At 62.6% G+C, this 99,716-nt stretch carries 95 protein-coding genes and 2 tRNA genes (1 of these 97 running past the window's edge); 58 read left to right on the top strand and 39 right to left on the bottom strand.

The window, feature by feature from the left end:
- Window positions 1–209 precede the first annotated feature (209 nt).
- From ACQKPZ_RS05855 to sohB, 4 genes are all read right to left on the bottom strand, one after another.
- Entirely contained in the window at window positions 210–875 is a 666-nt protein-coding gene (locus ACQKPZ_RS05855; protein ID WP_427536074.1) for a helix-turn-helix domain-containing protein, read from the bottom strand.
- Entirely contained in the window at window positions 872–1,204 is a 333-nt protein-coding gene (locus ACQKPZ_RS05850) for a type II toxin-antitoxin system HigB family toxin (RefSeq protein ID WP_427536072.1), read from the bottom strand. The genes ACQKPZ_RS05855 and ACQKPZ_RS05850 overlap by 4 nt, the downstream gene beginning before the upstream one ends.
- A 305-nt stretch (window positions 1,205–1,509) precedes the next feature.
- A tRNA-Cys gene (locus tag ACQKPZ_RS05845) sits at window positions 1,510–1,583 on the bottom strand.
- 154 nt (window positions 1,584–1,737) lie between these two features.
- Window positions 1,738–2,757: a protease SohB gene (gene sohB / locus ACQKPZ_RS05840; protein ID WP_391137089.1), complete on the bottom strand. Its 1,020-nt coding sequence runs from the start codon at window positions 2,755–2,757 to the stop codon at window positions 1,738–1,740.
- A gap of 197 nt (window positions 2,758–2,954) precedes the next feature.
- Here sohB and ACQKPZ_RS05835 point away from each other — a divergent pair, with 197 nt between their 5' ends.
- The 4 genes from ACQKPZ_RS05835 (at window position 2,955) to ACQKPZ_RS05820 (ending at window position 6,095) form a co-directional block, all read left to right on the top strand.
- Entirely contained in the window at window positions 2,955–3,665 is a 711-nt protein-coding gene (locus tag ACQKPZ_RS05835) for a histidine phosphatase family protein (RefSeq protein ID WP_427536070.1), read from the top strand.
- 56 nt (window positions 3,666–3,721) lie between these two features.
- A complete protein-coding gene (locus ACQKPZ_RS05830) occupies window positions 3,722–4,039 on the top strand; it encodes an SCP2 sterol-binding domain-containing protein (RefSeq protein ID WP_016487959.1) in 318 nt (105 codons plus the stop codon).
- Between the two features lie 184 nt (window positions 4,040–4,223).
- The gene (locus ACQKPZ_RS05825) at window positions 4,224–5,291 is read left to right on the top strand and encodes a phosphotransferase family protein (RefSeq protein ID WP_427536066.1); all 1,068 of its coding nucleotides are present in this window, start codon (window positions 4,224–4,226) and stop codon (window positions 5,289–5,291) included.
- A 36-nt stretch (window positions 5,292–5,327) separates the two neighbouring features.
- Window positions 5,328–6,095 carry an SDR family oxidoreductase gene (locus ACQKPZ_RS05820; protein ID WP_427536064.1) on the top strand — a complete coding sequence of 256 codons (768 nt, stop codon included), beginning with the start codon at window positions 5,328–5,330 and terminating at the stop codon, window positions 6,093–6,095.
- Here ACQKPZ_RS05820 and ACQKPZ_RS05815 read toward each other — a convergent pair whose 3' ends face one another.
- The 3 genes from ACQKPZ_RS05815 to ACQKPZ_RS05805 form a co-directional block, all read right to left on the bottom strand.
- Window positions 6,096–6,917, bottom strand: coding sequence for a class I SAM-dependent methyltransferase (locus tag ACQKPZ_RS05815; protein WP_427536062.1), 822 nt, complete (start codon window positions 6,915–6,917; stop codon window positions 6,096–6,098).
- Between the two features lie 292 nt (window positions 6,918–7,209).
- Complete coding sequence (locus ACQKPZ_RS05810) at window positions 7,210–7,560, bottom strand: hypothetical protein (RefSeq protein WP_427536060.1); 351 nt, start codon at window positions 7,558–7,560, stop codon at window positions 7,210–7,212.
- 138 nt (window positions 7,561–7,698) lie between these two features.
- Window positions 7,699–8,859 carry a sensor domain-containing diguanylate cyclase gene (locus ACQKPZ_RS05805; protein ID WP_427536058.1) on the bottom strand — a complete coding sequence of 387 codons (1,161 nt, stop codon included), beginning with the start codon at window positions 8,857–8,859 and terminating at the stop codon, window positions 7,699–7,701.
- A 225-nt stretch (window positions 8,860–9,084) separates the two neighbouring features.
- On the opposite strand from ACQKPZ_RS05805, the gene ACQKPZ_RS05800 reads away from it, so the two are divergent.
- From ACQKPZ_RS05800 to ACQKPZ_RS05785, 4 genes are all read left to right on the top strand, one after another.
- The gene (locus ACQKPZ_RS05800) at window positions 9,085–9,270 is read left to right on the top strand and encodes a hypothetical protein (protein ID WP_391137102.1); all 186 of its coding nucleotides are present in this window, start codon (window positions 9,085–9,087) and stop codon (window positions 9,268–9,270) included.
- Window positions 9,271–9,343: 73 nt separating this feature from the next.
- A complete protein-coding gene (locus tag ACQKPZ_RS05795; protein ID WP_391137105.1) occupies window positions 9,344–9,733 on the top strand; it encodes a glycine zipper domain-containing protein in 390 nt (129 codons plus the stop codon).
- A 126-nt stretch (window positions 9,734–9,859) separates the two neighbouring features.
- Entirely contained in the window at window positions 9,860–11,689 is a 1,830-nt protein-coding gene (locus tag ACQKPZ_RS05790; protein ID WP_427536056.1) for an SLC13 family permease, read from the top strand.
- A 139-nt stretch (window positions 11,690–11,828) separates the two neighbouring features.
- Complete coding sequence (locus ACQKPZ_RS05785) at window positions 11,829–13,253, top strand: diguanylate cyclase (protein ID WP_427536054.1); 1,425 nt, start codon at window positions 11,829–11,831, stop codon at window positions 13,251–13,253.
- 1 nt (window position 13,254) lies between these two features.
- Here the strand turns inward: ACQKPZ_RS05785 and ACQKPZ_RS05780 are convergent, their stop codons facing one another.
- Window positions 13,255–14,016, bottom strand: a complete 762-nt coding sequence (locus tag ACQKPZ_RS05780; RefSeq protein WP_391137114.1) for a sulfite exporter TauE/SafE family protein — start codon at window positions 14,014–14,016, stop codon at window positions 13,255–13,257.
- A 101-nt stretch (window positions 14,017–14,117) separates the two neighbouring features.
- Here ACQKPZ_RS05780 and ACQKPZ_RS05775 point away from each other — a divergent pair, with 101 nt between their 5' ends.
- Window positions 14,118–15,023: a LysR substrate-binding domain-containing protein gene (locus ACQKPZ_RS05775; protein ID WP_427536052.1), complete on the top strand. Its 906-nt coding sequence runs from the start codon at window positions 14,118–14,120 to the stop codon at window positions 15,021–15,023.
- Between the two features lie 131 nt (window positions 15,024–15,154).
- Here ACQKPZ_RS05775 and ACQKPZ_RS05770 read toward each other — a convergent pair whose 3' ends face one another.
- Window positions 15,155–15,349 (bottom strand): hypothetical protein, encoded by a 195-nt coding sequence (locus tag ACQKPZ_RS05770; protein ID WP_391137120.1) that lies wholly within the window; start codon window positions 15,347–15,349, stop codon window positions 15,155–15,157.
- A 546-nt stretch (window positions 15,350–15,895) separates the two neighbouring features.
- On the opposite strand from ACQKPZ_RS05770, the gene ACQKPZ_RS05765 reads away from it, so the two are divergent.
- Both ACQKPZ_RS05765 and ACQKPZ_RS05760 read left to right on the top strand, forming a co-directional pair.
- Window positions 15,896–16,939, top strand: a complete 1,044-nt coding sequence (locus ACQKPZ_RS05765) for an alpha/beta fold hydrolase (protein WP_427536050.1) — start codon at window positions 15,896–15,898, stop codon at window positions 16,937–16,939.
- A 284-nt stretch (window positions 16,940–17,223) separates the two neighbouring features.
- Window positions 17,224–17,409, top strand: coding sequence for a hypothetical protein (locus tag ACQKPZ_RS05760; protein ID WP_427536048.1), 186 nt, complete (start codon window positions 17,224–17,226; stop codon window positions 17,407–17,409).
- Between the two features lie 363 nt (window positions 17,410–17,772).
- Here ACQKPZ_RS05760 and salA read toward each other — a convergent pair whose 3' ends face one another.
- Together salA and ACQKPZ_RS05750 are read right to left on the bottom strand one after the other, a co-directional pair.
- Window positions 17,773–19,056, bottom strand: a complete 1,284-nt coding sequence (gene salA / locus ACQKPZ_RS05755) for a salicylate 1-monooxygenase (RefSeq protein ID WP_427536046.1) — start codon at window positions 19,054–19,056, stop codon at window positions 17,773–17,775.
- Window positions 19,057–19,167: 111 nt separating this feature from the next.
- Window positions 19,168–20,490 carry an MFS transporter gene (locus ACQKPZ_RS05750; RefSeq protein WP_427536044.1) on the bottom strand — a complete coding sequence of 441 codons (1,323 nt, stop codon included), beginning with the start codon at window positions 20,488–20,490 and terminating at the stop codon, window positions 19,168–19,170.
- A gap of 238 nt (window positions 20,491–20,728) precedes the next feature.
- Between ACQKPZ_RS05750 and ACQKPZ_RS05745 the strand changes: the two genes are divergently transcribed.
- Window positions 20,729–21,634 carry a LysR family transcriptional regulator gene (locus ACQKPZ_RS05745; RefSeq protein ID WP_427536042.1) on the top strand — a complete coding sequence of 302 codons (906 nt, stop codon included), beginning with the start codon at window positions 20,729–20,731 and terminating at the stop codon, window positions 21,632–21,634.
- Between the two features lie 29 nt (window positions 21,635–21,663).
- Here the strand turns inward: ACQKPZ_RS05745 and ACQKPZ_RS05740 are convergent, their stop codons facing one another.
- Complete coding sequence (locus ACQKPZ_RS05740; protein ID WP_427536040.1) at window positions 21,664–22,830, bottom strand: MFS transporter; 1,167 nt, start codon at window positions 22,828–22,830, stop codon at window positions 21,664–21,666.
- A 285-nt stretch (window positions 22,831–23,115) separates the two neighbouring features.
- On the opposite strand from ACQKPZ_RS05740, the gene ACQKPZ_RS05735 reads away from it, so the two are divergent.
- The 3 genes from ACQKPZ_RS05735 to ACQKPZ_RS05725 all read left to right on the top strand — a co-directional run bounded on the left by ACQKPZ_RS05735 (window position 23,116) and on the right by ACQKPZ_RS05725 (window position 25,580).
- Window positions 23,116–24,333: an amidohydrolase family protein gene (locus ACQKPZ_RS05735; protein ID WP_427536039.1), complete on the top strand. Its 1,218-nt coding sequence runs from the start codon at window positions 23,116–23,118 to the stop codon at window positions 24,331–24,333.
- A 188-nt stretch (window positions 24,334–24,521) separates the two neighbouring features.
- Window positions 24,522–24,737, top strand: a complete 216-nt coding sequence (locus tag ACQKPZ_RS05730; RefSeq protein WP_403203595.1) for a hypothetical protein — start codon at window positions 24,522–24,524, stop codon at window positions 24,735–24,737.
- Window positions 24,738–24,746: 9 nt separating this feature from the next.
- Complete coding sequence (locus tag ACQKPZ_RS05725) at window positions 24,747–25,580, top strand: hypothetical protein (RefSeq protein ID WP_427536037.1); 834 nt, start codon at window positions 24,747–24,749, stop codon at window positions 25,578–25,580.
- Between the two features lie 59 nt (window positions 25,581–25,639).
- On the opposite strand, the gene ACQKPZ_RS05720 is transcribed toward ACQKPZ_RS05725, so the two are convergent.
- Together ACQKPZ_RS05720 and ACQKPZ_RS05715 are read right to left on the bottom strand one after the other, a co-directional pair.
- Window positions 25,640–26,512 (bottom strand): LysR substrate-binding domain-containing protein, encoded by an 873-nt coding sequence (locus ACQKPZ_RS05720; protein ID WP_427536035.1) that lies wholly within the window; start codon window positions 26,510–26,512, stop codon window positions 25,640–25,642.
- A 110-nt stretch (window positions 26,513–26,622) separates the two neighbouring features.
- The gene (locus ACQKPZ_RS05715; protein WP_427536033.1) at window positions 26,623–27,072 is read right to left on the bottom strand and encodes a GNAT family N-acetyltransferase; all 450 of its coding nucleotides are present in this window, start codon (window positions 27,070–27,072) and stop codon (window positions 26,623–26,625) included.
- Window positions 27,073–27,329: 257 nt separating this feature from the next.
- Between ACQKPZ_RS05715 and ACQKPZ_RS05710 the strand changes: the two genes are divergently transcribed.
- The 4 genes from ACQKPZ_RS05710 (at window position 27,330) to ACQKPZ_RS05695 (ending at window position 29,727) form a co-directional block, all read left to right on the top strand.
- Window positions 27,330–28,025 (top strand): 3-oxoacid CoA-transferase subunit A, encoded by a 696-nt coding sequence (locus tag ACQKPZ_RS05710; protein WP_026020319.1) that lies wholly within the window; start codon window positions 27,330–27,332, stop codon window positions 28,023–28,025.
- Between the two features lie 8 nt (window positions 28,026–28,033).
- Window positions 28,034–28,675 (top strand): 3-oxoacid CoA-transferase subunit B, encoded by a 642-nt coding sequence (locus ACQKPZ_RS05705; RefSeq protein WP_427536031.1) that lies wholly within the window; start codon window positions 28,034–28,036, stop codon window positions 28,673–28,675.
- A 455-nt stretch (window positions 28,676–29,130) separates the two neighbouring features.
- Window positions 29,131–29,373, top strand: a complete 243-nt coding sequence (locus tag ACQKPZ_RS05700) for a hypothetical protein (RefSeq protein ID WP_427536029.1) — start codon at window positions 29,131–29,133, stop codon at window positions 29,371–29,373.
- Window positions 29,374–29,457: 84 nt separating this feature from the next.
- Window positions 29,458–29,727 carry a DUF3077 domain-containing protein gene (locus ACQKPZ_RS05695; RefSeq protein ID WP_427536027.1) on the top strand — a complete coding sequence of 90 codons (270 nt, stop codon included), beginning with the start codon at window positions 29,458–29,460 and terminating at the stop codon, window positions 29,725–29,727.
- Window positions 29,728–29,764: 37 nt separating this feature from the next.
- Here ACQKPZ_RS05695 and arfB read toward each other — a convergent pair whose 3' ends face one another.
- From arfB to ACQKPZ_RS05675, 4 genes are all read right to left on the bottom strand, one after another.
- Window positions 29,765–30,178 (bottom strand): alternative ribosome rescue aminoacyl-tRNA hydrolase ArfB, encoded by a 414-nt coding sequence (arfB, locus tag ACQKPZ_RS05690; protein WP_427536025.1) that lies wholly within the window; start codon window positions 30,176–30,178, stop codon window positions 29,765–29,767.
- Between the two features lie 290 nt (window positions 30,179–30,468).
- Complete coding sequence (locus ACQKPZ_RS05685) at window positions 30,469–30,648, bottom strand: hypothetical protein (RefSeq protein ID WP_427536023.1); 180 nt, start codon at window positions 30,646–30,648, stop codon at window positions 30,469–30,471.
- Window positions 30,649–30,736: 88 nt separating this feature from the next.
- Window positions 30,737–30,985, bottom strand: a complete 249-nt coding sequence (gene trbK, locus ACQKPZ_RS05680; RefSeq protein WP_427536021.1) for an entry exclusion lipoprotein TrbK — start codon at window positions 30,983–30,985, stop codon at window positions 30,737–30,739.
- Window positions 30,986–31,076: 91 nt separating this feature from the next.
- Window positions 31,077–31,164 (bottom strand) — tRNA-Ser (locus ACQKPZ_RS05675).
- Window positions 31,165–31,298: 134 nt separating this feature from the next.
- Here ACQKPZ_RS05675 and ACQKPZ_RS05670 point away from each other — a divergent pair.
- The 8 genes from ACQKPZ_RS05670 to ACQKPZ_RS05635 all read left to right on the top strand — a co-directional run bounded on the left by ACQKPZ_RS05670 (window position 31,299) and on the right by ACQKPZ_RS05635 (window position 37,417).
- A complete protein-coding gene (locus ACQKPZ_RS05670) occupies window positions 31,299–31,970 on the top strand; it encodes a Bax inhibitor-1/YccA family protein (protein ID WP_003251184.1) in 672 nt (223 codons plus the stop codon).
- A gap of 535 nt (window positions 31,971–32,505) precedes the next feature.
- Window positions 32,506–33,885 carry a nucleobase:cation symporter-2 family protein gene (locus tag ACQKPZ_RS05665; protein WP_286110629.1) on the top strand — a complete coding sequence of 460 codons (1,380 nt, stop codon included), beginning with the start codon at window positions 32,506–32,508 and terminating at the stop codon, window positions 33,883–33,885.
- Window positions 33,886–33,981: 96 nt separating this feature from the next.
- Window positions 33,982–34,374 (top strand): sulfurtransferase complex subunit TusD, encoded by a 393-nt coding sequence (gene tusD / locus ACQKPZ_RS05660; RefSeq protein ID WP_144173979.1) that lies wholly within the window; start codon window positions 33,982–33,984, stop codon window positions 34,372–34,374.
- A gap of 1 nt (window position 34,375) precedes the next feature.
- Complete coding sequence (tusC, locus tag ACQKPZ_RS05655) at window positions 34,376–34,735, top strand: sulfurtransferase complex subunit TusC (RefSeq protein ID WP_427536019.1); 360 nt, start codon at window positions 34,376–34,378, stop codon at window positions 34,733–34,735.
- A complete protein-coding gene (tusB, locus tag ACQKPZ_RS05650) occupies window positions 34,735–35,031 on the top strand; it encodes a sulfurtransferase complex subunit TusB (RefSeq protein WP_427536017.1) in 297 nt (98 codons plus the stop codon). Before tusC ends, tusB begins: the two co-directional genes overlap by 1 nt.
- Window positions 35,028–35,363, top strand: coding sequence for a TusE/DsrC/DsvC family sulfur relay protein (locus ACQKPZ_RS05645; RefSeq protein WP_427536015.1), 336 nt, complete (start codon window positions 35,028–35,030; stop codon window positions 35,361–35,363). Before tusB ends, ACQKPZ_RS05645 begins: the two co-directional genes overlap by 4 nt.
- Window positions 35,360–36,361 carry a glycosyl transferase family protein gene (locus tag ACQKPZ_RS05640; RefSeq protein WP_427536013.1) on the top strand — a complete coding sequence of 334 codons (1,002 nt, stop codon included), beginning with the start codon at window positions 35,360–35,362 and terminating at the stop codon, window positions 36,359–36,361. The genes ACQKPZ_RS05645 and ACQKPZ_RS05640 overlap by 4 nt, the downstream gene beginning before the upstream one ends.
- A 96-nt stretch (window positions 36,362–36,457) precedes the next feature.
- On the top strand, window positions 36,458–37,417 hold the full coding sequence (locus tag ACQKPZ_RS05635) for a glutathione S-transferase family protein (protein ID WP_391135033.1): 960 nt from the start codon (window positions 36,458–36,460) through the stop codon (window positions 37,415–37,417).
- Window positions 37,418–37,541: 124 nt separating this feature from the next.
- On the opposite strand, the gene cysG is transcribed toward ACQKPZ_RS05635, so the two are convergent.
- The 6 genes from cysG to ACQKPZ_RS05605 form a co-directional block, all read right to left on the bottom strand.
- On the bottom strand, window positions 37,542–38,933 hold the full coding sequence (gene cysG / locus ACQKPZ_RS05630; protein ID WP_391135035.1) for a siroheme synthase CysG: 1,392 nt from the start codon (window positions 38,931–38,933) through the stop codon (window positions 37,542–37,544).
- Window positions 38,934–40,214, bottom strand: a complete 1,281-nt coding sequence (gene serS, locus ACQKPZ_RS05625) for a serine--tRNA ligase (protein ID WP_427536011.1) — start codon at window positions 40,212–40,214, stop codon at window positions 38,934–38,936.
- Window positions 40,215–40,244: 30 nt separating this feature from the next.
- Window positions 40,245–40,619, bottom strand: a complete 375-nt coding sequence (gene crcB, locus ACQKPZ_RS05620) for a fluoride efflux transporter CrcB (protein WP_391135039.1) — start codon at window positions 40,617–40,619, stop codon at window positions 40,245–40,247.
- Window positions 40,616–41,941 (bottom strand): replication-associated recombination protein A, encoded by a 1,326-nt coding sequence (locus tag ACQKPZ_RS05615; RefSeq protein ID WP_028613325.1) that lies wholly within the window; start codon window positions 41,939–41,941, stop codon window positions 40,616–40,618. Before ACQKPZ_RS05615 ends, crcB begins: the two co-directional genes overlap by 4 nt.
- A gap of 12 nt (window positions 41,942–41,953) precedes the next feature.
- Window positions 41,954–42,577, bottom strand: coding sequence for an outer membrane lipoprotein chaperone LolA (gene lolA / locus ACQKPZ_RS05610; protein ID WP_427536009.1), 624 nt, complete (start codon window positions 42,575–42,577; stop codon window positions 41,954–41,956).
- Between the two features lie 62 nt (window positions 42,578–42,639).
- Window positions 42,640–45,147 (bottom strand): DNA translocase FtsK, encoded by a 2,508-nt coding sequence (locus tag ACQKPZ_RS05605; RefSeq protein ID WP_427536007.1) that lies wholly within the window; start codon window positions 45,145–45,147, stop codon window positions 42,640–42,642.
- A gap of 413 nt (window positions 45,148–45,560) precedes the next feature.
- Here ACQKPZ_RS05605 and aat point away from each other — a divergent pair, with 413 nt between their 5' ends.
- The 3 genes from aat (at window position 45,561) to infA (ending at window position 47,325) form a co-directional block, all read left to right on the top strand.
- Complete coding sequence (gene aat / locus ACQKPZ_RS05600) at window positions 45,561–46,241, top strand: leucyl/phenylalanyl-tRNA--protein transferase (RefSeq protein WP_427536005.1); 681 nt, start codon at window positions 45,561–45,563, stop codon at window positions 46,239–46,241.
- Window positions 46,242–46,297: 56 nt separating this feature from the next.
- Entirely contained in the window at window positions 46,298–47,005 is a 708-nt protein-coding gene (locus ACQKPZ_RS05595) for an arginyltransferase (RefSeq protein ID WP_391135051.1), read from the top strand.
- Between the two features lie 101 nt (window positions 47,006–47,106).
- Complete coding sequence (gene infA, locus ACQKPZ_RS05590; protein ID WP_002553999.1) at window positions 47,107–47,325, top strand: translation initiation factor IF-1; 219 nt, start codon at window positions 47,107–47,109, stop codon at window positions 47,323–47,325.
- Between the two features lie 165 nt (window positions 47,326–47,490).
- On the opposite strand, the gene clpA is transcribed toward infA, so the two are convergent.
- Together clpA and clpS are read right to left on the bottom strand one after the other, a co-directional pair.
- Window positions 47,491–49,761, bottom strand: a complete 2,271-nt coding sequence (clpA, locus tag ACQKPZ_RS05585; RefSeq protein WP_391135054.1) for an ATP-dependent Clp protease ATP-binding subunit ClpA — start codon at window positions 49,759–49,761, stop codon at window positions 47,491–47,493.
- Window positions 49,762–49,791: 30 nt separating this feature from the next.
- The gene (clpS, locus tag ACQKPZ_RS05580) at window positions 49,792–50,154 is read right to left on the bottom strand and encodes an ATP-dependent Clp protease adapter ClpS (protein ID WP_427536003.1); all 363 of its coding nucleotides are present in this window, start codon (window positions 50,152–50,154) and stop codon (window positions 49,792–49,794) included.
- Between the two features lie 230 nt (window positions 50,155–50,384).
- Here clpS and cspD point away from each other — a divergent pair, with 230 nt between their 5' ends.
- On the top strand, window positions 50,385–50,645 hold the full coding sequence (gene cspD, locus ACQKPZ_RS05575; RefSeq protein ID WP_427536001.1) for a cold shock domain-containing protein CspD: 261 nt from the start codon (window positions 50,385–50,387) through the stop codon (window positions 50,643–50,645).
- A gap of 69 nt (window positions 50,646–50,714) precedes the next feature.
- Here cspD and icd read toward each other — a convergent pair whose 3' ends face one another.
- Window positions 50,715–51,971 (bottom strand): NADP-dependent isocitrate dehydrogenase, encoded by a 1,257-nt coding sequence (icd, locus tag ACQKPZ_RS05570; protein ID WP_391135061.1) that lies wholly within the window; start codon window positions 51,969–51,971, stop codon window positions 50,715–50,717.
- A 414-nt stretch (window positions 51,972–52,385) separates the two neighbouring features.
- On the opposite strand from icd, the gene ACQKPZ_RS05565 reads away from it, so the two are divergent.
- The 11 genes from ACQKPZ_RS05565 (at window position 52,386) to ACQKPZ_RS05515 (ending at window position 65,896) form a co-directional block, all read left to right on the top strand.
- Window positions 52,386–54,611: an NADP-dependent isocitrate dehydrogenase gene (locus ACQKPZ_RS05565; protein ID WP_427535999.1), complete on the top strand. Its 2,226-nt coding sequence runs from the start codon at window positions 52,386–52,388 to the stop codon at window positions 54,609–54,611.
- A 204-nt stretch (window positions 54,612–54,815) separates the two neighbouring features.
- Window positions 54,816–55,256 (top strand): NUDIX hydrolase, encoded by a 441-nt coding sequence (locus ACQKPZ_RS05560; RefSeq protein ID WP_391135067.1) that lies wholly within the window; start codon window positions 54,816–54,818, stop codon window positions 55,254–55,256.
- Window positions 55,257–55,315: 59 nt separating this feature from the next.
- Window positions 55,316–56,440, top strand: a complete 1,125-nt coding sequence (mnmA, locus tag ACQKPZ_RS05555; RefSeq protein ID WP_403196626.1) for a tRNA 2-thiouridine(34) synthase MnmA — start codon at window positions 55,316–55,318, stop codon at window positions 56,438–56,440.
- Window positions 56,437–57,063, top strand: coding sequence for a high frequency lysogenization protein HflD (gene hflD / locus ACQKPZ_RS05550; protein WP_427535997.1), 627 nt, complete (start codon window positions 56,437–56,439; stop codon window positions 57,061–57,063). Before mnmA ends, hflD begins: the two co-directional genes overlap by 4 nt.
- A 189-nt stretch (window positions 57,064–57,252) precedes the next feature.
- Window positions 57,253–58,623 carry an adenylosuccinate lyase gene (purB, locus tag ACQKPZ_RS05545; protein ID WP_391135076.1) on the top strand — a complete coding sequence of 457 codons (1,371 nt, stop codon included), beginning with the start codon at window positions 57,253–57,255 and terminating at the stop codon, window positions 58,621–58,623.
- Between the two features lie 81 nt (window positions 58,624–58,704).
- Complete coding sequence (locus ACQKPZ_RS05540) at window positions 58,705–59,871, top strand: JmjC domain-containing protein (protein ID WP_427535995.1); 1,167 nt, start codon at window positions 58,705–58,707, stop codon at window positions 59,869–59,871.
- Window positions 59,864–60,292, top strand: a complete 429-nt coding sequence (locus tag ACQKPZ_RS05535; protein WP_427535993.1) for a GNAT family N-acetyltransferase — start codon at window positions 59,864–59,866, stop codon at window positions 60,290–60,292. Before ACQKPZ_RS05540 ends, ACQKPZ_RS05535 begins: the two co-directional genes overlap by 8 nt.
- 228 nt (window positions 60,293–60,520) lie before the next feature.
- On the top strand, window positions 60,521–62,479 hold the full coding sequence (locus tag ACQKPZ_RS05530) for a DNA topoisomerase III (protein WP_427536088.1): 1,959 nt from the start codon (window positions 60,521–60,523) through the stop codon (window positions 62,477–62,479).
- A 235-nt stretch (window positions 62,480–62,714) separates the two neighbouring features.
- Window positions 62,715–64,004, top strand: coding sequence for an NAD(P)/FAD-dependent oxidoreductase (locus tag ACQKPZ_RS05525; protein WP_427535991.1), 1,290 nt, complete (start codon window positions 62,715–62,717; stop codon window positions 64,002–64,004).
- An 80-nt stretch (window positions 64,005–64,084) separates the two neighbouring features.
- A complete protein-coding gene (locus ACQKPZ_RS05520) occupies window positions 64,085–64,915 on the top strand; it encodes an alpha/beta fold hydrolase (protein ID WP_427535989.1) in 831 nt (276 codons plus the stop codon).
- 201 nt (window positions 64,916–65,116) lie between these two features.
- Window positions 65,117–65,896, top strand: coding sequence for a TSUP family transporter (locus tag ACQKPZ_RS05515; protein WP_264387101.1), 780 nt, complete (start codon window positions 65,117–65,119; stop codon window positions 65,894–65,896).
- Here the strand turns inward: ACQKPZ_RS05515 and nudC are convergent.
- Window positions 65,864–66,694: an NAD(+) diphosphatase gene (nudC, locus tag ACQKPZ_RS05510; protein WP_427535987.1), complete on the bottom strand. Its 831-nt coding sequence runs from the start codon at window positions 66,692–66,694 to the stop codon at window positions 65,864–65,866. The two genes, ACQKPZ_RS05515 and nudC, sit on opposite strands and share 33 nt — an antisense overlap.
- A gap of 37 nt (window positions 66,695–66,731) precedes the next feature.
- Window positions 66,732–67,544 (bottom strand): crotonase/enoyl-CoA hydratase family protein, encoded by an 813-nt coding sequence (locus tag ACQKPZ_RS05505; protein ID WP_391135100.1) that lies wholly within the window; start codon window positions 67,542–67,544, stop codon window positions 66,732–66,734.
- Between the two features lie 227 nt (window positions 67,545–67,771).
- On the opposite strand from ACQKPZ_RS05505, the gene ACQKPZ_RS05500 reads away from it, so the two are divergent.
- From ACQKPZ_RS05500 to ACQKPZ_RS05480, 5 genes are all read left to right on the top strand, one after another.
- Entirely contained in the window at window positions 67,772–68,389 is a 618-nt protein-coding gene (locus ACQKPZ_RS05500; RefSeq protein ID WP_427535985.1) for a dihydrofolate reductase family protein, read from the top strand.
- 78 nt (window positions 68,390–68,467) lie between these two features.
- Entirely contained in the window at window positions 68,468–69,013 is a 546-nt protein-coding gene (locus ACQKPZ_RS05495; RefSeq protein ID WP_427535983.1) for a lipocalin family protein, read from the top strand.
- An 85-nt stretch (window positions 69,014–69,098) separates the two neighbouring features.
- On the top strand, window positions 69,099–69,545 hold the full coding sequence (locus ACQKPZ_RS05490; RefSeq protein ID WP_427536086.1) for an NUDIX hydrolase: 447 nt from the start codon (window positions 69,099–69,101) through the stop codon (window positions 69,543–69,545).
- A 10-nt stretch (window positions 69,546–69,555) separates the two neighbouring features.
- Window positions 69,556–70,515: a ribonuclease Z gene (locus ACQKPZ_RS05485; RefSeq protein ID WP_427535981.1), complete on the top strand. Its 960-nt coding sequence runs from the start codon at window positions 69,556–69,558 to the stop codon at window positions 70,513–70,515.
- A gap of 35 nt (window positions 70,516–70,550) precedes the next feature.
- Entirely contained in the window at window positions 70,551–71,090 is a 540-nt protein-coding gene (locus ACQKPZ_RS05480) for an AAA family ATPase (RefSeq protein ID WP_427535979.1), read from the top strand.
- Between the two features lie 138 nt (window positions 71,091–71,228).
- Here ACQKPZ_RS05480 and ACQKPZ_RS05475 read toward each other — a convergent pair whose 3' ends face one another.
- A complete protein-coding gene (locus ACQKPZ_RS05475; protein ID WP_427535977.1) occupies window positions 71,229–72,512 on the bottom strand; it encodes a Zn-dependent hydrolase in 1,284 nt (427 codons plus the stop codon).
- An 11-nt stretch (window positions 72,513–72,523) separates the two neighbouring features.
- The gene (locus ACQKPZ_RS05470; RefSeq protein ID WP_427535975.1) at window positions 72,524–74,029 is read right to left on the bottom strand and encodes an NCS1 family nucleobase:cation symporter-1; all 1,506 of its coding nucleotides are present in this window, start codon (window positions 74,027–74,029) and stop codon (window positions 72,524–72,526) included.
- Between the two features lie 346 nt (window positions 74,030–74,375).
- On the opposite strand from ACQKPZ_RS05470, the gene hydA reads away from it, so the two are divergent.
- From hydA to preA, 3 genes are all read left to right on the top strand, one after another.
- A complete protein-coding gene (gene hydA, locus ACQKPZ_RS05465; protein ID WP_427535973.1) occupies window positions 74,376–75,815 on the top strand; it encodes a dihydropyrimidinase in 1,440 nt (479 codons plus the stop codon).
- Window positions 75,816–75,978: 163 nt separating this feature from the next.
- Window positions 75,979–77,346, top strand: a complete 1,368-nt coding sequence (locus ACQKPZ_RS05460) for an NAD(P)-dependent oxidoreductase (RefSeq protein WP_427535971.1) — start codon at window positions 75,979–75,981, stop codon at window positions 77,344–77,346.
- Complete coding sequence (preA, locus tag ACQKPZ_RS05455; RefSeq protein ID WP_427535969.1) at window positions 77,347–78,621, top strand: NAD-dependent dihydropyrimidine dehydrogenase subunit PreA; 1,275 nt, start codon at window positions 77,347–77,349, stop codon at window positions 78,619–78,621.
- Between the two features lie 167 nt (window positions 78,622–78,788).
- Here the strand turns inward: preA and ACQKPZ_RS05450 are convergent, their stop codons facing one another.
- The 6 genes from ACQKPZ_RS05450 to gnd all read right to left on the bottom strand — a co-directional run bounded on the left by ACQKPZ_RS05450 (window position 78,789) and on the right by gnd (window position 84,835).
- Window positions 78,789–79,409 carry a TetR/AcrR family transcriptional regulator gene (locus ACQKPZ_RS05450; protein ID WP_427536084.1) on the bottom strand — a complete coding sequence of 207 codons (621 nt, stop codon included), beginning with the start codon at window positions 79,407–79,409 and terminating at the stop codon, window positions 78,789–78,791.
- Window positions 79,409–79,765 (bottom strand): VOC family protein, encoded by a 357-nt coding sequence (locus ACQKPZ_RS05445; RefSeq protein ID WP_427535967.1) that lies wholly within the window; start codon window positions 79,763–79,765, stop codon window positions 79,409–79,411. Before ACQKPZ_RS05445 ends, ACQKPZ_RS05450 begins: the two co-directional genes overlap by 1 nt.
- Before the next feature lie 60 nt (window positions 79,766–79,825).
- On the bottom strand, window positions 79,826–80,113 hold the full coding sequence (locus tag ACQKPZ_RS05440) for a HigA family addiction module antitoxin (RefSeq protein WP_427535965.1): 288 nt from the start codon (window positions 80,111–80,113) through the stop codon (window positions 79,826–79,828).
- A 253-nt stretch (window positions 80,114–80,366) separates the two neighbouring features.
- Window positions 80,367–82,163 carry a glycoside hydrolase family 15 protein gene (locus tag ACQKPZ_RS05435; protein WP_427535963.1) on the bottom strand — a complete coding sequence of 599 codons (1,797 nt, stop codon included), beginning with the start codon at window positions 82,161–82,163 and terminating at the stop codon, window positions 80,367–80,369.
- 144 nt (window positions 82,164–82,307) lie between these two features.
- Window positions 82,308–83,804 carry a glucose-6-phosphate dehydrogenase gene (zwf, locus tag ACQKPZ_RS05430; RefSeq protein ID WP_427535961.1) on the bottom strand — a complete coding sequence of 499 codons (1,497 nt, stop codon included), beginning with the start codon at window positions 83,802–83,804 and terminating at the stop codon, window positions 82,308–82,310.
- Window positions 83,801–84,835, bottom strand: coding sequence for a phosphogluconate dehydrogenase (NAD(+)-dependent, decarboxylating) (gene gnd / locus ACQKPZ_RS05425; protein ID WP_427536082.1), 1,035 nt, complete (start codon window positions 84,833–84,835; stop codon window positions 83,801–83,803). Before gnd ends, zwf begins: the two co-directional genes overlap by 4 nt.
- Window positions 84,836–84,988: 153 nt before the next feature.
- Here gnd and ACQKPZ_RS05420 point away from each other — a divergent pair, with 153 nt between their 5' ends.
- From ACQKPZ_RS05420 to glgX, 7 genes are all read left to right on the top strand, one after another.
- On the top strand, window positions 84,989–85,156 hold the full coding sequence (locus ACQKPZ_RS05420; protein WP_427535959.1) for a DUF6026 family protein: 168 nt from the start codon (window positions 84,989–84,991) through the stop codon (window positions 85,154–85,156).
- Window positions 85,157–85,731: 575 nt separating this feature from the next.
- Window positions 85,732–87,291 carry a glycogen synthase GlgA gene (gene glgA / locus ACQKPZ_RS05415; protein ID WP_427535957.1) on the top strand — a complete coding sequence of 520 codons (1,560 nt, stop codon included), beginning with the start codon at window positions 85,732–85,734 and terminating at the stop codon, window positions 87,289–87,291.
- A gap of 14 nt (window positions 87,292–87,305) precedes the next feature.
- On the top strand, window positions 87,306–89,048 hold the full coding sequence (gene treZ, locus ACQKPZ_RS05410; protein ID WP_427535955.1) for a malto-oligosyltrehalose trehalohydrolase: 1,743 nt from the start codon (window positions 87,306–87,308) through the stop codon (window positions 89,046–89,048).
- Window positions 89,045–91,114 carry a 4-alpha-glucanotransferase gene (gene malQ, locus ACQKPZ_RS05405; RefSeq protein WP_427535953.1) on the top strand — a complete coding sequence of 690 codons (2,070 nt, stop codon included), beginning with the start codon at window positions 89,045–89,047 and terminating at the stop codon, window positions 91,112–91,114. The genes treZ and malQ overlap by 4 nt, the downstream gene beginning before the upstream one ends.
- Window positions 91,111–93,885, top strand: a complete 2,775-nt coding sequence (locus ACQKPZ_RS05400; protein WP_427535951.1) for a malto-oligosyltrehalose synthase — start codon at window positions 91,111–91,113, stop codon at window positions 93,883–93,885. The genes malQ and ACQKPZ_RS05400 overlap by 4 nt, the downstream gene beginning before the upstream one ends.
- A gap of 14 nt (window positions 93,886–93,899) precedes the next feature.
- Window positions 93,900–94,148 (top strand): DUF2934 domain-containing protein, encoded by a 249-nt coding sequence (locus tag ACQKPZ_RS05395; RefSeq protein ID WP_391135162.1) that lies wholly within the window; start codon window positions 93,900–93,902, stop codon window positions 94,146–94,148.
- 156 nt (window positions 94,149–94,304) lie between these two features.
- Window positions 94,305–96,458, top strand: coding sequence for a glycogen debranching protein GlgX (gene glgX / locus ACQKPZ_RS05390; protein WP_427535949.1), 2,154 nt, complete (start codon window positions 94,305–94,307; stop codon window positions 96,456–96,458).
- Between the two features lie 38 nt (window positions 96,459–96,496).
- Here glgX and ACQKPZ_RS05385 read toward each other — a convergent pair whose 3' ends face one another.
- Window positions 96,497–96,622 carry a hypothetical protein gene (locus tag ACQKPZ_RS05385; protein WP_391135168.1) on the bottom strand — a complete coding sequence of 42 codons (126 nt, stop codon included), beginning with the start codon at window positions 96,620–96,622 and terminating at the stop codon, window positions 96,497–96,499.
- 189 nt (window positions 96,623–96,811) lie between these two features.
- Here ACQKPZ_RS05385 and ACQKPZ_RS05380 point away from each other — a divergent pair, with 189 nt between their 5' ends.
- Window positions 96,812–97,888 carry an autotransporter domain-containing protein gene (locus tag ACQKPZ_RS05380; protein ID WP_427535947.1) on the top strand — a complete coding sequence of 359 codons (1,077 nt, stop codon included), beginning with the start codon at window positions 96,812–96,814 and terminating at the stop codon, window positions 97,886–97,888.
- A 117-nt stretch (window positions 97,889–98,005) separates the two neighbouring features.
- On the opposite strand, the gene glgB is transcribed toward ACQKPZ_RS05380, so the two are convergent.
- Window positions 98,006–99,716: the 3' portion of a 1,4-alpha-glucan branching protein GlgB gene (glgB, locus tag ACQKPZ_RS05375; protein ID WP_427535945.1), read on the bottom strand. The gene runs 500 nt beyond the window's last position; only the last 1,711 of its 2,211 coding nucleotides appear in the window; the start codon falls outside the window, past its right edge; its stop codon occupies window positions 98,006–98,008.

Genomic DNA, 99,716 nt, shown 5'->3' with positions numbered 1-99,716 from the left:
AAGAACGCCGGTTTGTTGATGTGTTTGCTCGCACGAACATCATCCATCAAACCGGCGTTCTTGTTTCTGTCTTTCCCGGGATTCCGTGAAGAACCAAATAAAAGCCCCGCAGACGTTAATCTACGGGGCTTTCGAATGGTTGCCTTGGAAAATCTCATCAGCACTGGCTTGACCCAACTTCGGACCCCCTTGGGCGAAGGCCTGTCTTATCAACCTTTGGCAGGCCTTGGTCTTGCACGGACTCGTTTTGACGATGCCGCTAATCTCTGGTCATCAGGCATCGGGTGAACGGTAGATACGAAATTTACGGGGGGCCGTTTTAAGACCATCGTGTATAACATCTCTGACTTACGCTTGGATTGCGATTTACCGGGCGTGGTGTGAACCTCTAGCGAAGGTCTTCCGGAAGGTCTAGTCATCTCAGAAACAAATGACCTAGGATCCATATGGAATCGCTTGGCCAAGGCCATGGCCATTTTAGAACTTATGGGCCTATCGCCATTAAGAACTTTTGACACTACGTATTTGTCACCAATTTCCGGCAAATCCGAGCCTTTTAGCCCCAGCGTCTGCATCAAGTCCTTGATGAGTTGCACCGGAGTGGTGGTCGCCTGGATTGCCTCGTTAAACGCTTTGAGCTGTTCGCCTTTCTGTTCGTAAGCCAGAATCGCGTCTTCCAGCTCGATAAGAATTAGCTCCTCATATTTGTTGAGGTCATGTCCGTCGGTCAACTCATCAAGCAGCACAGTGGCGCGAGCGTAATCCTCTGGCCCCTCGATGCCGTTCACGTATTGCCCGCGCAACTGCTCGAGAAGCATTTGAAGATTTTCGAGCGCGGCGCGCACGCTCTGCGAATTTTCAAGAACAGTGGTCATGGCTTTGTTCCTCTCTTGTTGCTGGCGTACCACGCGGTAGCGGTGTCGTAATCGGCATGAGTGTAGATATGCTTCACATAGAGCTTCTGCCGCTGGTAGTTGACGCCTGCTATCAGTCTGAGATTGTTCCCGCCAATGTCAATTGCTACCCATCCCTCGGCGGCGCGGTGCTTGAACAGATCGATGTTACTCCCAAAAATGCACTGCAATTCGTTGTAGCTCTGGGGTGACGCTGCCAACAATAGCCTGAGGCAGCGATCCAACCCGCTGCGATCGTTGGGGTAACGATCGGCAGCATCCTCAAACTTCTGCTTGATCAATACGTCCATGGGCATTCCTGATCTTTACGGTGAAGCATACTCGCAGTTGTCATTTTTGACAACAAGACCGTATCAGTACCTAGCGTATCCCTTCGGGGGGCTATGTATCCAAGAGGCACGATTGACGAGCAAGATGATCCTTGCTAGTTCGCCCCTTCCCTATTCATCCCGGCAGTGAAAAAAGCCCCAAGCTCATGCTCATTGAGCACCCAGTACCGGGCGGCCTCAGCAAAGCCTTTAGTTCCGGAACCCTTGGCTTTTTTGACGCGCAAAGAAAAACCCCGCAGACGTTAATCTGCGGGGCTTTCGAATGGTGGAGGCCGAGGTCGGAATCGAACCGGCGTAGACGGATTTGCAATCCGGAGCATAACCACTTTGCTACTCGGCCTCAAAGGTTGGATCTAGCTGCTTGCGCTTCGCTATCTCCTTGAAACGCTGAACCTTTTTCAAAGTTTGCTGCGTTTCGATGGGCGCCATTATGTCTTCATTCTTTTAACCTTGCAACCCCCTGAACGAAAAAAAATTTCAACGGGTTCAAGGTGTTAGCGCAGGCGGCCGAGTTTACTCCACAAACCCACCACGGTGTTCTCCACCGCGCCACTGGCAGCCACGCCAATTCGCTCTTGCAGGCTCTTGCGTTCGGCGTAGTGCAGGTGGAACAGGTTGGCGTTGCGTGCGCGCTCGCTGAGGTATTCGTCGCTGGTCTGCAATTCGTCCACCAGTTGGCGGTTGAGTGCTGCCACACCCAGCCACACTTCGCCGGTAGCCACTTCGTCGATGTGCAGCTGCGGGCGGTAGCGGGCAACGAAGTCCTTGAACAGCTGGTGGGTGATGTCCAGGTCTTCCTGGAACTTCTCCCGGCCCTTCTCGGTGTTTTCGCCAAACACGGTCAGGGTGCGCTTGTACTCGCCAGCGGTCAGCACCTCGAAGTCGATATCGTGCTTCTTCAGCAGGCGGTTGACGTTGGGCAACTGCGCCACCACGCCGATCGAACCCAGCACGGCGAACGGCGCGCTGACAATCTTTTCGCCGATGCAGGCCATCATGTAGCCGCCACTGGCAGCCACCTTGTCGATGCACACAGTCAGCGGGATGCCTGCCTGACGAATGCGCGCCAGTTGCGACGCCGCCAGGCCATAGCTGTGCACCAGGCCGCCACCGCTTTCCAGGCGCAACACCACTTCGTCACGCGGGGTGGCGAGTGTCAGTAGCGCGGTGATTTCATTACGCAGGCTTTCGGTGGCAGAGGCTTTGATATCGCCATCAAAGTCCAGTACGAAGACCCGGCCCTTTTCCTCGGCCTTGCCTTTCTTCTGCTTTTTTTCCGCCTTGGCCTGCTGCTTGCGCAACGCCTTGAGCTGGGCCTTGTCGAGCAGGCCAGACTCCAGGCGCTCGCGCAGGTCCTTGTAGAACTCGTTCAGGCGGGTGACCTGCAATTGCCCGCCCGGTTTGCGCCGCCCTTTGCCGCGCAGCCCGGCGATGGCCGACAGCACCACCAGGATGGCGATGACCAGGGTGGCGGTTTTGGCGAGAAAGCTTGCGTACTCGGCAAGAAACTCCACGTTGACTCCTTGAATACCTGCGCCACTGCGGCGCATGACTGTTGCAAGCATACCGTTGAGCCTGAGGTGCTGCCAGCCGGTGTAAACGCTGGCAACATCTTTCAAACAACCTTTTCAAACGCTTGTATGTTTTTTCGTTGACAGCCTGTGTGCCGCATCCTAACCTCGCAGCAACCTCCAACAGGCCGGAAACTTCAGTGGGCAACCTCTACCTTATCCGACATGGCCAAGCCTCCTTCGGTGCCGACGACTACGACGTCCTCTCGCCCGTGGGCATCCGCCAGAGCCAGGCCCTGGGGGAACACCTCGCCCAGTTGGGGATAAGGCTGGACCGCTGCCTGGCGGGCGACCTGCGCCGCCAGCAGGATACTGCGCGCCTGGCGATGCAAGGCTTGCAAGCCAATGGCTGCCCGGTGCCGGCTGTTGAGACCGACGCGGCGTTCAATGAGTTCGATGCCGACGGCGTCATCCGCGCTTTGCTGCCCGGCGTGCTGGCGGAAGAACCCGGCGCCCTGCACATCCTGCGCAATGCTGCGCAGCACCGCAGTGAGTTCCAGCGGCTGTTCGCCTTGATGGTGCAGCGCTGGCACGATGGGGAGCATGCCGATGACGGGCTGGAAACCTGGCAAGCCTTCACCGCCCGCGTACAAAGTGGCCTGCAACGCGTACTGGATGCTGCTGGCAGCGGCGACAATATCGCCATATTCACCTCGGGCGGCACCATTGCCGCCCTGCTCCACCTGGTTACCCGTATTACCCCCAGCCAGGCGTTCGCGCTGAACTGGCAGATCATCAACACGTCGCTCAGCCAGCTGAAGTTCCGCGGCCGCGACGTGGCACTGGCTTCCTTCAACAGCCAGGCCCATGTGCAACTGTTGAGGGCGCCGGAGCTTGTCACCTACCGATGAGCCCGGTTTGTTGTGTCCCTGCGGGGACGTGTAAATAACTCTATAAGGAATGCGCCATGACCTCCGTAGCTGATGCCGTCAAAAAGATGCAAGAGAAGTTCAACCCATCCGCTGCCGCCGGCCTGGACCTGGTGTTCGGCTTCAACATCACTGACGAAGGCAAGCAATACGCGCTGATCGTCAAAGACGGCACCTGCGACCTGCAGGAAGGCGAGAACCCGGACGCCAACTGCACCCTGGTGATGGACAGCGAAACCCTGAAGGGCATCGTCAGCGGCGAAACCGACGGCATGCAGGCCTTCATGGGCGGCAAGCTGCGTGTTGAAGGCGACATGATGCTGTCGATGAAACTCAGCGAGCTGTTCCCGTCCTGAGGACTGGGAATACCGGATGATCAAAAACCGAAGCCTTGCCGGCTTCGGTTTTTTTTTGCCCTGCATTCGGTGCAGTGATTCACCTGCAACACCCTTACCTATTTGGCACCTGGCACGCTTGTTCCAGCCTCGGCAGGCCATTAGATTAGCCAATAGTCCTTGCGATCGAGAATAAGGAAAACGCATGACGCTCACCGACCAGTCCACCCAGGTACGCCCCGGCGAAGAACTCGACGCGGCCGTCATCGACCCTTACCTCAAGGCCCGTATCCCCGGCCTGGATGGCCTGCCCAGCATCAGCCAGTTCCCTGGCGGCGCCTCCAACCTCACCTACCTGGTCAGCTACCCGGGCCGCGACTTCGTGCTGCGCCGCCCGCCATTCGGGCAAAAGGCCAAGTCGGCCCATGACATGGGCCGCGAGTTCCGTATCCTCAACCAGTTGAACAACGGCTTCCCTTACTGCCCCAAGGCCTATGTGCATTGCACCGACAGCAGCCTGATCGGCGGCGAGTTCTACGTGATGGAGCGGGTCCCGGGCATCATCCTGCGCTCGGACATCCCCGCCGAGTTGAACCTGGACGCCGGCCGCACCGAGGCCCTGTGCAAAAGCTTCATCGACCGCCTGGTCGAACTGCATCAGGTGGACTACAACGCCTGTGGCCTGGCCGACCTGGGCAAGCCGGAAGGCTACGTGCAACGCCAGATCGAGGGCTGGAGCAGCCGCTACGAAAAAGCCCTGACCCCGGATGCCCCGCGCTGGGAACAGGTGATTGCCTGGTTGCACGACAAGATGCCCGCCGACCACCCCAAGCCCGCCATCGTGCACAACGATTACCGCTTCGACAACGTGATCCTCGACGCCGACAACCCCATGCGCATCATCGGGGTACTGGACTGGGAAATGGCCACCTTGGGTGACCCGTTGATGGACCTGGGCAACAGCCTGGCCTACTGGATCGAGGCCGACGACCCGGCACCGGTGCAACTCATGCGTCGCCAGCCGAGCAATGCGCCAGGCATGCTTAGCCGTCGCCAGTTCGTGGATTATTACGCCGAGCGAGCGGGCATCCAGCTCGACAACTTCGATTACTACTATTGCTATGGCCTGTTCCGCCTGGCCGGCATCGTCCAGCAGATCTACTACCGCTACTACCACGGCCAGACCCAGGACAAACGCTTTGCGCAGTTCATCCACATGAACCGCTTGCTGGAGCAGATGACCCTGCAAGTCATTGCCAAGTCCAGCCTGTAAGCCACGACCACGACGACGGATAACAAGGAAAACAGCATGTCCAAGACCCACCTGTTCGACCTCGACGGCAAGATTGCCTTCGTTTCCGGCGCCAGCCGTGGCATCGGCGAGGCCATCGCCCACTTGCTGGCGCAGCAAGGCGCTCATGTGATCGTTTCCAGCCGCAAGCTCGACGGTTGCCAACAGGTGGCCGATGCCATCATCGCCGCCGGTGGCAAGGCCACGGCAGTGGCTTGCCACATCGGTGAACTGGAACAGATCCAACAGGTGTTCGCCGGTATTCGCGAGCAGTTCGGCCGCCTGGACGTGCTGGTCAACAACGCCGCCACCAACCCGCAGTTCTGCAATGTACTGGACACCGACCCGGCTGCCTTCCAGAAGACCGTGGACGTGAACATCCGTGGCTACTTCTTCATGTCGGTGGAAGCCGGCAAGCTGATGCGTGAGCACGGTGGCGGCAGCATCATCAACGTCGCATCCATCAACGGTGTGTCCCCCGGCCACTTCCAGGGGATCTATTCGGTAACCAAGGCGGCGGTCATCAACATGACCAAGGTCTTCGCCAAGGAATGCGCCCAGTTTGGCATTCGCTGCAACGCCCTGTTGCCGGGCCTGACCGACACCAAGTTCGCCTCGGCACTGGTGAAGAACGACGCCATCCTCAACGCTGCCTTGCAGCAGATCCCGCTCAAGCGCGTGGCCGACCCCAAGGAAATGGCCGGCGCAGTGCTGTACCTGGCCAGCGATGCGTCCAGTTACACCACCGGCACGGCACTGAATGTCGACGGCGGTTACCTGTCCTGATCAGGCTTTGACCGCGACCAGGGTGTAGCTCAGGGGCAAACGGGCGGGATGTTCGCGCAAGCGATACTCGCCGTCGTTGCCCTTGACCATCTGCCCCGGCAGCGCCTCCCAGGGGATGCTTTGGTGCTCGACCAGTGTCACCAGCTGCAACCCATGGGCAAGCAAGGCCGTAATGACTTCGCCCAGGCCGTGGTTCCATTCGTGGGTTTCGGTGTGGGCAAGGCGCTGATCGGTTTCGACATACGTCTGGTCGTTGTGCCACACCGTCGGTGCTTCGTGCTCGAAGTACGGGTATTCGAGCTGCAGGCGGTCCTGGTGGTCTTCGTTGACGGCCATCAGCATCGGGTGCCCATCGCGCAGGAACAGCCGGCCGCCAGGCTTGAGCAGCGCCGCAACCGTGCGTGCCCACGGCTCGATGCGGGGCAACCAGCACAATGCGCCGATACCGGTGTAGACCAGGTCGAAGGTGCCGGCCGGCAGCACGTTGTCGGCGGCATAGACGTCGGATTCGACATAGTCGATGGGTGCCGCACAACGCTCGGCCAGTACACGCGCCTCGGCCAGCGAAGCTGCGGAATAGTCCAGGCCGCAGACCTTGGCACCCAGGCGCGCCAGCGAGAGGGTATCGGTGCCGATGTGGCACTGTAGGTGAACAGTGTTCAGCCCGTCGATATCGCCAAGCAACGGCAGGTCGAAGCGCACGGTTTCGGAAAGGTGCCCGGGGCGCTGGACCAGAAGTTCGACTTCATAGTCCTTGGAAGCAGCGTGCAGCGGGGCGCGTTCGTCCCAGCTGGCGCGGTTGAGTTGCAGTGAGCGGTCCATGGTGTCGTCCTTGAGGGGTAGAGGCTGATGCTAGCGTCCACCTACTTCCCCGCGACATCACTACCTTGCTAAAAATTGTAAAGCCCGAAAAACACCCACTGAGCAAACAACTGTCTTGCTTCAATCAGGGCTGCACTGGCCCTTGTAGGAGCGGCCTTGTGTCGCGATCGGGGTGCGAAGCGCCCCCTGGATCTTGACCTGACCGCAAAATTGCCGGGGCTGCTTTGCAGCCCTTTCGCGACACAAGGCCGCTCCTACAGGCCGGCGATGAAGCTGGTACAGGCTCCAGCCATTACAGACAAGTAGCCGCCGCCGCCCGGCGCTGCAACGCCACGCCGTCATTCTTCTGCGCGTAGTAGTCGACCCGCGCCCCACCCGCCTGCGGGTAAACGTCTACAAACGCTTCGGCCTCACGGGTATACACGGTAAACCCGCCCTGCTTGCGCGGTTCCAGGTAGCCACTGGCATCGTCGCCAAACACCTTCTCTTCCTGCCAGCTGAACTGGATGCACTGCGCCACCAGCTCTGGCGCCTTGTGCGAGTCGAGCTGGGCGGTGGGCTTGCCGCCGCGGGCCGTATCCATGGTCGCAGAAGCACAACCGACCAGCATCAGCGCCGCAACCATCGGCAGAATCGCACGCATGTTCCATCCTCAGGGTAAAAAAGAACGCGACTCTAGCATCGACGGCTATCGCGAGTGAATTGTCACGCGCATGCCGCTGTCGCAGACAAGGTATGCCGCCATAAGGAGCACGGCATGAAACTTCACCGGCGTCCTGATTCAACCCGCCTCGACCATTGCCGCCATGTGCACCGTGTTGCGCCCGGCGGCCTTGGCCTGGTACAGCGCCGCATCCGCCTGGGCCAGCAAGCTGGCGGTGTTGTCCTTGAGCCCAGGCACGCCACACCACAGGCCAACGCTGAAGCGCAACTCGATCTGGTCACCGGCAAAACACGCCGGGCTGCGCGCAATGGCCTCGCGCAGCCCTTGCAGCGCGGCCATCGCCCCGCTGCGGTCAGTGCCAGGCAACAACAGCAGGAACTCCTCACCGCCATAACGGCCCAGGCAGTCACCCTGGCGCAGCCGCTGCTGCAACTGGCGCACGCAGTGGCACAACACCTCGTCGCCAGCCAGGTGCCCGTACAGGTCGTTGATGCGCTTGAAATGGTCGATGTCGATCATCGCCACGGCCAGGCTATCCTGTTGCTGGCGGGCACGGTCCAGCTCCGCGGCAAACCGCTCCAGAACTGCCCTGCGATTGAGTGTGCCAGTCAGCACATCGTGCAGCGCCAGGTGCTGCAAGCGGGACTCGCTACGCTCCTTGGCCATCAGGACCAGCCCGAGCGAGTACATCATCACCGTGGCGGTACCAATCGCCACGGAAATACTCTGCTTGAGGTTGCTGGTGTCATAGCGCATTTCCACGGCCGTGCCACTGGCGACCGCCACCACCCGCATGCCCAGGCCGACCAGGCTGATCAATGCACCGATCTGCAGCAACAGGTGGGCCTTGCCCGGCCGCTCGGCATGGCGTCGCGCCCAGTACAGGATCATCGCGCATTGCAGCATCAACACCAGCGTCGCCAGGAGCATGCGCGGTTCCAGCGTATCGAGCAGCAGCATCAGCCCCACCAGCATGCAGGCGGGGATGACGAAAATGACACGCCAGGGCACCACCTGCTCACGTACCCGGAACAGGCTGGCCGTGTAGAACGCCAGGGCCAGCGACAGCAAGCTGTTGCCCAGGCCATAGCTGAGCCACAGCGGCGCCTGGGCATACACGGTGTAGCAGACGTAGGCCAGGGCATGCACCAGCAGCCCGCAGCCGGTGAGCAGAAGGTTGTCGCGGCGGTTACTGCGCCCTACCAGCAACAAGCAGAAGGCCATGATGGTTGCAACCAGGGCAACGGCGGCGAACAACGTGGGGGTATGGGCGATCATCGTGATTCACCGTGTGGCAGATTGCCGTCTTGGCTGCGGCTTACCTCACAGTTTAGAGGGGCATTGCCGGATCGACCATGACCGAATGGGACAGAACAGCAACCCACAAGCACGCCGCTCATCGCTGGCGCGACAAATTTTTTGCCCGTTCGGGAAACCAAATGGATCATTCCCAGTCTCAGCTAGTGCCCTGTAAACCATTGCGGATCAAGGACCTATATCGTGATGACCCGCCTTGCAAGCCTTTCGCTGATTGCTGTTGCTCTGCTAACCGCAGGCTGCCACAGCCATCGCTACCATGACGACGATGACGGCTGGCGTGACCGCGACCGCGGCCATCGCCACCACCACCGGCATGACCGCGATGACGACGACGATCGTCAATACCGCGGTGACCGCTACTACCGCTGAAGCGTCTTTACCCCCCTGACCCGCCGCCCGTTGTGCGGCAACTTAACCTGATGATTCCTTTGAGGTTCGTATCATGCGTCTGACTCTGCCTTCCCTTGCCCTCGGCCTGCTGCTGTGCCAGGGCGCTTTCGCCGGTGACGGTACTGCCGCCATTGGTGGTGGCCTGGGTGGTGTCCTGGGTAACGTTGTTGGTCAACAACTTGGTGGCAAGACTGGCGCGGCCATCGGCGCCGGTGTCGGCGGTGCCGCTGGCAGTGCGGTAGGCGCACGCAAAGGCAACCGTACCGAAGCAGCAATCGGCGGTGGCCTGGGCTCGGCGGGCGGTTCGCTGCTGGGCGGCGCGGTGGGCGGCAAGACCGGCTCTACCGTAGGTGCTGGCCTGGGTGGTGCGGCCGGTGGTGCCATCGGTAACCATCTGGGCGACAACAACGGCAGCAAGAAGCACCGCCGTCACCGCCACTGATCAAGTGAAACAAGGGCCGCCTCGCGGCCCTTTTTGTTGCAGCACATCAACACCCCCTTCATCACAAGCCGGCACACTGGCTGCTACTGTCTAACGTGCCCCCGTGTGAAGGAACACCCCCTCCCCATGAACCCAGCGCTGCTCTGCGTCCTCGGCCTGCTGGCCATCGTCATCGTCCTGTTCGTCATCAACCGCCCACGCATGGACGTGGTCGCACTGCTGGTGATTCTCGCCCTGCCGCTACTCGGCATCCTCACCGTGGAGCAGGCCCTGGCCGGCTTCAGCGACCCCAATGTGGTGTTGATCGCCGCCCTGTTCGTGATTGGCGAAGGCTTGGTGCGCACCGGTATTGCCTACCGCATCGGCGAATGGATGAGCGAGCGGGCAGGCAACAGCGAGGCACGCCTGCTGGTGCTGCTGATGGTGGCCGTGGCCGGGCTTGGGTCGATCATGAGTTCCACCGGCGTGGTGGCCATTTTCATCCCGGTGGTGCTAAGCATCGCCGCGCGCCTGCAGCTCTCGCCCAGCCGCCTGATGATGCCACTGGCGTTCGCCGGCCTGATCAGCGGCATGCTCAGCCTGGTGGCCACACCGCCCAATGTGGTGGTACACAGCGAACTGGTGCGCACGGGCGAAGCGGGCTTCAGCTTCTTCAGCTTTACCCCGTTCGGCCTTGTGGTGCTGGTGCTGGGCATCGGCTACATGCTGCTGACCCGGCACTGGCTCAATGGCGAAGTGCGCAAGGATGGCCGCGTGGAAACCCGCCGTACACTGCTGGACCTGGTGCTGGACTACAAACTCAATGGCCGCGAACGGCGCCTGCGCATTCGCCCCCACTCGCCGCTGATTGGCCACACCCTCGGCGAACTGGAGTTGCGCACCCGGCACGGCGCCAACGTGATCGGCATCGAACGCCAGCACAAGTTCACCACACGTGTGATTGCCGCCGACTCCAGCACCGTGCTGCACCAGGGCGACGTACTGCTGCTCGACCTGTTCGCCAACAGCGACGACCTGCGCAGCCTGTGCCAGACCATGCAACTGGAACCGCTGCACTTCAAGGCGGCCTATTTCATCGACCAGTCCCAGGAGCTGGGCATGGCCGAGGTCTCGCTGCCGCCCGGCTCACAACTGATCGGCAAAAGCATTCTGGAACTGGCCTTCCGCACCCGTTTCGGCCTCAACGTGGTCGGCCTGCGCCGCGAGCAGGCCGCAATCGAAGAACAACTGGTGGAAGAAAAGCTGCGCCTTGGCGACACACTGCTGGTGGTCGGTCCATGGAAAGCCGTCCGCCAATTGCAAAGTCAACCCAAGGACTTCCTGGTACTGAGCCTGCCCGCCGAGATCGATCAGGTGGCACCCGCTCGCACCCGCGCGCCACAGGCATTGCTGAGCCTGGCAGTGATGGTGGGGCTGATGGTGAGTGGCGCCGTACCCAATGTGATGGCGGCGCTGATCGGTTGCCTGCTGATGGGTGCCGGGCGCTGCATCGACATGAACAGCGCCTACAAGGCCATTCATTGGCAAAGCCTGGTGCTGATTGTGGGTATGCTGCCATTTGCCCAGGCCTTGCAGAAAACCGGCGGCATCGACCTGGCGGTGGGTGGGCTGGTGAGCGTGCTGGGGGGCGCCGGCCCCGTCGCCATTCTTGCCTGCCTGTTCGCCGTTACAGCGGTGATTGGCCTGTTCATTTCCAACACAGCCACTGCGGTATTGATGGCGCCGGTGGCTATCAGCACTGCGGCGCAGCTGGGCATGTCGCCCTACCCGTTTGCCATGACCGTGGCGCTGGCCGCGTCGGCAGCGTTCATGACCCCCGTGTCATCGCCGGTCAACACGCTGGTGCTGGGCCCGGGGCAATACCGCTTCGCCGATTTCGTCAAGATAGGCGTGCCGTTCACCTTGCTGGTAATGGTGGTAACCGTGTTCATGGTGCCGTGGTTTTTCGGGCTGTGAGACAAAACCGAGCACAAATCCCGGCGATTTGACATTATCTCGACGGATCGCGGCAGATTGACATCAACGACCTTGACGAAACACACTGCGGGTCATTGCCCCAGGTGCTTCAAGGCGTTGTCCTGGATTTCGTTTCCGCTTGTCGGTCGAGCCCATGGTTTTTCCTGCACAATCGCGCTTGTTGCCTTATGTCGTCCTGCTTTGCCTGACCTTTGCCCTCACCCTGGGCGGCATCCTGGCACGCCCGATCGAATCACTGTCGCTGTTCTGGCCGGTTAATGCGGTGTTGGCCGGGGTACTGCTGCGCTACCCCCGCCAGGCCACGCTGACGGGCTTTAGCCTGGTGTGGCTGGCCATGGTCGGTGCCGACCTGCTCTGTGGCAGCGCCTGGGCCCCGGCCCTGTGGTTCAACCTGTGCAACCTGGGCGTTGTGGTTACCCTTTGGCAATTGCTGTCCCGCCTGCCGCGCCTGCACCGGCGCATGCGCACCCCACATGGCGTGCTCAGCGTGTTTGCCGCCTGCGCCGCCGGCGCCATGGTGGCCGCCAGCATGGCAGCCGCCATGGCCGCACCGTGGTTCGAACAGTCGTTGCGTGCCACCTGGCTGGCCTGGTTCAGCGAACAGTTCTCGACCAGCGTGCTGGTGCTGCCTGTGTTGCTCACAGCACCCTCCGTACGGGCCCTGGTACGCGGTGGTGCCCACGCCATCCGCCTGGCACCGCTGTTGGTGCTGCTGGCCTCGCTGGCGTTCAGCATTGCCTTTGGCGGCCCGGGCGCCATCGCCTTCCCGATTGCCGCCCTGCTGTGGTGTGCCTGGACCTACTCACCGTTCATGGTGTCACTGCTGACACTTACCGCCGGCAGCACCTTGATTGTGGCAGTGGCGCAGAACCTCATGCACTTCAGCGTGCCGCAAAGCGAGCCTGGGGTGACCACGTTGATGTCGGCACGCCTGGGCATTGCCATGCTGGTGCTCGGCCCGCTGGTGGTGGCCTGCGTCAGCCAGGCCAACCGCAGCCTGATGGCCCGCCTGGCGCACCAGGCCACCATCGACCACCTTACCGGCGTACTCACCCGCAGTGCCTTCACCCGCCGTGCCAATGCACTGCTGGACAGCCGCCAGCAGCATGCCCAGGCACTGCCGCTGACCCTGATGATGCTGGACATCGACCACTTCAAGTCGATCAACGACGCCCATGGCCACGCAGTGGGTGACCAGGTGCTGCGCCAGTTTGCCAGTACCCTGCAAGACCAGTTGCACAACGATGAACTGCTCGCGCGCCTGGGCGGTGAGGAGTTCGTCGTCATTGTCCCGGGCCTTGCGCCAGAACGGGCCAAGTTCACCGCCGAACGCCTGCGCCGCGCGGTACAGGACCTGCACGTGGTGCAGGCCGACCAGCGCCTGCAGATTACCGTGAGTATCGGCCTGGCCGGCTGCGACGCCGACCGCCCCGCCCCCAGCCTGGACGCTTTGCTGGCCAGCGCCGACCAGGCGCTTTACCGCGCCAAGGCCCACGGCCGCAACCGCGTCGAGCAGGCCGAAACACAGCGCCAGGTGATCTGAGCTAACCGGCCAGCAAGTCCCATGACAGCTTGGCGATCAGCACGCACAACAGCACCAGGAACAGCCCGCGGACAAAGCCGGCACCCTTGCGTACCGCCAACCAGGTACCGGTCAACGCGCCCAGGATGTTGCACGCCGCCATGGGCAAGGCAATGGCGTACAACACATTGCCCGAAGGCACGAAGAACACCAGTGCCGCCAGGTTGGTGGCAATGTTCACCACCTTGGCCGAAGCCGATGCGTGCAGGAAGTCCAAGGCAAAGAACCGGATGAACAGGAAGATCAGGAAGCTGCCGGTGCCCGGGCCGAACAGGCCATCGTAGAAGCCAATCGCGCCGCCGATCAGCACCGCCAGGCACTGTTCCTTGCGGCCGATATGCGCAGGCTTGTGCAGGGTGCCGAAATCTTTCTTGCAGAAGGTGTAGACGGCCATCAGCACGATCAGCACCAACACCGCCGGGCGCATCACGCTAGGCGGCACCAGCGACACCGTCGCGGCACCGGCAAACGACATGACGAAGGCGCTGAGCGCCGCCGGTACGATCAACCCCCAGTCCAGCGTTACCTTGCGGATGAACGAACGTGCAGCGAAGGCCGTGCCACAGACCGACGCCAGCTTGTTGCTGCCCAGCAGTGCCGCCGGTTGCGCGGTGGGCAGCACGTTGAACAAGGCCGGAATCTGGATCAGCCCGCCGCCACCCACGGCGGCGTCGATCAGCCCAGCGGCAAAAGCGAACACGGAAAGTACAGCGATATCCATCATGATGCAGGCCCAAAAGCGGTGAAGTCGCCTGCAAGGCTAATCAAAAGACCGCGCTTGTGTTGAAATGCCATATTGCAAAAACTGCAACAAGGGGGCAGGCAATGGCATTGGACATGCTGAGGGAAATCCAGGCGTTCGTCAGCGTGGCGCACAAGCGCAGCTTCGTGGCCGCCGCACGCTCGCTGGGGCGCTCACCCAGCGCGGTAACCCGTGCGGTGCAAACCCTGGAGGACAACGCCGGCACCAAGCTGCTGAACCGCAACGCCAACGCCGTTACCCTGACCGAAGCCGGCGAGCGCCTGCTGCCCCATGCCGAACGCTTGCTGGATGTGCAACGCGACGCGGCCGACGAACTGGCTGCGCTCAGCGGCAGTGCCCAAGGCTGGATACGCTTTGCCGTGCCGCAGCTGCTCGGTGAACATGTATTGCCCCACGTGCTCGCCGAGTTTTCCCGCAACCACCCCCACGTAACCCTGGACATCCAGTACAGCGACGATGCCCTGGACCCGTTGCAAGGCAAATTCGATTTCGTGGTGCGCGGCGCCTTCCCGCAATCGAGTGAACTGATCGGCTACCCCTTGTGGGCTTACCAACGCCACCTGTATGCCAGCCCGGTGTACCTGGCCTTGGCCGGCATGCCACAGCAGCCTGAAGAGCTGGAAGGGCATGCGCTGATCCTGCATACCGCCCCGCGCATCCTCAAGGCCTGGCACTTTTGCTGCGACGGCGAAATCACCAGCCTGCACCCCCGGCCAAGATTACGCCTGGGTTCTGGCGATGCCGTGTATCACAGCACCCTGGCCGGTGCCGGCATCGCCCGCCTGGCTGCCTGGGTGGGCGAAGCGCAGGTGAAAGCCGGGCGCCTGGTGCGGGTATGCCCACGCTACCGCCTGACCTCCAGCAGCGGCCAGGACCCACAGATGCATGCCCTGTACCCTGCAGGCGAGCTGCCAGCGCGGGTGCGTGACCTGCTGGCAGCGTTGCGCCGTGCCGGTCAGGCCTGCTGAATCAGCCCCCTGAAACAGCTGTTCAATTTCTGCTCAATTTAACAGAGCCCGCCGTGGGCCTGGCTTACAGCACTTTATCCACAGACCTACCCACGTTTTTTGTGGACAGATTTCCCCGCGCAAAGAATGACTTATCGCAAAACCACCAAGGCCGTATTGGCCAGCTTGACCAGCTCGATCCACTCCGGTGTGCTGATCACCCCGGCTTGCTCCAGCGCCTCGGCATTGCGCAGCGCCTGGTCATAGCCCTGCTCATCAAGTGTGCCTTCGGCGAGAAAACGGCTACGCCACTCCAGCATGGCTGAAGTGCCTTTCTTGCATTCCATTAATGTGTCGACTCCAACGCAAAAAGATCGGCTCGAATGAGCGGCGGCGGGAGACTACACGAGGTTTCTATACTTGAGAATGACTTGCACCTACCGCTGATCCAGCCGTGCAAGAAGGGGAAATAATGGCCATTTGCCAAGAATTTGGGCCCATCGTGTGAAGTAGACGGGCCGCAGAGGAAAACTCAGTTGAACTCAGCTTGGCGGAATTGTGCCAAGAAGACCGATCAGAATGGTCAGCAGCAGAAAACCACCCAGGAACAGCGCCATCTTGCCCATTGGAACCTCGAGAGTTGCGATGCGGGAATGGGCACATTGTCGGGCTTGGGCTGATACGGTTACAGATTCAGGTTCATGGAAAAAAAGCGGATCAGATGGGCCCGGGCATTCGCTGCGGGCCCCCTTCTTTGTATCGTTGTGTGTACAAAATGAGACCTGATACACAAGAACGTTTCCAGTTGGCTACCCGGACACATCGGCGATACAGGCGTCATCTTTACTGGCACCCATCAACCCGCACCGCTGGCTTTGCCAAGGAGACGACCGATGCCTGCCCGCCACTCGACCACCACCCTGCCACGCCGTTTCAGCCGCACCCTGTTCGCCTGCGCCCTGTTGCCGCTCGCTCTGGCAGCCACTCACAGCGCCATCGCTGCACCGCAGAAGCCGCCAGTAGCAGCCGCAACCGTAAATGACTTCGGCCCGCTGAAACACATCAATGCGGGCGTGCTCGATGTGGCCTATGTAGAGCAAGGCCCGGCCGACGGCCCGGTGGTGATCCTGCTGCATGGCTGGCCCTACGACATTCACAGTTTCGAAGCCGTTGCCCCTGCCCTGGCCGCAAAAGGTTACCGGGTGCTGGTGCCTTACGTGCGCGGTTACGGCCAGACCCGGTTCCTGTCCGCCGCCACTCCACGCAACGCCCAGCCCACGGCGCTGGCCAGCGATGTCATTGCCTTCATGGACGCGTTGCATATCCAGCATGCCGTGCTCGCCGGCTTCGACTGGGGCGCGCGCACCGCCGACATTGTCTCGGCACTGTGGCCCGAGCGAGTCAAAGCCTTGGTATCGGTCAGCGGCTACCTGATCAGCAGCCAGGAGGCAGCCAAGGCGCCGCTGCCGCCCAGCGCCGAACTGCAATGGTGGTATCAGTACTACTTCGCGACCCCTCGCGGCCAGGCCGGCTACGAGCAGAACCGCCACGCCTTCGCCAAACTGATCTGGCAAACCGCTTCGCCCAAATGGGCGTTCGACGATGCCACGTTCGAACGCAGCGCCAAGGCGCTGGACAACCCCGACCAGGTGGCGATCACCGTGCACAATTACCGCTGGCGATTGGGGCTGGCCCAAGGCGAAACACGCTACGACCCGCTGGAGGCCAGGCTGGCCCGGTTCCCCTCCATCACGGTGCCCACCATCACGCTGGAGGGCGATGCCAACGGCGCCCCACACCCACCTGCCGAAGCGTATGCAAAGCGCTTTACCGGCAAATATGAGTATCGGCTGATCAGCGGTGGCATTGGCCACAACCTGCCGCAGGAAGCGCCGCAGGCGTTTGCCCAGGCGGTCGTGGATGCGGATCACCTGTAGCCTGCTGGGGCGCAATTGCTACATGAAGTGTCAAAAGGCTCCGCAGGGCTTGGATAGCACGTTGTGCAGGGCCAAACCCCGTTGTGGCCAGCTATCACGCGGGGTTGAGCCGAGTTTGAATGACACGGTTTGAAATACGACTTGTAGGATCTTTTACCGTGCAGCGTAGGAGTATTCGAGCAATAGGGATTTCGCTGTATGAAACATCAGTTTCTCCAGCAAAATCGAGCTGCTACGGTCCGGTTTTCCTACAACGGCACGGAAGCCCACAGCGTGAGAAAAGCATGGACCCGTACAATGCCTCGGCCCTGAAACTGCAGAAGAATTTGCTAAACCTGCGCCTTGAACGTGATCGCCTGAGAAGTGAGGGTAAAGACAAGGAAGCGGACGTGTTGGCTGAACCGATTGCCAGGATCGAGGCGGCGATCCAGCAGTTACCGGATAGCTTCAAGCCCGTGACCTTGCAGTGACCTTTAACATTCACTGGCCCCACAGGGTTGCGCCATAGATGAAATCAGCGCAGAAACCTGTGGGAGCGGGCGCGCCCGCGAACACCGGCGCAGCCGGTGCCATCCAGCGCGTCACCTGCTTCGCGGGCATGCCCGCTCCCACAGGCTCAGTGGCTACCTTCAGGCATGCGCAGTACTTGTGGGAGCGGGCGCGCCCGCGAACACCGGCGCAGCCGGTGCCATACACCGCGTCGCCTGCTTCGCGGGCATGCCCGCTCCCACAGGTTCAGTGCCTACCTCCAGGCATGCGCAGTACCTGTGGGAGCGGCTTCAGCCGCGAACACCGGCAAATCCGGTGCCAGCCGCCACCGCCCTCTCAAGCCATCAAGCAGCCTGCACCTGCATCCCCAACAACTGCCGGGCCTGCTTCAGGTCATCCTGCAAATCATGGTTCCACAACCAGTCGAACCGCTCGCCCAGGACCTTGCCCAACACCTGCGGATCATCCTGCACAGCAGGGTCACGAAACTCATAAAGCTCGCCCGCCTCCCAGGATGTGCGCTGCACCCGGCATGCACGCGGCCGCCGCACAGCGTCATAGGCCTGGAGTACCGCTTGCGGGCTGGCTTGTAAAACCTCCGGGTCGGCCAGCAACCGCGCCAGCAGCCAGGCGTCTTCCAGCCCCTGCCCTGCCCCCGCCCCCTGGTGTGGCAGCATGGCGTGGGCCGCATCGCCGATCAGCCCAACCCGGCCATGGGCATACCCCGGCAACTCGGCAAGGTCATGCAGCGCCCACAGAGATGGCGTTTCAATGCATTCCAGCAGCACATGTGCCGCCTCCCCCCAGCCCTCGAACGCCTTCAGCATGTCTGCCTGGGTCGCCTGACGCACCCAGGGCGCATCGCTCGGCCATGCCGGGTTCGGCTGGCTACGGTCCGACACAAACGCCACAACGTTGATCAACCGCCCCTGTTTGACCGGGAAGGTCAGGATATGGCGGTCAAGCCCCAGGTACATCTGCGGCACATCGATCAGGTGCTCGCCGATACCACGCGCCCAATACACCTCGCGCAGCCGCTCGCTGTCGATCAGCCCGCGGTAGGCGCACGTGCCACTGAACCGAGGCGAAACCGGGGAGACGCCCAGGCCGTCGAGCACATGCTCGCGAATGGACGACTTGATGCCATCGGCACCAATCAGCAAATCGCAGTGATGCTGCGTGCCATCGGTAAAGCACACGCGCACCCGCTCCCCCACTTGCTCGACCCGCTGGGCACGCTTGCCGAACCGGGCGACACCTGCCGGCAGCTGGCTGGCCAACGCATCGAGAAAGTCAGCCCGGTGCACCGACGACTGCCCCACGCCCTGCGCCACGCTGCTGCCTAGGTACTGCGCATCGCGCCCATCCCGCCACTCAAACCACACGTCCTGCCAAGGCGCCGGCGTGCTGTCGGCAATTTTGGCGTAGGGCTCGGCAATGCCCAGGCCGGCGATGGCACGCACGGCATTGGCGCCAAACGACACACCCGCGCCCACTTCGCCAAAGGCGGCGGCCGACTCGAACAATTGAACGTTCAGGTGTGCATGGCGGCAAAGATCAAGCGCAAGTGCAACACCTGCGATACCACCACCAATAATGGAAACTTCAAGCGCAGTAGCATTGTGCATTGCAAGGTACCTCGGGGCTGATTGTTATTGGAATGCGCCAATCATTGCGGCTGGCCAGCCATTGATAAATATTGCAAAACCCATAGACGGCATCACCCGCCTGAATATCCCTCAGCCGGCGGCGAAGGCCGGGGTAGCCACCTGGCGCCGGATAAACACCAGCACGGCCACTGCACCGATGGCGCCGGGTACGGCAAACGCCAGGAAACTGCTTTGATAAGGTAAGTTCGCGCCATGCAGCACCCCGCCCAACAGCGGCCCGACAATCGCGCCAAGCCGCCCTATGCCCATTGCCCAGCCAAGGCCGGTGGAACGTATGTGTGGCGGGTAGTACTGAACCGCGCAGGCATTGGCCAGTATCTGCGTGCCAATGGTAGAGGCCCCCGCCACGGCAATAAGCAGGTACAACACCGCCATTGGCGCCTTGAGCGCAAGCAAGCCAAGCGACAGCGCCCCGCAAGCAAAGAAGCACAGCAACACATTGGCGATACCGATACGGTCACCCAACCAGCCACCCACTACTGCACCAATGATTGCGCCCGAGTTGAGCACCAACAAAAACGCCAAACTTGAATTGAGCCCGTAGCCGGCACTGCTCATCAATTTGGGTAGCCATGAACTCAAGGCATAAACCATCAGCAGGCAGCAGAAGAATGCGACCCACAACGCAAGCGTGTTGAACGCACGGCCTTCGTTGAATATTTCGCGGATTGATACATTTGCCCCACGCGCAGAGGCCAGGGCGAGTTGATCATTGCTGTCCAGCACATAAGTCGGCGTCGCTTGCGCCAGCAAAGCCTTGGCCCGTTCGGTTTGCCCGCTGCGCAATAAAAAGTCCATGGACTCTGGCAACTGGCTGATCAGCAATGGCAACAATAACAACGGGACCACTGCCACGTAGAACACGGTCTGCCACCCCCACTGTGGAATGAACAGCATGCCCAGCCCGGCCGATAACATGCCGCCCAGCGAATACCCGCTGAACATGATCGCCACCAAAGTGCTGCGCAACTTGCCGGGTGCGTATTCGTTCATCAACGCGACCACGTTGGGCATGACACCACCAATACCAAGCCCGGCGACGAAACGGCACAGCGCAAAGGTTTCGGGTGAAGTGGCCAGCCCGTTCAGCGCGGTAACCCCGCTGAACAACAGCACGCAGGTCATGATGGTCTTGCGCCGCCCGATGCGGTCCGAGAGCGAACCGAAGAACAGCGCCCCCAGCATCATCCCGACCAGCGCACAACTGCCCAGAGCCCCCGCCTGTACTGCGCTCAGGTTCCATTCGGCCATCAGCGAGGGCAACACCACGCCATAGATAACCAGGTCGTAGCCGTCAAAGATGATGATAAGCGCGCACCAGAACAGTAAACGCGCGTGAAAGGCATTGAACCGGGCCCCGTCCAACAGGGCCGCTGCATTGATGTTTCGCATGGCATCGCTCGTTCTTGTAGTTGTTATGGGTGGGGGCGTGCCCCTGATTGGCTAGCAAGAACCATCATGACCAAGGCGTAACACGGCTCACATGCAACCACTCGAATAGTGGCTATTTCGGGTGTGAATACTGCTTATGCATACCCAGCGAGTCTTATTTCGGGTAGCGTTGTATCAGGGCGCCGATAAAACAAGAAAACAATACCTGTCGCGTCTCGATTAATACCTGAGAGGTATCATGGAACTACGCGATTTAGACCTGAACCTGCTTCTGGTTTTCAACCAGTTACTGATCGACCGCAAAGTTTCGACCGCTGCCGAAAACCTGGACCTGACCCAGCCGGCGATGAGCAACGCACTGAAGCGCTTGCGCACTGTGCTGCAAGACGAACTGTTCGTACGCACCTATAAGGGGATGGAGCCAACCCCCTACGCCCTGCAACTGGCAGAACCGGTGACCACAGCCATTCACACGTTGCGCGATGCTTTTGCCAGGCAAGACACGTTCGACCCGCGCACCAGCAACCGCCGCTTCATCATGGCGATGACCGACATTGGCGAGATCTACTTCATGCCGAAGCTGATGGACGCCTTCGCCTCGCTGGCACCCGGGTGCACCATCAGCACACTGCGCAACTCCACCGACACCCTCGCCGAAGGGTTACAGAACGGCGCCATTGACCTGGCGGTCGGCCTGTTGCCGCATTTGCAGGCAGGGTTCTTCCAGCGGCGGCTGTTCCACCATCGCTATGTGTGCCTGTGCCGCAGAGGGCACCCGGCTACGCGACAGCCCCTGACAGTGGAGCGGTTCGCAGGCTTCGACCATGTGAACGTGGTGGCAGCCAATACCGGCCACGGCGAGGTGGATACGTTTTATGCACGGGCGGGCGTGGTGCGCAACATTCGCCTGGAGGTGCCGCACTTTGTGGCCGTGGGGCATATCCTGCAGCGCACTGATTTGCTGGCGACGGTGCCCGAGCGGTTTGCCGCCAGTTGCCAGGTGCCGTTCGGGCTGAGCGTACTGCCGCCACCGGTGGAGTTGCCGAACATCGAGATCAACCTGTTCTGGCATGGGCGGTACAACAAAGACCCCGCCAACCGATGGCTCAGGCAGTTGATGTTCGATCTGTTTTCGGACTCCTGAGCCTGATGCTGGGCGCTCCGCGTACCCTGCTAGCTCTTTGAATTGTGTGCAACGCCTGGCCGGGCAAGCCTGGCCCCCGCCCCCAGGCAGGTCACCGCAAAAGCAATCACCAACGCCCCGGTCCCCAGCAAGAAGATCAGCTGCTGGTTCGACCCTTCCACCAACATGGCAATCAACGCGGGCGTCACCGCCGCAGCCCCCATCAAGGTAATGCTGACCAGTGGCGTCAGCTTGCCAGTCGGGTCGTTGGTGGTAATCAGCGCCATGTAGTACGACAGCGACAGCACCCAGCCAAAGTTGATCAGCAGCAACGCGACAAACAACTGCATCGGTGTGCGGGTATTGCCCGTGAGCATGGCGATGGAAATGAACACCGCCACCAGCCCTACGGCGATCATCAGCTGGCGGTTGACCCGCGCCCCCAGCAAGCTGGGCAGCCCCGCCCCAGGCAGGCCACCAATGGCCGACAGGCCGAACGCCCAACCGATATCAACGCCGCTGATGCCCTGGTCCCGTGCCAGCTGGTCGATGAAGCCCCATACGCAGTAGATGGCGATCTGCATGAACAGCATGCCCACCAACGCCGTACGCCCCGTGCGTGCTGAGCCGCCCTGGGCAGTTGAGCCTTCGCCGCTGGCCAGCAACGCCGCTGGACGGCGCGGCAACACCAGGCTGGCGCCGCAGATCAGCAAGTACCACAGGCCGAACGCGCACAAAGCCGTCACCGTGCCACTCTGCGCAGCCAGCAACGGCAACGCGGCGGAGAACAACGAGTACTCGGGCGTTTGCAGCAACAGCATCAACCCGAACGATCGGTCCTGGTTGGGTAAGCGGCCTAGCATGCACACCGCGTAGGCATACACCAGCCCTGCACAGGTGCCGGCCGCCAGGCGCACGAGCAGCAACATGGTGTTGGTGGTGGCAAAGGCGGTGGCGACGCTCAGTGCCACGCACAGCGCGCCAACGTACAGGCACAGGTTGCGCCCGCCATGGCGCTTCATCAGCAGCGGGCACAGCAAGGTACCGAGGGTCATGCCGATCATCTCGACCGACACCACCCAGCCCTGCTGGTCGAGTGACAGGCCAAGTTGCTCCGTGACCAAACCCATGAAAATGGGTTGTACGCCACAGACAATGAAAGAAGTACAGGCGATGAAAATCAGCGCGGCGCGCAGCAGCTTGGAATCGTGGGTCATGGGAGGACTCCGACACGGCATTTGTTTTTATTGTGTGTGAGGGCCAGCCCTGGAAAGCGCCATGGCAGGCGGCTGGACCGGTCTCGAACTCAATCCTGGGCCGTGATCGAACGCTTTGAAAGTTAATTATCGGAATCGAATGCAGTGGGCTTTTTAATGCAGGGCAACTTCCCCTGCCTGCATCCAGAAATGCACTGCACCTGATCCTGATAATTAATTGGAGACCTGCCCGCATCCGCCCTACCGTGGTACGTCACCCAAGCCGTTAGTAAAAAAGGCCCGACCATGAACGACCGTGAGTTCATCAACGCCATCGACGCCGATGGCCTGCCCCTGCACATTGCCGTAGCCAACGGCCGAATCACCCACATCGGCCCGCAACGCGCCAGCACACCCGCCCGCGAAACCATCGACCTGGAAGGCCTGCTGGCGCTGCCGGGCTTTGTCGACGGCCACATTCACCTGGACAAAAGCTTCGTCGGCGACCGCTGGCGACCGCACCAGCCCGTGGCCACCCTGCGCGAACGCCTGGCCGTGGAAAAACGCGAACTGGCCAGCGCCCCGCCCATCGTCGAACGCGCCGATGCACTGATGCGCCAGGCTGCCTCGTTCGGCACCCTTGCCATGCGCTGCCATGTGGATGTGGACGCCACCACCGGCCTGACCAACCTGCACGCCATGCTCGAAGCCCGGGACAAGTGGAAAGACCTGCTCGACATCGAACTGGTAGCCTTCCCGCAGGCCGGCGTGGTGACCTGCCCTGGCACCGCTGAGGTGATGGAAGCGGCCATCCGCGAAGGCGTGCAGGTGGTCGGCGGCATCGACCCGACCACCCTGGACGGCGACGCCGATGCCCAACTGGACATCGTGTTCGGCATCGCCGACCGGCATGGCGTGAAGGTTGATATCCACCTGCATGAGCCCGGCGACATCTGCATCGCCCAACTCGAACGCATCGCCGCCCGCACCCAGGCACTGGGCATGCAAGGGCTTGTGGCCGTCAGCCACGCCTACGGCTTGGGCGATGTATCCGATGCCGTGGTCGACGCCACCGCCGAAGTGCTGGCGGGTGCGGGAATTTCCATCATGACCAACGCCCCTGGCGAACACGCGTTCCCACCGGTGCTGCGCCTGCGCGCCGGCGGTGTGCGGGTATTTACCGGCAACGACAACATCCAGGATGCCTGGTGGCCGTATGGCAATGGCGACATGCTGCAACGGGCCATGCTGGTCAGCTACCGCTCGGGCTTTAACACCGATGACGAACTGCGGGTGGCGTTGCACATGGCGACCGAGGCCAGTGCCGGGGTAATGGGCAAGACGGATTACGGCTTGATGGTTGGCAACGAAGCCAGTTTCGTTCTGTTCAGGGCTCCAAATGCCGCTGCGGCCGTGGCGGCGGCGATTCATGAACGGGTGATCGTGCGCCACGGGGCGTTCTGGGGCGGGCCTGCGCAGTTGCAGCTGAAAGCTGCGCAGTTTGCTGCGGAACTGCGCCGCTAAGCTGCACCGGACTTTCACCACTGCGGCACTCCTCGACACGAAACGAAACACCCCGGCTCGTTCATCTGTCCATACAAGTGCAACAGCTGCGGTATGCTACCCTCCCCCCGCAGGCTGGCGGCCTATCGTGGGCACGCTGCTATGCTTGGGACAGGTGTTCAGGCAATACGTGGAAGAGGAGTGATTGCATGAGCCACAAAAACATCTGGGAAACCCTGCTGCAGTGGGTTTCCCCTCCTTCAGAAGAGTCCTTGGCAATCGCCAGGCGACTCAATGCAGTCGCCGAGCAAGTGCAGGTGAGTGACCACGGCGCCGTCTCCATTTCGGCATCCACCATCCTGCAAGATGCAGATTTCGCACGCGCCTGTGAAGCAGCCAGGCAAGCGATTTCGAAGTCGAACTAAGCCTCTGCAATGGGTTTTCTCCTCGTCCTTCCCATCCTGATCTGCGGCTTCATTTACTGTAAATACAACTTCTACGACAAGACGCTGATTGCGAAATATGAAGGGCAATCACTGTACCTGCATATCGCAATGAGGGGGCTTGTCCTCGCATTGCCATGGCTGACATTGGTATTTTTGATCGAGTGGTGTACCGAGGGGTTCTTTGGCCTGGCCGAGCTGTTCGAGGACCGGGGTTTTACCCACTCTAAAGAGCAGCATCTGTTCTCGACGATGCTGGTAGCAATTCTCACGGCACCGCTTTACGCCTACATGGCGGCAAAGGTCCGCTTTAAGATCACCCGTTACCGTCACGGCCTGAAGAACGATTTCCTTACCCGTTCCTTCATCCTCGAAACCATGCTGCCCACCAGCACCCATCAGGCATTGCTGCTTGACTCACTATTCAACAAACGCCTGTATATGTTCAGCATGGAAGACCGCAAGGTGTACATCGGCTGGGTAAAGAACTTCGGTAACCTGCAGGATCACGACTCGAATAACGATGAGGGTTTCTCGATCATCCCCATCTACAGCGGCTTTCGTGACAAGGATCAGCTGACGGTCGAGTTCACCACGTTCTATGACAGGGTATACGACGCGGTCAAGAAAGGTCCGGTTTCAGGTATTGATGACGGCACGGAAGACCGCTCCACTCGCGCTAACCGGGCCGATGAGATTGGCAGCCTGTTCAGCATCAGCCTTCTGCAAAAGAACATTGTTTCCATGACCTTCTTCGAAGGCGCGTATTGGCAGGAATTTAAAAAGAACGAGATCAAGCCAGAGAAGGACGCCACAAGAATCTGAATACCCTGGTGGGGGCACTCGCCTGACAACAACAGCACCCACTTGCCTTCACCAGCCGCTCACTCAGCCCGCAAAATACCAATCAAAATCTCAGCCAGTTCCATGACCATCGGGTCCGCCGTTGGCCGATGAAAAATCGCCGCTTCAAACACCTTGATCGGCTTGAACCCTTCCTGCGCCCCCAACACCCGATGCCCCGCCGTCACCACCCGCGATGGCAACAGGCTCACCCCCAACCCATTGGCCACCGCCTCCTGAATCCCTGCCAGGCTCGAGCTGGTAAATGCAATACGCCAGCTGCGCCCCATGGCCTCGACTGCACCGATCATGTCATCGCGGTACAACCCTCGCGGCGGGAAGGTCACCAGCGGAATCGGGTCTTGGGCAAAACACGGGTACTGCGCACTGTCGATCCACTCGATGCGCTCTGGCTGGCAGGCATTCGCCTCACGGCTGTGGCGCCGTTGCTTGATCAACACCAGGTCCAGTTCGCCCCGATCATAGGTGCTCACCAGGTCACGGCTAAGGCCACCGGTAATTTCCAGCTTCACCGTCGGATTACGCCGGTTGAACGCCGCCAACGCCTGCATCGTCTTGCCCGCGACAAAATCGTCCGGCAGGCCGATGCGCACGGTCACCGTCACCCCACCCGACATCGCCTCGGTCAACTGGCTGCTCACCGCCAGCAAGTGCCGAGCGTAACGCAGCAGGGTTTCACCAGCGTCGGTCGGGTGCACCTCGCGGTTGCTGCGGTCGAGCAACTGGTGGCCGACCATTTCCTCCAGCCGGCGCACCTTCTGGCTCACCGTGGACTGGGTGGAATGCAGGCGCGCAGCGGCGGTGGTGAAGCTGCCGCAGTCGGCCACCATGACCACGGTGCGGAGCATGTCCAGGTCGTAGATGGCACGGTTGGGGTTGGGGGATTCTGGCATTTGGCGCGTTCAGCTGTTCGAGGGGGCTGGGTACATGATGCCTGAAGCCGGGGTGCATGATGCATTGCCCTTGTGCGGAGCATGCTTTGTACGCATGCACGACCGGCCTGTCAGGGCACCAGGGGCTTCTCGAAATAAACGCGCTTGAAACCGTCTTCCGTACGTTGCCCCACGTTCACATAGCCAAGCTTGGGGTAAATCGACAGGTTCTCGGTCATCATCTCGTTGGTGTAGAGATGGACGGCGCCTAGCCCTTGTTGCCGGGCGGCATCTTCACAGAAGCGGATCAGCGCCTTACCTGTACCCTGCCCGGCCGCGCTGGGCAGGACCGCGACGTTTTCCAGCAACATGTGGCCCTGTTCGGCATGGAACACGATGAAACCCTGAAAGACCGCTTGATCATCCGTTGCAACGTAGACCACACCTTGCGCTATCTGCCCGGCGAAGTCGGCAATCATCGGCGCGGGCTTGCGCCCGATCAGTGGTACATAACGGGCGTAGGCCTGTTCGGCACAACACCTGACTTCAGGCTCATCAGCTGCCACGGCCTGCCGGATCATCGCGGTCTCCGTGAGGGGAAAAATGAAGGGACTACACGGTCAGCTGGAATGTGGCAAATAGCCTGCGTGACTGCTCGTACATCGCACAACAGTTCGATAATCGCACAAATTCAGCCAAACCCTCTCTACTGTTGCCCTATCTTGCGGCACGCTATAGCGAAAGTCAGCAAGTAATTTCAAGTGCTGACAGGCCCCACCGCGTCACGCGCTCCGGCCAGCCCGACAACCACAACTCCAGGAACAACCAGGAGCTCGCCTTGATCAATAAAACGTACGAGTCCATCGCCAGCGCGGTGGAAGGGATTACCGACGGTTCGACCATCATGGTCGGTGGCTTTGGCACGGCAGGCATGCCGTCCGAGCTGATCGACGGCCTGATCGCCACCGGTGCCCGCGACCTGACCATCATCAGCAACAACGCCGGCAACGGCGAGATCGGCCTGGCCGCCCTGCTCATGGCAGGCAGCGTGCGCAAGGTGGTCTGCTCGTTCCCGCGCCAGTCCGACTCCTACGTGTTCGACGAATTGTACCGCGCCGGCAAGATCGAACTGGAAGTGGTGCCGCAAGGCAACCTGGCCGAGCGCATTCGCGCCGCGGGCTCGGGCATTGGTGCGTTCTTCTCGCCGACCGGCTACGGCACGCTGCTGGCTGAAGGCAAGGAAACCCGTGAGATCGACGGCCGCATGTACGTGCTGGAAATGCCACTGCACGCCGACTTTGCGCTGATCAAGGCCCACAAGGGCGACCGTTGGGGCAACCTGACCTACCGCAAGGCCGCCCGCAACTTCGGCCCGATCATGGCCATGGCCGCCAAGACCGCCATCGCCCAGGTCGACCAGGTTGTCGAGCTCGGTGAACTGGACCCGGAACACATCATTACCCCGGGTATCTTCGTCCAGCGCGTGGTTGCCGTTACCGGTGCTGCCGCTTCTTCGATCGCCAACGCTGTCTGAGGCCTGCCATGACCATCACCAAAAAGCTCTCCCGCACCGAGATGGCCCAACGCGTGGCCGCAGACATTCAGGAAGGTGCCTACGTAAACCTGGGCATTGGTGCACCTACCCTGGTGGCCAACTACCTGGGCGACAAGGAAGTATTCCTGCACAGTGAGAACGGCCTGCTGGGCATGGGGCCAAGCCCCGCGCCGGGGGAGGAAGACGATGACCTGATCAACGCCGGCAAGCAGCACGTCACCCTGCTGACCGGTGGTGCGTTCTTCCACCATGCCGACTCGTTCTCGATGATGCGCGGCGGCCACCTGGACATCGCCGTACTGGGTGCCTTCCAGGTGTCGGTGAAGGGCGACCTGGCCAACTGGCACACAGGTGCCGAGGGTTCGATCCCTGCCGTAGGCGGCGCGATGGACCTGGCCACCGGCGCTCGCCAAGTGTTCGTGATGATGGACCACCTGACCAAGGCCGGCGAAAGCAAGCTGGTGCCCGAGTGCACCTACCCGCTGACCGGCATTGCTTGTGTCAGCCGTATCTACACCGACCTGGCCGTGCTGGAAGTAACGCCGGAAGGGCTGAAAGTGGTCGAGATCTGTGCCGATATCGACTTTGACGAACTGCAAAAGCTGAGTGGTGTGCCGCTGATCAAGTGATCAGCTGCAACCTTCTGGCGAAACGCAAACCCTGTGGGAGCGGGCGCGCCCGCGAAGAATCCAACGCGATGCATGGCACCGGCTGCGCCGGTGTTCGCGGGCGTGCCCGCTCCCACAGGGTCCCTGCTAAATCACCAAAATGATGTCAACCTGCTTCGAAAAATCAGAATTTTTCGCTTTCTTGTAGGGCATTTCCCAAAGATACTGTTGCCGCCTATTTTCCATTGCGGGTGCCCTGCTGGGTCTCTAGTCTGGGCCTGTCGCTGCATATCAGTGACACGGCTTTGACGGGCCGCGATGGATTTGAGTTATGGCACCTCTTTATGGTGGCTGTACGTACGGGCACGCTTGCGTGCGCCGGAGCTTCTCAATTCCGCCGGTCCGTCAACCTACGTACAGCTGCCACCCTTCTGCTTGACGGCTGAAAGGTGGCAGCACCAATAGGGAATTGAACAATGTTGAAGATGGTCCCCGACCCACCCCACACCCTCCACTCCCTCGAAGACACCCTCATCCAGGCTTCGGACTACGCCCTCTGCGCGCTCGCCGTTTCGCAGCAAGCGATACTGCTGCAACCCAGATCACCCGCATCAATCTTGATGATGGCGACGGCACATGAACTTGATTCGCTGCGCCTGTTGCTTGAATCCGCACTGATTCAGGCCCAGACGCCAAAAGAGCCACGAACGCCGCACTAAGCCGAATGTTCTGTATTGCCTGGGCTGGCCCTGCTGCCAGCGAAGGTGCTCGCCCAGGTTCTAGATGATCAGGGAGATGGACCCATGACGACTGACGAATCGAACGAGAAAACGACTGTAGGCAAGACCACGTTCTACCAAGGCGAAAACCGGACCCACCCACTGTTCCGCATCGAAGCCGGCATCCCGTGCCAGAACGCCCGCGAGCAGGCTTCGGAGTTGATGGGGTATGTGCGGGAACTGACGATTATCGGGTTGATGGATGAGAAGCCGATGATGATCTGGGCTGCGCACTACCTGAGCGCGCTGGCCAAAGCGCTGATGGATGATGCCGAGTTGGGCATGATGCGCTGATCGGGTTGACCAGCCACACAACACTCCACCACCAGCACTAGAAATCCACCTTGCCCCGCCCCGCCTTGACAGTACCGCGCCTGGCCTTGCCTTCAAGGCGGCGGGTCTTCGAGCCGAGGGTAGGCTTGGTCGGGCGGCGTTTCTTCTCGGTCTTGCCGGCAGCGATGATCAACTCGGCAAGACGCGCCAGTGCGTCAGCCCGGTTCTGCTCCTGGGTGCGGTACTGCTGGGCCTTGATGATCAGTACGCCGTCGCCGGTGATGCGGCAGTCACGCAGCGCCAGCAGCCGCTCTTTGTAGAACTCGGGCAACGATGAGGCCGGGATGTCGAAGCGCAGGTGCACGGCGCTGGATACCTTGTTCACATTCTGCCCACCCGCGCCTTGCGCACGGATGTAGGTCAGTTCGATTTCGGCATCCGGCAGATGCACGTTGTTGGAGATGGTTAGCATGACATAGCCCTTGCAGTTGCCCCCATTATCACCGCCTGCGCCGCTCTCTCATAGAACTGCACATGACTTGCTGATTTAGCAGGGCCCCTGTGGGAGCGGGCGTGCCCGCGAACACCGGCGCAGCCGGTGCCATGCACCGCGCTGGATTCTTCGCGGGCACGCCCGCTCCCACAGGGTAAGCGGAGCGCCCGGCATGAGTTCTCAGCGCGGCAGTGCAACCAGATGGTCTGGACTATCTCCAGAGCACAACAGCACGCAAAGCGTGACCACCTTTACCTTGGACGCAGTGTTTAAGATTGGGCGTTCTTGTGCGGTGCACGCTGAAGGCGTGTAACCACAATCTGAACAGCGCCGGCCACCAGGCACAGCACACCTATTTTCCATCCGCCAGTCAGGCCGAAGTTATCGGCTATCGTGCCTACGATCATCACGGTTACGAAGATGGCGGTGGGCAGGATCAGTTTGTTCATTTCGGCTTCCGAGTGCGAGCGACAGCGTTTGTGAGAAGGCACAGATCTACAATCTAAAAGCCCTGAGAAATTCAGGGCTTTTTTGGACTTAGAAGTCGTCAGGCGGGCTTTTCTTGAACTTCCACTGGGTCATTTCCCTGGCTGCATGGAAGCTCTTGCAGTTCGCGACGAACTCATTGCGGTCCCATTCCTTGGAAAGGCTGGCCAGGATCTGCTCGTAGGTTTCACCCGAGCAATTGGCTTCGTTGGGCTCAGGCACCCTGTCTTCGGCAACTGCCCCCAGGCTCACCGCCATGCCAAGGGCTGCAAGAAAACGGGTAAAAGACACGATGTACATCCACTCACTCCTTTGAATTGACCTGCTCCAGAGGCCCGTTTTTGCAGGCCCCAAAAACGCAAAAAGCCCTGAATAATCAGGGCTTTGAATATGGCGGAAGCGTAGAGATTCGAACTCTAGGATAGTTGCCCATCGACGGTTTTCAAGACCGTTGCCTTAAACCACTCGGCCACGCTTCCAGCTCGTTTTGCGGCCGCCATAATACCTTAATGAAACACGCTGTCAAACTCTCTGTGTCGCGGGTTGCAGGAGCTCTGATAGACTCCTAGCATCTGAACGTTCGAAACCACAGGTTTTACCAAGGAGTGTCGCCATGCGCGAACAGGATTACGCCGTACACCACGGCCAGCAGGTCGAGCAGCAGGAGATCAGCAAGGTCCTGCGCAACACGTACAGCCTGCTGGCCCTTACCCTCGCCTTCAGCGGTGTCATGGCCTTCGTGGCCCAGCAGATGCGCGTCGGCTACCCGAACGTGTTCGTGGTGCTGATCGGCTTCTACGGGCTGTTCTTCCTTACCAACAAATTGCGTGATTCGGCCTGGGGTCTGGTGTCCACCTTTGCGCTCACCGGCTTCATGGGCTTTATCCTCGGCCCAATCCTCAACCGTTACCTGGGCATGGCCGGTGGCGCTGAAGTGGTCAGCTCGGCGTTTGCCATGACTGCGCTGGTGTTTGGTGGTCTGTCGGCCTATGTGCTGATCACCCGCAAGGACATGAGCTTCCTCAGTGGCTTCATCACTGCTGGCTTCTTTGTGCTGCTGGGTGCCGTCGTGGCCAGCTTCTTCTTCCAGATCAGCGGCCTGCAACTGGCGATCAGCGCTGGCTTCGTGCTGTTCTCTTCGGTGTGTATCCTGTTCCAGACCAGCGCGATCATCCATGGTGGCGAGCGTAACTACATCATGGCGACCATCAGCCTGTATGTGTCGATCTACAATCTGTTTGTCAGCCTGCTGCAGCTGTTTGGCATCATGGGTCGTGATGACTGATTGATCGGTGTGTGAGAAAGCCCGCTTCGGCGGGCTTTTTTGTGGGTATTGAACAGGGTGTAGGAGCGAGCTTGCTCGCGAACACCAGCGGAGCCGGTGCCAGGTACCGCGTTGGATTCTTCGCGGGCTTGCCCGCTCCCACAGGTATCGCGCAAATTCCAGGCTATTGCAGTACTTGGGAGCAACTGTCTTGTGCTGCTTGTGCCGGCCTCTTCGCGGCTAAAGCCGCTCCCACAGGTTCAGTGCGTACCTCAAGGCATGCGCAATCCTGTGGGAGCGGCTTTAGCCGCGAACACCGGCGCAGCCGGTGCCATGCACCGTGCTGGATTCTTCGCGGGCTTGCCCGCCCCCACAGAGGGGCAATGCATGCTCTTGATCTGTTTCTCCCAGACAACTTAGCCCTAAATAACTGACTAAAAAGTCAGATAATCGGGCGAATGGTCGCCGATCATGCCGCCATCGTGCTTTTCTCTACCGCAATCCGCCATCACCCCGTAGAATGCGCTCCTTTTTTCTTGCGGGGCAGCTTTCAGCAATGAGCTCACACGAACACAGCCCAGGCGCAGCGGCGCCTGCCAATGAACTGGTGCTTGGCCTTGAGGACAAGCCACGGCTGGTGATCGGCCTGCTGGCCGCCCTGCAGCACCTGCTGGCGATCATTGTGCCGATCGTTACCCCTGGCCTGCTGATCTGCCAGGCGCTGGGTGTTTCGGCGCGTGATACCAACCTGATCGTTTCCATGTCGCTGGTGATCTCGGGTATCGCCACCTTCGTTCAGTGCAAACGCTTCGGGCCATTCGGCGCCGGGCTGCTGATCGTTCAGGGCACCAGCTTCAACTTCGTCGGCCCGCTGATTGCCGGCGGTGCGCTGATGGTCAAGCAGGGCACGCCTGTAGAAGGCGTGATGGCAGCCATCTTCGGTGTGGTGATCGCAGGATCGTTCGTGGAAATGGGCGTTTCGCGCATCCTGCCCTTCGTCAAACGCCTGATCACCCCGCTGGTGACCGGCATCGTGGTGCTGATGATCGGCCTGACGCTGATCAAAGTCGGCCTGATCAGCATGGGTGGCGGCTTTGGCGCCATGGCCAACGGCACCTTCGCCAATGGCGATAACCTCCTGCTGTCGGGCGTGGTACTGGCGATCATCGTGATCCTCAACCGCGTCCCGGTGGTGTGGATGCGCAGCTGCGCCATCGTCATCGCCCTGGCGGTTGGCTATGCGCTGGCCGGCTACATGGGCCGCCTGGATTTCACCGGCATGCATGAAGCCGCGCTGTTCCAGGTGCCTACGCCGCTGCACTTTGGCCTGGGCTTCTCGTGGGCGCTGTTCATTCCGATGCTGGTGATTTACCTGGTGACTTCGCTGGAAGCCATCGGTGACGTTACCGCCACCAGCAAGGTGTCGCGCCAACCGGTCGAAGGGCCGGTGTGGATGCAGCGGATCAAGGGCGGTGTGCTGGTCAACGGTGCCAATTCGCTGCTGGCCGGCTTGTTCAATACCTTCCCTAGCTCGATCTTTGCGCAGAACAACGGCGTGATTCAGTTGACCGGTATCGCCAGCCGCCATATCGGTATCTGGATTGCCGTGATGCTGGTGCTGCTGGGCCTGTTCCCGAGCGTTGCCGGCGTGATTCAGGCGGTGCCGGAGCCGGTACTCGGTGGTGCGGCCATGGTGATGTTCGGTGCGGTTGCGGCTTCGGGGATCAATATTCTGGCCAGCACGCGGCTGGATCGTCGGGCGCTGCTGATTATTGCGGTGTCTTTGGCGTTGGGCCTGGGTGTTGCGCAAGTGCCGGAGTTCCTGGCGCACATGCCGGCGGCGATCCGCAATGTGCTGGAGTCGGGTGTAGCCACCGGCGGTATCTGCGCCCTGGTGTTGAACTGGTTCCTGCCGGAGAGCAAGGAACAAGCCTGAGCCCTTCAGGACGCATAGAAAGCCCGCCCCGCCATGCACAAGCGGGCGCGGGCTTTTTTGCTTTATCATGGCACCATTCCTTTGCATGAGTTACCCATGAAATTCGCTATCGCGGTGTTCTCTCCGGCCCATGCGCCCTCTTCGCGGCGCGCCTTGCGCTATGCCGAGGCGGTGCTGGCCGGCGGGCATGAGATTGCCCGGTTGTTCTTCTATCAGGACGGGGTGCACAGTGCCTCGGCCAACGTGGTCGCACCCCAGGACGAACTGGACGTGGCGGGCCAATGGCGCGCCTTTATCGAGGCCAACCAGCTGGACGCCGTGGTGTGCATTGCCGCCGCGCTCCGCCGTGGCGTGCTCGATGAAGCCGAGGCCAACCGCTACCAGCGCCCGGCCGTGAACCTGCCCAAACCCTGGGAACTCTCGGGGCTAGGCCAGTTGCATGAGGCAGCGCAGGTTGCCGACCGCCTTGTCTGCTTCGGAGGCGACTGAAATGGCCAAATCGCTACTGATCATCAGCCGTCAGGCACCGTGGAACGGCCCGTCCGCCCGCGAAGCGCTGGACATCGCCCTGGCCGGCGGCGCGTTCGACCTGCCGCTGGGCATGCTGTTCCTCGACGACGGGGTGTTCCAGCTCGCCCCGAACCAGCAACCCGCCGCCGTGCAACAGAAGAACCTGGCAGCCAACCTGCAAGCACTGCCCATGTTTGGCGTTGACGAGTTGTTTGCCTGTAACCACAGCCTCACCCGCCGCGGCCTGGCAGCCGACACCTTGGCACTGCCGGTGCAAGTGCTCGATGACGCGGCCCTGACCGCGCTGATCGCCCGTTTCGACCAGGTGGTAACGCTCTGATGACAACCCTGCATGTGATTGCCCACTCCCCGTTTGGCGATGATCGCCTGGCCAGCTGCCTGCGCCTGCTGGGTGCCGACGACGCGCTGCTGCTGTGCGGCGATGCTGTGTATGCCTTACGCAGCGGTAGCGAGCCGCACCAGCTGCTGCAAGCTGCCGGCCTGGCCCAGCGCCTGTTCGCCCTTGAAGAAGACGTGCAGGCCCGCGCGGTCGGCGACAACCTGGCCAAGGCCGTGGACTACGCCGCGTTTGTCGAACTGTCGCTGCACTACGACAAGGTCAACACCTGGCTATGAATACGCTCAACGTTGGCGAAAACGCCATCGCCCTGGACAAAGACGGCTTTCTGGTCGACCTGCAAGACTGGTCCCATGCCGCCGCCGAAGCCCTGGCCGAACGCGAGGGCATCCCGTTGACCGCTGACCACTGGGAAGTCCTCGAACTGCTGCGCCAGTTCTACCAGGAATACCAGCTGTCCCCGGCCACGCGCCCGCTGATCAAGTACACGGCCCTGAAGCTGGGCCCGGAAAAGGGCAACAGCCCGCACCTGAACCGCCTGTTCAACGGCACCCCTGCCAAACTTGCCGCCAAGCTGGCGGGCCTGCCCAAACCGACCAACTGCATATGACCGAACCTCGCCCTTTGACACTGGAAACCCCGGCCGAACACCCGTTCGCCGAATTCGTGCGCATTCTCGGCAAAGGCAAGCGCGGCGCGCGTGGCCTGACCCGCGAAGAAGCCCGCGCAGCCATGACCCTGCTGCTGGAAGGCAAAGTCGAAGACACCCAGCTGGGTGCCTTCCTGATGCTGCTGCGCCACAAGGAAGAAAGCGCCGAGGAGCTGGCCGGCTTCACCGAGGCCCTGCGCGCCCACCTGCAGGCGCCGAGCATTGCGGTGGACCTGGACTGGCCCACCTACGCCGGCAAGAAGCGCCACCTGCCTTGGTACCTGCTGGCAGCCAAGTGCCTGGCTGGCAATGGCGTGCGCATCCTGATGCACGGCGGCGGCGCTCACACTGCCGGGCGCATGTACAGTGAGCAACTGCTGGACCTTTTGCAGCTTCCGCTGTGCCGCGACTGGGCCGCCGTCGGTAACGCCCTTGACCAGCACCAGCTTGCGTTCTTCCCGCTGCACGACTGGGCGCCGCAGTTGCAGCGCATGATCGACCTGCGCAACACATTGGGCTTGCGCTCGCCCATCCACTCACTGGCACGCGTGCTCAACCCACTGGGCGCACGCTGTGGCCTGCAAAGCATCTTCCACCCCGGCTACCAGGCGGTGCACCGCGAGGCCAGCCGCCTGCTGGGCGATCATGCCGTGGTGATCAAGGGCGATGGCGGCGAGATCGAGGTCAACCCCGATGTCATCAGCCACCTCTACGGCACCACCGCAGGCGAAGCGTGGGACGAAGAGTGGCCAGCGCTGAGCGAGCGCCGCCATGTGAAACCGGCCAGCCTGCAAGCCGGGCACTTACTGGCGTGCTGGCGTGGCGAGGTCGAAGACAGCTATGGCGAGAAGGCCCTCATTGCCACCATGGCCCTGGCCTTGCGTGGCTTGGGGCAGGACCGCGAGCAGGCGTTCGCAACAGCCCAAGGCTACTGGGATACGCGAAACAAATCGATTTAACCGATCATTAACCCCGGTTATTTGCGCTATTTATTCGAACGATTTGGCCTAGACTGGGCTCCAACGACAAACAACTTTGTTCCGAGGAGCTCACTCATGGGCCTTTTGATCGACGGCCGCTGGCATGACCAGTGGTATGAAAACGGCAAGGACGGCACGTTCAAACGTGAAAACGCCCAGCGCCGCAATCAACTGCCCGCCCCCGAGGCCGGCCGTTACCACCTGTACGTCTCTCTGGCCTGCCCATGGGCCCACCGCACCTTGATTTTCCGTGCCCTGAAAGGCCTGGAACCATTGATCGATGTATCGGTGGTCAGCTGGCTGATGCAGGACCACGGCTGGACGTTCGATGTGCAGCAGGGCTCTACGGGCGACCACCTCGACGCCTTGCAGTACCTGCACCAGCGTTACACCCTGGATGACCCACACTACACAGGGCGCGTGACCGTGCCTGTGCTGTGGGACAAGAAAGAGAAGCGCATCGTCAACAATGAATCGGCGGAGATCATCCGCATCTTCAACACCGCGTTCAACGAGCTGACCGGCAATACGCTGGACCTGTACCCGCAGCCACTGCGCCCCACCATCGAGGCACTGAACGAGCGCATCTACCCGGCCGTGAACAACGGCGTGTATCGCGCAGGCTTTGCCACCACGCAAGACGCCTACGAGTCCGCGTTCGACGATGTGTTCAACGAACTGGATTATCTGGAAGACCTGCTGAGCCGCAATCGCTACCTGGCGGGTGAATACCTGACCGAGGCCGATGTGCGCCTGTTCACCACGCTGGTGCGCTTCGATGCGGTGTATCACGGGCACTTCAAGTGCAACTTGCGCCGCCTGAGCGACTACCACAACCTGTCCAACTGGCTGCGGGAGCTGTACCAGTGGCCTGGCGTGGCGGGAACGGTGGATATGGAGCATATCCAGAAGCACTATTACATGAGCCACAAGACCATCAACCCCAACGGGATCGTGCCAAAAGGGCCTTTGCAGGACTTTGGCCTGGCGCATGATCGGGAGAAGTTGGCGGGGAAAGGGATCTGGCAGGCTTGAGATAGCCGGGGCTGCTTTGCAGCCCTATCGCGACACAAGGCCGCTCCTACAAGGACCGCGCAAAGCCTGGACCTGTAGGAGCGGCGTTGTGTCGCGATAGGGCCGCAAAGCGGCCCCAACGATTTCAGCTGTTCTGCGAACCTTCGAACCAGGCCAGCTTGTCGCGCAACTGCACCACCTCCCCGACAATCACCAGGGTCGGCGCATGCACTTCATGCCGGGCCACCAGCTCTGGCAAGTCCGCCAACGTACCGGTAAACACCCGCTGGTTACGTGTAGTCCCCTGCTGCACCAACGCAGCCGGCGTACTGGCCGCCCGCCCGTGGCGAATCAGCTCGGCGCAGATGGTCGGCAAACCGACCAACCCCATGTAGAACACCAAGGTTTGCGCCGGCGCCACCAGGTCATCCCACGGCAGGTTACTGGTGCCATCCTTCAAGTGCCCGGTCACGAAGCGCACCGACTGGGCATAGTCGCGGTGAGTCAGGGGAATCCCGCCATAAGCCGAACACCCACTGGCCGCCGTAATGCCCGGCACCACCTGGAACGGAATGCCATGCTCGGCCAGCTCTTCGATCTCTTCGCCACCCCTGCCGAAGATGAACGGGTCGCCACCCTTCAGTCGCAGCACACGCTTGCCCTGCTGAGCCAGATCGACCAGCAGCCGGTTGATCTGGTCCTGCGGCACGGCATGGTCGGCGCGGCGCTTGCCCACGTAGATGCGCTCGGCATCACGCCGGCACATCTCGATGATTGCAGGTGCTACAAGGCGGTCGTACAGCACCACGTCGGCCTGCTGCATCAGGCGCAAGGCACGGAAGGTGAGCAAGTCCGGGTCGCCCGGGCCCGCACCCACCAGGTACACCTCACCGCCCTGCTGCACTGGCGCACCGTCTACCATCGCCTGCAACAGGCGTTCGGCCTCGGCGCCCTGCCCGGCCAGCTGGCGCTCGGCAATCGGCCCCTGGAACACGGTCTCCCAGAAGCCGCGACGCTGATTGACGTCCGGGTACAAGGATTTCACCTTGTGCCGGAAACGCGCAGCCAGCCCGGCCAGCTCACCATAGGCCGACGGAATCCAGGCCTCAAGCTTGGCGCGAATCAACCTTGCGAGTACCGGGGCGTCACCGCCACTGGACACCGCAATCACCAAGGGTGAACGGTCGACAATCGCCGGGAAAATCACCGTGCACAAGGCCGGTGCATCCACCACGTTGACAGGCAGGCTGAGGGCCTGCGCATCCGCCGACACCTGGGCGTTCAGCCCAGGGTCGTCGGTAGCTGCGATCACCAGCCGGCAACCGACCAGGTCGGCTGCCTGATAGCCACGCACCAGCACCTCTCCGCCACCTTCCCGGGCCAACGCGGCCAACTGGCCGTCGACGTCCGGCGCCACCACGCGCAGCACGCTGCCGGCATCTGCCAGCAAGCGCGCCTTGCGCAAGGCGATCTCACCGCCACCGACGACCAGCACGCGGCCGCCCTGCAGCTTGTGGAACAGCGGCAGGTAATCCATTTAGCGGATGACCTCGACGCCGCCCATGTACGGCTTCAGCACTTCCGGCACCAGGATCGAACCATCGGCCTGCTGGTAGTTTTCCAGCACGGCAACCAGGGTACGGCCTACGGCCAGGCCGGAGCCGTTTAGGGTGTGCACCAGCTCTGGCTTACCGGTTTCCGGGTTGCGCCAGCGGGCCTGCATGCGGCGCGCCTGGAAGTCGCCGCAGTTGGAGCACGAGCTGATTTCGCGGTACTTGTCCTGGCTCGGTACCCACACTTCCAGGTCGTAGGTTTTCACGGCGCCAAAGCCCATGTCGCCGGTGCACAGGGCCAGCACGCGATATGGCAGCTCCAGCAGTTGCAGTACACGTTCGGCGTTGGCGGTCAGGCCTTCCAGGGCTTCCATCGACTTCGCCGGCTCCACCACCTGCACCATCTCGACCTTGTCGAACTGGTGCTGGCGGATCATGCCGCGGGTGTCACGGCCAGAAGCACCGGCTTCGCTACGGAAGCAAGGGGTGTGGGCAACCAGTTTCAGTGGCAGCTGCTTGGCATCGAGGATCTGATCGGCCACCAGGTTGGTCAGCGACACTTCGGCAGTCGGGATCAGGTAGAAGTCTGCCTCACCTTCGCGGGTGATCTTGAACAGGTCTTCCTCGAACTTCGGCAGCTGGCCAGTGCCCTGCAATGCAGGCGCCTGCACCAGATACGGGGTGTAGTGCTCCTCGTAGCCGTGCTCGCCGGTGTGCAGGTTGATCATGAACTGCGCCAGGGCGCGGTGCAGGCGGGCGATCGGGCCACGCAGCACGGCAAAGCGGGCGCCAGACAGCTTGGCTGCGGCCTCGAAGTCCAGGCCACCGCTGACTTCACCCAGGGCGACGTGGTCCTTGATTTCAAAGTCGAAGGCCTTCGGTGTGCCCCAGCGGCGCACTTCAACGTTGTCGTCTTCGCTGGCACCGACCGGTACGCTGGCGTCTGGCAGGTTGGGGATGGTCAGCAGGATGCCGTCCAGTTCAGCCTGGATGCCGTCCAGTTCAATCTTGCCAGCGGCCAGTTCATTGGCCATGCGCTCGACATCGGCCATCAGCGGCGCGATGTCTTCGCCCTTGGCCTTGGCCTGACCGATGGACTTGGAACGGGCGTTACGCTCGGCTTGCAGCTGCTCGGTGCGGGTCTGCACCGCCTTGCGGCGCTCTTCCAGTGATTCGATGCGCGCGACATCCAGGCTGAAGCCACGGGAGGCCAGGCGTTGCGCCACTTCCTGAAGTTGGCCGCGTAACAGTTTGGAATCGAGCATATCGTTCTCTCGTTATAGGTAGGTGTTGGTTCAGAATCGGGTCAGGGACAGGCCGGCCCAGGTCGCGAGCAGCCCGCCCACTACGCTGATACCGGTATAGCCCAAGGCAAGGGGCACCTGCCCGCTTTCCATCAGGCGCACGGTATCGAGCGAGAAGGAGGAAAAGGTCGTGAGGCCGCCGAGGAAGCCGACAATAAGGCCGGCGCGCAACTCGACCGGCACCAGCGGCTTGTGCAGGAACAGGCCGTAAAGCAGGCCGATCAACAGGCAGCCGACCAGGTTGACCGCCAGCGTACCGGCATAGAAGTGCCGTGGCCAGTGGGCCGTTACCCAGTTGGCGGTAGCAAAGCGCAGCAAGGTACCGGCGATACCGCCCGCGCTGACCGCGGCGATGAGTGCAATCACGGTTTTCTCCGTTGACGGGGGCTGTTGCGGTCGAGGTCTGCCAGGTGGCGCAGCTTCTCGCCAATCTTCAGCTCCAGGCCACGGGGCACTGGCTGGTAGTACTGGCGGGGCTCCAGTTCGTCGGGGAAGTAATCTTCACCGGCGGCGTAAGCGTCGGGTTCATCGTGGGCATAGCGGTACTCGTCGCCATAGCCCAGTTGCTTCATCAGTTTGGTCGGGGCGTTGCGCAGGTGCAAAGGCACCTCCAGCGAACCATGCTCGGCCGCTTCGCGCAGCGCGGTCTTGAAGCCCATGTACACCGCGTTGCTCTTGGGTGCACAAGCAAGGTAGGTAATGGCCTGGGCCACTGCCAGCTCGCCCTCGGGGCTACCCAGGCGCTCCTGTACATCCCAGGCCGCCAGGCACAGGCTGAGCGCACGCGGGTCGGCGTTGCCAATGTCCTCGCTGGCCATGCGCACCACGCGCCGGGCGATGTACAGCGGGTCGCAGCCGCCATCGAGCATGCGCGCAAACCAGTACAGGGCGCCATCAGGGTTGGAACCGCGCACCGACTTGTGCAGCGCGGAAATCTGGTCGTAGAACGCCTCGCCCCCCTTGTCGAACCGTCGGCGGCTGTCACCGAGCAGGCTCTGTAGCATCTCGACGTCGATCTCGCTGCCGTCTTCGGCCAGGTCCGAGGCGTTTTCAAGGAAGTTGAGCATGCGCCGGCCATCGCCGTCGGCGGCAGCCATCAGCATCTTGAACGCGTCGTCGCCCACCCGCAGGTTGCGCTTGCCCAGGCCGCGCTCTTCCGTGAGGGCGCGGTTGACCAGTTTGCGCAACGCTGCCTCGTCCAGGCTCTTGAGCACATACACCCGGGCCCGCGACAGCAGCGCGTTGTTCAGCTCGAATGACGGGTTCTCGGTGGTGGCGCCAATGAACAGCAGGGTGCCGTCTTCCACATATGGCAAGAAGGCATCCTGCTGCGACTTGTTGAAGCGGTGCACTTCGTCAACGAACAAAATGGTACGGCGGCCGTACTGGCCAGCCTGCTGTTTGGCCACTTCAACGGCCTGACGGATCTCTTTTACCCCGGCCAGTACTGCCGACACGGTTTCGAAGTGCGCATCGCAGAACTGCGCCAGCAGCCGCGCAAGGGTGGTCTTGCCCACCCCCGGCGGCCCCCAGAAGATCATCGAGTGCAGCGCACCCTGCTCCAGCGCTTCGCGCAGCGGTTTGCCGCGCGCCAGCAGGTGCTCCTGGCCGACGTATTCGTCCAGGTTGGACGGGCGCAGGCGAGCGGCCAGGGGCTGGGCGACGGGTTCGCTTCGAAACAGGTCCATGACGGGCTCTGGTTACTCCTTGATCACGTCCGCGCCTTTGGGGATGTCGAACTTGAACTTGCTGTCCGGCACCGCCTGGTTGGCCTTGACGCCATTGAACAGGATGTTGGTGCGCTGACCGACGCTGTCGATCAGCTGCATGTCATTGATCAGGCCTTTGCGGAACGACACGCGCAGCGAGTCGAACAGGGTGTCCTTGGTTTTCGGCTTGAGGGTGAAGTCCATCACTTCGCCCTGCTCCTTGGAGGTGATGTCGAAGCTCTGGCTGATTTTCGACACGTCACCGGACAGCAGCAATGCCGGGGTCTGGTTCAGGCGCACGTCGAGCTTCTTGATGGTGGCCTGCTCCAGGTCCGGGTCCCACAGGGTCACCATCTTGCCGTCAGACACAACCACTTGTTCCTGCGGCGCATCGGTGTGCCAGTAGAACAGGCCCGGGCGCTTCACGGTCATCTGGCCAGCCGTTTCCTGCAGGCTGGCGCCGTCGGCACCCAAGGTCAACTGCGAGAAATTGGCCTCGATGGTCTGCGACTTTTCCAGCAGCTGGGTCAGGCGTTGTACATCTTGCTCGCCGGCAAAAGCCGAAGCGCTGCCCAGAGCAAGGGCAGAAACCAACAGCATGCGAATCGCGCGCATGGTAATCCTCATTGAGCATTGAAAAGGCCGGGCGCCACCGTTGGCGCCCGGCAAGGTGTTCGTCAGTCGCGCGGGCCGCCCGGGGCAATCACTTCCCGCGAGCCGTTGCTGTTCATCGGGGTGACAACGCCAGCCATTTCCATCGACTCGATCATGCGCGCAGCACGGTTGTAGCCGATCTTCAGTTTGCGTTGCACGGCAGAAATGGAAGCACGGCGGCTTTCAAGCACGAACTGCACTGCTTCATCATACAGGGCATCGGTTTCGGCATCGTCACCATCGCCACCACCGCCGCCGCCATCAAAGCCGCTACCGGCCTCTTCGACCCCGTTGAGGATGTCGTCGTTGTAGTCCGGCGCGCCGCGCAGTTTCCAGGCTTCTACCGTGCGGTGCACTTCGTCGTCGGAAACGAACGCGCCGTGCACGCGAATCGGCAGGCTGGTGCCCGGCGGCATGTACAGCATGTCACCATGGCCCAGCAGCTGCTCGGCACCACCCTGGTCGATGATGGTGCGCGAGTCGATCTTGCTGGATACCTGGAACGCCATGCGGGTCGGGATGTTGGCCTTGATCAGGCCGGTGATCACATCCACCGACGGGCGCTGGGTAGCGAGAATCAGGTGGATACCAGCCGCCCGCGCCTTCTGGGCGATACGGGCGATCAGCTCTTCGACCTTCTTGCCGACGATCATCATCATGTCGGCGAACTCGTCCACCACCACCACGATGGTGGGCAGGGTCTTCAGCGCAGGGGGCTCGTCGTCCATGCTCTCGCGGCGATACAGCGGGTCATGGATGATTTCGCCGGCCTCCTGGGCATCCTTGATCTTGCGATTGAAGCCAGCCAGGTTACGCACACCCATGGCCGCCATCAGCTTGTAGCGCCGCTCCATCTCGGCCACGCTCCAGCGCAGGGCGTTGGCGGCGTCCTTCATGTCGGTGACCACCGGGCACAGCAGGTGCGGGATGCCTTCGTAGATCGACAGTTCAAGCATTTTCGGGTCGATCATGATCAGCCGCGCGTCTTCCGGGCTGGACTTGAACAGGATCGACAGGATCATGGCGTTCACACCCACCGACTTACCGGAACCGGTGGTACCGGCCACCAGCAGGTGTGGCATCTTGGCCAGGTCGGTAATGACCGGCTTGCCGCCGATGTCGTGGCCCAGGGCCAGGGTGACCGGCGACTTCTGCTCGTCGTACTGCGGCGTAGCCAGCACCTCGGAGAAGCGCACCATCTGCCGGTTTTCGTTGGGGATTTCGATACCCACGGTGGTCTTGCCGGGGATCACCTCGACCACCCGTACGCTGGTAACCGCCAGCGAGCGCGCCAGGTCCTTGGCCAGGTTGGCAATGCGGCTGACCTTCACGCCAGCGGCCGGCTGGATTTCGTAACGTGTAATCACCGGGCCCGGGTGGATCGAGTCCACCGCCACTTCCACACCAAACTCCTTGAGTTTGATTTCCAGCAGCTGACCGACGCCCGCCAGGGATTCAGGCGAGTACTCGATCTTCTTCTGCTCGGCCGGGTCAAGAATGGAGATCGACGGCAAGGTGCCTTCCACGGCGCTGTCGATGAACAACGGCGCCTGTTTTTCTTTCATCACCCGCTTGCTCGGCTCTGGCGCCTTGTCGGCTGTCGGCGGCACGATCATCGGGGGTGCAGGCTGCGCACGGGGTACTACCGGTTCGCGTGGCACCACCGGTTCACGGGCGACGGTTGGCTCACGGGGCGGCACGACGGGCTCGCGGCCCAGGGTCGGCTCGCGCGGTTCGACTACCGGGGCGGGCGCCTCTTCACGCTTGAAGATACGCTCACGCAGCGCCGGTTTGGCCGGTTCGCGCTTCTCGGCGGCCATCGGCGCAGCCTTGACCACCGGTTCGTCCTCGCGCAGCTGTGCTTCCAGGCGCTTGCGCTCGTTGCGTGCCTCCCACCAGCGGTTGGCCGCGCCCTGCACCAGCTCGAACAAGTCGAGGGTGATCTTGCCGGTCAGGTCCATCACCTTGAACCACGACAAGTCGGTGAACACGGTCAGGCCGAACAGGAACAGGGCAATGAACATCAGCGTGCTGCCCTGCACGTTCAGCAGGTTGCGCGCCAGGTCACCCAGGCTTTCGCCCAGCGCACCGCCCGCGGAAAACGGCAAGCTGGCCGGTGGGTGGAAGTGGATATGCGCCAACGCCGCCCCGGACAGCACCAGGAACACCAGGCCGATCAGCCGCCAGGAGAACAGCCAGCCGCTCCAGTCCCACGGCTGGTGGCGTTCACGGAAAATCTGCCAGGTCTTTACCGCCAGCAGCAGCGGGAAGATATAGGCGAAGTAACCCAGCACCATGAACAGGATGTCGGCGAAGTATGCGCCGGCACGCCCGGCGGCGTTCTGCACCTGGTCGACGGTGGCGGTGTGGCTGAAGCCTGGGTCCGACGTGTCGTAGGTCAGCAGCGCCATCCACAGGTACAGGCACAGGGCGCCGACAGCAATCAACGCACCTTCCTTGAGGCGATAATGCAGCTGCTGCCGCCACAGGGGCACGGGCAAGGGAGCTGGGGTTGCGGTGGATTTCTTCAAAACGCGTCTATTCCTGCGCGTGCTGCGCGTCCAATAGTGATCGGCCGGCTGTAGGGCCAATGAACCACTACTTTTAACATTACTGCCCGCCAGCCGCCATGGCGGCACGCCGTATGGAGCTTTGGCCGGGGGCGACTTTCATATAGGTGCAATTTGAGCATGCATTTTCTTTTGTGACAAAGGCTTATGCTGTGTTTTTGCACAGGTGTGACAGCAAATGTAGCGGATGGTGCCTGCGGTTTCATGAATGTGTAGGAAATTGCCTAATTTCATTGCCTGTAGCGGCCTCTTCGCGGGCGCGCCCGCTCCCACAGGTCCCGTGCAGGCTCCGAGGGCGAAGCAGCCAAAGAGATTGACCGTGCTTTTCACCCGCGCCATGCTGCCCGCTCCCCTCCCCCACCGCACGATAGACCATGCTCACCTGGCTAACCCGCGACTCGCTGACCTTCCCGCCCCTGGAAAAGGCCCTGCACGACCCCAACGGCCTTCTGGCGGCCGGCGGCGACCTTACCCCCGAGCGCCTGATGCAGGCCTATCGCCACGGTTGCTTCCCGTGGTACCAGGACGGTCAACCGATCCTGTGGTGGTCACCCGACCCGCGCACCGTGCTGCTGCCAGACCAGCTGCACGTGTCGCGTTCGCTGGCCAAGCTGATGCGCCAGGGCCGCTATCAGGTCAGCTTCGACACCGACTTCCCTGCCGTGATCGCCGCCTGCGCCGCGCCTCGCGACTATGCCGACGGCACGTGGATCACCGACACCATGCGCAATGCCTACTGCGAACTGCACCGGCGCGGCATCGCCCATTCGGTGGAGGTACGCCAGGACGGTGAGCTGGTCGGCGGCCTGTACGGCCTGGCCATGGGCCAGCTGTTCTTCGGCGAATCGATGTTCAGCCGCGCCGACAACGCCTCCAAGGTTGGCTTCGTGACCCTGGTCAACCACCTGCGCCAGGCCGGTTTCGTGCTGATCGACTGCCAGATGCCGACCAACCACCTGCACAGCCTGGGCGCCCACGCCATCAGCCGCGCCGAGTTCGCCGGCTACCTGGCACGCCACCTCGACCAGCCCAACAGCGCCACATGGGTTGCCTAGGCGAGTTTGCGTAGCTGGCTTACACTTAAAACAAAGTCTCACCGAAGGGGTTGATCATGACAGAGTTGGCGCGGTTGAAGTTCTATGCCACTCAGCCCCACTCCTGCAGCTACCTGCCCGAGGAACAGGCCACCACACTGTTCCTCGACCCCAGCCAGCCGATGGACGTGAACGTGTACGCCGACCTGTCGGAAATGGGCTTCCGGCGCAGTGGCGACCACCTGTACCGGCCTCATTGCCAGAACTGCAACGCCTGCGTGCCGGCCCGCATCCCGGTGGCGCGCTTCATCCCCAACCGCCAGCAACGGCGCATTCTCAAGCGCAACGCCGACCTGACCGTGACGGCAGCACGCCCAACGTTCAAGGAAGAGTACTTCGACCTGTACCGGCGCTATATCGAAACGCGCCACGCCGACGGTGACATGTACCCGCCCAGCCGCGACCAGTTTTCCACTTTCCTGGTGCGCGACCTGCCGTTCTGCTGGTTTTACGAGTTCCGCCTGGAGGGCCGGCTGATGGCGGTGGCGGTGTGCGACCTGCTGCCCAACGGCATGTCGGCGGTGTACACCTTCTACGAGCCGGACGAAGAGCGGCGCAGCCTTGGCCGCTTTGCCATCCTGTGGCAAATCACTGAAGCCCTGCGCCAGGAGCTGGAGGCGGTTTACCTAGGGTACTGGATCAAGAACTGCAAAAAAATGAATTACAAGACGCAGTATCGGCCAATCGAGCTGCTGATTAACCAGCGCTGGGTCACCCTCAACTGAAAGCCTTGGCTTGACACACACTTTTCCGGCATAATCCACGCCACTTTTTTGCCCGGTGCGGTTATGCGTCGGGCCAACACTGGATCCGAGGGTTCTACTGCATGTCGAAAGAAGACAGCTTCGAAATGGAAGGTACTGTCGTCGACACCCTGCCCAACACCATGTTCCGCGTGGAGTTGGAAAACGGGCACGTCGTAACCGCGCACATCTCCGGAAAGATGCGCAAAAACTACATCCGTATTCTCACTGGCGACAAGGTCCGCGTCGAACTGACGCCGTACGACCTGAGCAAGGGCCGCATCACTTACCGTGCGCGCTAAGCTCAAGCCATGAAAAAGCCCGGCCATGTGCCGGGCTTTTTTGTACCTTCAAGATTGTAGGGGGCTGCGTTGCAGCCCTTCGCGGGCACGCCCGCTCCCACAGGGGGTTAACTATTACCTGTGGGAGCGGGCGTGCCCGCGAAGGGCCGCAAAGCGGCCCCAATATCACGCAACCTCGGCCGTAGTCTCGAAGTCGAACACCAGTTCGCCATCGCGCAGGTCGATGTGCACCACACCGCCATGCTCGGCCAGTTCACCAAACAGGATCTCCTCGGCCAGCGGCCGCTTGATCTTGTCCTGGATCAGCCGCGCCATTGGCCGCGCACCCATCTGTGCGTCATAGCCCGCCACCGCCAGCCAGCCGCGTGCGTCATCGCTGACCTCCAGCAGTACCCGCTTGTCTTCCAGCTGCGCTTGCAGTTCGATAAGGAACTTGTCGACGATGCTCTTGATCGTCTCGGTGCTCAGGCGGCCGAACTGGATGATGGTATCCAGGCGGTTACGGAACTCTGGCGTGAAGCTCTTGCGGATCACTTCCATGGCATCGGACGCATGGTCCTGATGAGTGAAGCCGATCGAGGCCCGCGCCGCGGTTTCCGCGCCAGCGTTGGTGGTCATGATCAGGATCACGTTACGGAAGTCGGCCTTGCGCCCGTTGTTGTCGGTCAGGGTACCGTGGTCCATCACCTGCAGCAGCAGGTTAAAGACTTCCGGGTGGGCCTTCTCGATTTCATCAAGCAGCAATACGCAGTGCGGTTGCTTGGTAATCGCCTCGGTCAGCAAGCCACCCTGGTCGAACCCCACATACCCAGGAGGCGCACCGATCAGGCGCGACACAGTGTGGCGCTCCATGTACTCGGACATGTCGAACCGCACCAGTTCCACACCCAGCGCCTTGGCCAGCTGGCGCGCCGCTTCGGTCTTGCCGACGCCGGTAGGGCCGGCGAACAGGAACGAACCGACAGGCTTGTCTGGCGACTTCAGGCCAGCACGGGACAGCTTGATGGCAGTAGACAGCGAGTCGATGGCCTGGTCCTGCCCGAATACGGTCAGCTTCAGGTCACGCTCAAGGTTACGCAGCAGTTCCTTGTCGGAACTGGTGACGTGTTTCGGCGGAATCCGCGCGATCTTGGCGACGATGTCCTCGACTTGCGGCACGTCGATACGCTTGACGCGGTTGGCCTCTGGCTGCAGGCGTTGGTAGGCGCCCGCTTCGTCGATCACATCGATGGCTTTGTCCGGCATGTGCCGGTCATTGATGTAGCGCGAAGCCAGTTCGGCAGCGGCGCGCAGGGCCTCGTCGCTGTACTCGATGTTGTGGTGGCTCTCGAAACGCCCTTTCAGCCCGCGCAGGATGCCCACGGTGTCTTCGACCGACGGCTCGCTGACATCCACCTTCTGGAAGCGACGTGCCAAGGCACGGTCTTTCTCGAAGATGCCGCGGAACTCCTGGAACGTGGTGGAGCCGATGCAACGGATCTCCCCCGACGACAGCAACGGCTTGAGCAGGTTGGAGGCATCCATCACCCCGCCCGACGCCGCACCCGCACCGATGATGGTGTGGATTTCGTCGATGAACAGGATCGCCTGCGGGCGCTTGCGCAGTTCGCCGAGCAGCGCCTTGAAGCGCTTCTCGAAGTCGCCACGGTATTTGGTACCGGCCAGCAGCGCACCCAGGTCGAGCGAGTACACCACGCTTTGTGCCAGCAGGTCGGGCACTTGACCATCGACAATGCGCTTGGCCAGGCCTTCGGCGATAGCAGTCTTGCCAACGCCCGCCTCACCCACCAGCAACGGGTTGTTCTTGCGCCGGCGCGCCAGGATCTGCGCCACGCGCTCCACTTCCTGCTCGCGGCCTACCAGCGGGTCGATACGGCCGGCACGGGCCAGCTCGTTCAGGTTGCTGGCATAGGCGTCCAGCGGGTTGCTCGAAGAGGAGGTTTCGCCGCCCTCTTCGTCCTGCATGTCCTGGTCGCTTTCAGATTGCGAACCATGCCCCGGCACCTTGGAGATGCCATGGGCGATGTAGTTGACCACGTCGATACGGGCCACGCTCTGCTGCTTGAGCAGGAACACGGCCTGGCTTTCCTGTTCGCTGAAGATCGCCACCAGCACGTTGGCGCCGGTCACTTCGCGTTTGCCAGAGCTTTGCACGTGGAACACGGCACGCTGCAGCACACGCTGGAAGCCCAGGGTTGGCTGGGTTTCACGGTCTTCGTCGTTGACAGGGATCAACGGCGTGGTGGAATCGATGAACTCTTGCAGGTCGTGCTTGAGCTTGTCGAGATTGGCGCCACAGGCGCGCAGAACGGTCGCGGCAGCCTCATTGTCAAGGAGTGCCAACAGCAGATGTTCGACGGTCATGAACTCATGACGCTTCGAACGAGCCTCCTTGAAGGCCAGATTGAGGGTGACTTCGAGCTCGCGGTTTAACATAGCTTCACCTCATACCCAAGTGGTCGGCGATTAACCGTCCTTCTCGATTTCACAGAGTAGCGGATGCTGGCTTTCCCTGGCGTATTGGTTGACCTGCATAGCCTTTGTTTCGGCGATGTCACGGATAAACAATCCGCACACTGCCCGCCCTTCGGTATGGACGGTCAGCATGATCTTGGTCGCCAGCTCGCGGTTCAGATTGAAGAACGTCTCGAGCACTTCGACGACGAAATCCATTGGCGTGTAGTCATCGTTGAACAAAACCACCTTGTACATCGGTGGCGCCTGCAGGATCGGCTTGGCTTCCTGAACTGCAAGACCTGAGCCGTCGTCCTCATTCGATTGCGGGCGATCCTGATTGAATGTTAGTCGAATCTCACTAGGTGCATGCATGGAAAGAATTTCATCATGAGCGTCAGGTTAAAGTAGTGGGTTGACCGCACAGGCCACCGCCAGCGCAGGCGCCGGGCGACCTTGACTATCGGCAAAACGGTGTTACAACCAATAAGAACCCACCGTGGTCGATAAAGATCCGCGCAGTCAACCAGATTTTTCGCAAGGTTCGTATGCGGATGAAGTGGATGATACTCCAGTGATGGAGTCCTTTGCAGAGGGACATAGGGATGGCAAGCGGTAAAGTCAAGTGGTTCAACAATGCCAAGGGCTACGGATTCATCAACGAGGAAGGTAAATCCGATGACCTTTTCGCTCATTACTCGGCCATCCAGATGGACGGATACAAGACGCTCAAGGCTGGCCAGTCCGTAGTGTTCGAAATCATCCAGGGTCCCAAAGGCCTGCACGCGGTCAAGATAATGGACGCCGCTGCCGCTGCGGCAGCCAAGGTTCACGGCCAGACCGCTGACGAACCCGCGAAGGCCTGATCGCCGCCACGTGTCGTAATACGAAAAAGCCGGTCGCCCCTTTACCCAGGCGACCGGTTTTCTCTTGCCTTACATATGCTTGATCATCGCATCACCAAAGCCTGAGCTGCCCACCAGCGTGGCGCCGTCCATCAGCCGCTCGAAGTCGTAGGTCACGGTCTTGGCCCCGATCGCACCGTTGGTGCCCTTGATGATCAGGTCTGCCGCCTCGGCCCAGCCCATGTGCCGCAGCATCATTTCTGCCGAGAGAATCACCGAGCCCGGGTTGACCTTGTCCTGCCCTGCATACTTGGGCGCAGTGCCGTGGGTGGCCTCGAACATGGCCACGGTGTCGGACAGGTTGGCGCCCGGCGCAATGCCGATACCGCCCACTTCCGCCGCCAGGGCATCGGACAGGTAGTCACCGTTAAGGTTGAGGGTGGCGATCACGTCGTATTCGGCCGGACGCAGCAGGATTTGTTGCAGCATGGCGTCGGCGATGGCGTCCTTGACGATGACCTCGCGGCCGGTCTTGGGGTTCTTGAACTTCATCCACGGGCCGCCGTCGAGCAGTTCGGCGCCGAACTCGTCGCGGGCCACTTCATAACCCCAGTCCTTGAAGGCCCCTTCGGTGAACTTCATGATGTTACCCTTGTGCACCAGGGTCAGCGACTCGCGGTCGTTGTCCACCACGTATTGCAGGGCCTTGCGCACCAGGCGCTTGGTGCCCTCTTTCGAAACGGGCTTCACGCCAATGCCGCAGTCCTGGTCGAAGCGGATCTTGGTGACACCCATTTCCTCCTTGAGGAACTTGATCACCTTGTTGGCCTCGGGCGAGCCGGCCTTCCATTCGATACCGGCGTAGATGTCTTCGGAGTTCTCGCGGAAGATCACCATGTCGACATCGCCGGGCTTTTTCACCGGGCTGGGTACGCCCTGGAACCACAGCACCGGGCGCAGGCACACGTACAGGTCCAGTTGCTGGCGCAAGGCCACGTTGAGCGAGCGGATGCCCCCACCCACCGGCGTGGTCAGCGGGCCCTTGATCGACACCACGTAATCGCGCACCGCATCGAGGGTTTCCTGGGGTAGCCAGGTGTCCTGGTCGTACACCTGGGTGGCTTTTTCGCCGGCATACACTTCCATCCAGGCGATCTTGCGCTTGCCGCCGTAGGCTTTCTGCACGGCGGCATCGACCACCTTGATCATCACTGGCGAGACATCGACACCGATCCCGTCGCCTTCAATATAAGGAATGATGGGGTTATCAGGCACATTGAGCGAATGGTCTGCATTGACGGTGATCTTGGTGCCGTCGGTCGGAACCTTGATTTTCTGGTATCCCATGCTTGCACTACTCCGCTTTCGGGTGTGGTTTGGAAATCATGCAATGCAATGAGCCTAAACCACATCTGCCGACCTGCAAGGCATGCGACAACCCGCCACATTGCCGCTACGTCTTTGGTCTTATAAATGGGCCGATATCACTTGGCCTTGCTGATTAGCCCGAATGGTTTGGTATACTCCGCCGCGACCGAAGGGTCATCGGGGCGAATCCCAGGAAAATGCGGACCGCCCTAGGCCATGAATGGCCGTAAAGCCTGGGTTGTTACCGCACCCCAGCACTTGACGCTCGACTGATGCATCCACCATCACCGCTCGCAGCCTCTCGACTTTCCGCTCATGGCGCTGCCAGGGCGATGCGCCTACCCTGCGCACCACGAGACTCGAGCACGCTCAGCACACAGAGAGTTAACCCGCATGCCCACCCGTTCCAAGATCATCTATACCTTCACCGACGAAGCCCCCGCCCTCGCCACCTACTCGCTGCTGCCGATCATCGAAGCGTTCACCGCTTCGGCTGACATCGCCGTCGAAACCCGCGACATCTCCCTGGCCGGCCGTATCCTTGCCGCCTTCCCGGAGCAACTGGGCGCAGAGAAGCAAGTAGGCGATCACCTGGCGGAACTGGGCCAACTGGCTACCACCCCTGAAGCCAACATCATCAAGCTGCCGAACATCAGCGCCTCGGTACCGCAGCTCAAGGCCGCGATCAAGGAACTGCAAGGCAAGGGCTTCAACATCCCTGACTACGCCGACGAGCCGGCCACCGCGGAAGAAAAAGAGTCCCGCGCCCGCTACGACCGCATCAAGGGTTCGGCCGTGAACCCGGTACTGCGCGAAGGCAACTCCGACCGCCGCGCACCGCTGTCGGTGAAAAACTATGCCCGCAAGCACCCGCACAAGATGGGCGCCTGGGCCGCCGACTCCAAGTCGCACGTTGCCCACATGACCCAGGGCGACTTCTACGGCAGCGAGAAAGCCGCACTGATCGAAGCTGACGACAGCCTGCGCATCGAGCTGGTTGCCAAAGACGGCAACACCACCGTCCTGAAAGAAAAGACCGCCGTCAAGGCCGCCGAAATCATCGACTGCGCCACCATGAGCCGCAAGGCCCTGAAAGCCTTCATCGCCGAGCAGATCGCCGATGCCAAGGCCTCGGGCGTGCTGCTGTCGGTGCACCTGAAAGCCACCATGATGAAGGTTTCCGACCCGATCATGTTCGGCGTCATCGTCGAAGAGTTCTACAACGACGTGCTGGCCAAGCACGCCGCAGCCCTGGCCGACGTAGGCTTCAACGCCAACAACGGCATCGGCGACCTGTACGCCCGCATCAAGGACCTGCCAGCCGACAAGCAGGCCGAGATCGAAGCCGACATCCAGGCCCTGTACGCCCAGCGTCCAGCCCTGGCCATGGTCAACTCCGACAAAGGCATCACCAACCTGCACGTGCCGAGCGACGTCATCGTCGACGCTTCGATGCCGGCCATGATCCGTGACTCGGGCAAGATGTGGAACACCGCTGGCGAACTGCAAGACGCCAAGGCCGTGATCCCGGACCGCTGCTACGCTGGCATCTACCAGGCCACCATCGAAGACTGCAAGCAACACGGCGCCTTCGACCCGACCACCATGGGGAGCGTGCCGAACGTTGGCCTGATGGCACAAAAGGCCGAAGAGTACGGCTCTCACGACAAGACCTTCCAGATCAAGGCCGAAGGCGTGGTACGCGTGGTCGATGGCAAGGGCAACGTCGTGCTGGAGCAGACCGTCGAAGCCGGTGACATCTTCCGCATGTGCCAGACCAAGGACGCGCCGATCCAGGACTGGGTCAAGCTGGCCGTCAACCGTGCCCGCCTGAGCAACACCCCAGCGGTGTTCTGGCTGGACCCGGCCCGCGCCCACGACGGCGTGATGATCGAGAAGGTACAGAAGTACCTGAAGGATCACGACACTGCCGGCCTGGACATCCGTGTTCTGGCCCCGGTCGACGCCATCAAGTTCTCCCTGGCCCGCATCCGCGAAGGCAAGGACACCATCTCGGTGACCGGCAACGTGCTGCGCGACTATCTGACCGACCTGTTCCCGATCATGGAACTGGGCACCAGCGCCAAGATGCTGTCGATCGTGCCGCTGATGAACGGCGGTGGCCTGTTCGAAACCGGCGCCGGCGGTTCGGCACCGAAGCACGTGCAGCAGCTGGTTGAAGAGAACTTCCTGCGTTGGGACTCGCTGGGTGAATTCCTGGCCCTGGCTGCTTCCCTGGAGCACCTGGGCAACACCTACGACAACCCACGCGCCAAGGTACTGGCCAACACCCTGGACCAGGCCACCGGCAAGTTCCTCGACACCAACAAGTCGCCTTCGCGCAAAGTCGGTGGTATCGACAACCGCGGCAGCCACTTCTACCTGACCCTGTACTGGGCCCAGGCCCTGGCTGCCCAGGCTGACGACGCAGCCCTGCAGGCTCGCTTCGCCCCACTGGCAAAAACCCTGACCGAGAACGAGGAGACCATCGTCGCCGAGCTCAACGCCGTTCAGGGCAAGCCGGCCGACATCGGTGGCTACTACGCCCCGGATGCCGAGCTGACCGCCAAGGTGATGCGCCCAAGCCAGACCCTGAACAGCGCCATTGCTGCCCTGTAAGGTTCGCTTTAAGTAACAGCCCAAACCCCGGCCACGCACCGGGGTTTGTGCTTTCTGGGAAATGGGGCCGCTTTGCGGCCCTTCGCGGGCTTGCCCGCTCCCACAGAAAAGGTGCTGCCTGCAAGGCCTGCACTGCACCTGTGGGAGCGGGCAAGCCCGCGAAGGACCGCAAAGCGGTCCCGACAATCTGAAAGGAAACCGCGAATGACCTGGCAACCCCACATCACCGTCGCCACCATCGTCGAACACGATGGCAAGTTCCTCTTCGTCGAGGAATTCAAAGCCAACCAGCATGTCTTCAACCAACCCGCCGGCCACCTCGAACCCAATGAAACCCTGCCCCAGGCCGCCCTGCGCGAAACCCTGGAAGAAACCGCCTGGGAAGTCGAGCTCACCGGTGTGGTCGGCATCTACCTGTACACCGCCCCCAGCAACGGCGTGACCTACCAGCGCATCTGCTTCGCCGCCCGCCCCGTACGCCACCACGCCGACCTGGCCCTGGACAGCGACATCGTCCGCGCCGTGTGGCTGACCCGCGACGAACTGCTCGCCGACCCCGCCCGCTGGCGCAGCGAGCTGGTGCCGCGCTGCCTCGACGACTACCTCAAAGGCCCCTTGCACAGCCTCGAACTGCTACGCGACTGACGCAACGCCACGGGTTTGATAGAATCGGCGTTTTTCCCCTCTGATACACACCGGTACCCATGACCAGCCCAGCACTCAAAGACCCCGCCAAGACCCGCGTCATCGTCGGCATGTCCGGCGGCGTGGACTCTTCCGTCTCCGCCCTTCTGCTCATGGAGCAGGGCTACCAGGTGGAAGGGCTGTTCATGAAGAACTGGGAAGAAGACGACGGCACCGAATACTGCACCGCCCGCGAAGACCTGGCCGACGCCCAGGCCGTGTGCGACCGCATCGGCATCAAGCTGCACACCGCCAACTTCGCCGCCGAATACTGGGACAACGTGTTCGAGCACTTCCTTGAAGAGTACAAGGCCGGCCGAACCCCCAACCCCGACATCCTCTGCAACCGCGAAATCAAGTTCAAGGCGTTCCTCGACTACGCCCTGTCGCTGGGTGCCGACCTGATCGCCACCGGCCACTACGTGCGCCGCCGCGACACCGGCGAACTGACCGAACTGCTCAAGGGCCTGGACCCGAACAAGGACCAGAGCTACTTCCTGCACGCCGTCGGCGGCAAGGAAATCGCCCGCACGCTGTTCCCGGTCGGCGAACTGGAAAAACCCGAAGTACGTGCCATCGCCGAAAAGCACGGCCTGGCCACCGCCAAGAAAAAGGACTCCACCGGCATCTGCTTCATTGGCGAGCGCCGCTTCAGCGACTTCCTCAAGCAATACCTGCCAGCCCAACCGGGCAACATCGAAACCACCGAGGGTGAAGTGATCGGCCGCCACCATGGGCTGATGTACCACACCATCGGCCAGCGCCAGGGGCTGGGCATCGGCGGCCTGAAGGATGCCGGTGACGAGCCGTGGTACGTGCTGCACAAAGACCTCACCCGCAACGTGCTGGTGGTTGGCCAGGGCAATGAACACCCATGGCTGTTCTCCCGCGCCCTGCTCGCGTCGGAAATCTTCTGGGTCAACCCGATAGACCTCGGCAGCCCACGCCAGCTGACGGCCAAGGTGCGCTACCGCCAGAGCGACCAGCAGTGCACCCTGGAACTCACCGAAACCGGCTACCGCGCCGTGTTCGACGAGCCGCAGCGCGCCGTCACCCCGGGCCAGTCGGTGGTGTTCTACGACGGTGAAGTGTGCCTGGGCGGCGGCGTGATCGAAGCTGCCGAGCCGTGGAGCCCCCGCGCATGAGCAACCTGCAGGAGCAGCTGATTGCGCTGGGCGGGGTATTCCAGGCTGCTGTGCTGGTCGACCGCATCGCCCGCACCGGCCAGGCCAGCGAGGCCAACATTGGCTGCATGCTTGGCAGCCTGCTGGTGCGTGACCCCAAGGACACCCTGGAGGTGTTCGGCGGTGACGACCTGAACCTGCGTGACGGCTACCGCGCGCTGGTCGGCGCCCTGGAGCGCGACCCCAGCAGCCTGCAACGCGAGCCACTGCGCTATGCCCTGTCGATGCTCGGCCTGGAGCGCCAGCTGAACAAGCGTGGCGACCTGCTCGACACCATCGGCAACCGCCTGCCGCAAATCCAGTCCCAGGCTGACCATTTTGGCCTGGTTCATGAAAACGTCATTGCTTCCAGTGGAGCCTTGTACCAGGACACGCTCAGCACCTTGCGCCAGCGTATTCAGGTGCACGGCGACATGCGCTTCCTGCAGCAGCCCAACAACGCCTCGAAGATCCGCGCCCTGCTGCTGGCCGGCATCCGCGCCGCGCGCCTGTGGCGCCAGCTGGGCGGGCACCGCTGGCAGCTGGTATTCAGCCGGCGCAAACTGCTTAACGAACTGTACGACATGATGCGCACACCGTCCTGAAGAAAAACGCCGGACCTGTAGGAGCGGCCTTGCGTCGCGAAAGGGCTGCGCAGCAGCCCCAGAATCGCCGCCCCAGCATAGATTGCCGGGGCCGCTGCGCAGCCCTTTCGCGACGCAAGGCCGCTCCTACAGGCAATTTTCATGTATGATATGCGCCCTTCCAAAAGCCTGACTGTCCGAGAACACCCCATGCAGCTTTCTTCGCTCACTGCGGTTTCCCCTGTAGACGGCCGTTATGCCGGCAAAACCCAGGCCTTGCGCCCCATCTTCAGCGAATTCGGCCTGATCCGTTTCCGCGCCCTGGTCGAAGTGCGCTGGTTGCAGCGCCTGGCCGCTCACCCGCAGATCGGCGAAGTGCCGGCGTTCTCCGCCGAAGCCAATGCCCTGCTGGACACCCTGGCCACCGATTTCAAGCTGGAGCACGCCGAGCGCGTCAAGGAAATCGAGCGCACCACCAACCACGACGTCAAGGCGATCGAATACCTCCTCAAGGAGCAGGCCGCCCAGCTGCCTGAGCTGGCCAAGGTCAGCGAGTTCATCCACTTCGCCTGCACCAGCGAGGACATCAACAACCTGTCCCACGCCCTGATGCTGCGCGCCGGCCGTGACGACGTGCTGCTGCCGCTGATGCGCCAGATCGCCGACGCCATCCGCGCCCTGGCCCACGCCCACGCCGACGTGCCGATGCTGTCGCGCACCCACGGCCAGCCGGCTTCGCCGACCACCCTGGGCAAGGAACTGGCCAACGTCGTGTACCGCCTGGAGCGCCAGATCGCTCAGGTTGCCGCCGTCCCGCTGCTGGGCAAGATCAACGGCGCCGTGGGCAACTACAACGCTCACCTGTCGGCTTACTCGCAGATCGACTGGGAAGCCAATGCCCGCGCCTTCATCGAAGACGAGCTGGGCCTACAGTTCAACCCGTACACCACCCAGATCGAGCCGCACGACTACATCGCCGAACTGTTCGACGCCATCGCCCGCTTCAACACCATCCTGATCGACTTCGACCGTGATGTGTGGGGCTACATCTCGCTGGGTTACTTCAAGCAGAAGACCGTTGCCGGCGAAATCGGCTCGTCGACCATGCCGCACAAGGTCAACCCGATCGACTTCGAAAACTCCGAAGGCAACTTAGGGATAGCCAACGCGCTGTTCCAGCACCTGGCCAGCAAGCTGCCGATCTCGCGCTGGCAGCGTGACCTGACCGACTCCACCGTGCTGCGCAACCTGGGCGTGGGCTTTGCCCACAGCGTCATCGCCTACGAAGCCAGCCTGAAAGGCATCGGCAAGCTGGAAGTCAACGAAGCCCGCATCGCCGCCGACCTGGACGCTTGCTGGGAAGTGCTGGCCGAGCCAATCCAGACCGTGATGCGCCGTTTCAACATCGAAAACCCCTACGAGAAGCTCAAAGAGCTGACCCGTGGCAAGGGCATCACCCCGGACGCGCTGCTGACCTTCATCGACGGCCTGGACATGCCAGCCGACGCCAAGGCCGAGCTCAAGCAGCTGACCCCCGCTACCTATATCGGTAACGCGGCAGCGCAGGCCAAACGCATCTAAGCTGACCGTCGCGTACAACGCCCGGCCTGGCCGGGCGTTTTTATTCCCGTACGAAAATTACGTTTTTTCAATAGGTTGAACATGAATCCTGATACTCCACTGCAGCTGCTCGGCGGCATCTCGGCCCGCGAATTCATGCGCGACTACTGGCAGAAGAAGCCGCTGCTGGTGCGCCAGGCCTTCCCGGACTTCATCAGCCCGATCGACCCCGACGAACTGGCCGGCCTGGCCCTGGAAGAAGAAGTCGAGTCGCGCATCGTGCTGGAGCACGGCGCCCACCCATGGGAGCTGCGCCGCGGCCCGTTCAACGAAGACACCTTCGCCGAGTTGCCGGAAAAGGACTGGACCCTGCTGGTGCAGGCCGTCGACCAGTTCGTACCGGAAGTGGCCGAGCTGCTGGAAAACTTCCGCTTCCTGCCCAGCTGGCGTATCGATGACGTGATGATCAGCTATGCCGCCCCGGGTGGCAGCGTTGGCCCGCACTTCGACAACTACGACGTGTTCTTGCTGCAAGGCCACGGCGAGCGCAACTGGAAGATCGGCCAGATGTGCGACAGCGACAGCCCGCTGCTGGAACACGCCGACCTGCGTATCCTGGCTGAGTTCGAACAGAGCGGCGAGTGGACCCTGGAACCGGGCGACATGCTCTACCTGCCACCGCGCCTGGCCCACTACGGCGTGGCCGTGGACGACTGCCTGACCTACTCGGTCGGCTTCCGCGCCCCTAGCGCCGCCGAAGTGCTCACCCACTTCACCGACTTCCTGGGCCAGTTCCTGCCCGACGAAGAGCGCTACAGCGATGCCGATGCCCAGCCGGTAAGTGACCCGCACCAGATCCAGCACGACGCCCTGGACCGCCTCAAGGCGCTGCTCGACAAGCACATGAACGACAAGGACCTGCTGCTGACCTGGTTCGGCCAGTTCATGACCGAGCCGCGTTACCCGGAGCAGGTTGCCGGCGAAGTGCTGAGTGAAGAGGAGCTGGTAAAAGCCCTGGAAGATGGCGCCATCCTGATCCGCAACCCGAGCGCACGCCTGGCCTGGTCCGAACTCAACGACGACCTGATGCTGTTCGCCAGCGGTCGCAGCTGCCCGCTGCCGGCCAAATTGCGCGAGCTGCTGAAGCTGGTGTGCGCGGCCGATGCCCTGCACATCGACAACCTGGCAGAGTGGCTGGAAGACGAAGATGGCCTTATGCTAGTGCAGCAGCTGGTCCAACAAGGAAGCCTGGGATTCGCCGATGAATAAAATCCGTGTGCGCCTCGCCGACTGGCACAAGGACAATGCCGACATCCGCCGTATCCGCGAAGCCGTGTTCATTGCCGAACAGCACGTGCCGCCAGAGCTGGAATGGGACTCGGACGACCCGAGCGCGGTGCACTTCCTGGCCCTGGAAGGCGACTACCCGATCGGCACGGCCCGCCTGCTGCCTGATGGCACCATTGGCCGGGTTTCGGTACTGAAGGACTGGCGCGGGCTGAAGGTAGGTGATGCCCTGATGAACGCAGTGATCACCGAAGCGCAGAACCGCGACCTGAAGCAGCAGATGCTCAGCGCCCAGGTACACGCCACCCCGTTCTACGAGCGACTGGGCTTTCGCGTAGTCAGCGAAGAGTTCCTCGAAGCAGGCATTCCGCACGTGGACATGGTGCGCGACTCGCGCGCCTGACCCATAGCCTGTACCGGCCTCTTCGCGGGCTTGCCCGCTCCCACAGGGACCCCACAGCTATTGAATGCTGTGCAGTCCCCGTGGGAGCGGGCAAGCCCGCGAAGAGGCCGGCACAGCCAAATACATTCCTGCTGACAAAAACCTGTACATCCATCCAGATAAAGCTTGCCTGCGCGCCCCTGCTTGCGCATCCTAGTGCCCATCACCCCCGATGAAGCGTTCCCGGCCATGCGCCTGTTCCTCTGCGAAAAACCCTCCCAGGCAAAAGACATCGCCAAAGTGCTCGGCGCCACACGCAAGGGCGACGGCTGCTGGCAAGGCACCGACGTCTGCGTAACCTGGTGCATCGGCCACCTGCTGGAAACCGCCCCGCCCGACAGCTACGACGAACGCTACAAGCGCTGGAACCTCGCCGACCTGCCGATCATCCCGGACAAGTGGAAAATGCTGGTCAAGCCCAAGACCGCCAGCCAGTTCAAGGCAGTCAAGCGCCTGCTCGGCGAAGCGCGGGAGCTGGTAATCGCCACTGATGCCGACCGCGAAGGCGAAATGATCGCCCGCGAACTGGTGGAACATTGCCGCTACCGCGGCCCGGTGCAGCGCTTGTGGCTGTCGGCACTGGATGACGCCTCCATCCGCAAGGCCCTGGCACGCCTGCTGCCGGGCCACGAAACCTTCAACCTGTACCACTCGGCCCTGGGCCGCTCGCGTGCCGACTGGCTGATCGGCATGAACATGAGCCGGCTGTTCACCTTGCTGGGGCGCCAATCCGGCTACCAGGGCGTGTTGCCGGTAGGCCGGGTGCAAACACCCACCTTGCGCCTGGTGGTCGACCGCGACCGCAGCATCGCCGACTTCGTGCCGGTGCCGTTCTGGGCCATCGATGTACAGCTGGAGCATGCCGGCCAACACTTCAACGCCCAATGGCGCGCCCCCGAGGACGCCTGCGACGATCAGGGCCGCTGCCTGAAGCAAGCGTTGGCACAACAAGCGGCGACTGACATCGGTAATGCCAGCACAGCCCGTGCCATCAAGGTAGCCACCGAGCGCGTACGCGAAGCCGCACCGCTGCCCTTCGACCTGGGCACACTGCAGGAGCTGTGCTCGAAGAAGTTCGGCCTCGGTGCCCAGGAAACCCTCGACATCGCCCAGGCCCTGTACGAAACCCACAAGCTGATCACCTACCCGCGCAGCGATTGCGGTTATCTGCCGCAAAGCCAGCACGCTGAAGCGCCGGCCATCCTTGCCGCCCTGCAACGGGCCGATGCCAGCCTGGTGCCGCTGCAGCCCTACCTGGAGCCGCAACGCCGCTCGCGGGCATGGAACGACGCCAAGGTCAGCGCCCACCACGGCATCATCCCCACCGCCGCCGCCAGCGACCCGTCGCGCCTGCCGGCCAAGCACAAGGCGGTGTATACCCTGATCCGTGCCCGCTACCTGGCGCAGTTCCTGCCCAACCATGAGTACGACCGCACCCAGGCCGATTTCGACTGTGCCGGCCATGCCCTGCGCGCCGTGGGCAAGCAAATTGTCGAGCCGGGCTGGCGCCGCGCCCTGCCCGAGGCGTTGACCCCGGCCAAGGGCCGCGAGGCACCACCGGCCCAGGTGCTGCCAACGCTGCGTGAAGGCCAGGACTGCAATGTGCAAGGCCTGCAACTGAAGGACTTGTGGACCCAGCCGCCCAAGCCCTTCACTGAAGGCGACCTGATCAAGGCCATGAAAAACGTGTCCAAGCTGGTAGACGACCCACGCCTGAAGCAGAAGCTCAAGGAAACCACCGGCATCGGTACCGAAGCCACCCGCGCCAGCATCATCCAGGGCCTGCTTGACCGCGGCTACCTGGTGAAGAACGGCAAGGCGCTGTCGGCCACGCCAGCGGCGTTCAGCCTGATCGATGCCGTGCCCCGTGCCATCGCCGACCCTGGCACCACGGCCATCTGGGAGCAGGCGCTGGACATGGTGCAGGGTGGTGAGATGAGCCTTGAAGAGTTCGTTGCCCGGCAATCGGCGTGGATGGGCAAGCTGGTCGAGCGGTGTAGCGGCATGCGCATGACCATCAGCGGCCCGGCGGCGGGGGCTGCGCCGCCGTGGAAGAAGAAGCGGCGCGGTGGCGGGAAAGGTAAAACAGCTGGCAACAAATCGGCCGCCAGCAAGCCGCGTCAGCCCCGAAAAAAAGCGACAACCTGAGGTTTATGCCGTTTCAGGCCCGGCCTCTTCGCGGGTAAACCCGCTCCCACAGGAATTTCATGAGCCCTGAAGCCTGTGCAGTAACCTGTGGGAGCGGGTTCACCCGCGAAGAGGCCAGTACAGGCAGCACATCACAACCAGGCAAACACAAATCCTGCCCGACACATTGGCAGCATGAAATTTACCTGCTAAGTTTTCATGAAAATAATCACAATAATTTTCACGAGACCTCTGCATGTTCAAACAGTCCGCCCAGCACGTCGCCAGCTATTACGCCCAGACCTACCCCACCCACATCCCCCTGCGCCCTACCCTGCAAGGCACCCACGACACCGATGTGCTGATCATCGGCGCCGGTTTCAGCGGCCTGCATACCGCCCTGCGCCTTACCCAGGCCGGCAAGCGCGTAACCCTGCTGGAGGCCAGCCGCGTGGCCTGGGCTGCGTCCGGGCGCAACGGTGGGCAGGCCTTGCTGGGCTGGTCATGTGACATGCCACCACTGGAAAAGGCCTTGGGCGTCGAACGTACTCAACGGCTGTGGGCCAGCATGTGCTGGGCCGCCGACGAGATGCGTGAGCTGCCCCAGCGCCACGGCTTCGACATTGACTACCGGCTGGGCAGCCTGTGGACCGCAGTAATGCCGCGTCGGGTGAAAATGCTTGAAGAAGCCCTCCATGAGGCTGAACACAAATGGGGCTACGACGCCCTGCGCCTGATCGGCCGTGAAGAGCTGCCGCAATGGGTCGACAGCCCACGCTACCAAGCCGCGCTATACGATGCCAAAGGCGCCCACCTCAACCCACTCAAACTGGCCCAGGGCCTGGCCAGCACCATCGAGGCTGCCGGCGGGCGCATCTACGAACAGAGCCAGGTGCTCAGCTATCAGCAGGCTGGCGACGGCCATGTCGCCCGCACTGACTGCGGCGAAGTACGCTGCCAGGTATTGGTGCTGGCCTGCAACGCCTACATCGACCGCCTCGACCGCAGCCTGTCGCGGCGCCTGCTGCCGGTCGGCTCCTACCAGGTGGCCACCGCACCACTGGGCGCCGACCTCGCCCGTTCGCTGCTGCCGCGCAACAGTTGCGTGATCGACAACCAGTTCGTGCCCGACTACTTCCGCCTTACCCCAGACCACCGCCTGCTGTTCGGCGGCGGCTGCACCTACCTGGGCGGCATCCCCAAGGACGTCGCCAGCGCCACCCGCCCCTACCTGGAGCGGGTGTTCCCGCAACTGGCCGGTGTGGCCATCGACTATGCCTGGGGCGGCCATATCGATTGCAGCATCCAGCGTACGCCGGACGTCGGCCGCGAGGGGCAGCGCTATTGGCTGCAAGGCTTCTCCGGGCATGGCGTACTGCCGACCCTGGCCGCAGCGCGCGCGGTGAGCGATGCCATTCTCGGCGACGACGAGCTGTTGGCGCTGTACCAAGGCATCGACAACGGCCGCTTCCCCGGCGGCGACCTGCTCGGCGCTCCGCTGGAAGCCGCCGCCAAGGCCTGGTACAGGATGCGCGACAGCATCTGAAGACGGCCGGCGCTTGCTACGCCGAAATCCCTCCTATTCTCAATAGCTCCCTTCGGTGCCTGCAGACAGGAGACACGACCATGAGCTATGTAACCACGAAGGACGGTGTACAGATTTTCTACAAGGACTGGGGCCCGCGCGACGCACCGGTCATCCACTTCCACCACGGCTGGCCGCTTAGCGCGGACGACTGGGACGCACAGATGCTGTTCTTCCTCGCCCAGGGTTTCCGCGTGGTCGCCCACGACCGCCGTGGCCATGGGCGTTCCAGCCAGGTGTGGGATGGCCACGACATGGACCACTACGCCGACGACACTGCGGCCGTGGTTGCCCACCTGGGCACCCAAGGTGCTGTGCATGTCGGCCACTCGACCGGCGGTGGTGAAGTGGTGCGCTACATAGCCCGCCACCCCGAAGACAAAGTGGCCAAGGCGGTACTGATCGCAGCCGTGCCGCCACTGATGGTGCAAACACCCGGCAACCCCGGTGGCCTGCCCAAGTCGGTGTTCGACGGTTTCCAGGCCCAGGTTGCCAACAACCGTGCGCAGTTTTATCGGGATGTACCGGCCGGGCCGTTCTACGGCTACAACCGCCCGGGTGTCAAAGCCAGCGAAGGCATCATCGGCAACTGGTGGCGCCAAGGCATGATCGGCAGCGCCAAGGCCCACTACGAAGGCATCGTGGCGTTTTCGCAGACGGATTTCACCGAGGACCTCAAGGGAATCCAGCAGCCGGTGCTGGTGATGCATGGGGATGATGACCAGATCGTGCCGCATGAGAACGCGGGGCCGCGGTCGGCCGAACTGCTACCCAATGGCATACTGAAGACCTACAAGGGCTACCCGCATGGCATGCCGACTACCCACGCCGATGTAATCAACGCGGATTTGCTGGCGTTTATCCGCAGCTGATGTAATCGCCTGTACCGGCCTCTTCGCGGGCACGCCCGCTCCCACAGGTTACGTGCACACCCAAAGTCTTGTGCAGTACCTGTGGGAGCGGGCGAGCCCGCGAAAGGGCCGGTACTGGCAACACACCCCTCTCAGGATTACCATGTCTCCCTTCTAGCGCGGCCCTTTGCCGCCCCTTGCCTCCCTGCCTGCCAAAACCCCATGCCCTTCGAACTTACCGTAGAACCCCTCACCCTGCTGATCCTGGCCTTGGTCGCCTTCGTCGCCGGTTTCATCGATGCCATCGCCGGTGGCGGCGGCTTGCTCACCACCCCGGCCCTGCTCACCGCTGGCATGCCACCGCACCTGGTGCTGGGTACCAACAAACTCAGCTCCACCTTTGGCTCTGCCACCGCAGGTTTCACCTACTACAAGCGCAAACTGTTCCACCCGGCCCAGTGGCGCCCGGCATTGTTCGCCACCTTGGCGGGGGCGTTGCTCGGCGCGGTCATCGCCCACTACATGCCCGCTGAATGGCTGAACAAGATGCTGCCGGTGATCGTCTTCGCCTGTGGCATCTACCTGCTGTTCGGCGGCACACCCAAGGCGCCGCTGGATGCCGATGCACCGATCAAGAAGAAATGGCAGGTGCCGCAAGGCTTCACCCTGGGTTTCTACGATGGCGTGGCCGGCCCTGGCACCGGGGCCTTCTGGACGGTCAGTACCCTGCTGCTATACCCCATCGACCTGGTCCGCGCCAGCGGCGTGGCGCGCAGCATGAACTTCGTCAGCAACATCGCGGCGCTGACGGTGTTCATCATTTCCGGGCAGGTGGACTACATCGTCGGCCTGTGCATGGGCCTGTCGGTGATGGTCGGCGCCTTCTTCGGTGCACGCACGGCGATCAGTGGCGGCAGCAAGTTCATTCGCCCTGTGTTCATCACCGTGGTGCTGGCACTGACTGTGCGCTTAGCGTGGCAGCACTGGTTCGGCCAGGCCTAACCGACGAGCCACATACAAATCGATCAGGTACCGGGCAATCGACCGCCCGGCCGGCAGCGGCGGCAGATCGTGGACGCTGAACCACTGAGCGTCCTCGATCTCGTCCGGCTGCATGACAATGTCGCCACCCGCGTATTCGGCATGGAAACCGAGCATCATCGAATGTGGGAACGGCCAGCACTGGCTACCGACGTACTGGATGTTCTGCACCTCCACCGCCACTTCTTCGCGCACTTCGCGCACCAGGCAGTCCTCGGCCGACTCGCCCGGCTCGGCAAAGCCTGCCAGGGTGCTGTACACCCCAGTGACGAAGCGCGGCGAGCGCGCCAGCAGGATTTCGTCGCCACGGGTGACCAGCACGATCATGCTCGGCGAGATCCGCGGGTAGCTACGCAGGTCGCACGGCTGACAATACATCGCCCGCTCCCAACGGATTTGCGCCATGGCCTGCCCGCAGCTGCCGCAAAAGCGGTGCTCGCGGGCCCAGGTGCCGATCTGCGCGGCATAACCCAGCACCTTGTAGGTGTCGAAATCACCTTCGAGCATGAAGGTACGCAGGCCGCGCCAGCTGCACCCAGGCATCTCGGTAGCGCTGCGCAGTTCCAGCAGGAACACCGGCTGGCCGTCGAAATGGCCGATGCCGTGCTCGCACAGCACATCGAGGTCCTGGCGCTTGAGCCAGTCGCGAGGAAACAGCGCGCCGTTGTCGTCCACCAGGAACCCTTCCGGGCTGCGGGCCACGGCCAGCCCCCCGGTGATCTGCGGATCGAGTACTGCGGTAGTCCAGCGTGCTGACATGTCGGGGGGTTCCTTGACTGCGCGTCCCCCGGCCCGATCAGTCGGCGAACGTCGGTTTCTGTTTGCTCATGTGCGCCGTCACGGCCACACGCAGGTCTTCGGACTGCAGCATCGCGGCGTTCCAGGTGGCGATGTAGTCCAGGCCATCGTCAATGCGATGGTCACGCATGTAGCTGAGCATTTCCTTGGTGCCGGCCACAGCGATCGGCGATTTTGCGGCAATCTCGCGGGCGATGGCAAAGACCCCGTCGAGCAATGCGGCCTGATCATCATAGACCCGGTTGACCAGGCCGATGCGCAGGGCTTCGTCGGCCGCAACGTTACGCCCGGTGAAGGCCAGCTCACGCATCATGCCGTCGCCGATGATACGTGGCAAACGTTGCAGTGTGCCGACATCGGCGGCCATGCCCATGTCGATTTCCTTGATCGAGAACTGGGCATCGCTGCTGCAATAGCGCATGTCGCAGGCGGAGACCAGGTCGATGGCGCCACCGATGCAGTAGCCCTGCACCGCAGCCAGTACCGGCTTGCGGCATTTGTCCACGGCCGTGAACGAGGCTTGCAGGCGCTGGATGGTACCGCGCAGGAAGCGTGCATTGCGGCCCACGTCCTTGCCCATCTGCCCGGCCAGCGATGCCAGCATCATCAGGTCGATACCGGCAGAAAAATGCTTGCCGGCACCGCTGATCACCACTGCGCGCACCGCATCGGTGTCGTCGATCCACTGGAAGATGTCGATGATCTCCTCCCAGAAGGCAGCGTTCATCGCGTTGACCTTTTCCGGGCGGTTGATCTGAACGTGGGCGATGCTGTCGGTCAGTTCGACCTTGAATGCGCTGTACTCGGTCACGGGCGGCACTCCTGTGGGTGAAGGGTTCATGGCAGGGATGGTAACCCAGCCCGATGACCGCACTTGTGCCAAAAGCGGGACTGCACGCCTGGCCTAAGGCATGCCGATCCCGAAGCCCTGGTGTTGCAGATGACTAAGCCGCACGCGCTGTACGAAGTGTCGATTTTGCCTTTTGCCATCCGACTACCCTGAAAGCAGCCACCGGCGCTGCCAACAGGAGAGTCCCCATGCGCAAACTCATCGTAGCGGCCTTCATCAGCCTCGACGGCGTCATGCAAGCCCCCGGCGGCCCGCAGGAAGACACCAGCGGTGGCTTCACCTACGGCGGCTGGATCGTACCCTACGCCGAGGAAGTCTTCGGCCAGGCTATGCAGGCGCTGTTCAGCCAGCCTTTCGAGCTGCTGCTGGGCCGGCGCACCTATGACATCTTTGCCGGCTACTGGCCAAACATCAAAGACAACTCGGAAGACTTCTCCATCGCCAACCTGTTCAACCGGGTGCCCAAGCATGTAGCCACCCACACCCCGGGCACCCTCGACTGGCACAACAGCCACGCCCTGGGCGCCGACATCAATGCGGCGGTACGCACACTCAAACAGCAGGGCGGCGCCCACCTGCTGACCCAGGGTAGCGCCGAACTGGTGCAGCAACTGCTGGCCGCCGGCCTGGTCGATGAACTGCAACTGCTGATTCACCCGCTGCTGCTGGGCCACGGCAAGCGCCTGTTCGGCGACGACGCGGCAGCGGCAGCCTTCACCCTGCAACACTCACAGGTTACGCCCGCCGGCGTGATCATCGCCCGCTACGTGCGCGCCGGCCAGGTGCAGACTGGCTCGTTCGACTGAATGAAATTGCGTACAACTTTTGCCCCGCGCCCGCATCGAAACACAGGTAAGCCCCGATCCGCTCCAAGGAGGTTCACCATGGCGCTACGCACCCCGCTGCTGCTGTCCTGCATCACCCTGGCCCTGCTTGGCTGCGCCGGCAATGACCACCCGGCCCCGCCGCGTACCCAGCAGGTCGACCTGCAACGCTACCAGGGCACCTGGTACGAACTTGCCCGGCTGCCGATGTTCTTCCAGCGCAACTGCGTGCAATCCGAGGCGCACTATGGCCTGCGTACCGATGGCCGCATAGACGTGACCAACCGCTGCCGGGAAAAGGACGGCCAGTGGAATGAAGCCACGGGCATTGCCGAAGCCCAGCAACCGGGCAGCACCGACAAGTTGTGGGTGCGCTTCGACAACTGGTTCAGCCGCCTGGCACCGGGCCTGACCAAGGGCGAATACTGGGTGCTGTACCACGACAAGGACTACCGCGTGGCGTTGGTCGGCCACCCCAACCGCGAATACCTGTGGCTGCTGTCGCGCACGCCTGCGGTCACCGACCAGCAACGCGAGCAACTGCTGACCATTGCACGGGATCAAGGCTATGACACCGGGAAGCTCATCTGGCGGCAGGCAGACTAGCAGGCCGTCGACGGCGGGCGGCAATCCGGCTAAGGTGTGCGCCCTTTATCACCTCGAAGGAACGAGCCCGTTGAGCACCCAGCCGCTGCAAGCACCCCGTATCCGTTTTCTGGCCCTGTGCGTGTTCCATCACCAAGGCAGGATCCTGGTCAATGTCTTCGACGACCCGGCCACAGGGCAGACGCTGTGCCGCCCACTGGGTGGCGGTATCGAGTTCGGTGAACTGGGCCGCGATGCCATCGCCCGGGAAATCATTGAGGAGCTCGGCCAGCCGATCAGCGATGTCCGACTGCTCGGTACCCTGGAAAGCCTGTTTACCTATGCCGGCACACCAGGGCATGAGATTGTGCAGGTGTACGATGCGCGCTTCGACGACGCCAGCCTGTACCAGCAAGACTGGCTGGACGGCCAGGAGTCTGACAACAGCCCGTTCCGCGCCCGCTGGTGCGACAGCGCCGACTTCACGCGGATAGGCCCCTTGGTGCCACAAGGGTTGCAGGCGCTGCTGCACGAGCTGTCGCTGTTGAGCTAGGAGCCTGAGCATGGACCTGCTGTTTCTGGGCACCTCCGCCGGGGTGCCGACCAAGGCGCGCAATGTCAGCGCCACAGCCGTGATCGAAGCCAGTGGCAGCCACTGGTACCTGGTCGACTGCGGCGAAGGCACCCAGCACCAACTGCTGCACACTCCGCTGTCGATCCGCGACCTGCGCGCCATCTTCATCACCCATGTGCACGGCGATCACTGCTTTGGCCTGCCCGGCCTGCTGGCCAGCGCCGGCATGAGCGGGCGCACCCAGCCGCTGGAGCTGATCCTGCCCGCAGCGCTGCATGAGTGGGTACGCCAGGGCCTGGTGGCCAGCGACACCTTCCTGCCGTTCGAGCTTCGCCTGCTGGCCGTGGAGGACCTGGCCGAATGGCGCAGCGAGACCCTGCAAGTGACCACCGTGCAGTTGTCACACCGGGTACCGAGCGTCGCTTTCGTATTTACCGAACTCAACCCGGAGCCTCGCCTGGACACCCAGCGCCTGGAAGCCGAAGGCATCCCACGCGGCCCGATATGGGGTGAGCTGGCCAAAGGCCTGAAGGCGCAGCATGGCGGGCAGTGGCTGACCGGTAACGACTATTTGCGCCCTTCGCGCCCACCGCGCCGGGTGGTCGTTTGCGGGGACAACGACAACCCCGAACTACTGGCTGAAGCCGCCAAAGGCGCGGATGTGCTGGTGCATGAAGCCACGTTCACCCAGGCAGTGGTCGAGCGTACCGGGGTCACCTTCGGCCACAGCACGGCAGCAGCGGTGGCGCGCTTTGCCGAAGCGGCGGGCGTGCGCAACCTGGTGCTGACACACTTCAGCGCCCGCTACCAGAACGACCCCAGGCGCAGCCCGAATATCGATAACGTGCGTGACGAAGCCCTCGCCCACTACCACGGGCAACTGACCCTGGCGCAGGACCTGAAGCGCTATCACATGGGGCGCGATGGCTGTCTTGAGCCGGCCGAATGATTTAGCATTGTCGGTTTTTCCAAAAGGACTTGGCCATGCATCGTATCGTTATCCTGGGCAACGCCGGCAGCGGTAAATCGACCCTGGCCCGGCAGATAGGCACCCGCCTGGGCTCGCCGGTGGTACACCTGGACACCTTGTTCTGGGAGGCGGGTTGGGTAGAACCGGATGCCGGGATTTTCCGCAACCGGGTACGTGATGCGGTTGCCGGGGATGCATGGGTGTGCGAGGGCAACTACAGCCGACGCACCTTCGACCTGCGCTTGCCACGGGCCGACCTCGTTATCTGGCTGGATACACCACGGCTGACATGCCTGAAGCGGGTCATCCTGCGCAGCGTGCTGAACAAGCCACGGCCAGACCTGCCAGCCGGGTGTACAGAGCGCCTGGACCGGGCATTTCTGACTTTCTTGAAGTTTGTATGGACGTTCGACCGGGGCTATCGGCCAGGGATCGAGGCGAACCGCCAGTCGGTCGGGCCACAGGTGCCGGTGGTGCACTTGCGGGGTGGGCGGCAGATTGCGGCGTTTCTCGAAAGCCTTTCGCAACCTGCACCCGTAGCGCGGTCCCTGTAGGAGCGGCCTTGTGTCGCGATCGGGCTGCGCAGCAGCCCCAGCGATATCAGCGTTGACTTCCAGATACTGGGGCTGCTGCGCAGCCCGATCGCGACACAAGGCCGCTCCTACAAAAAGCGCGTTCGTCTACTGCCTCAGCTAAGCCGCCAACCGGCCGCTGGCAATCGCCTCCGACGCGGCCAGCATCGCCCGCAGCAACACCGCACACCCTGCCGCCAGGTCACCGGGCGTGGCGTTCTCGATCTCGTTATGGCTGATGCCGTTCTCGCATGGCACGAATATCATCCCCGCCGGCCCCAGTTCGGCAAGGAAGATCGCGTCATGCCCCGCGCCGCTGACGATGTCCATGTGCGGCAAGCCCAGTGCCTGCGCCGAAGCGCGCACGGCATCGACACAGCCTTTGTCGAAGTACAGCGCCGGGAAGTCTGCCGTGGGCACCAGTTCGTGGCTCAGGCCGTGCTTGGCACATGTCGCCTCGATCACCCCGCGCACCTCGGCAATCATCGCGTTCAGTCGTTCACCTTCCAGGTGGCGGAAGTCGAGGGTCATGCGCACCTCGCCGGGGATCACGTTGCGCGAGCCCGGATAGGCCTGTAGGCAACCTACCGTGCCGCAGGCATGGGGCTGATGGCCGAGGGCGGTACGGTTGACCGCCTCCACCACGGCGGCCGCGCCGACCAGCGCGTCCTTGCGCAGGTGCATGGGCGTCGGGCCGGCGTGAGCTTCGACGCCGCGCAAGGTCAGGTCGAACCATTTCTGGCCCAGCGCGCCAAGTACAACGCCAATGGTCTTGGCCTGGTCCTCAAGGATAGGCCCTTGCTCGATATGCGCCTCGAAATACGCGCCCACCGCATGGCCGAGTACTGCACGCGGGCCGGCGTAACCGATGGCGTTCAATGCCTCGCCAACGCTCACGCCCTGGGCATCACGCTTGGCCAGGGTTTCAGCCAGGGTAAACTTGCCGGCGAACACCCCCGACCCCATCATGCAGGGCGCAAAACGCGAGCCTTCTTCGTTGGTCCACACCACCACTTCCAGCGGCGCCTCGGTTTCCACGCCCAGGTCGTTGAGGGTGCGGATCACCTCCAGCCCGGCCATCACACCAAAGCAGCCATCGAACTTGCCGCCGGTAGGCTGGGTGTCGATATGGCTGCCGGTCATCACCGGCGGCAGTTTGGGATTACGCCCGGGACGGCGGGCGAAGATGTTGCCGACGGCGTCGATGCTGACCGTGCAACCGGCGGCCTCGCACCACTGCACGAACAGGTCGCGGGCCTGGCGGTCGAGGTCGGTCAGGGCCAGGCGGCACACACCCCCCTTGGCAGTGGCGCCGAGGCGGGCCAGGTCCATCAGCGATTGCCACAGGCGGTTGCTGTCGACGTGCCGGGCGGTGGTCTTCAGAATCTCTTGGACTGGGGTCACGGGTTTCTCCTTCAGGCTTTTTTTGTTGTTGGTGCGGGCCTCTTCGCGGGTGAACCCGCTCCCACAGCCAAACCGGCGAACAGGTAGTACAGCCCGCCGCCCAGCAGCGAACCGGTGAACCAGCCGTAGTCGTAGAACCAGCTGAAGCTGCTGTTGCCAATGGCCATCACGGTCAGCGCCACCGGCAAGGCAAATGCAGCAAAGCCGGCCCAGTTCCACGCCGGGTACACGTCATCACGGTACAACCCGGCCAGGTCCAGTTGCTGCCGGCGGATCAGGAAGTAGTCCACCACCATGATCCCGGCAATCGGCCCCAACAGGCTGGAATAGCCCAGCAGCCAGTTGGAGTACACGCTCTCCAGGCTCAGGTCGGACACGATCAGGCCCAGCTTTTTCAGCAGCTCATGGCCCATCAGCGCCAGGCCGATAAAGCCGGTCAGCCATACCGCACGGCTGCGCCCGATCAGGCGTGGGGCAATGTTCTGGAAGTCGTTGGTTGGCGACACAATGTTCGCCGCCGTGTTGGTCGACAGCGTGGCTAATACGATCAACGCCATGGCCAAGGCCACCCAGAACGGGCTGTGGATCCTGCCGATCAGGCTGACCGGGTCGGACACCGTCTCGCCCACCAACGACGCCGAGGCGGCGGTGAGTATCACGCCCAGCGAAGCGAACAGGAACATGGTCAATGGCAGGCCGAAGATCTGCCCGAGAATCTGGTCCTTCTGGCTGCGGGCATAACGGCTGAAGTCGGGAATGTTCAGCGACAACGTGGCCCAGAAGCCGACCATGGCCGTAAGCCCTGCACAGAAGTAGCTGACCACGCTCGCCCCTTCCGGCCGTTTGGGTGGCTGGGCCAGCAGTTCGGTCATCGACATGTGCGGCAAGGCCCAGAACAGCAGGCCGACGCCCACCGCCACCAACAACGGTGCTGACAGCGTTTCCAGCCACTTGATCGACTCGGCACCGCGCAGCACCACCCAGAGGTTCAGGCACCAGAAAATCATGAACCCGATCACCTCGCCGGTACCGCCCAACGCCTTCCAGCCATCGAACACCGAGCCCAGGAACAGGTGGATGGCCAGCCCGCCGAACATTGTCTGAATACCGAACCAGCCACAGGCAACCACCGCGCGGATCAGGCACGGTACGTTGGAGCCGAGGATGCCAAACGACGAACGCAGCAACACCGGGAACGGGATGCCGTACTTGGTGCCGGGGAAGGCATTGAGGGTAAGCGGGATCAGCACGATCACGTTGGCCAGCAGGATTGCCAGCAACGCTTCCCCGACGCTGAGGCCGAAGTAGGCGGTAAGCACGCCGCCGAGGGTATAGGTGGGTACGCAGATGGACATGCCCACCCACAGGGCGGTGATGTGCCACTTGTTCCAGGTACGCTGGTGCACCTTGGTCGGTGCGATGTCGTGGTTGTAGCGCGGGCTATCGAGGACATCACTGCCCTCGGACAGCTCGAACAGGCCATCCTGCTCGACCACTTCCGATCTGCTCTGTTGCATGGGCCTTTCTCCAGACTTTCTTGTAGTTGTTTGCTCATCGGGCTAATTCGATGGCCGGAGTACACACGCGTATTTGTGCTTAGAAATCTTGACCAGAATTTCATCTTGTCAAGTCAGTCAATAACCGTTGAAAGCCCCGTAGTCAGCAGGTCTTCAAAAATTAATCTTTTAATATCAACTAGTTAATTACCACAAAATTTATAGGAAAATTTTCTTGATGATTTCCTGATCAGCATCTAGCCTCGAATCTTGTCAGGCCTGACAGGATTAACCGCCCTGCCTGCCCTGCGAACCAGACAATTCCAAGAACCGGCCAAGAGACCGGTCAGCCTGCGAGGAAAACGGCATGTCCCTGTTGATCCGTGGCGCCACCGTGGTTACCCACGAAGAGAGTTATCCCGCCGATGTCCTGTGTGCCGATGGCCTGATCCGCGCCATCGGGCAAAACCTTGAACCCCCTACCGACTGCGAGATCCTCGACGGCAGTGGCCAGTACCTGATGCCCGGCGGCATCGACCCGCACACCCACATGCAACTGCCGTTCATGGGCACCGTAGCCAGCGAGGACTTCTTCAGCGGCACCGCTGCGGGCCTGGCCGGTGGTACTACGTCGATCATCGACTTCGTCATCCCCAACCCGCAGCAGTCGTTGCTGGAGGCCTTCCACACCTGGCGCGGCTGGGCACAGAAAAGCGCCAGCGACTACGGTTTCCACGTTGCCATCACCTGGTGGAGCGAGCAGGTGGCCGAGGAAATGGGCGAACTGGTGGCCAAGCACGGGGTGAACAGTTTCAAGCACTTCATGGCCTACAAGAACGCCATCATGGCCGCCGACGACACCCTGGTGGCCAGCTTCGAGCGCTGCCTGCAACTGGGTGCGGTGCCCACCGTGCATGCCGAGAACGGCGAACTGGTGTATCACCTGCAAAAGAAACTGCTGGCCCAAGGCCTGACCGGGCCAGAAGCACACCCGCTTTCGCGCCCTTCGCAAGTGGAAGGCGAAGCGGCCAGCCGCGCCATCCGCATTGCCGAAACCATTGGTACGCCGCTGTATGTCGTGCATATTTCCAGCCGGGAAGCACTGGACGAAATCACCTATGCGCGGGCCAAGGGCCAGCCGGTCTACGGCGAGGTGCTGCCTGGCCACCTGCTGCTGGATGACAGCGTCTACCGTGACCCGGACTGGGCCACCGCGGCCGGCTACGTGATGAGCCCGCCGTTCCGCCCGCGAGAACACCAGGAAGCGCTGTGGCGCGGCCTGCAATCGGGCAACCTGCACACCACCGCCACCGACCACTGCTGCTTCTGCGCCGAGCAGAAAGCCATGGGCCGCAACGACTTCAGCCGCATACCCAATGGCACTGCGGGCATCGAGGACCGCATGGCGGTGCTGTGGGATGCCGGGGTGAACAGTGGGCGCCTGTCGATGCACGAGTTCGTAGCGCTAACGTCTACCAATACGGCGAAAATCTTCAACCTGTTCCCGCGCAAGGGCGCCATCCGCGTCGGTGCCGATGCCGACCTGGTGCTATGGGACCCGCAGGGCACCCGCACGATCTCGGCCCAGACCCACCACCAACGTGTGGACTTCAACATCTTCGAAGGCCGCACTGTGCGCGGCATACCCAGCCACACCATCAGCCAGGGCAAGGTGCTGTGGGCCGATGGCGACCTGCGTGCCGAGGTGGGCGCAGGGCGGTATGTGGAGCGGCCGGCGTATCCGTCGGTGTATGAGGTGCTGGGGCGACGCGCCGAACAACAGCGCCCGGCGCCCGTCCAGCGTTAAGGCCATTGGGGCTGCTGCGCAGCCCATCGCGACACAAGGCCGCTCCTACAAGGAGTACGCGGTCCCTTGTAGGAGCGGCCTTGTGTCGCGACGGGCCGCGCAGCGGCCCCAATCCCTCGTAACTCCTGTCGCCTGCACCATAAAAAATAGAGAGGCTACAACCGTGATCGACGCCCTGAACCACTTGCCGCGCCCCCGGGCCGGTGCCGACCAGTTGGCCGAGCGCTTCAGCGACCTGGCCCCACCCCTCACCGCCCGCCAGGCCGCCGTGGAAAGCGCACGCTGCCTGTATTGCTACGACGCCCCCTGCGTCAACGCTTGCCCCAGCGAAATCGACATTCCGTCCTTCATCCACCGCATCAGCGACGAAAACCTGCAAGGCGCCGCCGAACGCATCCTCTCGGCCAACATCCTTGGCGGCAGCTGCGCCCGCGTGTGCCCCACGGAAATCCTCTGCCAGCAAGCCTGCGTGCGCAACAACGCTCAGGAATGCGCACCGGTATTGATCGGCCAACTGCAACGCTATGCCCTGGACAACGCCCACTTCACCGAACACCCGTTCAAGCGCTCACCCGCCACCGGCAAGCGCATCGCCGTTGTCGGCGCCGGCCCTGCCGGGCTGTCCTGCGCCCACCGCCTGGCGATGCACGGGCATGACGTGGTGGTGTTCGAGGCCTGCGACAAGGCTGGCGGCCTCAACGAATATGGCATCGCCCGCTACAAGCTGGTCGACGATTACGCCCAGCGTGAGGTGGAGTTCCTGCTGGGCATCGGCGGCATCGAGGTTCGCCATGGCCAACGCCTGGGCGGCAACCTCAGCCTGGGCGAACTGCGCGACCAGTACGACGCGGTGTTCCTCGGCCTCGGCCTGAATGCCGTGCGCCAGCTGGGCCTGCCCGATGAAGAAGCCCACGGCCTGCTCGCCGCCACCGCGTACATTCGCGAGCTGCGCCAGGCCGATGACCTTGGCCAACTGCCGCTGGCCGACCGCTGCCTGGTGATCGGCGCCGGCAACACGGCCATCGACATGGCCGTGCAGATGAGCCGCCTGGGCGCCCGCGACGTCAACCTTGTGTACCGCCGCGGTCACGCCGACATGGGTGCCACCGGCCATGAGCAGGACATCGCCAAGGCCAACCAGGTACGCCTGCACACTTGGGCACGCCCCGATACCGTGCTGCTGGATGACACCGGCAAGGTACGCGGCATGCGCTTTGCCCGCACCGAGCTGGCCGACGGCCGCCTGCGTGATACCGGCGAAACCTTCGAGCTGGCCGCCGATGCCATCTTCAAGGCCATCGGCCAACGCTTCGACGATGCCAGCCTCGGCGACCCGGTGGCTGCGCAACTGGCCCGCGAGGGTGAGCGCATCCGCGTCGACGAAACCCTGCAAACCAGCCTGCCGGGCGTGTTTGCCGGCGGCGACTGCACCGCCTTGGGCCAGGACCTTACCGTCCAGGCCGTACAGCACGGCAAGCTGGCCGCCGAAGCCATCCATGCCCGACTCATGCTCAACGTGGAGGCAGCGTAAATGGCCGACTTGTCTATCGTGTTTGCCGGCATCAAGGCACCCAACCCGTTCTGGCTGGCTTCCGCACCGCCTACCGACAAAGCCTACAACGTGGTCCGCGCCTTTGAGGCCGGCTGGGGTGGCGTGGTCTGGAAAACCCTGGGCGAAGACCCGGCGGCGGTCAACGTGTCGTCGCGCTACTCCGCGCACTATGGCGCCAACCGCCAGGTACAGGGCATCAACAACATCGAGCTGATCACCGACCGCTCGCTGGACATCAACCTGCGCGAAATCACCCAGGTGAAAAAGGACTGGCCTGACCGTGCACTGATCGTGTCGCTGATGGTGCCGTGCGTGGAGGACTCGTGGAAGTTCATCCTGCCGCTGGTGGAGGCCACCGGGGCCGACGGCATCGAGCTTAACTTCGGCTGCCCGCACGGCATGCCGGAGCGTGGTATGGGGGCGGCGGTCGGCCAGGTGCCAGAGTACGTGGAAATGGTCACCCGCTGGTGCAAGACGTATTGCTCGCTGCCGGTGATCGTGAAGCTGACACCGAACATCACCGATATCCGCCAGTCGGCACGTGCCGCGCACCGTGGCGGGGCCGATGCGGTGTCGTTGATCAATACCATCAACTCCATCACCAGCGTCGACCTGGACCGCATGGTGGCCCACCCCATCGTGGGCGACCAGAGTACCCACGGTGGTTACTGCGGGTCTGCGGTGAAACCGATTGCCCTGAACATGGTGGCGGAAATCGCCCGCGACCCGGAAACACGCGGCTTGCCGATCTGCGGCATTGGCGGCATCGGCACCTGGCGTGATGCGGCGGAGTTCATGGCCCTGGGCAGCGGTGCCGTACAGGTGTGCACGGCGGCGATGCTGCACGGGTTCCGCATTGTCGAGGACATGAAAGATGGCCTGGCGCGCTGGATGGACCAGCACGGGCACGCCAACATCGAAGCATTTCGCGGGCAGGCGGTGGGGCATACCACCGACTGGAAGTACCTGGACATCAACTATAAATCGGTGGCCCATATCGACCAGCAAGCCTGCATTGGTTGCGGGCGCTGCCACATAGCCTGTGAGGACACCTCGCACCAGGCCATTGCCAGCACGCTGAAGCCTGATGGCACGCATGCCTACAGCGTGATCGAAGAGGAATGCGTGGGCTGCAACCTGTGCCAGATTACCTGCCCGGTGGAGAACTGCATCGACATGGAGGCGCAGGATACCGGCAAGCCTTACCTGAACTGGACGCAGGATCCGCGCAACCCCTATCGCGAGGCCAGTTGAGCCTTCAGGTTGACGCGGTCCCCTGTAGGAGCGGCCTTGTGTCGCGATGGGCCGCAAAGCGGCCCCTGGGTTTCAGCTTCACCGCTGGGATTGCCGGGGCCGCTTTGCGGCCCATCGCGACACAAGGCCGCTCCTACAATCGACCGCGCCCAGGCTGGGGCCTCGGCTCAGGGCTCTAGCCCGATCCCCCGCAAGATCACACTGGTCACCGTCTGCACCGCGCTCTCAAACGCCATGTCCGACAACTTCTCACCGCCATTAAGCAGTTCAACCTGGTAACCAAAGTCAGCGTAATGCTGGGTAGACGCCCAGATCATGTACAACAACGCCGACGGCTCCACCGGCAGGATGCGCCCTTCCTCCACCCAGCGGCGGATCTTGGATTCTTTCAACCTGGCCCAGGGCACCAGGCTTTCATCCAGGCTCACCCCCAGCACCGGCGCTCCGTGCAGCATCTCTTCGGCCCAGATCTTCGAGCCCAGAGGCCGCGAACGCGAGTGGCCCATCTTCGCCCGGATGTAACTGGTCAGCACCACGCGCGGGTCGTCGAAGTTCTCGAAGCACAAGGCGTCCTGCTTCCATACATCCAGCAGGTCCTGCAGCACCGCGCGGAACAGGTCGTCCTTGGTGCTGAAGTAGTAATGCAGGTTGGAACGCGGTAACTCGGCCTGTTCGGCAATATCGCCCATGGAGGTGGCGCCGTAGCCTTTCTCGGCGAACACCTTTTCCGCCGCCTGCAGAATCTTCCCGATATTGCGCCGACGGATTTCGATCTTGTGGTTGGCCATCAGGCTTGGGCCGTCCACACCGCCAGTTCATAGCCGTCCGGGTCGATGAAATGGAAGCGTCGCCCGCCAGGGAACGCAAAGGTCGCCCGGCTGATCTTTGCCCCGGCCGCTTCGACCCGCTGCTGCGTGGCATCGAGGTCGTCAGCGTACAGGATCACCAATGGCCCGCCGGGGCGTACCGGCTCGCCAGTGGCAAAGCCGCCGGTCAGGCGGCCATCGCTGAACTCGGTGTAGGTTGGCCCGTAATCGGTGAAGGCCCAGCCGAACACACTGCCATAAAAGGCCTTGCTTCGGGCGATGTCGCTGACGTTGAACTCAATGTTGTCGATCTGCCGATCCGTACCGCGAATACCCATGTGTGCTCCGTGCCGAATGGTGTTTGACCTAGTCTACTCCGGTATTTTCAGAGTTTTATATCAGGCGGCTTGAAACAGCCGGGCGATCACAGGTTGCTGGCGGTGGCGTGCCTGCCAGATATCGTAGTCGGCCTGAATGGCCAGCCAGAGACGAGCGGTACTGATGCCCGCCATCTCAAGACGCACGGCCAGGTCCGGAGAAATCGCCGCGCGGCCATGCAGTACCCGCGAAAGCGCTTCGCGGGAAAACCCCAGGTGCGCAGCGAAGGCTTTCACGGTAAGACCTAGCGCGGGTAGCACATCTTCACGCAAGGTTTCACCCGGATGCGGGGGATTGTGCAAAGACATGATCAGTTCTCCGAAGTAGTTGTACGCACATAGTGTGACCCTATGCATCACACTCATACAGACAATATTTGTGACGCAATGCGTCACAGTTGACGGAATCCAAGGCATATCGCGCACCTTGTGGGAGCGGGTTCACCCGCGAACACCGGCGAAGCCGGTGCCGGACACCGCGTCGGCCTCTTCGCGGGTGAACCCGCTCCCACACGAATCTCACACCTTTCAAGACAGTGGGTAAAATTGCGCCACTCGTGCTCTACCCACAACTCGCCCGGTCGCGCACCGGGCACTGTGCCCGGTGCAGGTTCAGCGCGGTGTTGATGATGCCGATATGGCTGAACGCCTGGGGGTAGTTGCCGAGCATGCGCCTGCCGGCCGGGTCGTACTGCTCGGCCAGCAGGCCAAGGTCGTTGCACAGGCCGGTCAGGCGTTCATACAAAGCCTGCGCTTGTTCCTGGCGGCCGAGCAGTACGTAGACATCGGCCAGCCAGAACGAACACACCAGGAAGGTGCCCTCCCCCGGGGTCAGGCCGTCGCTGCAACTGTCGCTGTCGTAGCGCAGCAGCAGGCCGTTTTTTACAAGGCGCTGCTCGATCTGTTCCAGCGTGCGCAGGAAGCGCGGGTCTTCGACAGGCAGGAAGCCGGTCAGGGCGATCTGCAACAGGCTGGCGTCCATCTCGGTCGAGCCATAGGCCTGGACGAAGAACTGGCCGCTGCTGTCCAGGCCGTGCTCGCAGACTTCGCGGTGAATTTCGTCCGCCACCTGGCGGTAGTGCCGCCCGCGCTCACGGCCTTCTTCGGTGGTATCGGCCAGCCCTGCGGCACGGTCGAAGGCTACCCACGCCATCACCTTGGAGTGCACGAACTGCTGCCGCCCACCGCGCACTTCCCAGATACCTTCGTCCGGCTCGCGCCAGATGCGCTCGACGTAGGGCAGGATCAAGCGGGAGATAGCGGCGCTGCGCGGGTGGCGTGGCAAGCCGCCCTTGATCGCCTGGGTCATGGCATCGGCCAGTTCGCCGTAGATGTCCAACTGCACCTGCTGCGATGCGGCGTTGCCGACCCGTACGGGTTGCGAATGCTCGTAACCCGCCAGCCAAGGCAACGCGTACTCCTGCAGGTCGCGCTCGCCGGCCAGGCCGTACATGATCTGCATCTGTTCCGGGTTGCCGGCCACCGAACGCAGCAGCCATTCGCGCCAGGCCTGGGCCTCGTCGAAATAGCCGAGGTTCATGAACGCCAGCAAGGTCATGGTGGCGTCGCGCAGCCAGCAGAAGCGGTAGTCCCAGTTACGCTCCCCACCCACGCGCTCGGGCAGCGAGGTGGTCACAGCTGCGACGATGCCGCCGGTAGGGGCGTAGGTCATTGCCTTGAGGGTAAGCAACGAACGGCGCACCAAGGGGGTATAGGGACCTACCTGCGGACAGCGGGCAGCGAAGGCCTGCCATTGCTCGACGGTTTGGGCAAAGGCCTGGTCGATATCGCAGTCGGGGTGCAGCGGCAGGTGCGAGGGCTGGTGGCGCAGGCTGAAGACCTGGCGCTCACCCGCGCCGACGCGAAAGCGCGCAACGGTATGGTGGTCGAGGGCATGGGGGGGCACCGTGCTGCACAGGATCAGCCGGTCGGGGCCGGCAACGGCGCTGAGGGTCAGTGGGGCGAGGCGCTCCACCCAGGGCACACTGCGGCCGTAGTCGAAGCGCATGACCAGGTCCATTTCAAAATTGGTTTCGCCGCTGAGACCTTCGACGATGCGCACCACTGAGTTGACCTCGCCCAGTGGCATGAAATCGAGTACCCGGGCGCGGCCGGTGGCGGTGACCCAGGTGGTTTCCAGTACCAGGGTATCGTCCAGGTACTGGCGGCTGCTGTGTTCGACAGGGTCGCAAGGGGCCAGGCGCCAGCGGCCGTTTTCTTCGTTGCCCAGCAGGGCGGCGAATACGGCGGGGGCGTCGAAGCGTGGCAGGCACAGCCAGTCGAGTGAGCCATCGCGGCTGACCAGGGCGGCGCTGCGGCAGTTGCCCAGCAGGGCGTAGTCTTCTATGTGGGCGGGCATTCAGCGTCCTCGATGTGGTTGCCTGTGCCGGCCCTTTCGCGGCTAAAGCCGCTCCCACAGGTATCGCACCGGGCCTGAGCGAAGTGATATCCCTGTGGGAGCGGCTTTAGCCGCGAAAGGGCCAGCACAGGCTTTACAAAAGTCTCACCCCAACCGGTGCCACTCGCGCTTGTCCCGGGTCAGCAGTTCATTGCCAGCCTCGGGCCCGTCTTCACCGGCCGGGTACTCGTGGACCTCGCCCCCCTGGGCCCAGGCATCGAGGAACGGCTGCACAGCGCGCCAACCGTTCTCGATATTGTCGGCCCGCTGGAACAGGGTCTGGTCACCGGTCAGGCAGTCATAGATCAGCGTCTCGTAGCCGGTCGCCGGGGTCATCTTGAAGAAGTCCTTGTAGGCAAAGCCCAGTTCGACGTTCTCCATCACCAACTCGGGCCCTGGCCGCTTGGCCTGCAGGTCGAACCACATGCCCTCGTTGGGCTGAATCTGGATTTTCAGGTAGTTGGGTTTGGGCCGCTCCAGCTCCGACTCGCGGAACTGCGCATACGGTGCGGGCTTGAAGCAGATGGCGATCTCGGTGTCGCGCACGCTCATGCGCTTGCCGGTGCGCAGGTAGAACGGCACGCCGGCCCAGCGCCAGTTGTCGATCATCACCTTCAATGCCACGTAGGTTTCGGTCTGGCTGTCTGGGGCGACGTTGGCCTCCTGGCGGTAGCCGGGCAACTGCTTGCGCCCCTGCTTGCCGGCGCTGTACTGGCCACGCACGGAATTCTTCAATGCCATTTTCGCCGACCACGGGCGAATGGCGCCGACCACCTTGGCCTTTTCGCCACGCACGGCATCGGCACCGAACGCAGCCGGCGGCTCCATGGCCACCATCGCCAGCAACTGGAACAGGTGGTTGGGCACCATGTCGCGCAGGGCCCCGGTGCTGTCGTAGAACGCACCACGGGTTTCGACGCCGACCGTTTCCGCAGCGGTGATCTGTACGTGGTCGATGTAGTGGTTGTTCCAGAACGATTCGAACAGGCCATTGGAGAAACGGCTGACCAGGATGTTCTGCACCGTTTCCTTGCCCAGATAATGATCGATGCGGTAGATCTGCCGCTCACCCATCACCTTCAGCAAGCAGGCATTGAGCGCCTCGGCGCTCGCCAGGTCAGTGCCAAACGGCTTCTCGACCACCACGCGGCGAAAGCCCCCGGCGGACTCGTCGAGCAAGCCGGCCTGCCCCAGGCGCTGGGCCACTTCGGGGAAGAAACGCGGCGAGGTTGCCAGGTAGAAGATCGCATTGCCATGACTGGTCTTTTCGATACGCTTGGCGATGGCCTGATAGGTCGCAGGGTCGAGGAAGTCGCCCGTCTGGTAGTCCAGGCGCTTGGCCAGGCGTGACCATAGTTTTTCGTCCAGGCATTTGGCCGAGCCTTTGTCCCGCTCGACCATGAACGCGTGCAGGCGGCCGGCAAAATTTTCGGCACTGGCCGGGTTGTGGTCAACGCCGACAATGCGCAGGTTGCGGTCCAGCAACCCGTCGCGGCTGAGGTTGTACAGCGCCGGCATCAGCAGGCGCTTGACCAGGTCACCATTGGCGCCGAACAGGAACAGGGTGCAAGGAGGGGCAGCGGGAATGGTCTGTTTGGTCATTCGGCTTTTTTCTCGACATGGCCACCAAAGCCCAGGCGCATGGCCGAGAGGATCTTGTCACCGTAGGTGCCCTGCTGCTGACGCGAGCGGAAGCGGGCAAACAGTGCACTGGACAACACCGGTACTGGCACCGCCTGCTCCACGGCGGCGTCGATGGTCCAGCGCCCCTCGCCACTGTCGGACACCGAACCGCTGAACTGCGACAGTTGCGGGTCGGCTACCAGCGCATCGGCAGTGAGATCGAGCAGCCACGAAGTGACCACGCTGCCCCGCCGCCACACTTCAGCAATTTCGCCCACGTTCAGGTCAAAGCGCTGGTCTTCCGGCAGCTCGTTGCCGCCTTTGCTGCGCAGCAGGTCGAAACCTTCGGCGTAGGCCTGCATCAGGCCGTATTCGATGCCGTTGTGCACCATTTTCACGTAGTGCCCGGCACCCGGAGGGCCCGCGTGAATGTAGCCATGTTCGGCACGCTGGTGCTCGCCGCTACGGCCATGCGTGCGCGGGATGTCGCCCACGCCCGGTGCCAGCGCCTTGAACAGCGGTTCCAGGCGCTCGAACACATCCTTTTCACCGCCGATCATCATGCAGTAGCCACGGTCCAGGCCCCATACGCCACCGGAAGTGCCCACGTCCAGGTAATGCAGGCCGCGCTTGGCCAGTTCTGCGGCGCGGCGCATGTCGTCCTTGTAGAAGGTGTTGCCACCGTCGATGATCGCATCGCCCGGTTCCAGCAGTTCGGCCAGTTGGGCGATTGTCTGCTCGGTCGGCTCGCCCGCCGGCAGCATGACCCACACTGCACGCGGTGCCTTGAGCTTTTGTACCAGTGCACCGAGGTCGTGCGCACCCTGTGCGCCCTCGCCCTCCAGCCCGGTGATGGCCTCACGGTTGCGGTCGTGTACCACGGTGCGATGGCCGGCGCGCATCAGGCGCCTTGCGATATTGCCGCCCATGCGGCCCAGCCCTACGATTCCCAGTTGCATGAGCCGATGCTCCCCTTTCGAAATGGATGACAACACAGTCCAGCTTTTCAGATTAGTCCAGCCTGCCGCCCGAGGGTTCAGCGACGAACGGCGAGACCACGATAAACAAAAAAGTTCCCAAGGCCTGCGAAAGAATTCAGAATGCGCCCCGCGTGAAGCGTCTACGCTTTGACTTGTCAGCAGCCAAAACCGCGAGGTGTGCTCATGGGTACCTTGATGCCTGCAACCCCAACCCAGACACTCTATGTCTCCGTGCGCCGTGATGAGCTGCGTAAACTGAAGGACGAACGTGACCAGCTGCGCCAGCAGGTCGCTCAATTGAACCTGCTGCTGGCACAGCAGCGTAATAGTGATAAAGCTGTCAGTCTCTGATCTTTCCTTCCTCTGAGTGGGGGCTTCAAGGCTCCCACCCTGTTGCCTGCCAGGTGCTTCTATTCCAGGCCCGGCCTCTTCGCGGGTAAACCCGCTCCCACAGAAGCAACCCACGCCAACGCACCAATTTGGTGCGAAAGCCCACTCTAGCCACAATTTGGCGCGCCCCAAAAACACCCTCGCCAAGCCTGTTCACATTCGGTCACATACGCCAACGTTTGCGTCTATTTCGCACATAACAATAGTGACCAGCGGGTCACCTTTTTATCACTTTCTCTCCTACACTCGGTTTTCGGCCCGCCATTTGCTCAAGGGAAGAGTGACGTAAAAAAGTCGAACTTTAAGGAAAGCCGGCAGGTCAGGAATTAAGTAGGCCAAACGCATGGGACACGCCCAGCCACGGCCCACCCACCCCAACCAGTCCACTCGCCTGCGGCCGGAACGCCGACAGCGCTGTGCGTGCGCGCACGACTCAGGGGCATGGAACGCACTAGACAGATTCGAATTAGAGAGAACCAACACGATATATCGCCACGGGTGCCAGCACCCGGCCAAGCATAGGGACGGAGAGAAGTATGATCAGTGCCGCTGTCGAGCCTCACGTAGATTCATTCAACCCGGACAACCGCGAGCCGCTCACCCCGGATTTCGCCACGACAGGCAAGGCACCCGGCGCCCAGCGCCAGCACAACCCGAACATGCGCAAGATTCTGTTCGTGACCTCGGAAATCGCCGACCTGGTGAAAACCGGCGGCCTGGGCGACGTGTCCGCCGCCCTTCCGCGTGCCCTGGCCCACCTGCACGATGTGCGGGTGCTGATCCCTGGTTACCCGCAGGTGATGGAAAGCGACAACCCGATCCACATCGTCGGTGAACTGGGTGGCCACGCAGCACTGCCGCCTTGCAAGATCGGGCGCATGGACATGGCCGACGGCCTGGTGATCTATGTGCTGATCTGCCCCGAGCTGTATCAGCGCGACGGCACACCCTATGGTGCCAACAACGGCCGCGACTGGCCCGACAACCACATCCGCTTCGCCCGCCTGGGCCTGGCTGCCGCGGAAATCGCCGCCGGTGAGGGCATGATCCACTGGAAGCCCGAAGTGGTGCACGCACATGACTGGCCTGCGGGTCTGGCCCCGGCCTACATGCACTGGCGCGGGCTGAACACGCCCACCTTGTTCACCATCCACAACCTGGCCTACCAAGGTGTATACAGCCGTGGTTGCAGCCCGGAACTGGCAATCCCCGAGCACGCCATGCAGCAGGAAGGCATGGAGTTCTACGGCAAGCTGTCGTTCCTCAAGGCAGGCCTGGCTTATTCCAGCCACATCACCACGGTCAGCGCCACCTATGCCCGGGAAATCACCACCCCCGAATTTGGCTGCGGCCTGGATGGCTTCCTGGCCAGCAAGGCCCAGCAGGGCCTGCTTGGCGGTATCCCCAACGGTATCGACGAAAGTTGGGACTCGGCAACCGACAAGCACCTGCAACACAACTTCAGCATCAACGACTGGGAAGGCAAGGCACGCAACACCCAGGAAGTACGCGCATTGTTCAACCTCGAACCGTCCGAGGGCCCGCTGTTTGCCGTGGTTTCGCGCCTGGTCTACCAGAAAGGCCTGGACCTGACCTTGGGCGTGGCCGACTACATCGTCGAGCAAGGTGGGCAGATTGCGATCATCGGCCGTGGCGAGCCGGAAGAAGAGCAGGCCATGCGCGAACTGGCGCTGCGCCACCCGGGCCGCATCGGCGTGCGCATCGGTTTCAACGAAACCGACGCCCGGCGCATGTTTGCCGGCAGCGACTTCTTGCTGATGCCGTCGCGCTACGAGCCCTGCGGCCTCAGCCAGATGTATGCGCAGCGCTTCGGCTCACTGCCGGTGGCACGCAATACTGGCGGCCTGGCCGACACCATCGAATGTGGCGTTACCGGGTTCCTGTTCAACGAGTCCACCGTCGAGAGCTACCGTCAGGCGCTCAGCCGTGCCTTTTATGTATACGGCAAGAAAGACCTGCTGAACGCCATGCGCTGCCTGTCGATGACTCAGCCGTTCAACTGGTGCCAGGCGGTGGAACCCTATGCCCGCCTCTACGAGGACCTGGTCAAGCAGGCACAGCTGAGCCATTACTGAACGGGGGCCAGAAGATGCACAGGCATGGCGCACACTTGCTGGACGCCACGTCGGCGCGCTTCGCCCTCTGGGCACCCGATGCGCGCAGCGTGAGCGTGGAACTGGAGCAGCAGCCGGCCATCGCGCTGCTGCCGGATGAAGACGGCTGGTACACCGGCGTGGCCCCGTGCCAGGCCGGTGACCGTTACCACTACCGAATCGACGGTGAACTGCGGGTAGCCGACCCGGCCTCGCGCTACCAGCCCGACGGCGTACAGGGGCCGAGCCAGGTGGTGGGTGTGGCCGGTTACCCTTGGCGACACCCTTGGCAAGGCCGGCCCTGGCACGAAGCGGTGATCCAGGAGCTGCATGTTGGCTTGCTCGCTGGCTACGACGGCGTTGCCCGGCAGTTGCCGCGCCTGGCCGAACTGGGCATCAGTGCCATCGAGCTGATGCCGCTTGGCCAGTTCCCCGGTGAGCGCAACTGGGGCTATGACGGCGTGCTGCCGTACGCGCCACAAAATACCTATGGCAGCCCCGAACAGTTATGCGCCCTGGTCGACCAGGCCCACGGCCACGGGCTGATGGTGCTGGTGGACGTGGTGTACAACCACTTTGGCCCCGATGGCAATTTCCTGCACCAGTACGCCAGCCCGTTCTTCCGCGAAGACCGGCAGACGCCTTGGGGCGCGGCCATCGATTTTCGCCGCCCGCAGGTACGCGAGTACTTTATCCAGAACGCGCTGATGTGGCTGTGCGACTACCGCTGCGACGGCTTGCGCCTGGATGCCGTACACGCCATCGACCAGCCCGACTTTTTGGTCGAACTGGCGCAGCGTGTGCGGGCCGCCGTGGAACCGGGCCGGCAGATATGGCTGGTGCTGGAGAACGAACACAACCAGGCCGGGCTGCTGGAGCAAGGCTTCGACGCCCAATGGAACGACGACGGCCACAATGCCCTGCATGTGCTGCTGACCGGCGAAACCGAAGGCTACTACGCCGACTACCAGCAGCGCCCCATCGACCAGCTTGCACGCTGCCTGGCCGAAGGCTTCGTGTTCCAGGGCCAGGCCAACCGCCACGGCACGCCACGCGGTGAACCCAGCGGGCACCTGGCGCCCAGCGCCTTTGTGCTGTTCCTGCAGAACCACGACCAGGTCGGCAACCGCGCCCTGGGCGAACGCCTGACCCGCCTGTGCCCGCCGCCAGCCCTGCGTGCGGCTACCGGCCTGCTGTTGCTGGCACCGATGATCCCGCTGCTGTTCATGGGCGATGACGATGGCAGCTGCCGACCGTTCCTGTTCTTCACCGACTTCCATGACCAGCTGGCCGACGCCGTACGCGAGGGCCGGCGCGGCGAGTTCGCCCACTTCAATGCGTTCGCCGACCCCGAGCAACGCAAGCACATCCCGGACCCCAATGCCGAACAGACCTTCGAGGCATCACGCCCGCAAAACAAGGAAGTGATCGCCGGCTGGCATGGCCTGTACCAACAACTGCTCGACCTGCGCCACCGCCACATCATCCCGCACTTGCCCGGTAGCCGAGCACTGGGTGCCGACGTGCACGGCGACAAGGCGCTAACCGCACGCTGGCGCCTGGGCGATGGCAACACCCTGCGTATCGACCTGAACCTGGCCGACACCTCGCAGTCAATCGAATTACCCCCAGCCTCGACCCGGCTGTTCGACAGCAGTGACACCCGGCACCCCGATAGCCAACTGGCCGCGTATAGCTGCGTGGTCAGCCTGCTTCCCCCTGACCAGGAGCGCCCATGAGCGAAACCGCCCTGCACCGCCTGGCCAGCCGCGTCGGCCTGAGCCGCGACTGGATTGATGCCAATGCCCGGCCGCAACGGGTCAGTGACGAGGTGCTGCGCAACATCCTCGCAAACCTGGGCCACCCTGCCGCCGATGACGCCGCGATCGCCGCCAGCCTGCGGGCGGTGGAAGCCGCCGAAGATAGCGAACACCTGCCGCCGCTGCTGACCGCGGACCTGGGCCAGCCATTGCCGCTGGCGCGCTACTTCAGTGCAGCCAGCGTCGCGCACTGCACGCTTGAAGACCACGCCTCGCTTACCCTCAGCCTCGACAACCAGTCACGCCTGCCCGGTGAGTTGCCCATCGGCTACCACCAGGTGGAAATCGACAGCCGCCGCTTTACCTTGGCCGTGGCACCCCCACGCTGTCACAGCCTGGAAGACACGGTGCCACAACCGCCACCTCGCTGCTGGGGCCTGGCCGTGCAGTTGTACAGCCTGCGCCGCCCCGGCGACGGCGGCTACGGTGACTGCCTGGCCCTGGAGCAACTGGCCCGTTCGGCTGCCGAACGCGGCGCTGACGCCTTGGCCATCAGCCCGATCCACGCCCTGTCGGCCATCGACCAGGAACATTACAGCCCGTATTCCCCCTCCAGCCGGCTGTTGCTCAACACCCTGTATGCCAGCCCGGCTGCGCTGCTGGGGGAGCGGGAAGTGCGCATGGCCATCGAAGCCTGCGGCCTGGAGCAGCAACTGGAGGACATCGAGCAACGCTCACTGGTTGACTGGCCACGCGCCGCCAACGCCCGCCTGCGCCTGCTCGAAGCGCTGTACCAGGGGTTCAGCAAGGGCGACCACCCACTGCGCAGCGACTTCGACAGTTTCCGCCAGGCCGGTGGCCAGGCCCTGGAGCACCACTGCCGCTTCGAGGTACTGCAAGCGCAAGCCGTGGAGCATGGCCTGGGCGCCGACTGGCGCAACTGGCCCAAGGCCTGGCACGACCCTTACCACCCTGAAGTCGAAGCCTTTGCCAACGCCTACCCGGCCAAGGTCGAGTTCCATGCCTTTTGCCAGTGGCTGACCGCGCGGGGCCTGCAACGTGCCCATGAGGCCGCCCGCAGCAATGGCATGTCTGTCGGCCTGATCGCCGACCTGGCCGTGGGTGCCGACGGCGCCGGCAGCCAGGCCTGGAGCCGCCAGGATGAATTGCTGGCAGGCCTGAAGGTCGGCGCGCCGCCCGACATCCTCAACCGTGCCGGGCAGGACTGGGGCATCTGCGCGTTCTCGCCCGAAGGCCTCAAGCGCAACGGCTACCGCGCCTTCATCGAAATGCTGCGCGCCAACCTCGCCCACGCCGGGGGCCTGCGCATCGACCATGTGATGGGCCTGCGCCGGCTGTGGCTGATCCCGCAAGGGGCAAAACCCAGCGAAGGCGCTTACCTCAACTACCCGCTGGACGACCTGCTGCGCCTGCTGGCGCTGGAGTCGGTGCGCCATCGGGCGATCATTCTCGGCGAAGACCTGGGCACCGTGCCTGATGGCCTGCGCGAAACCCTGGCCGGGAAGGCGGTGCTGGGCATGCGCGTGCTGCCCTTCGAGCAAACCCAGCCGGGCCAGTTCAAGCCGATTCTCGACTGGCCGGACAACGCCCTGGCTACCACCGGCACCCATGACCTGGCGCCATTGGCCGGCTGGCTGGAAAACCGCGACATCGACTGGAGCCACCGCTTGCAACTGATCGATGCCGCCACCGAGTTGCACTGGCGCCACGACCGCCAGAAAGAACACGATGGGCTGCGCCGAACCCTGGAGGCCAACTACGGCGAACTGAAGGACAACGATGCGTTGATCGATGCCGCCATCCGCTACGTCGGCCATACCCGAGCACCGCTGGTGCTGGTGCCTTTGGAAGACCTGCTGGGCTGCGACGAACAGCCCAACCTGCCGGGTACTACTGCCGGCCACCCCAACTGGCGCCGGCGCTTTGCCCAGCCAGTGGGCGAACTGCTCGACGAAGAGGACGCAGCGCGGCGCCTGGAGCTGCTGGCCCAGGCACGCGAACAGGCCTGGGAGCGTGACCGATGAAGCCGCTGACCGCGACCCTGCGCCTGCAGTTTCACAGCGACTTCACCCTCGACCACGCCGTGCCGCTGGTGCCGTACTTCGCCCAGCTGGGCATCAGCCACGTGTACGCCTCCCCCATCCTCAAGGCCCGCGCCGGCTCGCGTCACGGCTATGACGTGGTCGACCCGACCTGCATCAACCCCGAGCTGGGCGGTGAAGCGGCACTGGAGCGGTTGGTCGCCGCCCTACGCTTACACGGCATGGGGCTGATCCTCGACACGGTGTCCAACCACATGGCCGTGGGCGGTGCCGACAACCCTTGGTGGCAGAGCCTGCTGGCCTGGGGCCGGCGCAGCCCGTATGCAGCGTTCTTCGACATCCAGTGGCACTCCAGCGACCCGCTGCTGGCCGGGCAACTGTTGCTGCCGTTCCTGGGCAGCGACTATGGCGTGGCCTTGAAGAATGGCGAGATACCGCTGCAATTCGACAAACGCCACGGTCTGCTACAAGTGGCTCATTACGAGCACCGCTTTCCGGTTTGCCCGGTCGACTATGGCTGGATCCTGGCGCTCAGCCCAGAACCGGCCCTGAAAACCCTGGCCGAACACTTCACCGCGTTGAGCGAATCGACTACCCCGCTGGCCGACGCGCTCGCGCTGCAAGCCGAGCTGGCGCGCCTGGTGCGTGAAGGTGCCGACCTCGACTCGGCCCTGCTGGCCTTCGATAGCCGCAGCGAAGCGGGCTTCAAGCGCCTGCACCTGTTGCTGGAGCGCCAGACCTACCGCCTGGCCTGCTGGCGCACCGCCGCCGACGATATCAACTGGCGGCGCTTCTTCGACATCAACGAGCTGGGTGGCTTGCGGGTGGAGCGCGCCGAGGTGTTTGAGGCCACTCACGCCAAGTTGTTCGAGCTGGTGGAGCGCGGCCTGGTGGATGGCCTGCGCATCGACCATATCGACGGCCTGGCCGACCCACGCGGCTACTGTCGCAAACTGCGACGACGGGTCGATGGGCTGTTGGCACGCAGGCCTTTGCAGGCTGCCTTGGAACACTTCCCGATCTACGTGGAGAAAATCCTCGGCGCCAACGAGCACCTGCACCGCGACTGGCTCACCGACGGCACCACCGGTTACGAGTTCATGAACCAGGTTTCGCTGCTGCAACACGACCCGGCCGGTGAAGCGCCGTTGACCGAGCTGTGGGCCAACGTCACTGAACGACCGGACTTTCCCGAAGAAGTGCGCCAGGCCCGTCACCTGGTGCTCAATGCCAGCCTGGCCGGAGACTGCGAGTCGGTAGCCCAGGCCCTGTTGCAGGTGGCCCGCAACGACCTGATGACCCGCGACCTGACCTTGGGTGCGATCCGCCGCGCCTTGCAGGCACTGGTGGCGCATTACCCGGTGTACCGCACCTACTTCAACGCCTGCGGGCGCCCGGTAGAAGACGAACGGTTTTTCCAGCAAGCATTGGCCAACGCCCGGCAAGACCTCGGCGAAGCCGACTGGCCGCTGCTGGAGCAACTTGAACAGTGGCTGGGCGGGCACGCCTGGCGGCATCTGCCACCGGGGCGCGCCCGCAAGCAGTTGCGCCACGCCTGCGTGCGTTTCCAGCAGCTGACCGCGCCCAGCGCAGCGAAGGCCGTGGAAGACACCGCCTTCTACCGCAGCGCACGGTTGCTGTCGCGTAATGACGTGGGCTTTGAGGCCGAGCGTTTCAGCGCCCCGCCCATGCACTTCCATAACGAAGCCCAGCGGCGCCTGCGCGACTTCCCCGACAACCTGCTGGCCACCGCCACCCATGACCACAAGCGCGGCGAAGACACCCGCGCACGCCTGGCCGTGCTCAGCGAGCGAGGCCCGTGGCTGGCCAGCCGGGTAGAACATTGGCGCGAGCTGGCCGAACCGCTGCGTGCGCAGCTGGAAGATGGCCAGGCCCCCAGCCCCAGCGACGAGCTGATGCTGCTGCAAACGCTGCTCGGCAGCTGGCCGCTGGACCTCGACCTGCACGATGGCAACGCCTTGCGCCAGTATGCAGAGCGCATCCGCCAGTGGCAGCAGAAGGCCCTGCGCGAGGCCAAGTTGCGCAGCAGCTGGAGCGCGCCGAACGAAGCCTACGAAAGCGCCTGCGCGCGCTACGTCGACGGCCTGTTGCTGGACAACGAGAACCAGCAACTGCGCAAATCGGTGGCCGATGCCGCGCAACAGCTGGCCTGCCCTGGCGCCCTCAATGGCCTGGTGCAGGCCTTGCTGCGCATGACCACCCCCGGCGTACCCGACCTGTACCAGGGCAACGAATACTGGGACTTCAGCCTGGTCGATCCGGACAACCGCCGCGCCGTGGACTACGCTTGCAGGCGTCGCACCCTGGACGATGCCACGCCCGCCGCCGAGCTGCTGACACACTGGCGCGACGGCCGCATCAAGCAGGCCTTGATCGCCCGGCTGCTGGACTGCCGCCAGGCCCATGCCGAGCTGTTCCGCCGCGGCGATTACCTGCCGCTGACGGTGCAAGGCAGGTATGCCGACCATGTGATCGCCTTTGCCCGCCTGGGTGAAGGTGAACGCGCCATCATCGTCGCCCCGCGCCTGGCCAGTGGCCTGCTGGGTGGCGCTGCAACCCCGTTGATCCCGGCACAGAACTGGGACGACACCCGGCTGGTACTGCCGTTTGCCTTGTCGCCTGCCAACTCGACGGGACTTTTCCCCTGCGCGGCGGTCAGCCCTTCAAGGGAGCTGCTACTGAGCGCCGTGCTGGCGGAGTTTCCGGTCAACGTGCTGATACAACAATCTTGAGCATCAGGAGCGTCATGATGAGTGTCGATGAAAAGCGTATTCGCGAATTTGCCTACCAGATCTGGGAGTCCGAGGGTAAGCCCGCCGGCGAGGAAGAGCGCCACTGGGACATGGCCCGCAAGCTGGCCGAGGCTGAGGCGTTGGCACCCAAGGCAGCGCCGCGCAAACGGGCGCCGGCCAAGCCCAAGGCAGCAGCAGCGGCTGCTGAAAAACCCGCTGCCGTGAAAAAGCCCCGGGCGGTGAAAAAGCCTACTGCTGGTTAAGCCTGCTCTGGCCTCTTCGCGGGTAAACCCGCTCCCACAGGGACCGCACAGGTCATGAAACTTGTGCAGTACCTGTGGGAGCGGGTTCACCCGCGAAGAGGCCGGTGCAGGACTGCATCACTCCCTCCCTTCCACCACGGCCACCAGAGGATTGCCATGAGCCCCCGCACCCCAAAGAAAACCCGCTCAGTTGCCCCATCGCGCATCCGCGAAGGCCTGCCCTTCCCCCTTGGCGCCACCTGGGATGGCCTTGGGGTGAATTTCGCCCTGTTTTCGGCCAACGCCACCAAGGTCGAGCTGTGCTTGTTCGACTCCACCGGCGAGCAGGAAATCGAACGCATCGAACTGCCCGAATACACCGATGAGATCTACCACGGCTACCTGCCCGACGCGCATCCCGGGCTGGTCTATGGCTACCGTGTCTACGGCCCCTACGAGCCGGAGAATGGCCACCGCTTCAACCCCAACAAACTGCTGATCGACCCCTATGCCAAGCAACTGGTCGGCAGCCTGAAATGGTCCGAAGCCCTGTTCGGCTACACCATCGGCCACCCTGACGGCGACCTGTCGTTTGACGAACGCGACAGCGCACCCTTCGTACCCAAATGCAAGGTGATCGACCCGGCCTTCACCTGGGGCCGCGACCAGCGCGTGCTCATCCCGTGGGAGCGCACGATCATCTACGAGGCGCATACCCGCGGCATCAGCATGCGCCACCCGGCTGTACCGGAAAAACTGCGGGGTACCTTCGCTGGCCTGGCCAATGACGAGCTGCTCAAGCACATCAAGGAACTGGGCGTTTCCAGCATCGAACTGCTGCCAATCCACGCCTTCGTCAACGACCAGCACCTGCTGGACAAAGGCTTGAACAACTACTGGGGCTACAACAGCATCGCCTTCTTCGCCCCCCACCCGCGCTACCTGGCCAGCGGCAAGATTGCCGAGTTCAAGGAGATGGTCGCGCACCTGCACGACGCCGGGCTGGAGGTGATCCTGGATGTGGTCTACAACCACACCGCCGAAGGCAACGAGCGCGGCCCCACCCTGTCGATGCGGGGTATCGACAACGCCTCGTACTACCGCCTGATGCCGGACGACAAGCGCTACTACATCAACGATTCCGGCACCGGCAACACCCTGGACCTGAGCCACCCCTGCGTGCTGCAACTGGTCACCGATTCGCTGCGCTACTGGGCGGGTGAAATGCACGTGGACGGCTTCCGCTTCGACCTGGCGACCATCCTTGGCCGCTACCGCGAGGGCTACAGCGAGCGCCACGGCTTCCTCGTCGCCTGCCGCCAGGACCCGATGCTGAGCCAGGTCAAGCTGATTGCCGAACCCTGGGACTGCGGGCCCGGGGGCTACCAGGTGGGCAACTTCGCCCCGGGTTGGGCCGAGTGGAACGACCGCTTCCGCGACACCGCACGCGCCTTCTGGAAAGGCGACGAAGGCCAGCTGGCCGACTTTGCCGCACGCATGACGGCATCAGGCGACATGTTCAACAACCGCGGGCGCCGGCCTTACTCCTCGGTCAACTTCATCACCGCCCACGACGGCTTCACCCTGCGCGACCTGGTGTCTTACAACCACAAGCACAACGAAGACAACGACGAGAACAACCAGGACGGCACCGACAACAACCTGTCGTGGAACTGCGGCGTGGAAGGGCCGACCGACGACCCGGGCATCAACGCCCTGCGCATGCGCCAGATGCGCAACTACTTTGCCACCCTGCTGCTGGCCCAGGGCACGCCGATGATCGTCGCCGGCGACGAGTTCAGCCGTACCCAGCACGGCAACAACAATGCCTACTGCCAGGACAGCGAGATCGGTTGGGTCAACTGGGACCTGGACCAGGACGGCGAAGAACTGCTGGCCTTCGTCAAACGCCTGACCCGTTTGCGCCTGGCCTACCCGGTACTGCGCCGCTCGCGGTTTCTGGTGGGTGACTACAACGAAGCCATCGGGGTCAAGGATGTGACCTGGCTGGCGCCGGATGGCAGCGAAATGAGCGTGGAGCAATGGGAAGACCCGCACGGGCGTTGCCTGGGCATGCTGATCGACGGTCGCGCGCAGGTCAGCGGCATTGCTCGGCCTGGGGCCGAGGCAACGGTATTGCTGATCGTGAATGCCCACCATGACATTGTGCCGTTCAAGCTGCCGGCTGTGCCTGAAGGCGAATACTGGAGCTGCCTGGTCGATACCGACCGGCCGGAGCTGCGCAAGGGGCAGCACCTGCCATTCGACAGCACCTTCGAGGTTAAGGGACGCTCGATGCTGCTGATGGTGTTGCAGCACGAGGAAGACTGAGTCACCTGCCAGTGGCAGTGCGGGTTAAGTGCTAGCAATCATTCTTCATAGCCGGGGCGCGTCAAATAGCGAACCCGGCTATGCCCTCCCTGTTTGCTCAATAAATCAAAGGTTTGAGCCATGCCACGAAGCGTGAACAGATTCTTCACGCTTTCTTGACGCAAGCGCCGTCCTCTCCTTAGCTGAACATTATCTAGCAGTAAAGATCTCGCGCCGGGCCTCTAGCTCGCGCCTTTGTGCGCGCTTGCGAAGGCTGGCGTGCTGGTTTGGGTCGCCCACTGTTTTTGCCGTACAGCTCGTGACAACAGGCCAGGTCCTCGGGCTGTACCCCACAAAAACAAAGGAGATCCGCCATGAAATGCACCTCGAACCCCTTGCGCTTCGACAGCATTTTCTACGCGGTTTCCACGTCGCTGCTTCTGGCAACCCCGGTGGAAACGTTCGCGTACGAGCTGCAAGGTGACCCCACCTCGCCCGGTTTCTTGCAGCAGCCTGCGCTGGCGCAGATGTCGCTCGACCCGGTCAGCGCCAGTGGTATCAACATTGGCACGCTCAATGCCTTTTCGCAGAAGATGAGCGAGCGCCACGGGCAGGCGGCACCGGACCTGGTTGCCAGCCAGTGGGCACAGTTTTTCCCCACTACTTCGCGCAATGGCGCGCAGCCGCCAGAGCAGCTGGAGGCGCCCAGCCAGCAACTGATGATCGGCCCGGACCTGTTCGTGCGTGAAACTGCAGCGGGCAATGTGCATCGTGCGGGGATTTTCGTGGGGCACAATAACTTGCAGAGCAGCTTCAACGGCATGCGCCCGCTGCTGGGCGACAAGCAGCGCAATGCCGTGAACCTGAGCGGGGAAAGCCTGGGCGTTTACTGGAGCATGACCCATGAACAGGGCTGGCACCTGGACGCGGTGGCCATGGGCTCGCGCATCGACGTGCTGGGCCGTGGCGAAAACGGCCAGCGCCTGGACGACAACGGCCATGCAATGACCTTCTCGGTGGAGGGCGGCTACCCGATCCGCCTCGGCGGCAACTGGGTGATCGAGCCCCAGGCACAGTTGATCAACCAGCAGTTCTTCCCCGGCAACCAGGTGCAGGAAGAAACCTTGCAGGCCTTCGACAGCCAGCCGAGCTGGAGCGGCCGGGTGGGTGCGAAATTGTCCGGGCGCTATGAAGTCCGCGGCATGCCCATCGAACCCTATGTGCGGACCAACGTGTGGTACGACTTCAGCAATGCCGACGAGGTGAAGCTGGACCAGGTCGACAAGATCTCCAGCTCGCGCTATTCGACCACGGTGGAACTGGGGTTGGGGCTGGTGGCGCGGGTGACGCCTTCGGTGGCCTTGTTTGTGAGTGCCGATTACAGCAGTGATGTGGATGACAATGATTTGAACGGGTTGATTGGCAGCCTTGGGGTGCGGATGCGGTGGTAGGCAGGCCCGGCCCTTTCGCGGGCACGCCCGCTCCCACAGGGACCGCACAGCGTCTGAAACTTGTGCAATACCTGTGGGAGCGGGCATGCCCGCGAAGAGGCCGGTACAGGCTACCAATCAGGCCGGTTTCATTATCAGGACCCCAAGCGGCGGCAAGTTGAGCGCCAACGACAGTGGCTGCCCATGGCTGGCTACAGCCTCACTGGCCACCGCCCCCAGGTTACCCATGTTCGACCCGGCATAAAGCTCGGCATCACTGTTCAACAACTCCTGCCAACGCTCACCAAACGGCACGCCGATCCGATACCCCTCACGCGGCACCGGGGTAAAGTTGGCCACCACCAGCACCGGCTCGCCGCTGCTGCTCCAGCGCAACCAGGCATACACACTGTTCTGCGCGTCGTCCCCAATCAACCACTGGAAGCCCTGCGGCTGGCAGTCCTGCTCATGCAGTGCCGGTATGTCGCGGTACAGCCGGTTGAGGTCGCCGACCAGTCGCTGCACACCTTGGTGCTCAGGGTACTGCAACAGGTACCAGTCCAGTTCGCTGTCATGGTTCCACTCACGCCACTGGCCGAACTCGCAGCCCATGAACAACAGCTTCTTGCCCGGGTGCGCCCACATGAAGGTGAGGTAGGCACGCAGGTTGGCGAACTTCTGCCAGCGGTCGCCGGGCATCTTGTCGATCAGCGAACGCTTGCCGTGCACCACTTCATCGTGGGAGATGGGCAGGATGAAGTGCTCGGAATAGGCGTAGATCAGCCCGAAGCTCATCTCGTTGTGGTGGTGGGCGCGGTGCACCGGGTCGTTCTGGATGTAATGCAGGGTGTCGTGCATCCAGCCCATGTTCCACTTGTAGGCAAAGCCCAGCCCGCCCTGCTGGGTCGGCTGGCTTACGCCCGGCCAGGCGGTGGACTCCTCGGCGATGATCAATGCACCCGGGGCCTCGTGAGCGGCCACGCCGTTGAGGTGGCGGATGAAGTCGATGGCTTCGAGGTTCTCGCGCCCGCCATGGCGGTTGGGTACCCATTCGCCGGCTTTGCGCGAATAGTCGCGATACAGCATCGAAGCCACCGCATCGACCCGCAGGCCATCGATGTGGAAGTGCTTCAGCCAGTGCAGGGCAGAGGCCATCATGAAGCCGCGCACTTCGTTGCGGCCAAGGTTGTAGATAAGCGTGTTCCAGTCCTGGTGGTAGCCCTCCAGGGGGTTGTCGTATTCGTACAGGGCAGTGCCGTCGAAACGCGCCAGGCCGTGTTCGTCCGTGGGGAAATGCGCCGGCACCCAGTCGAGCAGCACACCAATGCCGCCCTGGTGGCAGGCATCGATGAAGGCGGCGAAATCCTCGGCACTGCCATAGCGCGAGGTGGGCGCGAACATGGACAGCGGCTGATAGCCCCAGGAGCCGCCAAACGGGTGCTCCATGATTGGCAGCAGTTCGATATGGGTAAAGCCCAGTTGCTGCACATAAGGCACCAGGCGTTCGGCCAGTTCGCGCCAGTTGTAATAGCGCCCGACTTCGCCCGCTTCATCCAGCTCGCAGCGCCATGAGCCGGGGTGCAGCTCGTAGATCGAGAGTGGCGCGTTGTAGGCATGGCGCTGCGCGCGCTGTGCCATCCAGTCGTGGTCCTGCCAGTCGTGGCTGAGTGCATTGGCAACCTTGGATGCGGTGCTCGGCGGCAATTCGGTGGCGCGGGCCAGCGGGTCGGCCTTCAACGGCAGAATCCCGCCCTTGCCCAGCACCTCGAACTTGTAGGTTTCACCCACACCCAGGCGCGGCACGAACAGCTCCCACACCCCGGCACTGTGGCGCAGGCGCATGGGGTGG

Source organism: Pseudomonas sp. NPDC089547 (assembly GCF_050280665.1).
GTDB lineage: Bacteria > Pseudomonadota > Gammaproteobacteria > Pseudomonadales > Pseudomonadaceae > Aquipseudomonas.
The sequence above is the reverse complement of the archived record's forward strand: the minus strand, read 5'-3'. Positions and strand labels throughout refer to the sequence as shown.

What these genes read in the sequence shown, in the direction of transcription:
- ACQKPZ_RS05735 (WP_427536039.1), top strand. Translation starts at nt 23,116, where the DNA reads ATGAACGACCGTGAGTTCATCAACGCCATCGACGCCGATGGCCTGCCC.
- ACQKPZ_RS05800 (WP_391137102.1), top strand. Translation starts at nt 9,085, where the DNA reads ATGACCCGCCTTGCAAGCCTTTCGCTGATTGCTGTTGCTCTGCTAACC.
- icd (WP_391135061.1), bottom strand. Translation starts at nt 51,971, where the DNA reads ATGGGATACCAGAAAATCAAGGTTCCGACCGACGGCACCAAGATCACC.
- ACQKPZ_RS05540 (WP_427535995.1), top strand. Translation starts at nt 58,705, where the DNA reads ATGAATCCTGATACTCCACTGCAGCTGCTCGGCGGCATCTCGGCCCGC.
- zwf (WP_427535961.1), bottom strand. Translation starts at nt 83,804, where the DNA reads ATGACCAAACAGACCATTCCCGCTGCCCCTCCTTGCACCCTGTTCCTG.
- ACQKPZ_RS05715 (WP_427536033.1), bottom strand. Translation starts at nt 27,072, where the DNA reads ATGATCCGGCAGGCCGTGGCAGCTGATGAGCCTGAAGTCAGGTGTTGT.
- clpA (WP_391135054.1), bottom strand. Translation starts at nt 49,761, where the DNA reads ATGTTAAACCGCGAGCTCGAAGTCACCCTCAATCTGGCCTTCAAGGAG.
- ACQKPZ_RS05760 (WP_427536048.1), top strand. Translation starts at nt 17,224, where the DNA reads ATGGACCCGTACAATGCCTCGGCCCTGAAACTGCAGAAGAATTTGCTA.
- ACQKPZ_RS05770 (WP_391137120.1), bottom strand. Translation starts at nt 15,349, where the DNA reads ATGGAATGCAAGAAAGGCACTTCAGCCATGCTGGAGTGGCGTAGCCGT.
- ACQKPZ_RS05780 (WP_391137114.1), bottom strand. Translation starts at nt 14,016, where the DNA reads ATGATGGATATCGCTGTACTTTCCGTGTTCGCTTTTGCCGCTGGGCTG.
- lolA (WP_427536009.1), bottom strand. Translation starts at nt 42,577, where the DNA reads ATGCGCGCGATTCGCATGCTGTTGGTTTCTGCCCTTGCTCTGGGCAGC.
- ACQKPZ_RS05670 (WP_003251184.1), top strand. Translation starts at nt 31,299, where the DNA reads ATGCGCGAACAGGATTACGCCGTACACCACGGCCAGCAGGTCGAGCAG.
- tusC (WP_427536019.1), top strand. Translation starts at nt 34,376, where the DNA reads ATGGCCAAATCGCTACTGATCATCAGCCGTCAGGCACCGTGGAACGGC.
- ACQKPZ_RS05695 (WP_427536027.1), top strand. Translation starts at nt 29,458, where the DNA reads ATGACGACTGACGAATCGAACGAGAAAACGACTGTAGGCAAGACCACG.
- ACQKPZ_RS05645 (WP_427536015.1), top strand. Translation starts at nt 35,028, where the DNA reads ATGAATACGCTCAACGTTGGCGAAAACGCCATCGCCCTGGACAAAGAC.
- ACQKPZ_RS05565 (WP_427535999.1), top strand. Translation starts at nt 52,386, where the DNA reads ATGCCCACCCGTTCCAAGATCATCTATACCTTCACCGACGAAGCCCCC.
- infA (WP_002553999.1), top strand. Translation starts at nt 47,107, where the DNA reads ATGTCGAAAGAAGACAGCTTCGAAATGGAAGGTACTGTCGTCGACACC.
- ACQKPZ_RS05615 (WP_028613325.1), bottom strand. Translation starts at nt 41,941, where the DNA reads ATGGACCTGTTTCGAAGCGAACCCGTCGCCCAGCCCCTGGCCGCTCGC.
- ACQKPZ_RS05525 (WP_427535991.1), top strand. Translation starts at nt 62,715, where the DNA reads ATGTTCAAACAGTCCGCCCAGCACGTCGCCAGCTATTACGCCCAGACC.
- ACQKPZ_RS05805 (WP_427536058.1), bottom strand. Translation starts at nt 8,859, where the DNA reads ATGATCGCCCATACCCCCACGTTGTTCGCCGCCGTTGCCCTGGTTGCA.
- purB (WP_391135076.1), top strand. Translation starts at nt 57,253, where the DNA reads ATGCAGCTTTCTTCGCTCACTGCGGTTTCCCCTGTAGACGGCCGTTAT.
- ACQKPZ_RS05535 (WP_427535993.1), top strand. Translation starts at nt 59,864, where the DNA reads ATGAATAAAATCCGTGTGCGCCTCGCCGACTGGCACAAGGACAATGCC.
- hflD (WP_427535997.1), top strand. Translation starts at nt 56,437, where the DNA reads ATGAGCAACCTGCAGGAGCAGCTGATTGCGCTGGGCGGGGTATTCCAG.
- ACQKPZ_RS05700 (WP_427536029.1), top strand. Translation starts at nt 29,131, where the DNA reads ATGTTGAAGATGGTCCCCGACCCACCCCACACCCTCCACTCCCTCGAA.
- ACQKPZ_RS05440 (WP_427535965.1), bottom strand. Translation starts at nt 80,113, where the DNA reads ATGTCTTTGCACAATCCCCCGCATCCGGGTGAAACCTTGCGTGAAGAT.
- ACQKPZ_RS05745 (WP_427536042.1), top strand. Translation starts at nt 20,729, where the DNA reads ATGGAACTACGCGATTTAGACCTGAACCTGCTTCTGGTTTTCAACCAG.
- ACQKPZ_RS05485 (WP_427535981.1), top strand. Translation starts at nt 69,556, where the DNA reads ATGGACCTGCTGTTTCTGGGCACCTCCGCCGGGGTGCCGACCAAGGCG.
- preA (WP_427535969.1), top strand. Translation starts at nt 77,347, where the DNA reads ATGGCCGACTTGTCTATCGTGTTTGCCGGCATCAAGGCACCCAACCCG.
- ACQKPZ_RS05765 (WP_427536050.1), top strand. Translation starts at nt 15,896, where the DNA reads ATGCCTGCCCGCCACTCGACCACCACCCTGCCACGCCGTTTCAGCCGC.
- ACQKPZ_RS05740 (WP_427536040.1), bottom strand. Translation starts at nt 22,830, where the DNA reads ATGACCCACGATTCCAAGCTGCTGCGCGCCGCGCTGATTTTCATCGCC.
- ACQKPZ_RS05435 (WP_427535963.1), bottom strand. Translation starts at nt 82,163, where the DNA reads ATGCCCGCCCACATAGAAGACTACGCCCTGCTGGGCAACTGCCGCAGC.
- ACQKPZ_RS05515 (WP_264387101.1), top strand. Translation starts at nt 65,117, where the DNA reads ATGCCCTTCGAACTTACCGTAGAACCCCTCACCCTGCTGATCCTGGCC.
- hydA (WP_427535973.1), top strand. Translation starts at nt 74,376, where the DNA reads ATGTCCCTGTTGATCCGTGGCGCCACCGTGGTTACCCACGAAGAGAGT.
- ACQKPZ_RS05705 (WP_427536031.1), top strand. Translation starts at nt 28,034, where the DNA reads ATGACCATCACCAAAAAGCTCTCCCGCACCGAGATGGCCCAACGCGTG.
- ACQKPZ_RS05495 (WP_427535983.1), top strand. Translation starts at nt 68,468, where the DNA reads ATGGCGCTACGCACCCCGCTGCTGCTGTCCTGCATCACCCTGGCCCTG.
- nudC (WP_427535987.1), bottom strand. Translation starts at nt 66,694, where the DNA reads ATGTCAGCACGCTGGACTACCGCAGTACTCGATCCGCAGATCACCGGG.
- ACQKPZ_RS05470 (WP_427535975.1), bottom strand. Translation starts at nt 74,029, where the DNA reads ATGCAACAGAGCAGATCGGAAGTGGTCGAGCAGGATGGCCTGTTCGAG.
- ACQKPZ_RS05445 (WP_427535967.1), bottom strand. Translation starts at nt 79,765, where the DNA reads ATGGGTATTCGCGGTACGGATCGGCAGATCGACAACATTGAGTTCAAC.
- treZ (WP_427535955.1), top strand. Translation starts at nt 87,306, where the DNA reads ATGCACAGGCATGGCGCACACTTGCTGGACGCCACGTCGGCGCGCTTC.
- ACQKPZ_RS05380 (WP_427535947.1), top strand. Translation starts at nt 96,812, where the DNA reads ATGAAATGCACCTCGAACCCCTTGCGCTTCGACAGCATTTTCTACGCG.
- ACQKPZ_RS05450 (WP_427536084.1), bottom strand. Translation starts at nt 79,409, where the DNA reads ATGGCCAACCACAAGATCGAAATCCGTCGGCGCAATATCGGGAAGATT.
- ACQKPZ_RS05640 (WP_427536013.1), top strand. Translation starts at nt 35,360, where the DNA reads ATGACCGAACCTCGCCCTTTGACACTGGAAACCCCGGCCGAACACCCG.
- ACQKPZ_RS05825 (WP_427536066.1), top strand. Translation starts at nt 4,224, where the DNA reads ATGACGCTCACCGACCAGTCCACCCAGGTACGCCCCGGCGAAGAACTC.
- arfB (WP_427536025.1), bottom strand. Translation starts at nt 30,178, where the DNA reads ATGCTAACCATCTCCAACAACGTGCATCTGCCGGATGCCGAAATCGAA.
- ACQKPZ_RS05750 (WP_427536044.1), bottom strand. Translation starts at nt 20,490, where the DNA reads ATGCGAAACATCAATGCAGCGGCCCTGTTGGACGGGGCCCGGTTCAAT.
- ACQKPZ_RS05480 (WP_427535979.1), top strand. Translation starts at nt 70,551, where the DNA reads ATGCATCGTATCGTTATCCTGGGCAACGCCGGCAGCGGTAAATCGACC.
- ACQKPZ_RS05790 (WP_427536056.1), top strand. Translation starts at nt 9,860, where the DNA reads ATGAACCCAGCGCTGCTCTGCGTCCTCGGCCTGCTGGCCATCGTCATC.
- ACQKPZ_RS05775 (WP_427536052.1), top strand. Translation starts at nt 14,118, where the DNA reads ATGGCATTGGACATGCTGAGGGAAATCCAGGCGTTCGTCAGCGTGGCG.
- ACQKPZ_RS05815 (WP_427536062.1), bottom strand. Translation starts at nt 6,917, where the DNA reads ATGGACCGCTCACTGCAACTCAACCGCGCCAGCTGGGACGAACGCGCC.
- cspD (WP_427536001.1), top strand. Translation starts at nt 50,385, where the DNA reads ATGGCAAGCGGTAAAGTCAAGTGGTTCAACAATGCCAAGGGCTACGGA.
- ACQKPZ_RS05420 (WP_427535959.1), top strand. Translation starts at nt 84,989, where the DNA reads ATGGGTACCTTGATGCCTGCAACCCCAACCCAGACACTCTATGTCTCC.
- ACQKPZ_RS05795 (WP_391137105.1), top strand. Translation starts at nt 9,344, where the DNA reads ATGCGTCTGACTCTGCCTTCCCTTGCCCTCGGCCTGCTGCTGTGCCAG.
- ACQKPZ_RS05850 (WP_427536072.1), bottom strand. Translation starts at nt 1,204, where the DNA reads ATGGACGTATTGATCAAGCAGAAGTTTGAGGATGCTGCCGATCGTTAC.
- tusB (WP_427536017.1), top strand. Translation starts at nt 34,735, where the DNA reads ATGACAACCCTGCATGTGATTGCCCACTCCCCGTTTGGCGATGATCGC.
- ACQKPZ_RS05595 (WP_391135051.1), top strand. Translation starts at nt 46,298, where the DNA reads ATGACAGAGTTGGCGCGGTTGAAGTTCTATGCCACTCAGCCCCACTCC.
- ACQKPZ_RS05500 (WP_427535985.1), top strand. Translation starts at nt 67,772, where the DNA reads ATGCGCAAACTCATCGTAGCGGCCTTCATCAGCCTCGACGGCGTCATG.
- ACQKPZ_RS05395 (WP_391135162.1), top strand. Translation starts at nt 93,900, where the DNA reads ATGATGAGTGTCGATGAAAAGCGTATTCGCGAATTTGCCTACCAGATC.
- serS (WP_427536011.1), bottom strand. Translation starts at nt 40,214, where the DNA reads ATGCTCGATTCCAAACTGTTACGCGGCCAACTTCAGGAAGTGGCGCAA.
- ACQKPZ_RS05530 (WP_427536088.1), top strand. Translation starts at nt 60,521, where the DNA reads ATGCGCCTGTTCCTCTGCGAAAAACCCTCCCAGGCAAAAGACATCGCC.
- cysG (WP_391135035.1), bottom strand. Translation starts at nt 38,933, where the DNA reads ATGGATTACCTGCCGCTGTTCCACAAGCTGCAGGGCGGCCGCGTGCTG.
- aat (WP_427536005.1), top strand. Translation starts at nt 45,561, where the DNA reads ATGCTCACCTGGCTAACCCGCGACTCGCTGACCTTCCCGCCCCTGGAA.
- ACQKPZ_RS05665 (WP_286110629.1), top strand. Translation starts at nt 32,506, where the DNA reads ATGAGCTCACACGAACACAGCCCAGGCGCAGCGGCGCCTGCCAATGAA.
- ACQKPZ_RS05560 (WP_391135067.1), top strand. Translation starts at nt 54,816, where the DNA reads ATGACCTGGCAACCCCACATCACCGTCGCCACCATCGTCGAACACGAT.
- malQ (WP_427535953.1), top strand. Translation starts at nt 89,045, where the DNA reads ATGAGCGAAACCGCCCTGCACCGCCTGGCCAGCCGCGTCGGCCTGAGC.
- glgX (WP_427535949.1), top strand. Translation starts at nt 94,305, where the DNA reads ATGAGCCCCCGCACCCCAAAGAAAACCCGCTCAGTTGCCCCATCGCGC.
- trbK (WP_427536021.1), bottom strand. Translation starts at nt 30,985, where the DNA reads ATGTACATCGTGTCTTTTACCCGTTTTCTTGCAGCCCTTGGCATGGCG.
- ACQKPZ_RS05720 (WP_427536035.1), bottom strand. Translation starts at nt 26,512, where the DNA reads ATGCCAGAATCCCCCAACCCCAACCGTGCCATCTACGACCTGGACATG.
- ACQKPZ_RS05725 (WP_427536037.1), top strand. Translation starts at nt 24,747, where the DNA reads ATGGGTTTTCTCCTCGTCCTTCCCATCCTGATCTGCGGCTTCATTTAC.
- ACQKPZ_RS05820 (WP_427536064.1), top strand. Translation starts at nt 5,328, where the DNA reads ATGTCCAAGACCCACCTGTTCGACCTCGACGGCAAGATTGCCTTCGTT.
- glgA (WP_427535957.1), top strand. Translation starts at nt 85,732, where the DNA reads ATGATCAGTGCCGCTGTCGAGCCTCACGTAGATTCATTCAACCCGGAC.
- ACQKPZ_RS05635 (WP_391135033.1), top strand. Translation starts at nt 36,458, where the DNA reads ATGGGCCTTTTGATCGACGGCCGCTGGCATGACCAGTGGTATGAAAAC.
- ACQKPZ_RS05830 (WP_016487959.1), top strand. Translation starts at nt 3,722, where the DNA reads ATGACCTCCGTAGCTGATGCCGTCAAAAAGATGCAAGAGAAGTTCAAC.
- clpS (WP_427536003.1), bottom strand. Translation starts at nt 50,154, where the DNA reads ATGCATGCACCTAGTGAGATTCGACTAACATTCAATCAGGATCGCCCG.
- ACQKPZ_RS05400 (WP_427535951.1), top strand. Translation starts at nt 91,111, where the DNA reads ATGAAGCCGCTGACCGCGACCCTGCGCCTGCAGTTTCACAGCGACTTC.
- ACQKPZ_RS05520 (WP_427535989.1), top strand. Translation starts at nt 64,085, where the DNA reads ATGAGCTATGTAACCACGAAGGACGGTGTACAGATTTTCTACAAGGAC.
- salA (WP_427536046.1), bottom strand. Translation starts at nt 19,056, where the DNA reads ATGCACAATGCTACTGCGCTTGAAGTTTCCATTATTGGTGGTGGTATC.
- ACQKPZ_RS05810 (WP_427536060.1), bottom strand. Translation starts at nt 7,560, where the DNA reads ATGCGTGCGATTCTGCCGATGGTTGCGGCGCTGATGCTGGTCGGTTGT.
- tusD (WP_144173979.1), top strand. Translation starts at nt 33,982, where the DNA reads ATGAAATTCGCTATCGCGGTGTTCTCTCCGGCCCATGCGCCCTCTTCG.
- mnmA (WP_403196626.1), top strand. Translation starts at nt 55,316, where the DNA reads ATGACCAGCCCAGCACTCAAAGACCCCGCCAAGACCCGCGTCATCGTC.
- ACQKPZ_RS05855 (WP_427536074.1), bottom strand. Translation starts at nt 875, where the DNA reads ATGACCACTGTTCTTGAAAATTCGCAGAGCGTGCGCGCCGCGCTCGAA.
- ACQKPZ_RS05685 (WP_427536023.1), bottom strand. Translation starts at nt 30,648, where the DNA reads ATGAACAAACTGATCCTGCCCACCGCCATCTTCGTAACCGTGATGATC.
- ACQKPZ_RS05730 (WP_403203595.1), top strand. Translation starts at nt 24,522, where the DNA reads ATGAGCCACAAAAACATCTGGGAAACCCTGCTGCAGTGGGTTTCCCCT.